This is a genomic window from Rhizobium aethiopicum (assembly GCF_900094625.1).
In the GTDB taxonomy this organism is placed as follows: domain Bacteria; phylum Pseudomonadota; class Alphaproteobacteria; order Rhizobiales; family Rhizobiaceae; genus Rhizobium; species Rhizobium aethiopicum.
The window spans coordinates 223,369-333,482 of record NZ_FMAJ01000003.1 but is presented as its reverse complement, the minus strand read 5'-3'; the positions used below and the strand labels follow the sequence as shown (position 1 = coordinate 333,482).

The window sequence follows — 110,114 nt, the reverse complement described above, 5'->3', positions numbered from 1 at the left end:
AATGGCTTCAGCTTCGAGATCGGCAGGAAGGTCTTCGAGATGAGCCTCGAAGACGCCGAAGAGGTGATCCTTACCGGCCGCCTCTGAGATACATCAGGCCTATTGCTGCCTGGATCAGCAGTTTGAATTTGTCGGGTGCAAATGGGCTCCGTAAGAAGAGGGCGCAATCGGAGACTGAGATGAAAGACGGAACGAAGGACGGCGCCGGCGTACTGGCATTGGAAACGCCTCCCACCTCCTCCGGCCTGGCGGCCGGCGGGCTGATGTGCCTCCTGTCCATGTCTTCGATCCAGTTCGGCGCAGCTCTTTCTTCTCAGGCGATCGCGAGCTATGGGCCGGCTGGGGCAAGCTGGATGCGCCTCGCTTTCGCGGCCATCATTCTTGCCGTTGTGGTGCGACCCCGCATCGCCAGCTACAACCGGGCGCAATGGACGAGCGCTCTGGTTCTCGGCGCGACGACAGCGCTGATGACCATGAGCTTCTTCGCGGCGATCGAGCGTATTCCGCTCGGTCTTGCCGTGGCGATCGATTTTCTCGGTCCGCTTTCCGTTGCGACCGTCGGCTATGGCCTGAGCCGGCGTCTCCTCTGGCCCCTCATTGCAGCACTTGGTGTTCTAGCACTTGCTCATGACGGGGAAGGCTGGGTCGGCGACGTCGAAGGTATTTTCTTTGCGCTCGGCGCCGGCACCGGTTGGGCGATCTATATCGTCCTGACGAAAAAGATCGGTGCGAGCTTCAAGGGGCTAGAAGGGCTGTCCATGTCGCTGATGGTTGCCGCTCTTGTCGCGACACCTTTCGGCTTTGCCGGTGCCGTGCCGGCGCTCGATGGCTACGGCCTGATTGAAATGGCGGGCCTTGCCATTCTGGTGCCGCTGCTGCCCTACACCTTGGAACTGATCGCCTTGCGGCGGATGCCGACAACCTCCTTCGGCATCCTGATGAGCCTCGAACCGGCCATCGCCGCGCTTGCGGGCTTCGTCATCCTGGCCCAGCCGATGACGCTGCTGCAGATGGCCGGAACTGCCTTGGTGGTCGCCGCAAGCGCCGGCGCCACCTTTTCCGCAAGGCCGTGATCAGCCCGTCCTTTTTGCGGGGTCGTCGAGAGCGGGATTGTAGAACAGCGACAGCGTCAGGCTTTTGGCGATCCGCTCTGCCGTCGCCATGAACCAGGCCTTGGCTTCCGGCGAGGGGGCGACATCGTCGAGCGTCGCGGCAAACAGCGATAACCACTTCGGAAAAAGATCGGGCGTCAGGTTCTGAACGCCCGTATGCGCTTGCACCGGCTTGCCGCCATAGGCGCCGCTGCGGAAGGCGACGGCCGACCAGAAGCTCTTCATCTTCTCCATGTGCTCCGGCCAGCGGCCGGAGAGCCTGGCATCAAACACGGGACCGAGATCGGGATGCGCCAGCACGCGCCCGTAGAAAGTCTCCACCAGCCGTCCGATGAAGGCCTCGTCGACGCCCATCGCCTGCATTTCGGCCTCCGCCCTCTCGCGGATGGCCGCGACATGGGCGGGGCGGCCTTGAATGTCATTGTCCATCATAAAATCCGGCGCCGCGTGATGCAGCAGCCCTCATATAGGTCTTTACCGCTGCGAACCAAAGCCGCTCGTGCCGCTTGCGGCAATCTGTCAGCCGCTCCGCCCGTCCACTTGACCACCATCGCCTCCTTCTTTAGATTTAGAATTATTCTAAATTATTGGAGACACCTATGCTGGCGCGGTTTTTCAGGTCGCCGAAACGATCCTTCGAGTCGCTCTCCGAGCAGGAAATTCTTGCCCTTGCGATTGCCTCCGAGGAAGACGACGCCCGCATCTATCTCGCCTATGCCGACAGGCTGCGCCCTGAATTTCCAGCCTCGGCCAAGGTCTTTGAAGATATGGCCGAGGTCGAGGACACCCATCGCAAATCGTTGTTCGAAATCCATCGCCAACGTTTCGGCGAGCGCATCCCGCTGATCCGGCGCGAGCATGTGCAGGGCTTCTACGAGCGCAAGCCGGACTGGTTGAGGGCCAACCTGTCGCTCGATGCGATGCGGCAGGAGACCGAGGCGATGGAGGAGCAGGCCTGTCGTTTTTATGTCGAGGCGGCAAAGCGTACCGCCGATGCCTCGACACGTGAGCTGCTCGGTGATCTCGCGCTCGCCGAACAGGGGCATGAGGACATTGCCCGCATGCTGGGCGACAAACACAGGCCCGAGGATGTCAGGCGCAATGAGGACGAGACGGCGCATCGGCAATTCGTGCTGACCTATGTGCAGCCGGGGCTGGCCGGCTTGATGGACGGCTCGGTCTCGACGCTGGCGCCGATCTTTGCCGCCGCCTTCGCCACCCAGGATACCTGGCAGACCTTTCTCGTCGGCCTTTCCGCCTCCGTCGGCGCCGGTATCTCGATGGGCTTCACCGAAGCCGCCCATGATGACGGCAAGATCTCCGGCAGGGGCTCGCCGGTCAAGCGCGGCCTTGCCTGCGGCATTATGACGGCGCTCGGCGGCCTCGGCCACGCGCTGCCCTATCTGATCCCGCATTTCTGGACGGCGACGATCACCGCCACCATCATCGTCTTCTTCGAATTATGGGCAATCGCCTTCATTCAAAACCGCTACATGGAAACCCCGTTCCTACGCGCCGCCTTCCAGGTGGTGCTCGGCGGCAGCCTGGTCCTCGCCGCCGGCATTCTGATCGGGAATGGGTGAGCTGCGGTCGGGCGGAGCCCGAGCAATCGATCCAGTGAATCGATTGCAGCAGCGAACGCCCGGAGCCCTGCGCAGGGCCGGAAACGGTGCCGGCATACTCGGCATCAAACCGGCCTGTCGCTTGCGTGCAAGCGAAAGGCCGGTTAGCAGCCGGCACCTTTCGCATAAGGAAGAGAGAACCATCACCCACGAAACAAAAAGGCCGGCAAATCGCCGGCCTTTCCACATTCTCTATTGCAATCCTTATCGCAGAGCGCCGACCAGAACGTCGCGGCCATTCTCGATGGTGACCCAGCGGCCGGCATTGTAGCTCGACTGGCGCTTGACGAAGCTATAGGGCGTGCCGAACCACGGCTTGACGTCGGCAGCGAGGTTGTCGAGCACGAAATCGCCTTCGGCTGTGCGCAGCGTCAGGACCGCATGGCCTTCACCGTCGGGCTTGCGCACGACCGTCATCAGAAGGTCGGCGGCCGCAAACCCGCGCTGGATCAGGATGCGGCGCTTCAGCAGCGCGAAATCTTCGCAATCGCCGGCGGTCGTCGGATAGGCCCAGACTTCGTCCTTGCCGTAGATTTCCTTGTCGGTCATCGGCGTGATCGTGCGGTTGACCGTCGCGTTGACCGAACGGACGAGCGACCACTTCGCCGGCGTCATCTCGACCGGGCCCGAATTGCGGTTTGCGCCGCATTCACTGCTGTGGATCTGACAGAAATCGTAATGGCCGATCGGCTGTGAGGTGGCGTTGCCTGTTACCATGGAAGCATTTCTGCTTGGAGCTGGGATGGCGGCAGTCGCCATCGCAAACACGGCCATCATGGCCACAAAGATACCTTTGATCCGCACGCCCGCTCTTTCCTCGATCGCCCCTTAATTATTAACAAACTGTTAATGGAGAGGGCCGAGAAGAGTCAATCGTTACTTCTTGTGAACACCTTGCGACTCGCCGACATGGTTAAAATGCAACAAGTTCGCAGCGGGTTTGGGGCAATTATTGCCCGGTCGTGGATGCGCGGACGATGCCTTTGACGGCGCTCAGGAGAAGGGCGATATCGCCAGGACGGGATAGGCGGTGGTCGCCATCGCGAATGAAGGTAAGCACCACATCGTCGGCGGGAAGGTGCTCCAGAAGCTTCATTGCATGCGCATGCGGCACGTCGGGATCTTTCATTCCCTGGAGGATATGTACCGGGCAGCCGGTCTCGATCATGCCGTCGAGTACGAGGTTCTTTCGTCCGTCCTCGATCAGCGCCTGCATATAGATGTTCGGTTCAGGACTGTATTGCGAGCGCTCTTCGAAATAGCCGCGTTCCGCCAGAGATTTGCGCTCCTTGGCCGTCAGGTTCGGCTCGATCAGTTCGGAGGTGAAATCGGGCGCAGGCGCAATCAGCACCAGGCCGGCGAGCTTCGGACCGCCTTGTCGGGCAAGTTCCTGCGCCAGTCGGAGCGCGATCCAGCCTCCCATCGAGGAGCCGACGAGAATGATCCGGTCGGGCGCGAGGTGGCGGATCACGGCAAGTGCTTCCTCCAGCCAACGCGAGATCGTGCCGTCGCGAAAGCTGCCGCCGGAAAGCCCGTGGCCGGAATAGTCGAGACGGATACAGCCGGCACCGAGTTCAACCGCCAGCCCGTCGAGCTCCACGGCCTTGGTACCGTTCATGTCGGAACGGTAGCCGGGCAGCCAAACGAGCGACGGGGCGGTATTGCCGGCTTGCGCCGGGCGGGCGAGTATGGCGATCTCGCGCGCCGCCTCGCCTTCACCGACCGTCAGGAACTGGGGCTGGGCGTTGGGCATCGGATCGGACATCGGCGAAACTCCTGTTGTTTTGGCCTATAAAACAGATTCTTGGCAGGCTGACAGCAGGTGATTTTTCCGCTAAAGGATGATATTGACTCCGTTGCAGCGATAACGAGATAGGTTTGTGCACCCTGATCGGGAGCGCGCAGCTGCAACGTTCCGAAACAACGCGAGGAGAATACGACCATTCGCAGACCTTTTAAGACCGATGCGCCCGTGAAGGACGGACCGCGCTCGAACCGTGAAATCCGCATTCCCAAAGTTCAGCTGATCGCGGCTGACGGACAGAATATGGGTGTTGTGCCCACCGACCAGGCCTTGAGAATGGCGGAAGAAGCCGGCCTCGATCTCGTCGAAATTTCCCCCAACGCCGAACCGCCGGTGTGCAAGATCCTCGATCTGGGCAAGCTGAAATATGCCAACCAGAAGAAGGCTGCAGAGGCGCGCAAGAAGCAGAAGATCGTCGAAGTCAAAGAAATCAAGATGCGCCCGAACATCGACACCCATGATTATGAGGTGAAGATGAAGGCGATGGGCCGCTTCTTCGATGAAGGCGACAAGGTCAAGGTGACGCTGAAGTTCCGCGGGCGTGAAATGGCCCACCAGGAACTCGGCATGAAGCTTCTTCAGCAGGTCAAGGCCGACACGACCGAGATCGCCAAGGTGGAGGCCGAGCCCAAGCTCGAAGGCCGCCAGATGATGATGGTGCTGGCGCCGAAGTAAGCGCCAGATACTTTTTCGCCCCAAGGCCGTCCGCAAGGGCGGCTTTTGTGCTTTGCGCCACCGTATTATGGGCCTTTGTTTCATGCATGTCGTTATCCCGGAACCGCCGCACACTTCCGGGCGACATGCATAGCCGAAGATTCCTCCGCGGCCCCGTTGCACTTTCATGACGCTGCGGTTATAAGCGCGCGTCCGAACTGACCGGCAGGGCATGCCGTGGCAGTTTCGAATGCTTGCGGGACGGTTCGTCGCCGATGCCGCAGATCAACAACAAACGCTCCCGCACCTTGTTGCGATGGCCGGAGAACCGGACCTCGCGAGGAGGGCTTTTTGATGAAGCGCGCAGGGAGGACAGAAGGAGTAGCAAAATGCCCAAGATGAAGACGAAGTCCTCTGCCAAGAAGCGGTTCAAGATCACCGCTACCGGCAAGGTCAAGGCGGCTGCCGCTGGCAAGCGCCATGGCATGATCAAGCGCTCGAACAAGTTCATTCGCGATGCACGCGGCACCATGGTTCTCGCAGAACCCGATGGCCGCAAGGTCGTGAAGAACTATCTGCCGAACGGTCTCTGAGACTATTCCGGTAACGCGTTAGATTAAGGAGATCATGAAATGGCACGTGTAAAAAGAGGCGTCGCTGCCCACGCCAAGCACAAGAAGGTTCTGAAGCAGGCCAAAGGCTTCTACGGCCGCCGCAAGAACACCATCCGTACCGCCAAGGCTGCCGTCGATCGCGCCAAGCAGTACGCATACCGCGACCGCAAGGTCAACAAGCGCAACTTCCGCGCCCTCTGGATCCAGCGCATCAACGCTGCCGTCCGGGAATTCGGCCTGACCTATGGCCGCTTCATCGACGGCCTGAACAAGGCTGGCATCGAAGTCGACCGTAAGGTTCTCTCCGACATGGCGATCCACGAGCCGGAAGCATTCGGCGCGCTGGTTGCTGCCGCCAAGAAGGCTCTTGAATACCTCAAGGAAACCGGCACGGCCAACGAGTTTGAAGGCGCGGTTCGTTAACCAGCGCTTCCCAAGCTTGACGCTTTTTTGAATTTTGGGAAACCCGCGCTGGTTTGGGCTAGCGCGGGTTTTTCTTTCTCTGTACTCCTGCGCCGGCCTCTCCAGCCTGCCTTTCGAACGCCGCCTGACCTGGACGGAAAGAAGACAATGTCAGATATCGACCAGCTTAAATCCTCCTTGCTTGCCGAAATTTCCGCCGCTGGTGATGAGCCCGCGCTCGAAGCCGTGCGCGTGTCCGCCCTCGGTAAGAAGGGCTCGGTCTCCGAACTCTTAAAGACGCTCGGGGCCATGATGCCGGAGGAACGCCAGACCCGCGGTGCGGCGATCAACGCCCTCAAGAATGTGGTGACGGACGCCATTGCCGAACGCAAGTCGATGCTGAAAGTTGCGGCTGTCAACGCGCGACTGAAGGCCGAGACGGTCGATGTCAGCCTGCCGGTGCGCTCCTCGCCCGCCGAGCGCGGCCGCATCCATCCGATAAGCCAGATCGTCGACGAGATCACTGCGATCTTCGCCGACATGGGCTTCTCGATCGCCGAAGGTCCCGATATCGAGACCGACTATTACAATTTCACCGCCCTGAACTTCCCCGAAGGCCATCCGGCCCGCGAGATGCACGACACGTTTTTCTTCAATCCGGATGAGAATGGTGAGCGCAAAGTGCTGCGCACCCACACCTCGCCCGTGCAGGTGCGTACCATGGAGACGCAGCCGCCGCCGATCCGCATCATCATTCCCGGCAAGACCTACCGCCAGGATTCGGACGCCACGCACTCGCCGATGTTCCATCAGGTCGAGGGCCTGGTCATCGACAAGAAGGCCAATGTCGCCAACATCCGCTGGGTGCTCGAGGAATTCTGCAAGACCTTCTTCGAGGTCGACAGCGTGACGATGCGGTTCCGGCCGTCGTTCTTCCCCTTCACCGAGCCTTCCTTCGAGGTCGATATCCAGTGCGACCGCTCCGGTCCGATCGTGAAGTTCGGCGAAGGCACCGACTGGATGGAGATCCTCGGCTGCGGCATGGTCCATCCGAACGTGCTGCGCTACGGCGGCCTCGATCCGGACGAATATCAGGGCTTTGCCTGGGGCATGGGCCTCGACCGCATCGCCATGCTGAAATACGGCATGCCGGACCTGCGCGACTTCTTCAATGCCGACGTCCGCTGGATGACGCATTACGGCTTCCGCCCGCTCGACATGCCGACGCTGTTCGGCGGTTTGAGCGCTTGAACGGAGAATTGGGACGATGAAATTCACGCTCTCCTGGCTGAAAGAGCATCTGGAAACGGATGCAACGCTCGATGAAATCTGCGCGCGCCTGACTGAGATCGGGCTCGAGGTGGAGGATGTCGACGACAAGGCGGCCTTCAAGCCCTTCATCATCGCGCGGGTTGTCTCGGCGGAAAAACACCCTCAGGCCGATCGCCTGAAAGTGCTGATGGTCGATACCGGTTCCGGTGCGCCGGTTCAGGTCGTCTGCGGTGCCCCGAATGCGCGCGCCGGCCTCGTCGGCGCCTTCGCCGCGCCCGGAACCTATGTTCCCGGCATTGATGTGACGCTTGCGGTCGGCAATATTCGCGGCGTCGAAAGCCGCGGCATGATGTGCTCCGAAAAGGAGCTTGAGATCTCCGAAAATCACGACGGCATCATCGATCTGCCTGACGATGCGCCGGTCGGCACGAGCTATGCGACTTATGCCCATCTCGATGATCCGGTCATTGAGATCAACCTGACACCCAACCGGCCGGACTGCACCTCGATCCACGGCATCGCCCGCGATCTTGCGGCCTCCGGCCTCGGCACGCTGAAGACGCGGCCGGCGCCGTCCTTCGCCGTCGAAGGCGAGACGCCGGTCAAGCTGACGCTCGATCTCGACGATCCCAGGCTCTGCCCGGGCTTTTCGCTGCGTCTCGTGCGCGGCATCAGGAACGGCCCCAGCCCGCGCTGGATGCAGCAGCGGCTTCTCGCTATCGGTCTGCGCCCGATCAATGCGCTGGTCGATATCACCAACTACATGACCTTCGACCAGGGCCGGCCGATGCACGTCTTCGACGCCGCCAAGGTCAAGGGCAACCTGACGGTGCGCCGCGCCAAAGAAGGCGAGACCGTGCTGGCGCTCGACCAGCGCGAATACAAGCTTGGCCCGAACAACGTCGTCATATCGGATGAAGATGGCGTCGAATCGATCGGCGGCATCATGGGCGGCGAACATTCCGGCTGCGACGAGAACACCGTCGACGTCCTGATCGAATCCGCTCTCTGGGACCCGATGAACATTGCCAAATCGGGCCGCAGCCTCGGCATCATCACCGATGCCCGCTACCGCTTCGAACGCGGCGTCGATCCGGAATATATGGTTCCCGGCCTCGAACGCACGACCGAACTCGTGCTCGAGCTCTGCGGCGGCACGGCCGCGAGCGCCGAGGTCGTCGGTTACAAGGGCTACGAGCCGAGGATCGTCGATTTTCCCTATGCCGAGGTCAAGCGCCTGACGGGGCTGGAGGTTTCGACGGAGGAAAGCAATGCGATCCTCGCCCGCCTCGGTTTTGCGGTTTCCGGCTCCGGCGAACGCGTCTCCGTGGCCGTTCCCTCATGGCGCCCCGATGTCGACGGCAAGGCCGATCTCGTTGAGGAGGTCATGCGCATCCATGGCGTCGACAATATCAAGCCGGCGCCGCTCGAAAGCCATGCCGCCGTCAACAACAAGATCCTGACGACGCTGCAGATCCGCACCCGTGCCGCCAAGCGGGCGCTTGCCTCGCGCGGCATGCTGGAGGCGGTCACCTGGTCCTTCATTCCGGAAGATCAGGCAAAGCTCTTCGGCGGCGGTTCCGTGGCCCTCAAGCTTGCTAATCCGATCGCTGCCGAGATGTCGGACATGCGCCCCTCGCTGCTGCCGGGCCTGCTGACGGCTGCCCAGCGCAATGCCGACAAGGGTTATGGCGACGTGGCGATCTTCGAAGTCTCGGGCACTTATGAGAACGACCGGCCGGAGGGCCAGCGTCGTGTCGCCGGCGGCATTCGCCGCGGCACGGCCTCACTATCAGGTGCGGGTCGCATGTGGTCCAATACGGCCAAGGGCGGCGGCAAGCCGGTGGATGTCTTCGATGCCAAGGCCGATGCGCTCGCCGTCATTGAAGCCTGTGGCCTGCCGACTGCCAATATCCAGATCGAGCAGGGTGGGCCCGAATGGTATCATCCCGGCCGCTCCGGCACGATCAAAATGGGGCCGAAGACCGTGCTCGGCTATTTCGGAGAATTCCACCCGCTGACGCTGGAAGCGCTTGATGTCTCCGGCGCCCTCTGCGGCTTCGAAGTCTATCTCGATGCCATGGCGGAGCCGAAGAAGAAGGCAACCCGCACCAAGCCGGCGCTGGATCTTTCGCCCTTCCAGGCTGTCAAGCGCGACTTCGCCTTCGTCGTCGACAAGACTGTGGAAGCCGGCGCGATCGTCAAGGCTGCGACCGGCGCCGACCGCAAGCTCATCACCGGCGTCAATGTCTTCGACATCTTCGAAGGCGCATCGGTCGGCGAGGACAGGAAGTCGGTGGCGATCGAGGTTCAGATCCAGCCGGTTGATCGCACGCTGACGGATGAGGATTTCGAAGCGCTGACGCAGAAGATCGTGGCGAGTGTGACGAAGTTCACCGGTGGTGTGCTCAGAAGCTGAGCTTCATCTGCCGAAAACTGAATGGACCGGTCGCGCCAGCGGCCGGTTTCTTCATGTGTGCAGATGATAAAGCTTGCTGACGATCGTCCAGCGGCCATCGATCTTCAGCAGCGATAGATAGTCGGTAAAGCGCATTCCGGCAAAGTCGTCGGTGACCTTGACGCTCGCCGCGTCGCCCTCGACATCGACGCTCTGGATATCCATGAAGGGCTGCGTGCCGGGCGGGGCGGGCTCCTCCGCCAGGATCGCGGCAATGAATTCGTCCCGAGTCAGCCATTCCACGGCGTTTTGATAATAGCCGATGATCGAGCTTTGCGGATGGAAAGCCTTTTTCAAGGCTGCCGCATTGGCGAAGGCCATGCCTTCGACATAGAGATGAACCGTCTGTTCGACTGCTTGCCTGTCCGACATCTCTTCATCCCGGTCTCCGAGATGCTCTTAAATAGTTTCGTGGGCTGCGAAGGCAAGCCCGGCCGCTGCCCGGCCGGGCTTCTTTTGATTACAGATTCGTCATTGCAAGCGAGGCTTCCGAATAGCGCATGCCCGCCACCTGTCCGTCTTGGCGACTTTCTCAACACCTATCCTGATATTACGCTTGAGATCGCCAATGAAGGCGGCTTCACCGATATCGTCAAGGAGGGTTTCGACGCGGGAATCCGGCTGGAGGAGAGTCTGGAGGCCGATATGGTCGCCGTCAAAATCTCGCCCAATCTCACGACAGTGATCGCAGCCTCGCCCGAATATTTCGAGCGCTACCCGAAGCCGGAGCACCCGCGCTATCTCGTCTGCCACCGTTGCATCAAGCGGCGCTTCACCAACGGCTCCATCTATCGCTGGGAGTTTGAAAAGGACGGGCAGGAACTGATTGTTGCGGTCGATGGGCCGCTCATCGTCAGCGAGGACCGGCTGGCCCTCCTGACCGCGCTGAACGGCGCCGGCCTTGCCTATCTCTTCGACTTGCGGGTGCATGCCGAACTGGCGGCCGGTCGGCTTGTTCGGGTGCTGGAGGATTGGTGCGCGCCCTATTCCGGGCCGTTTGTCTACTATCCTACCCGACGGCAAATGCGGCCGGCGCTGCGCGCCTTCATCGATTTTTTCAGATATGCCCAAAAGGATACGGGCGGCCGGTAAGCAACAGGCCGCCCGTTGTCGCAGTGATCAGGCGGCTTTCGCCTTCTGGTTTGCCGCCGTCGTTGCGAGTTGGGAGAGCTTCTTGTCGGTAGCCGTCTCCTCCTGCAGCGTCTGGTCGAGCAGGGCGGCGACATCCTTGAGGCCGAGCGTTGCGGCCCAGGTCTTCAGCGTCCCGTACCGTGCAATTTCATAGTGCTCTACGGCCTGCGCCGCCGAGATCAGCCCGGCATCGAGCGCCGGCGTGCCCTTGAACTCTTCCATGATGTCTTCGCCCTCGGCGATGATGCCCTGGATTGCCTCGCAGGTCTTGCCCTGCGCGCGCTTGCCGATTTTTTCGAAAACCTGCTGCAGGCGCTCGACCTGGGCTTCGGTTTCCTCGAGATGCTTCTGGAAACCCGCCTTCAGTTCGGAGGACTGGGCGGCGCGTGCCATCTTCGGCAGGGCGCGCAAAATCTGCCGCTCGGCAAAATATATGTCCTTGAGCGTGTCGTAGAAGAGATCTTCCAACGTCTTTTCCTTGGCCATTTTCTCGATCCTTGTTTTGGGAAAGGCCGCGAACGCGGCGACACACTAAGAAGCGAAGATCGCGCCAATTGTTCCCGATCGATTTCGGGTGGACTGGAAAACCGCCCCGGGCAATCATCCCCGCCGCGACGTGGAGGAAGAAAACGCATGCGAAAGCCGGGTTCGATGAAAGGTCTGGAGGATCTCGGCCGCGTGCGGTTGTCGAAAAACTTCTTCTTCCGCGATTTCCTGCATTCGGAAATCGCCGATTTCTACCGCATTCCCAACATCCCCGAGGATCCCGATGTGGCGATCGAGGCAGGCAGGCGACTTTGCGAGGAACTGCTGGAGCCGCTGGAAGCGACGTTCGGGCGTCTGCACATCCGCTCCGGCTACCGCTCGCCTGCGGTCAACCGGTTCGGTAACGACAACAATCTGAACTGTTCCACGAATGCCGCCACCGCTGGGCATCACATCTGGGATGTCAGGGATTTCGACGGCTGCATGGGCGCCGCCGTCTGTATTGTCGTGCCGTGGATGATCGACCGCTATCGCGATGAAAGCGACTGGCAGCGGCTCGCCTGGTGGATCCACGACCACCTGCCTTATGCATCACTCTGCTTCTTCCCAAAACTCTGGGCCTTCAATATTCAGTGGCACGAACGGCCGAAACGGGTGATCCAGAGCTATGTCAGGCCACGCGGCATCCTGACCAAGCCCGGCATGGCGAACTGGGAAGGCGACCACGCCGCTTTCTACGAGGGATTTCCGGTACTCAGAAACTGATGCGATAACGGATGTGGCCGTCGCTTTCGACATACCTGTCGTAGAGTGCGCGGGCCGTCTTGTTCTGCTCGCTCGTATGCCAATAGAGCCGTGACCAGCCCTGCGCCTTGCAGAGCGCGACGAGATCGTCCAGCAGCGCCCGGCCGACGCCCTTGCCGCGCGCATCGGGATCGACGAAGAGGTCTTCGAGATAGCAGTCCCTGCCACGGATCCAGGTGCCCTCATGCGTCAGGAAAAGAGCAAAGCCCATGATCCGGCCGTCGATCTCGGCGACGCGCATCGCGATCGCCGAGGCCGGATCGAAGATCCGCCGCCACGTCTGGTCGGTAATATCCGCATCGACCGTCACCTCGTAGAAGGCGAGATAGGCTGCCCAGAGTTCACGCCAGCGGGCTTCATCCCCATGGCGGGCATCGCGTATCGTTGCGGTCATGGCTCTGTTCTTTCAGCGCCGGCTTCGTCGAGCAGCGCCATTGCGTCATCGGAAAGCGAAAGTGTCGCAGACTTCACCAGGCTGTCGAGCTGCGGCAGGCTGGTCGCGCTGGCGATCGGCGCCGTCACGCCCTTTTTGCGCAACAGCCAGGCAAGCGAGATTTCCGCCGGCTTGGCGCCGGTCTCGGCAGCCAGCTTGTCGAGCGCGGCGAGAATGCGCAGGCCCTTCGCGTCAAGATATTGGGAAACGCGGCCTTCGCGCGCCCGTCCATGCGTATCGGTCTTACTGCGGTATTTGCCGGTGAGGAAGCCGGCAGCGAGGCTAAAATAGGTGATGACGCCGATATCCTGACGGACGCAGAGATCGGCAAGCGGCCCCTCGAAGCTTGCGCGCTGGTATAGATTATATTCCGGCTGCAGCACGTCATATCGTGGCAGACGGGCCTTCTCGGCTGCGTCGAAGGACGCCTGAAGCAGACCGGCATCGTAATTGGAGCAGCCGATGGCGCGGATCTTGCCCTGCTGCTTCAGCTTCGCAAAGGCGCCGAGCGTTTCTGCATGTGGCGTATCGGCATCCGGCCAATGCGAGAGATAGAGATCGATATAATCCGTCTGCAGCCGGCGCAGTGACGCCTCGACTGCCGCCAGAATATAGCTCTCCTTGAGCGTCTTTCCCTGGCCCATGTCCGAGCCCACCTTGGTAACGACGACGGCCTTGTCGCGGGAGAGCCGCGCCTGTTTCAGCCAGCGTCCGATGATCTCCTCGGAATCGCCGCCCTTGTTGCCGGGAGCCCATGCGGAATAGACATCTGCCGTATCGATCGTGTTGAGCCCGGCATCGAAAAAGGCGTCGAGAATGGCGAAGGATGTTTTCTCGTCGGCCGTCCAGCCGAAGACATTGCCGCCGATCACGATCGGCGCGATCGCAAGACCTGTTTTTCCAAGCCGGCGCATTTCCATGGCGCTCTCCAAAATGCGTGACATATCAAAGGCTGCAATGAATTTGCAGATACGGCAGGACGCCGCCCCGCTAAGCTAGCGCGGTCGCGGCACGAGGGAAACCCAACCTCCGTGATTTCATGTCGCGCCATTGCGTCGCGGCGGAGGCCTGAATATGGTTCGCGAATATCAGTTTTGGGAGGCTCGCACATGCTGCGTTTCGGTATCATTTCAACGGCGAAGATCGGTCGCGACAATGTCGTTCCCGCCATCCAGGACGCGGAAAATTGCGTCGTCACCGCGATTGCCAGCCGGGACCTAGCGCGGGCAAGGGAGATGGCCGATCGCTTTTCGGTGCCGCACGCCTTCGGCTCCTATGAGGAAATGCTGGCTTCCGACGTCATCGACGCCGTCTATATCCCGCTGCCGACCTCGCAGCACATCGAATGGTCCATCAAGGCAGCCGATGCCGGCAAGCATGTGCTCTGCGAGAAGCCCCTAGCACTGAAAGCAGCCGATATCGACGCGGTGATTGCGGCCCGCGACCGCAACCGGGTGGTGGTGACGGAAGCCTATATGATCACCTATTCCCCGGTCTGGCAGAAAGTGCGTTCGCTGATTGGCGAGGGTGCGATCGGTTCGCTCCGGCATGTGCAGGGCGCTTTCACCTATTTCAACCGTGACCCCGCCAACATGCGCAACGTTCCCGAACTCGGCGGCGGCGGCCTTCCCGATATCGGCGTCTATCCCGTCATGAGCACACGCTTTTCCACTGGCAAGGAGCCGCTCTGGGTCCAGGCGATCACCGAGCGCGATCCGGATTTCGGCACCGATATCTATTCGAGCGTCAAGGCCGATTTCGGAGATTTCGAGCTGAGCTTCTATGTCTCGACCCAGATGGCCAACCGCCAGGTCATGGTCTTCCATGGCACCGAAGGTTATATCGAGGTCAAGTCGCCCTTCAACGCCAATCGCTGGGGACCGGAAGAGATCGAACTCGCCGATCGCAGCCACAATGAATCGCGCATCTTCCGCTATCAGGACAGCCGCCAGTACAAGCGCGAGGTCGAGGCCTTCGCTCGGGCGGTCAAAACCGGCAAGGAAGAGATCGTCACGCTCGAAAACTCGAAGCTGAACCAGAAGGTGATCGATGCGATCTACCGCGCCAGCGAGAAAGACGGGTGGGAAGCTGTTTAGAGCCTTTCCGGGCGGAAGACGAAGCGCGAATAGCCGAAGAAGCTGAAGACCATCGAGGCGACGCTGGCGATCGCCATGGCCGCCAGCGGTTGCAGCATGGGCAGCGAAAGCAGCAGCGCAGCGTACAGCCCGTAATTGACCAGTGCCGACGTCACGCCGACCGAGCCGTATCGGAAGCCCTCGGCAGCAAGCGAACGACCGGAGCGATCGAAGGTGAAGCTGCGGTTGAAAGCCCAGGTGGCCGCCATTGCCGCGGCGATGGCGATGAGCCGCGCCAGAAACGGCCCGAGCGGCGTCAGATGGAGCAGCGCCGCCAGCATGCCCGCATCGACAAGGAAGCCGATGCCGCCGGCGATCGCGAAGCGGACGAGCTTTCTCATGCCGCACCCGCCTTGCCGGGACGTTCGTGCGACACCCGTATTGCGTCGGCGAGCGGCGCCCTGGCCGTCCTCGGGGTCTCCAGGCTCATATAATGGATGCGAAGCTGCTCGGCCCGGGCCCGGGCCACGGAATCCAGGATGACGCCGGCGGTAAAAAGCATGAACGAGATCATCATCAGCGCCATTGACAGAACCCAGCTCGGCATGCGGCTGACGAGGCCTGTGTCGAAATATTCCGCCAGCACCGGCGTCATGAAGCCGAGGCTCGTCAGCATGAAGGCTGCGCTGATCGCGCTGAAGAAGGCGAAAGGCCGGGTCTCCTTCATCAGCATCGCGAACATCCAGAGGATTTTTCCGCCGTCACGGAACGTCGAAAGCTTCGAATGCGAGCCTTCCGGCCGGCGGCCGTAGTCGAGTTCCAGCTCGCTGACCGGAAGCTTCAGCCGGGAGGCATGCACCGACATCTCGGTTTCGATCTCGAAGCCGCCTGATACCGCCGGGAAGCTCTTGACGAAGCGGCGCGAGAAAGCGCGGTAGCCGGAAAATATATCGGTGAAGTCGGGGCCGAAAATCGTCCGGTAGAGCAGGTTGAAAAGCCGGTTGCCAAGTGCATGGCCCTGACGGCCGGCATCGGCATGCACGCCGCGCCTTGTTCCCACAACCATGTCGGCGCGCTCGGTCAGAAGCGTCCGCACCAGTTCCTCAGCATCGCCTGGCGCGTAAGTTCCGTCGCCATCGGCGATGATGTAGATGTCGGCGTCGATGTCGGCGAACATGCGGCGCACGACGTGCCCCTTGCCCTGCCGCCGTTCGCGCACGACATGTGCGCCGGCCAGCATTGCCTGCAACGCGGTCCCGTCGGTGGAATTATTGTCGTAGACGTGGATCGCGGCATCCGGCAGCGTCGCCCGGAAGCCCTGCACCACAGAGCCGATCGTCGCGGCCTCGTTATAGCAGGGAAGCAGGACGGCGATGTCCGGGTGATGGTTACGCGTTCGGGCCATGACTCTACTCATTACACTGAAGCCTCCACCAGCCTAAATCAGCAGCGTTAATAAGACGCTATGACCGCGACAAAATCGGAAGTCTCGCAAACAGCTTTACACTTTCTTGATCGGCACCCGCTAAGGTTCGGCCATCTGGAAACGAAGCGCTAACCACGATGAATGCCGTGCAGCCGATTGCCAATGCGTCGTCCGTGACCGCCACCCGCACGAGCCGGCTCGCACGGCTGCTGAGGCGTCTCTGGCCCGCTGTCATTGCCTATAGCGTCATCCTTGCCGCCGTCATCCTTGTGACCAAGTACTTCGGCGCCGCCGATTATGTCGGTCCCGATAATGACGACGGCATGCGTCTCGTCGAGGTTCGCGATTTTCTTGCCGGGCAGGGCTGGTTCGATCTGATGCAATATCGTCTCGGCCTTGCCGGCGGTACGCTGATGCACTGGTCGCGGCTCATCGATCTGCCGATCGCGTCGCTGATCTGGTTCTTCGGCCTGTTTGCACCGCCTGAAACCGCGGAGGCGCTTGCGCTCGCCGTCTGGCCCGTATCGCTCATCTTTCCTGCCATGCTTGCCATGGCGGTTGCCGGCCGGCGCATCGGCGGCATTGCCGGCATGCACATCGCTCTCGGTCTGAGCGCTTCGGCGATCTACACCGGAAGCCGCTTCGCTCCGGGCGCCATCGATCATCACAATGCGCAGCTGGCGCTGGTCGCGACGATGGTGGCGATGCTCGTCGATCCCGAGCGTCGCGGTTGGAGCTACGCGATCGCCGGCGTTGCGGCGGCTGTCGCCATCGCCATCGGCGCCGAGACGGCGCCTTTGGTGGCCGCCGTCTGCCTCACGGTCGCGCTGCTCTGGGCATGGGAGGGCGAGAATTTCGCCGTCGCCGCCCGGGCCTTCGGATTGTCACTGGCGATTGCGATCAACATTCTGTTCTTCGCAACGGTGCCGCCCCGACTCTATTCGATGGTCACCTGCGACAATCTCTCGCTTGGCTATTACAGTCTGGCGGCGATCGGCGGCGGCCTCCTGTTGTTTTCGGCGGTTTTTGCGAGCGGCTTGCGTCGGCCCTTGCGCTTTGCCGCGCTCGCCTTTGTCGGCGCAGGTGTTTTCGGTTCGGCGATCTTCATCGCACCGCAATGCCTGAGCGATCCGCTGGACAGTCTCGACCCGATGCTGGTCGAACTCTGGCTGCGGCATATTTCGGAAGCCAAGTCGCTTCTAGCGCTGGCGCGCACCGATCCCACCTCGGTCGGCGCCTTCTATGCGGCAGGCCTCTTCGGCATCGGCGTCTGCATCTTGCGCATCATTCAGCGCGATCGCGTGCGGATCCACCTGGTCCTGCTCTTCCTGCTCGCCACGAGCTGGGCGATCGCCCTGGTCCAGGTGCGCGGCTCTTCTTTCTCCAACCTGCTTTCCATCCTGCCGCTCACCCTGCTCATCGTCGATCTCAGGCGCGTCTCCAACCGCGACAGCGAGAATGTCGCGGCCGCCTTCGTTTATGTGATGAGCGTACTCGCAAGCGTTCCGGCCGTTTGGGCCATTGGCGGCGGGTTTGTTTCGCTGCAGATGGAGAACGATGCGCAGAAGAAGGCGGCGGAGCCGACAAAGGCGGTTTCCTGCACATCGAAAGAGGCGCTGGCGCCGCTTGCCGAGCTTCCGGTCGGGCTGGTGTCCGCGCCGTCGGAAATGGGCGTGCCGATCCTGCGCTTCACCCAAAATCGCGTTCTCTCCGCCCCCTATCACCGCAATCAGGGCGGCATGCTGACGGAGATGCATATCGGCCTGGCCAAACCGCAGGAGGCGGAAGCCTTTCTGAAGGGGGCTGGTGTGACGGTGCTTGCCTTCTGCCCGAAGGACCTGCAGACGCGCGAGCTCGCCAAGCTGAAGCCGGATGGTCTCTATGCTGAACTCGGCAAAGGGAATATTCCTCCCTATCTCCAGCCGCTTCCGAAGGCTCCGGATGCAGCTGTCCAGTTCTTTCGCTACCGGCCGGCGGCGAATTGACGCCGGCGGTCTTCAAGATAGCCTGATTTCAGTGAGACGGACGAACCGGACGAAGACGCGCAGCGGCATAGAGCCCGAGCACGAAGAGGATGAGGCCGCCATTATAGCCGAGAACGGCATAAAGCAGCGCCAGAAGTGACACCGGCCCGGGCGAAGCTATCGCCGCCAGCGCGAAGGTCATTCCGATCAACGCCGCCACCAACGCGATCACGCCGGCCGAGCGCATTAGCCCGGCGCTGATGCCCAATGCTGCTGCTGTGAGAATAATCATTTCAGCACCTTCCCAGAGAGAACGAGGGGAAGCATAGGAAGCGCCAACTAACAAAGATTTACCGGCTCTCTCGGCCGAAAATCGTTTGTATTGCGGTGGTTAGCAATCCCTTTCGTGTAAAACGCGCATTTTACTTATGCGTTCCCCCATCGAGCGGATTTTCCCGTTTTACTCGTCATTCTGCCGGCTGCAACGACCGCATGCGCGCACTGTCTGGACATAAATTGCGATGCTCGCGACCTTCCCGTTTCCCGCCAATGGAAATAGAAAGAAGGGATGAGCAACCTCTTCGACAGCGATTCGCCGACCAACCTTGCCGAATATTCGGTTTCGGAGCTTTCCGGCTCGATCAAGCGCACCGTCGAAACCGCCTTCGATCAGGTCCGCGTTCGCGGCGAAATATCGGGTTATCGTGGTCCGCACTCCTCGGGCCACGCTTATTTCGCACTGAAGGACGATCGCGCCCGCATCGACGCCGTCATCTGGAAGGGCACGTTCTCGCGGCTGAAGTTCCGTCCCGAGGAGGGCATGGAGGTGATTGCCACCGGCAAGGTCACCACCTTCCCGGGCTCATCGAAATATCAGATCGTCATCGAGGCGCTGGAGCCGGCCGGCGCCGGCGCGCTGATGGCGCTGATTGAGGAGCGCAAGCGCAGGCTCGGCGCCGAGGGGCTGTTCGATGCGGCCCGCAAGAAGCGGCTGCCCTTCATGCCGCATGTGATCGGTGTCGTCACCTCGCCGACCGGCGCCGTCATCCGTGATATTCTTCACCGCATCTCCGACCGTTTTCCCGTGCATGTTCTCGTCTGGCCGGTGAAGGTCCAGGGGGAGGGATCCGGCGAGGAGGTGGCGAACGCTATTCGCGGCTTCAATGCGCTGGAGCCGGCCGGCGCCATCCCGCGCCCGGAGGTGCTGATCGTCGCGCGCGGCGGCGGCAGTCTGGAAGATCTCTGGAGTTTCAACGACGAGATCGTCGTGCGCGCTGCTGCCGAAAGCCGGATACCCCTGATCTCGGCCGTCGGTCACGAGACCGACTGGACGCTGATCGACTATGCCGCCGATGTCCGCGCTCCGACGCCGACCGGTGCGGCGGAAATGGCCGTGCCCGTCAAGGCGGAGCTCGAGGCGCAGGCTGCCGCCCTTGCCGCCCGCCTGCAGGGTTGCATGAACCGGCAGATGGATCAGCGCCGCCAGTCCGTTCGCAGTCTGATGCGGGCATTGCCATCGCTCGATCAGCTTCTCGCCATGCCGCGCCGTCGTTTCGACGAGGCGGCGGCCGGCCTCGGCCGCGGGCTGGAGCTCAATACAATTAACAAGCGCCGCGGCTTCGAGCGCGTCGCCGCGCATCTGCGCCCGGATCTGCTGTCCGGCCGCATTGCCGAGCGCCGCCAGACGCTGAACGAGCGGATAGTGCGGGCCGAGCGCATGGTCGAGCGACTGATCGACCGCTCGACATCACGTGTCGAGCGCGCCGAGGCGCTCCTTGCGTCGTTGCCGGCACGGTTGAAAGCGCAGACGGACCGCTCGCGCGAACGTCTCGGCAATCTCTCCCGCCATGCCGATACGGCGATCCGCCACCAGCTGACGCGCGCCCGCGCCGAGCTCTCTGCGCAGGACCGCGTGCTGCAGTCGCTCTCCTACAAGAATGTGCTGAAGCGCGGCTATGCCGTCATTCGTGATGAGGACGACAAGCCGGTCTCACAGGCGGCCGCACTCTCCGCCGGCATGGGCATCGCCATCGAATTTGCCGACGGCCGTGTCGGCGCGATGACCACGGAAGGCGGCGTCCCGCCAGGCGGCGCCAAGAAGCGCAGCACAAAACCGGCGGAGCCGACGAAGCAGGGAAGTCTGTTCTGAGAATGCGCATCCTGCTGGTGCTCGCCCATCCCCTGCCGGAAAGTTTTGCCACCTCGGTGGCGCGCACCGCTCGCGAAGCGCTGGAAGCCTCCGGCCATGCCGTCGACCTCCTCGATCTCTACGCTGAGAATTTCGATCCGCGCCTCTCCCAGGCTGAGCGCCGCGCTTACTTCGATAGGCCTTACGACACCTCTGATGTGGCCGATACGGTTGCCCGGCTCAAGGCAGCCGATGGTCTCATTCTCGTCTTTCCGCAGTGGTGGTTCAATTTCCCAGCCATCCTGAAAGGCTTCTTCGACCGCATCTTCGCGCCAGGTGTGGCGTTCACACATGATGCCGCCGGCGGTCGGATCGTGCCTGAGCTCACCAATATCAGGCTGCTCTATGCGCTGACGACGACGGGTTCGCCCTGGTGGCTGGTGCATCTCTATATGGGCAATCCGATCCGCCGCCTGCTGAAGCGCGGTATCGCCAATTTCTGTTCGAAGAAGCTGATCTTCCGCATGCTGAGCCTGCACGATATGGACCGTGCCACGGAAGCCAAGCGTAAGGCGCATCTGGAGCGTGTCCGCAGGGCGCTGACTGCCATCTAAAGAGCCTTTCCTGGTCACATTGAAGCATTCTGCCGGAGCAGGTTTTCGTCAGGGCAAAGGCGATTGGCGAAGGGCATACCTCTTGGTACGTCCGAGCCGATCGCCTTTGATCCTGGCGGAAACATGCCCGGCCCTCCGGGTTGGCTGAAACGGGCCGGCTGATCGACCGGCCGGCTTGGCCGTAGAGCTTGGCTACGACGCGCGCCGGCCGGTCGACCATCCGACTCCGTTTGAGCCAACAGAATGATTCAATCTGACCAGGGAAGGCTCTTATTATTCGAAATCCGCGAGGAATTTCTTCAGCAGTCGGTCAAACTCGGCCTTGTCCTCGGCCGTCAGATTTCCGGTCAGCCGCTGCTGGTTGGCGACATGGGCGCCGACCGCCTCTTCGACGGTCGCCAGCCCCTTCTCGGTCAGCGCGATCAGCACGCTGCGCCGGTCCTGCGGATTGACGATGCGCTCGACCAGGCCCGCCTTCTCCAGCTGGTCGATCCGGTTCGTCATCGTGCCGGAACTGACCATGGTCATTTCCAGGAGCTCGCCCGGCGAAAGCCGATGAGGTGCGCCGGAGCGACGAAGTGTAGCTAGGACGTCGAAGGCCGAGGTGGAAAGCCCGTGCGTCATAAGCACGGCTTCGACTTCGCGGCCGAGATGGGTGCCGAGGCGTTTCAGGCGCCCGAGGATGCCCATCGGTTCGACGTCGAGATCCGGCCGCTCGCGCCGCCATTGCGCCAAAATCCTGTCGACGTGATCTTGCTTCTCTTCGCCCATGTCGCATCGATACCACTACATATCTTGACGTCAAGATAAATTGCATTATGTGCGAATTATCTTGATGTAGAGATTCTTGATATGAAGACAAATTCCCGATATCTCGCTGACGTGCTGACGACAGCTATCGCCCCCGCCATCTGGGGCAGCACCTATTTCGTTACCACATCCTTCCTGCCGCAGGGCTATCCGTTGACGGTCGCTCTGCTGCGCGCCCTGCCGGCAGGCGTGCTTCTGCTGCTGATTGTCCGGAAGCTGCCGACGGGCGTGTGGTGGGGCCGCGCCTTCATTCTCGGCGCGCTGAACTTCTCGTTCTTCTGGGCGATGCTCTTCGTCTCGGCCTACAGGCTGCCGGGCGGCGTTGCCGCAACCGTCGGCGCCGTGCAGCCGCTGATCGTCATCGCGCTGTCGCGGCTTTTTCTCGGCAAGCCGATCCAGCCGCTGGCCGTGCTGGCAGGATTCGTCGGCATGGTCGGCGTCGGGCTGCTCGTGTTGACGCCAAAGGCGGCGCTCGATTCCATCGGTGTCGCCGCCGGCCTTGCCGGCGCCGTCTCGATGGCGTTCGGAACCGTGCTGGCACGGCGCTGGGCGCCGCCCGTCTCAAGCCTCACTTTCACCGCCTGGCAATTGACGGCGGGTGGCATCCTTTTGGTGCCCTTCGCCCTTCTGCTCGAACCGGCGCTGCCGATGCCGACTGCCGCAAACATCGCCGGCATTGCCTGGCTCGGCCTGATCGGAGCCGCCTTCACCTACCTGCTCTGGTTCCGCGGCCTGTCGCGCATCGAGCCGTCGGCGATCTCCTCGCTCGGCTTTCTGAGCCCTTTGGTCGCGACCCTGCTCGGCTGGCTGGCGCTCGGCCAGAGCCTGACGCCGGCGCAGATCGGCGGTTTCGCCTTGGTGCTTGCCGGCGTCTGGCTCAGTCAGCGTACGATGATGCCGCTCAGGCCCATTCGCCCTGCCGCATCACCGGAACCGGCGAACCGTCCGGTGTGATCCCGTCGATATCGACCTTGTCCGAGCCGATCATCCAGTCGATGTGGATCAGGCTGGAATTGCCGCCCTGCGCCTTGATCTGCTCTTGGCTCAAGGTTGCACCGTTGAGGAAGCACTTGGAATAGCACTGGCCGAGCGCGATGTGGCAGGAGGCGTTTTCGTCGAACAGCGTGTTGTAGAAAAGGATGCCGCTCGCCGAGATCGGCGAGGAATGCGGCACGAGCGCCACTTCGCCGAGCCGGCGTGCACCCTCGTCGGTATCGAGCACCTTGTTCAAGACTTCTTCGCCGCGTGACGCCTTGGCTTCGACGATCCGCCCGCCTTCGAAGCGCACCTGAATATTGTCGATCAGCGTGCCCTGATGCGACAGCGGCTTGGTGCTCGAGACATGTCCTTCGACCCGCAATGCATGCGGCGTGGTGAACACCTCTTCGGTCGGAATATTCGGGTTGCAGGTAATGCCGTTCTTGGCCGTGGAGGCGCCGCCGTGCCACTCGTGCCCGTCGGCGAGACCGACCGTCAGATCGGTGCCCGGCCCCTTGAAATGCAGAGAAGCAAAACGCTCGCCGTTCAGCCAGGCCGAGCGCTTGGCGAGATTGGCATTGTGCTCCGCCCAGGCGGCGACGGGGTCGCTGACGTCGACGCGCGAGGCGGCAAAGATCGCCTTGGCGAGCTTGGCGATCGCGATCGGTTCCGGGTCGCCGGGGAAGACCACCTTGGCCCAGGAGGGATTGGGATAGGAGACGATGTTCCAGTTGATGTCGAAATTCGAGATCTTTTCCAAGGCGGGCTTGTAGGCGGTGGACATGGCGCGATTGGCGCGACCGACTTTGCCGGCGTCCTGCTCGGCAAGTAGCATCGGGTTGTCGCCGGCGACCGCAAGACGGGCCGCCCCATTGGCATAGGCCTTGGCCATACCTTCATAGAGCCAGTCGGAGGCGCGGTCGAAGCTCTCGTCGCTGCCGTATTGGTAGCGCGCCAGCGTTGTTTCCTCGTCGGAATAGAAGGTACTCACCAGCCCGGCCCCGGCCTGATAGGCGTGTTTGGTGATGAGGCGAACCAGCGGCAGCGCCACAACAGGCGCGGTGATCACCAGATCCTGGCCCTGCTGCAGTTGCAGCCCTACCTTGACGGCGACTTCGGCGAGCTTCTCCAGCTTGACGGGATCAACAGTGTTGTGGCTCTGGGGCATGAAAGTCATGGTTCAACCTGCCTTCTGTCATCGAGGTTAAGAGGCTGAAAGACTTAGACCCGTTTGCGGCGAAAATGAAGCGCGCCGCTGCCGATTTGAAAGCGGCGGGCGCAATGCCCGGCCGCTTTCACATGAGGTCTCAGGCGGCGGCAGGCAGCCTGAGCAGGATCGAGTTGTGCTTGTCGAGGAACTCCATTAGTCGCTGCGGATAATCCTCGCCGACGGCGACCTGCACGCTCCGGCGCTCGGAGAGCGCTCTCCGCCAGCGCGTCACCCGCGCAAGCCCGTCGAAGATACCGCTATCTCCGAGCCTGTCGAATACATCGAAATACCGAAAGACCGGCGCGAAGACGGCGTCGACGAGGCTGAAGCTGCTGCCGGAAAAATAAGGTCCATCCGCGAGTGCTCCTTCGAGCGTCGTGAACTTGTCGGTGAGCGCCTTGCGCTTGGCCTCCAGCTGCTCCACCTCCGTTGCCGTTTCATAGCCCCAGAGATCGGAAAGCACGGACGATCCGAATTCCATCCATCCGCGATGGCGGGCGCGGGTAAGCGGATCTGCGGGATGCAGGGCGGACCCAGCCTGCGTCTCCTCCAGATATTCGCAGATGACACTGCTTTCGAACAGGACGGCCTCGCCGCCGTCCTCTTCTTCGATCCTGAGCAGCGGCACTTTGCCGAGCGGCGAGATCTGCAGGAACCAGTCCGGCTTGTTGGCAAGGTCGATGTTGACGCGCTCGAAGACCACCCCCTTTTCGAGAAGCGCGATCGCGGCGCGCTGCACATAGGGGCAGAGATGGTGGCTGATGAGTGTAAGCCTGCTCATGAACGTTTCCTCGAAGTTTTAATAGATGCATATGCATATAATAGCGCTTGCGGCTTCGTTCAAGATAAATGTATCTGCATCTATGACGGAAAAGACACCGAAGCGGAGCGAAGCCGCCACCTCTGCCTGGACCAGCATCATGCGCGCCCGTGAACGGCTGCTCGCGGCGATCGAGACCGATCTGAAAGCGGCCGGCATGCCGCCGCTTGCCTGGTATGACGTGCTTTGGGAACTGGCGCGCTCGAAAGACGGCAGGCTGCGGCCTTACGAGATCGAGGAGCGGACATTGCTGGCGCAGTATAATCTGTCCCGGCTGATCGACCGGCTGGAAAGAGAGGGCCTGGTCCGGCGCGAGGTCTTCGCCGAGGATGGCCGCGGCCGCTGGGTTGTGATTACCGATGCCGGCCGAACGCTTCGCACGCGGATGTGGACTGTCTATGCGGCAGCGATTGACGCCCATGTCGGCAGCAAGCTTGCCGACGACGAGGCGAAGGCGATTTCCGGTCTGCTCGCTCGTTTCCTCTGATCAGGCGATCAATGGCGCACCCATCGCTTTCAACACCTTCAGCGCATCCTTCGGATCGAGCCGCACCTGCAGCCCGCGCTGTCCGCCATTAATATAGACCAGCGGTTCGGCGAGAGCGGTTTCTTCGATCGCCGTCGGCACGGCCTTCCTCTGGCCGAAAGGGCTGATGCCGCCGACATGGTAGCCGGTCAGCCGCTCGGCATCGGCCGGCTTCATCATATTGGCCGACTTGCCGCGAAAGGCGCCGGCAAGCTTCTTCATGCTGACTTCGCGGTCCGACGGCACCACGACGCAGACAGCTTTGCCGTCCACCTCGGCCATCAGCGTCTTCAGCACCCGCTGCGGCGCTTCACCCAGCGCTTCGGCCGCCTGCAGCCCGACGCGCTCAGCGCCCGGATCATAATCATAGGTGTGGATGGTGAAGGCGACGCCAGCCTGGGAAAGAACCTGCGTCGCGCGGGTGGTCTTGGACATTTGGGCGCCCGTCAGTCTTCGAATGTGCCGGCATAAATCTCCGGCTTGAAGCCGATCACCAGCTTGTCCTTAGCCTCCAGCACCGGCCGCTTGATCATCGACGGCTGGTCGAGCATCAGCGCGATCGCCTTCTCCCGGCTCAGATTCTCGCGCTCGGCATCGGGCAGCTTGCGGAAGGTGGTGCCGGCGCGGTTCAGCACCGTATCGAGGCCGGCCCTGTCGATCCAGGCTTCGAGATGGGTGCGGTCGATGCCGAGCGCCTTGTAATCGTGAAACTCATAGGCGACGCCGTGTTCTTCCAGCCAGCTGCGGGCTTTCTTCATCGTGTCGCAATTCTTGATTCCATAGATGATGACGGCCATGCCGGATCGGTCTCCTTGTGATGGCGGGGGGATAACATGCGGAAGGGCCGGCGCAAACGCCGCGCGGCTTTTATCCCCGGCAGCGCCCGCTCAACTCTCCAGCGTGCCGGCCTCGCGTGCGGTCTTGCTCGGCCTGGCGCAGACGATCTTCATCAGGTCCCCGCGCCGGCGCACCAGCCGATCCGAGGTTCGGGTCAGGACCAGCCCATCCTGCGGCGCATGCAGGTCGATGCTGCCGTCAGGCTGACCCGGCCGGGTGACGATCGTCGCCAGAAGCTCGCCCGCTGCAACCCTGTCGCCGATCGTGCGATGGAAGAGCACGGCGCCGCCCTCGGGAGCGCGGATGATCTCGACATTGTCGAGCGGCACAGCGGGGCCGGTAAACCCGGCTGGCGCTATTGTCGCGTCGCTAACGACCCCCCGTCCGGCGAGGAAACGCCATAGCCCGTCCGCATCCCGCTTCGCCAGCAGCGGCTCGACGTCGCGCTTGCCGCGCAGCTCGACGGTTACCGAAAGCCTGCCCGGCAGCCGGGATTGTCGTTCGCCGGGAACCGCATATTTCCATGCAAAACCGACGACCTCCTCGAAGGCCGAGCTCTCGCCATCCGAAAGCAGCACCGCCTCCATGTCGAGCGCGGCGGCAAGATCGGCTGCCTCCGGCCAGAAGGCCTCATCGATATAGGCGTATTGCAGCGATTCGTCGTCGCAGTGCAGATCGAGGACGAGATCGGCGCCGAGCGCCATGTCCAGCAGTTGCCGCTTCAGCTGCTCGGTAGCCGGATAATCATCGAGATCCTCCGTCAACATTGCCCGGTCGGTGACGCTGATCAGGGGAAAATCCCGATTGAAATTGGTGCGGGAACCGAGGTCGAAACGCCCCTGCAAGTCGCCGAAATGCGATTACGCCGCGCCGATCGGGTTTGCCTGCGGCACGATGGTGATGTCGCCCGCGACTGCGCCTTCGCTTTCCGCCCGCCGCAGGCGCTCAGAGAGGAAATGCAGAAGCGCCGTACCCGGCAGCTCGCCGGCATGAAGTGCAGCCTGGATATAGGTCTTTGGCGCCTTCGGATCACGGCCTGCGAAACGCAGCACCGGCAACCGCCATTCGGTTCCGGGCGTATCTCCTGGGATGATTATTTCCGAAACGTCCATGCTGTCCTTGCTCCGCGTTTGCCATCCCGGCGGCGTTTCAGCTTTATGCGCGGAAATCCGGCAAGTGCAAGCCTCACCGGTATCCTTCCCCTCAACTGGGGCCAAGCCCGAAGAAGCAGGTTACGGGGATTGTTGATCTTGCCTCGCCGGATGCGGCTGTCGACATCATGCTTGATATCACAGTCGCCTGCTTCATCGGCTTCCAACCCGTCAAGGACTGCCTCCCCATCCAAGCTGTAAGGCTATTATGCGATGAGAGGTCAAGAACAAAAAAAGAACAAGTTGCGCAAGAAACGGGTTGAAAGACGGGCCTCCCCATACGATCCTCAAGGACATCGAAAAAAACGCGGAGGCTGTGTCATGGCTGGGACAAGGCACCACTATCTCATCTTCGAAACGGCGGGCGGTTTCTGCGGCATTGCCTGGAGCGACGCCGGCATCGTGCGGTTCCAGCTTCCGACGAAAACCTCGGAGGCGACCGAGCGGCTGCTTCTGCGTCGTCTGCCTGATGGCGAGCCCGGCCCGCCGACGCCTCAGGTCCTTGAGACGGTCGCGGCGGTGAAATGCTATTTCCGGGGCGAGGAAACCGATTTTTCCGACGTCGAACTCGACCTTGCCGGCCAGGATGCGTTTTTCCGAGACATCTATGCGGCGGCAAGGCGTGTCGGCTGGGGCCGCACGACTACTTACGGAGCGCTGGCGAAGGAGCTTGGCGTCGGGCCGGAGGCGGCCCGCGATGTCGGCCAGGCGATGGCAAAGAACCCGGTCGCGCTGATCATTCCCTGCCACCGGGTGCTCGCCGCCGGCGGCAAGATCGGCGGCTTCTCCGCTCCCGGCGGTGCGTCATCGAAGGCCCGCATGCTGGAGCTCGAAGGTGTCAGCCTCGCCCCGCCGCCGCCCGCCCAGCAATCGCTGGGTTTTTGAGCGGCGGAGCAATTTGCACAGGAAGTGGCTGCTCAATGCGGGCTGGCGGTCGGGCGGATGATGATCTCGCTGACATCGACGTCGTCAGGCTGGCTGACGGCATAGAGGATTGAGTTGGCGACCGCCTCGGGACTGATCGTGATGGCCCTGAAGGCCCCCATGGCTTCCCGCGCCGTCGGATCGGTGATCGTGTCGGCGAGTTCAGATGTCGTGGTGCCGGGCGAAATGACGGTCACGCGGATACGGTCGGTTTCCTGCCGCAGCCCGTCCGAGATCGCCCGGACGGCAAATTTCGTCGCGCAATAGACGGCCGCGGTCGGCGAGACGCTGTGACCGCCGATCGAAGACAGGTTGATGATCTGCCCGGATCCCTGCGCCTTCATGATCGGAAGGGCTGCCGCGATGCCGTAGAGGACGCCCTTGATGTTGACGTCGACCATCCGGTCCCACTCCTCGACCTTGAGCGCGTCGAGTGGCGAGAGCGGCATGACGCCGGCATTGTTGACGACGACATCGAGCCGGCCGAACTCGGCCTTGGCGAAACCTGCAAAGGCTTCCACCTGGGCACGGTCGGTGACGTCGAGCTTGCGCAAACGCACCGTCCCGCCTCCGGCTTCGATTTCGCCGGCGAGCGCCTCCAGGCGGTCGCTGCGGCGCGCGCCGATCACGATCCGCGCGCCTGCCGCGGCCAGCACCTTGGCCGCGGCCTCTCCGATGCCGCTGCTGGCTCCGGTGATGGCTATGACTTTTCCTTCAATATCAGACATTTCAAGCTCCATGAGCAGGTTGGGGATTTTCGTGATGGTCGGTTCGGGGGCGGTCACTTGCGGCGAAGCACCATGCCGCCATGGTGAAGCGTGTTGTCGTCGACGAAATCGCCGTCGGCGGTAAAGCCCGTATCGTCCCAGTATTCGATATGCGTCCCGGTGACTTCGTAGCGTCCGCGATAGGCGCTCTCCCGGCTTCCGCGGGCCTCGTCGTAACGATTGTCGGGCAGGAGTTCGTGTCGGACGCGGCCGTCGTTGGTGACCCACATTCCGACATAGGGATGTTGCTGCATGGTGTTCTCACTTGGCTTTTGGCGTACAGGGTTTCGGTTGCTTGCGGCATCGGCGGATGACGCCGGGATCGCCGTGCCGGCCAGGATGGCCGCGACGAAAAAATGTCGAACAGGTCTGCTGGAAATCTCTCGCATCGCTCTTCCTTTCGAAGTCGGCACATTGCTTCGGCCGTGCCCTGACCTGGACAGAAGATAACCTTCGCCATTAACGCGATTAAGTTGCCAATACCGGATAGCTTGGTTAAGAGTGCTAACCAATGGCCGACGATCTTGAGGGCATTTCTGTTTTTCTCGCCGTAGCCGAGGCGCGGAATTTCCGCGTCGCCGGCGAGCGCCTTGGCGTTACCCGCTCCGCTGTCAGCCAGGCCTTGCAGCGTCTCGAGGACCGGCTTGGTGCGCCCCTGGTTCAGCGCACGACGCGCAGCGTCAGCCTGACCGAGGCCGGCGAAGTTTTCCTTGCGGCGGTTCGTCCCTCAATGCACCAGGTCAGGGACGCGATGCAGGCGGTGCGCGACATGCAGGCGCGCCCGAGCGGCCTGCTGCGGATCAGCGTTTCCTCCATCGCCGAGCGCTTCCTGTCCGGGACTTTGCTCGCCGGCTTCCTGCAGGCCTGTCCCGACATCAAGCTCGATATCACCATCACCGACGACGAATTCGACATCGTCGAAGCCGGTTTCGATGCGGGTGTGAGACTGGGCGAGGTGATCGAGCAGGATATGATCGCGATACCGGTCTCGTCTCCACAGCGGCAATGCGCCGCCGCATCGCCAGGCTATATCGAGCGTCATGGTTCGCCTCGCCATCCCCGCGACCTGCAGAACCACGCCTGCATCGGATGGCGGCCGCGCCCGGATACCGCGCCCTATCGCTGGGAGTTCACCGAAAACGACCGCGACTTCGATGTCGCCGTCGATCCCGTGGTCACGACCAATGACATGGGCATGATGATCCGCATGGCTTGCGCCGGGGCTGGCATCACCTTCGGCATGGTAGAAACCTTCGAGCCATATATCGAGCGTGGCGAGCTCGTGCCGCTACTGGAGAAGTTCTGTCCGCCATTTCCGGGCTTCTATCTCTATTATCCGAGACGCCAGAGGCAGCCAGTGAAGCTGCGCGCGCTGGTCGACTACGTGCGCCAGTCGGACCGTCGTTAGGCCTTCTGACTCAAGTCATTGCCGCCGGCATGGTTGCTGCCGGCATGTGGTTTTGGTATTCCCGAGCACTAGTCGGTGGCGAAGCGGGCGACGTCATGCTGGCTCCTCCGGTCGCCGTTCTGGCCATCCCGCTGGCGGAGAACATATGCTCGACGACGTCTTTCCCATTCCGACCAGGGCATTGATCCGCCAGGGTGGGCGAGCCTGTTTCCATCGCCTCGTCACGACCAGCCCGCTGCTGATCCAGGTCCAGTCTGGAACGAAGATCGTCATGTCGGATGACAAGCCTTTGCGCCTCGAGGCGGGCGATTACGGTCTGTTGCCCGACTACCGGCCGTTGACGATGGAGAACATTCCCAGGGCGCCGCAGAAATATCAGACCCTGGCGCTTCCAATTCCGCGACAGCTTTTCGAGGACGCCTATGATAGGATGGGATCGGTCGCGGTGCCATCGAGGCCTCTTCCGGCCAGCACCTCGAGCCTGCCGGAGGAAGCTGCGGCATTGTTTGAATATTGCTGTCAGCCGGGCAATCTGGCGCGGCTTCCTGGCGCCATCGCCAAGGCTCGTCTGATGGAACTCGTCACCTGGTTCGCGCTCTGCGGGGCGGTGCTCGGCCGATGCGAAAGCCCTCGACTTGAGGACCGGCTGAGGCAGATGATCGAAGCTGATCCGGCCGTCGGCTGGACGCTGGCGCATGCTGCGCGCTCGTTCAACATGAGCGCGGCGACGCTGAGGCGCAGGCTCGCCGCCGAGAATACCGCCTTCAGCGAGATCTTGAGCGATACCCGGATGAACCGCGCTCTGGCGCTCATCCAGACCACGACATTGCCGATGGCGCAGGTTGCGCTGGAGGTCGGTTATGATTCGCCGTCGCAATTTTCCGCGCGCTTCAAGGAGCGGTTTGGCGTTAGCCCACGCCATGTACGCGGCGGCCCCGAACACTTTGAGCGGATCGGGGCAGAAGTTGAGCAGAGCGGGGCAGATGCGCTGGCGCGGTGACGATAGTTTTCCGGCATCGTCAACCACAGGAGAAAAGCAATGCGTCTTATCACAGCAGCACTTATGGCCGCCACCGTCTTCGGCGCGACGGCCGCCCACGCCGAAATGAAGCTAACCTCGAAGGATCTGGTCGCCGGCAAGACCATGGCCGACGCGCAGGTCTTCAACGGCTTCGGCTGCTCGGGCAAGAACATCTCGCCGGAACTGGCCTGGTCGGGCGCGCCCGAGGGAACCAAGAGCTTCGCCGTCATGGCCTACGATCCGGATGCGCCCACGGGTTCCGGCTGGTGGCACTGGTCGGTGTTCAATATCCCCGCAGATGCTTCAAATATTGCTACCGGAGCGAGCGGTGACAAGAAGCTTCCCGCAGGTGCCGTGGAAGGCCACACCGATTTTGGCGCCTCCGGATATGGCGGCGCATGCCCGCCGGTCGGCGATAAGCCGCACCGCTACCAGTTCACCGTCTACGCGCTCAAGCTCGACAAGCTTCCGCTTCCCGAGACGGCGCCGGGCGCCATGGTCGGCTTCTATGTCAGGGCAAACACGCTCGACAAGGCCACCATCGAGGTGACTTACGGCCGCTGAGGCCGGTGTCCTTCGGCGACATGCTCAGACTATCAAAGCCAACTGGTCGACCAGCCCCTGGGCGACCAGACTACTCCCGTCGTCACCAGCGAGGTTTACTTGCCGCTCGTGAGATTAGGCAGGCACATAGGTCAGCCTGATCACGTCCGCGTCGATCCGATCATGGCTGACGAGGCGGAGCCGCGGTCGGGGCCCGGCGAAATATGGCTTTCCGTGGCCGAGCACGACGGGATGCAGGTAGATTTGATATTCATCGATCAGGCCGAGTTCGGTGAGGCTTTGCGCCAGGTTGGGCCCGGCAACTTCGATCTCCCCATCTCGCTCGGCCTTCAGTGCGCGCATTGCGCCCTCGAGATCATCCTTGACAAGCGTGGCGTTGGGGCCGACCGACGTCAACGAGCGCGAGACCACCCATTTCGGCTGCCTTCGCCACGCCGCTGCAAAGGCTCGTTGCTCTGTATCCCATTCGGGATGATCGTCATCCCAATACCGCATGACTTCATACATGTGGCGGCCGTAGACACTGCCCGCCTGCCTCTGAGCCCCCTCGATGAAGTGGCGGAAGAGGGTGGGACCTGGCGCAAACTCCATATGGTCGACGTAGCCGTCCAGCGACTGGTTCATCCCGAACACGAGCTTAGCCATGCCAACTTCCCTTCTTGAACGGAGTATCCATGTGCGCGATAGGAAGTAGGCTAGATCAACTGATTTTAATTTGCAATTGGTTTTTGCCCATGCATGAACGCCTGCCGAACTGATCGCGGCAGGCGCTTCGTGGAGCCTGATCCGCTTGAATCAGCAGATGAAGCCTACACTCTCAGCCCCACTTCATCTCGCCTTTGGCAACTTTCGAGCCGATATCGAGGGCGACGCCCATGCCGAGGCCCGGGAAGCGGGCTTCCATCGCTGCCTTCAGCGCGGCGGCATCCGTGGCCTTGACCAGCTCTTCCTCGAAGGCGAGCAGGTAGGCCTTGGTATGGGCAAGACCGGAGAGATCGGTTGCTGCCTCGGGCGTCAGATGCCCGGGCACCACGACAGATGGCTTGCGCGCCGCGATCTTGTCGAGCGTGGCGACCCATGCGGCGCGCTGCTCCTTAATCTGCGTGTCGGCCGTCCAGACATGGACACCGGAGAAGATCATCACCCCACCGAACACAGCCTGCAGCGACGGCACCCAGAGATAGCGCCGGTTGGCGAGGCCGGCTTCCGCCGCGACGATCTCCACCGTCTCGCCGTCGAGGGTCAGGCTCGGACCATCGAAGGCTTCGGGAAGTACGATGTCGGCGAGCGTCTGCGGACCGTTCTCCTTGAGCTGCGGCCCCCAGACCGCCAGCTTCTTCTCGACATTGCCCTTGATGGCGGCGAGCGTTTCGGATGCGGCAAGCACCTTGGTGCCGGGGAAAGCCTCGAGAACCGGCTTGAGGCTGAAATAATAGTCGGGATCCGACTGGCTGATATAGATCGCGGTGAGCCTCTTGCCGGTCGCCTTGATCGCATCGGCGAGGCCGCGGCCGTCGGGATAGGCAAAACCGCCGTCGATCAGCAGCGCCTCGGACGGCCCGCTGACGAGGACGGGGGCACGGAAGAAACCGTTGGAGCCAGCCGGAAAATGCTTCCAGGACAGCTTCGATCCGGCGGCGTGGCCGAGACTGACGGGCGCGAAAACGGCGGCGCCGGCGGCAAGAGTGGTCTTCATGATCTGTCTCCTCGAAAACATATGGGACTCCAGGAAAGGTGAGGGGGAATGGCTTTGTATCGTTCGCAGTCGCGCGGCTCGCGGATGCAGCAATCAGGCCGCCTGCACCTCAGCGGCAAGAAGCTCGAATGGGCCGAACAGGGTGTTTCCGCGCAGCAGGCGCCGCCCGTTGCCATCGTCGAGCACCAGCGCCGGCACGCCCTCGACGCCGAAGCGCCGCATGTCGGCACGGGCAGCGTCAATCCGCTTGTTGTAGATTGCGATCACTTCCTCGTCCGCCGATCGGACGCGTCGAGCTGCGTCCTCGAGGCCGGCTTCCGAAAGCAGATCGGCGACGACGGCGCGATCGGCGGTATCGCGGGCCCCTTCGTAACGGGCGCGCTGCAGGCGCTTCAAAATCTCGATTTCCCGGTCGGGCGCCGTGATACCGGTCGCGACGACGCCGAGCGTGACCGGCGCCGAATCGAACAGGGAGCCCGTCGCGCCCAGGATCCTATTACGATAGGCTTCGGTGAACGGCTGTCCGGTCAGTCGGGCGATGCGCTGATCGTTTTGCCAGGCATAGGCGGCAAAGCCCGCATCCATCGACCGGGCCCCGGCCCCGGCGAAGAGCCCTGTGGGGGCGAGATCCACCGTCACGTCCTCGAGTGCCGCCAGGCGCTCGATTGCGGGGCTGGCGCCGTAACACCAACCGCAAAGAGGGTCGAAGAGATAGGTGATCCGCATCTGGCTGAGCCTCCGAACTTTCTGAACCAAGCAATAGCCCGCGGCTTTCTGTAGATAAACAGCACTCAGTCCGACATACTGTTTTCTAGAAGCTAACAATGAGATGTTCTGGCCAGCATGGAAGCGATCAATCTCAACCGGCTCGCCTATTTCGCGGCGGTCGTCGATACCGGCTCCTTCACCAAGGCCGCGGATCGTCTCGGCATTACCAAGACCGTCGTCAGCCAGCAGGTCGCTCGATTGGAAGCCGAACTTCAGACCAGCCTGCTGATCAGGACGACACGCCGCGTGGAGCCGACCGAGGCAGGCCGCATGCTACATGCACGCTGCGTCATGATCTTCCGTGAGGCGGAGGACGCTGTCGACGAACTCTCAGGGGCCCGGGCCGAGCCGATGGGCATGCTGCGCATCGCCGCGCCCAACGATTACGGCGCCTCGACGATCGCCCCGGTGGCGGCTGCCTTTGCCCGGCGTTTCCCCGCCTGCACCGTCGACCTCGTTCTCTCCGACGCAAAGGCCGATCTCGTCGCCGATCATATCGACCTGTCGATCCGCGTCGGATGGCTCGACGATTCCACTCTGCAGGCCAGACGGATCGGCACCTTCCGCCAGCTTCTCGTCGCCTCGGCAAACCAGTTCGGGACGATCGCTGCCCGGGAACCTGAAGATCTCGCAGCCTTACCCTTCATCGCCAACGGCGCGCTGCGCGAGCCGCTGCTCTGGCACTTCGCCAGAGGGGACTTCGACCGTCGTGTCGTCCGGATGCGTCAGGCGCTCAGCATCAACACGACGCCGGCGGTGTTGACGGCAACGCTTTCCGGCGGCGGCCTGTCGGTGCTGCCGGATTTCCAGGTCGCCGACCACCTCGGCAGCGGCCGGCTCGTCGAGGTCCTGCCCGAATGGACCCTGCCATCCGGCGGAATTCACACCGTCTACCCGGCCGCCCGCTTCCGCCCGCCGAAGGTGACGAGTTTCGTCGCCATGCTGGTCGATGAAATCAGGCGTTTGGAGACGAACCGGTAAGAGGACGGCCCAATTGCGCGCCGTCGGCAACACCGACAATCTGGAGCCCGCCGCGCTCTACCTCTACCGCGACTGGCTGCTGATGAGCGGAGGAAGCGCGCAACTTCCCGATCTATTGCCAGCGCCTCAGCTTGTTTCCGGAGGTGCCGGAACATGAGGCCGCGGCGGAGCTATTTCTGCCGCTGAAATAGCGGCTAGACGGCGGCTTCTGCCCTACTCCCACTCGATAGTGCCGGGCGGCTTGGACGTGACGTCGTAGACCACCCGGTTGATGCCGCGCACCTCGTTGATGATGCGGGTGGCGGCGCGGCCGAGGAATTCCATGTCGTAGTGGTAGAAATCCGCGGTCATACCGTCGACGGATGTGACGGCGCGCAGCGCGCAGACGAATTCATAGGTGCGCCCATCGCCCATGACGCCAACCGTCTGGACCGGGAGCAGCACGGCGAAAGCCTGCCAGATGGCATCGTAGAGGCCGGCCTTGCGGATTTCATCAAGGTAGATCGCATCGGCTTCGCGCAGGATCTCGAGCTTCTCGCGTGTGATGCCGCCGGGGCAGCGGATCGCTAGGCCCGGACCCGGGAAGGGGTGGCGGCCGATGAAGCTGTCGGGCAGGCCGAGCTCGCGGCCGAGCGCACGCACCTCGTCCTTGAAGAGTTCGCGCAGCGGCTCGACGAGCTGCATCTTCATGCGCTCCGGCAGGCCGCCGACATTGTGATGCGACTTGATCGTCACCGACGGGCCGCCGGTGAAGGAAACGCTCTCAATCACGTCGGGATAGAGCGTGCCCTGGCCGAGGAAATCGGCGCCGCCGAGTTTCTTGGCCTCTTCCTCGAAAGTCTCGATGAACAGCCGGCCGATGATCTTGCGCTTGGTCTCCGGGTCGCTGACGCCTTCGAGCTCACCGATGAAACGGTCCGAAGCATCGACATGCAAGAGATGCAGATTGTAGTGCTCGCGGAACATGGCGACGACGTTGGCCGCCTCGTCCTTGCGCATCAGGCCGTGGTCGACGAGGATGCAGGTCAGCTGGTCGCCGACCGCCTCGTGGATCAGCAGAGCTGCGACGGAGCTGTCGACACCGCCGGAAAGGGCGCAGATGACGCGCTTGTCGCCCACCTGCTTGCGGATTTCGTCGACCGCCTTCTGGCGGTATGCCGACATCGACCAGTCGCCCTTGATGCCGGCGACATTGTGGATGAAATTGCCGATCAGCTTGGCGCCGTCGGGCGTATGCACGACCTCGGGGTGGAACTGCACGCCGTAATATTTGCGCTTCTCGTCGGCGATGAAGGCGAAGGGCGCGTTGGAGGAGGTGGCCACCACCTCGAAACCCTCAGGCAGCGCCGTGACGCGGTCGCCGTGGCTCATCCAGACCTGATGGCGGGAGCCGGAGGACCAGAGGCCTTCGAACAGCTGGCAATCCTTGTCGACATCGAGGAAGGCGCGGCCGAATTCGCGGTGATGGCCGCTTTCGACCTTGCCGCCGAGCTGCATGCACATCGTCTGCTGGCCGTAGCAGATGCCGAAAACCGGCAGGCCGCTGTCGAAGATGATCTGAGGCGCTCGCGGCGACCCCTCGTCCACCGTGGAAGCCGGGCTTCCTGACAGGATCACGGCTTTCGGCTGCAGGCGCTTGAAGCCCTCTTCGGCCGATTGGAAGGGAACGATCTCGCAATAGACGCCGGCCTCGCGCACGCGCCGCGCGATGAGCTGGGTCACCTGGCTGCCGAAATCGACGATGAGAACGGAGTCGGGATGTGCTGTCTGGGTCATGGCGAGGCTTTAAAGAAAAGCGCTTCGCCTGGCAATCCGGGAAATCGGCGGCATCGGGTTTTTATTGTTCCGATTGTCCCCGCGCATCTGACAGGACGCGCGGTGCGGTCAGTTTCAGAACCAGAAAACCCCGTCCTCCAGCGCCGTGAACAGGCTGTCGACGCCGTAGGAGAGCTTGCGGTCGACGATGTGCAGATATTCCGTCCAGCCGGAGATATGCTGCAGCTCCACCGCGCCGTCGGAAATGCCGCGCAGGCCGATCAGCGGCAGTTTATAGCCCTGGCAGGCGCGCAGCACCGCATAGGTCTCCATGTCGACCATGTCGGCATCGATGTCGGTATAAGCGGGACCCGAAATGACGTTGCCGCCGGTCGAGAGGCTGGCTTCGGCGATTCCCGGGATGCGCAGCGGCAGCTCGAGCGTCGCCGGCAGGTCCAGGAAAGGTGTTCTGCCCTTTTCGAAGCCGAGCGGAGACGCGTCCATGTCGCGGTAGGAGACCGAGGTGACCTGATAGATTTCAGTCTGCTCCAGCTTCGCCGAACCGGCCGAGCCGAGGGAAACGACGAGATCCGGCAGGTCGTCGGCCGCATCCAGCCGCGCGAGCGTCCTGGTCAGCGCAACCGCCGCCTCGACCGGGCCGACGCCGGTCATCAAGGGTTCGATGCGCGAACGCAGGAAGGGGCCGTATTCGGCCTCCGCCGCCATGACGAACAGCATGGATTTTCCCGCGACCGACTTCAGCTCGAACTTCATCCCGTAATTCCTTCTCTGCCACGGATGACCATCATCGTTCCGGTCATGGAGGCGATGAGTTTCGCCGGCCCGTCGCCGATCGCGTAGCCGCGCCCGTCGGCGACGATGATGGTGGAGCCGGGTTTGGTGATTTCGCCACGAAACAGGAAACGCTCGCCGCGCCCCGGCGACATGAGGTTGACCTTGAACTCGATTGTCAGGATCGAGGCCTCGGGGTCGATGACGCTGTAGGCCGCAAAGCCGCAGGCCGAATCCAGCGCCGCCGAAATGATGCCGGCATGCAGGATGCCGTGTTGCTGCGTCAGCTTGACGTCGAAGGGAAGCTCGATCTCGACGACGCCGTGCTCGACGCGCGTCAGTTCCGCACCGATCGTCTGCATCGCTGCCTGGCGCGCAAAATTACGGCGGATTCGCGCGCGGAAATCGCCCCTGTCAGTCTCGCTCATGGCTACCCCTCTCGAAGCCGAGAAAGTGGCATGACACGCCGGATTCGACAAGCTGGACATCGCCTTAAATCGGTCTCGGCGGCGATGGAAACGTCCAGCCGTGTCGCCGGGGCCACCTTTCGCCGTGCCGTCGTCGCGCAAGTCTTGTTTGGTCGTACGTTCATTCCACAGGTTTAGATCCGGACGATATGCTGATCCCAGGCGACCTCGCTGCGGATCGACCGGAAGTCGCCATCATAGGAGGAGACGGCAAAGCCTTCTCTTGCCGGCGCGATGCCGGCGGCATCCGGAACGGCAGTCTCGGCCAGCACCTTGCCCGTCCTGGCGTCGATCGTGACCGAGGCGCCGCCCTTCGGTGAGGTGACGCCGACGAGGCCCTCGCTGCGATTGACGGCGATCGCGCCGACGTAATTGGCAAGCCTGCGCGTCGTCTCTTCCGGCAGGTCGATGAAAGAGAGATTCTCGCCCTTGGCGAAATGGCCGACAAGTGGCGGTAGATCATTGCGATGGCCTTCATACTGGCAGGCGAACCAGATGCGGCCCTCGCCGTCGAGGTCGACGTGGCGGGTAGAGAGCGCCGACCATTCCGCCGGTAGCATGTGTTTTTCGATGAGCGCACCGGTCGCCGCATCGATCAGGACGAGAGACGGCTGCATCTCCCCGAGGTTGAGCTTCGTACGGCCGAAATCCGGATGCGTTTCGATGCCGCCATTGGCGACGATGAGAACGCGCCCGTCATCGGAAACGGTCATGTCGTGCGGACCGATGCCGTAGGTTTCGAATTCGCCGATGCGGGTGAAGCGGTCGGTGGCGTCGTAGAGCCCGATCATGCCGCGATTGCCATCGAAATCGTTCTCGCTGGCATAGAGGGTACGGCCGTCGGGAGAGAAGGCGCCGTGGCCGTAGAAATGCCGGTCTTCCCTTGAGCTGATGACGATCGGCTCGCCCTTGTGCCTGGGGTCGAAGATCATCGCATAGGTGCCGGGCCGGCGCGCGAAGGCGACGGTCTTGCCGCTGGCCGCACTGAAAGCCATGCCGTGAGCCCGCGCGGGAAGCGCCACCTGATCGACGATCTCGCCGCCCTCCGTCACGGTCGCGACGGCAAAGGAGCCGTCGGCTGCGCGAATGCCCGAGGCATAGACCGCATCGGCCCGTTCGAGAGCTATCAGCGACTTAGGCGCCAAGGCTGCAAGAAAGCCTATTCCTGCCGCCTTGACGAAACTGCGTCGGTCGATCGCGGCACTTCGCATCATCGTCTCAGTCTCCGTCGGAAAAGGAAAAGCCGGCCGAAAGCCCGATGGCCGCGCCGTAATCGTCGCTGATCTTGGTGATCAAATTACGGCTCTCGGCCAGCAACGTGTCGAGCTTGGCTTTCTCGGCGTCGCTGGTTGCGACTTCGATGTCCGGATTGAGCTTCGGGAGGCTCTCCAGCAGCGATTTGAAATCCTCGTCGATCGCGGCGGCGATCGCCTGCTTGTCCGGCGGTAGAAGCTCGGCCATGCCGGCCTTCTGCCAGAGCGTTCGCAAGCCTTCCAGATTGGCCGCCATCGATTTCCAGGTGTTCTTGGAGCGCCAATAGATCGCCATGCGCGGGCGCGGTGCGGTATCCTTGCCCTTGTAGAACTGCTCCAGCCGCTGGTCGCGGACGTTCTCCGCGCCGTGGACGAGAATGCCTAGCAGGGCGGTGACGGCTTCCTTGTTGTCCATGAAGTCGTCGCTCTGCGGGCCGGGATGTTTCCAGCTCGCCTGCACCCCGTCGGGCTTTTCCCAGGCGGCGACGACTTCGCCGGCCTCGCGCTGGATATTGCCGGCCACCGCCGCGCCGTAAAGGCAGCGGAAGCCGCCCTTCTGCTTCACGAGATCGTCGGAGCCATTGCCGTAAAGCACATATTCCAGCGCCGTCAGGCCCTGCAGCGCCACACTCTTGCCGGCGATCGCATCGACCGTCGCATCCTTCGGATCGGCCTTGGCGATCAGCGCCTGCACCTGCTTGAGGCCGACGCCCTTGCGGTCGGGATAGAACAGGATGTGCTCGAAGAGATTGTCCTGGATGACGGGGCCGGTCTGCACGATTTCGATGATCGACCAGTAGCGGATCGTATCGTCGAAGGCGGATTTTGCTTTGTCGAGCGTTTGCTGGGTGCCGCCGTCGCAGAGGTCCTTCATCGCCGTCGTCAGCCGGGCGGCCGATTGCTGCATGTTGCGATAGCCGGGACGGATCACTTCATCGACGGCACGCTGCATGACGGCGGGAACGGCATCTTCGTTCAGCCCTGCCTGCGGAGCGGCGGTCTGGGCAGCCGCCGATGTGGCGAAGCCGATCAGAGTGAGGCAGAGCAGCGGGTGCCAAAGGCGCATCAAAGTGACTCCAGGAATGTAATCAGGGCCCCCCTGTCGTCTTTGGACAGGGTGGAGAAAGCGTTGCGGGCCTTTTCAGCTTCGCCGCCATGCCAGAGGATCGCTTCGGTCAGATCCCGTGCGCGGCCGTCATGCAGGAAAAAGCTGTGTCCGCTGACCGTCCGGGTCAGTCCTATACCCCATAGCGGCGGTGTGCGCCATTCACGTCCGCTTGCAAGGCCGACCTGTTGCCCGTCGGCAAGGCCGTCGCCCATGTCGTGCAGCAGAAAATCGGAATAGGGCCAGATCAGCTGGAAGGCTTGCGCCCGGTCAGGTGCATCCCGGCGGGTGACGAATTTCGGTACATGGCAGGAAATACAGCCGGTTTCGTAAAAAATCCGCTTGCCCCGCAGCGTCTCGGGAAAGCTCGCCTTGCGCCGCGCCGGAACGGCCAGGTTTTCCGAATAGAAGGTCACGAGGTCGAGAATCGGCCCCGGCGCTTCTTCCGCCCCCAGCCGCTTCTGCACGCCGGTCGGCATATCGAGGCATTTTTCTTCCGCCTTGGTGCAGTCGCCATGCGCATCCGGCCGATCGGGCGTCGAGATGCCGACATCGTTGGCGAAGGCATCGGCGCTCTGATCGCGCACCGTGGCGTTCTGTGCCTTCCAGCCGAAACGACCGAGCGCGATCTTGCCGCTGCGATGGTCGCGCACGATCGCCGCCTTGCCCGAGATGCCGTCGCCGTCTGCGTCATCGGGGTCGGCATGGGCCAGGATATCGGCTTCCGGAATGGCTTCGATCAACCCGAGGCCGATCATCGCCGGCGCCATGCGCGCCGAAATGGTCGTCGCCGCGTCGAGCGGCCCGTAGGCGAGGTTCGTCGCCGCATAATTCGGCCGGCGAAGCGACACGACCTCGCCATCGCCGAGCGTCACCTTTTCTTCGTCATAGCGGATCGCCATCCGGCCTTCGGCGGCAAGGCCGGGAACGGCAAGGTCCTGCAATTGATGGCCATAGACCGGATCCGGGAAGTTGACGACGTCGGCATTCGCGATCGCCCGCTCTTCCTCCGGCGTTTTGGCGGCGCGCGCCAGCCGCAGGAACATCGAGGTGGCGCTCGGGCCGCCCTCCGGGGGTTTGCCCCGGCCGTCATTGACATGGCAGCTCATGCAGGAGCGGGCATTGAAGAGCGGTCCGAGACCATCTGAGGCCTGCGTCGAGGAGGGGGAAGAAACCCAGAGCTTGCGGAACAGCGCATTGCCGAGCTTGAAATTCTGCTCTTCCTCGAACGGTATGTTGGCCGAAACATGCGAGAAGCTGTCCTCGGTGACGGGATCGATCGAGGTCGCGGCACCCGCCTGCATCGCTTCGTATTGTTCGGCCTTGGAAAAATCCCTGGTCGGTTGCGTGACGTCGGTAACGCGTTTGAGATCGGCCTCGGAAAGGTCCGTTCGTTTGGTTGGCAGGTCGAACCCGCCCGCAATGGCTGCGGAAAATCCGGCAAGCATGGCGCAGAGCGCTGCGCTGGCGATCAATCGGCTGGCCGTGGCATGCGACATTTCGGGGCTCGGGCCGCTCCGGCTTCCGAAGCGGCCCGCCTTTTTACTTATTTGAAGACGGCGTTAGGATTATCCAAGCTGTCGGAACCTTCAAGCTGAACCGTGCCGAGATCGAGTGCGGCAATAACGCGCTGGATCGACTTCGTCTGGTCGATCAGTCCGTCGATGGCGGCCTGGACGACGGCGTTGCCTTCCTTGTTGCCCTCGCCGATCATCTGGTCGTACTTCTCGACCGTCTCGCCGCGTTTGGCCATGGCGTTCATCGCATCGAGCGTCTTGTTGAGCTTGCCTTCCATCTCGGCATCGAGCGTCTTGTCCTTGGCGGCGACGAGGTCGTGCAGCGACGGGCCGCTGAGCTTGGTGCCGTCGACGCGGGTGTAGTTGCCGGTATAGGCGGCGGCGATGCCGATCGCGTCGTTGAGATGCGAGTTGTAGGTATTGTCGGAGAAGCAATCATGTTCTTCTTCCGGATCGTGCAGCAGCAGCCCGAGCTTCATGCGCTCGCCGGCAAGCTCGCCATAGGAAAGCGAACCCATGCCCGTCAGGATCGCGACGAGCCCCGCCTTCGCATCGCCCTCGACGTTCTTGGTCGCAGCCCCGTCCGGCTTCCAGTTGTCGGCCATTTCCTGCAGATCGGAAACCAGCAGGGTGGAGGCGGACTTCAGATATTCGGCGCGGCGGTCGCAATTGCCGTGCGTGCAGTTCTTGAGGTCGTAATCCGTCGCGGGGCGGTTGCCGGCGCCGGGACCGGTGCCGTTCAGATCCTGGCCCCAAAGCAGGAATTCGATGGCGTGATAGCCGGTCGCGACATTGGCTTCGATGCCGCCGGCCTCCTGCAGCGTGCCGGAAAGGAATTCCGGCGTCAGCTTCGAGGCGTCGACATCCTTGCCGTCGATCTTGATCGTCTTGTTGGCGATGACATTCGCAACATAGAGCGAGTTTTCGTCGCTCTCGGTGCCGTAGGAGCCATCGACATAGTCGATCAGGCCCTCGTCGAGAGGCCACGCATTGACCTTGCCTTCCCAGTCGTCGACGATCGGATTGCCGAAGCGGTAGACTTCCGTCTGCTGGTAGGGAACGCGCGCCTTGATCCAGGCATCCCTGGCGGCCTTGAGCGTCTCGTCGGTCGGCGCCTTGAGGAAGGCATCGATGGCGGCGTCGAGCGCTTTTGCCGTCGTCAGCGAGTCCTCATATTTGGCATGCGCCACCTCGGCATAATGTTTCACCACGGCGGCAGCATCGGTCTCGGCCTGCGCGGGAAGGGCGAGCAGGGCTGCGGGGGCAATCGCCAGCACGGCTGCGCGGAATGTGTTGAGCTTCATGATCCTCTCCTCTGACGGATCTTCCGTCTAATGGGGCTTCGTCTCTTCGCGCAAAAGCAAACTGGTGTCAAATGCTCTAGTTTGGAATAATTTTAAGGATGCAGAGGTGCTTCCAAACCGCCGGTTTGCAAGGCGTCAGCCGGAAAAATCAGCGTCAATGGTGGGGCGGTCCCGGCATCCGCCAAGCCGCGTCAGCCCTTCCGCTGCATGCGGCAGAAGAAGAAGCCGTCCGTGTCGGTGGAGGCGGGCGTCAGCGTCACCGTCAGGCCGTCGGAGGAATGCGGACGCGGCGCGTCCTTTCCGAAGAGCGCGTCCCAGGCGGGCAGGGCGCTGACGATCTGAAAGTCAGAATTGCCGGCAGCAAAGCGGCGCACCTGTTCCTCGTTTTCCTGGGGCAGCACCGAACAGGTGACATAGATCAGGTCGCCGCCCGGCTTGACGAAGCCGCTCGCCTGCGTCAGCGCGTCCTGCTGCTGCGCGGTGCGTTCGTCGAGGTTCTTCGCCGTCAGCCGCCATTTGGTATCCGGGCGGCGGCGCCATGTGCCGGTGCCGGTGCAGGGCGCATCGACCAGCACCTTGTCGCAACGTCCGGCAAGGCCGGAGAGCCCTTTGACGTCGTCATGAACCTGGACATTGCGCGTGCCCGCCCGCTTCAGCCGCTCGATGATCGGCGCCAGCCGCTTGCGGTCGGCGTCATAGGCGTGAATTTGCCCCTTGTTCTGCATGGCGGCGGCCATGGCGAGCGTCTTGCCGCCGCCGCCGGCGCAATAATCGAGGATCTGTTCGCCGTCGCGCGCGAGCACCAGATCGGCGACGATCTGCGATCCCTCGTCCTGAACTTCGAACCAGCCTTTCTGGAACGAAAGCTCGGCTGTCACGTTGGGAAGTCGCGAGGCGCCTTCGCCTGCGGCAATCCGGATGCCGTAGCGGGCGATCGTCGCCGCATGCGCGCCGGCTCTTTCGAGCGCCTTGACGGCCTTGTCGCGGGAGGCTTTCAGGATGTTGGCGCGCAGATCGAGCGTCGGGCGGGCGGCAAGCGCCTGCGCCTCGGCGAGCCAGCTTGCGCCAAAGGACTGTTCGAAGGAGGGTTGGACCCATTCCGGAATATCGCCCTGCACATGCAGGGGCGCATCGTCGAGCGAGCGACTTTGGAAAGCCGCAACGGTGTCAGGCGAAAGCGGTGCCGGCGCAAATTTGTCGTCCGCCAGTTCGGCGGCGAGGCTGTCAGGTGTAAAACCCCACTGGCGGAACATGACGGCATGGGCAATGGCCGAGGCGCTGTCGTCATCCATGAGCCAGGCATGGGAAAGCCGCATGCGCAAGGCGTCGTAGACGATATTGCCGATCGCGGCGCGGTCGCCGGAACCGGCGAAGCGATGCGCGAGGCCCCAGTCCTTCAGCGCGTCGGCGACGGGCCGCTTGCGGGTGTCGATATCCGCGAGCACAGAAATCGCCCCTTCGAGGCGGCCGCCCAGACGCATTCACATATCTCCTGTTGCCGTGACCTGTAATGCTCCGCACATAGACGGTGGACGGATTGTCGACAGGTTTCAACCGCGTGGTAACCGCGATTGGCGGCAAGAGCAAGCGCCGCTGGCGGCGCAGCTTTCAGCCTCAGCTGACGATCTGGTAGCAGACCTTTGCGGTGCCGGAGCTCACCATACCGATATTCTGTGCGGCGGCGCGCGACAGATCGAGCACGCGGCCACGAATGAACGGACCGCGATCGTTGATGCGAACGACGACGGTGCGGCCATTGTTGCGGTTGGTGACCTTCACTTTGGTGCCGAATGCGAGCGAACGATGCGCGGCAGTCAAGATGGCAGGGTTCATACGTTCTCCGGAAGCAGTTTTGGAGCGAAGTGCGTACCATGAAGCACCGCCACAGCCATTTGCAGCAAAACCTTCCGCCGGAAGCATGGAAGAGCAGGCCGCAATAGTTGCCGCAGCGATAATAGAACGGCTGATTTTCTTCAAAACGGAGTATCCCTCAACTATTGAACACACGCCCTTGCAGGCGGCGGGGCTTAAATCCGTCGAAAAATGGCGAAAAAGTGCCGATCGTGATCACGGAATGTTACGTTGTGTAATATTTGTGATGCCGTTGATTAAATGTCGTAATTCGCCGCCTGCGCCAAGACGTGGAAAAAACCTAATGAAATCAGTTAAAATTCAAATAATTTTTTCGAGGAGGTTTTCAGCGCCAGGACCTTCACAAAAATCACAAAATTTTTTTTCTGCTTTCGCCATATTTGCTGCCACATTTGAGCAAATTCAAAGGCCGTTAACCATAAGATGCGGCGAGAATTGTCCGAATAAATGCGGAAAGTAGGAATTTCCTACTCATTTCGGGTGATGGCGCTGGTCACAAGCCGCCGCCCGAAATCTAGCCACGCCAGCGCCCGTCCTGCCACAATTGGGCAAGCGACATCGGGTAATTCGGGAAGGAGAATTCGAAGCCGGCAGCCTTTAGTTTCGCGTTCGAAACCCGCTTGTTCTCGCCGTAGAAGGAACGCGCCATTGGTGTCAGTTCGGCGGTTTCGAAAGCCTGTTCCGGAGGCGGTTCGACACCCATCAGCCGTGCCGCTTCGACGATCACATCCTGCGGCGGCCCGGGCCGGTCGTCGGTGATATTATAGATGCCGCCGAGGCCTCGATCCGACAGGAAGCGCGCCGCCGCGCCGATATCCTCGACGCGGATGCGGTTGAAGACCTGGTCCTTCTTGATCAGCCGCCGCGCCGTGCCCTTTTCGAGATTGCAGAAAGCATTGCGCCCAGGCCCGTAAATGCCGGAAAGACGCAGCACCGCCGCTGGCACGCCGCGCTCGCGGCCCATTGCCAGCCAGCCCTCTTCGGCCTCGAGCCGTTCTTTCGACCGTCCGGAAACGGGCACGCAGGGCGTTTCCTCGTCGATCCATGCGCCCTTGTGATCGCCATAAACGCCGACGGTGGAGAGATAGCCGATCCATTCGAGCCTCGGCAGCAGGCCCGCGCCGTCTTTATCGAGCAGCCGCAGCAGCGGGTCGGCCTTTCCAGGTGCGATCGACTGCACGAGATGTGTGACATCGGCCAAAGCTTCGACGAGCTTCTCTTCGATGGTCTCGCCATCGAACAGGTATGCCTCGATGCCGGCGCGGCGGAGCGCTTCCATCTTCTCTGCCGAGCGCGTCGTGCCGGACACGCGCACGCCGTCGCCGGCGAAAGCCTTGGCGATTGCCGTGCCGGAAAAACCGCAGCCAAAGATCATCACATGCATCAGCCCACTCCTGCCAGCCGCCATTCGTTCAGTACGTCGTCATCACTCTCGTCGGCCCTTTGTGCGGCAAAGACCGAAAATTCGCCAGCCTCCATCAGCCTTGAAAGCGCCCAGATCGCCATACCCCGCACCACCGGCGAGACATCGCCGGCGAGCATGCGACATTGCGGGATGAGCGCCTTCTCGCCGGAATTGCCGGCGGCGATCAGTACGTTGCGGATGAAGCGGTCGCGGCCGATCCGCTTCACCGGCGATCCGCTGAAAAAGGCGCGAAAAGCGGGATCGTCGAGCGTCAGCAGAAAGGCGATCGACGGCTCCTGCAGATCTTCCCGCGCCTGCAGCTTCATCTCGGAGGCAGCACTTGCGAACTTGTTCCAGGGACAGGCGGCAAGACAGTCGTCGCAGCCGTAAATGCGATTGCCGATCAGCATCCGCAGGTCGGGATCGATCGGCCCCTTGTGCTCGATGGTGAGATAGGAAATGCAGCGCCGCGCGTCGATCTGGTAGGGCGCCGGGAAGGCGGCCGTCGGGCAGGCGTCGAGACAGGCGCGGCACGAGCCGCAATGATCGGTCTCCGGCGCGTCGATGGCAAGATCGGCGGTGGTGAACATCGTGCCGAGGAACAGCCACGAACCATGCGTGCGGCTGACGAGATTGGTGTGTTTGCCCTGCCAGCCCAATCCGGCTGCCGCCGCCAGCGGCTTTTCCATGACCGGCGCGGTATCGACGAACACCTTGACGTCGGCGCCGGCCCGCGCCGCAAAGCGCGTGGCGATCTCCTTCAGCCGGCCCTTGATGATGTCGTGATAATCGCGATTGCGGGCATAGACGGAGATCGCCGCTTTGTCCGGCTTGGCGAGGATGCCGCGCGGATCTTCCTCGGGGGCGTAGTTGAGGCCGAAGACGACGACGGATCGTACCTCGCTCCAGAGGGTCCGGGGATCGCCGCGCCGCTCGCGCGTCTCCGCCATCCACTCCATCGTTCCGTGCCGCCCGGCATCGATGAACTCGCCGAGGCGCTGTTTCGCGTCGGGGATCGAATCGGGACGCGTGATGCGGCAGAGATCGAAGCCCTTGGCGGCAGATTCCGCCCTGACGAAGTCGGTCAAATTGTCGCGGCGCCGCCGCTCTTTGTCGTCTCTATAAGCTTCGGGCATGAAGAGCCCTCGTCAGAAATCCAGATCGGCATAGTGTGAAACGGGGGTCAGGCCGCGCACGCGCTCGGTCAGCATCGGCCGGAAGGAAGGGCGCGACTTCAGCCGCTGGTACCATTCCTTGACGACGGGCGCATCGGCCCAATCGATCTCGCCGAGATAATCGAGGATCGACACCGAGGCGGCGGCGGCAAGATCGGCATAGCTCATCCGCTCGCCCGCCAGCCACTGGCGCGAGCCGGCGAGCCAGGTGAGATAGCGCATATGCTGGCGGATATTCGCGCGGGCCGTGCGCAAAATCTTCGAATCCGGCGCTCCGCCACCCTGATCGGCAGTCATCTGCAACTTGTAGACACGCTCGCGCGCGAGCGGCTTCGTCACGTCGTTTTCCATCTTCTGCATGAACCATTCGCTCAGCCTGCGGATTTCCGCCCGCTGGAAAGGGTCCTCGGCGAGCAGCCGCCGGTCGCGCTTCAAGACCCCGTGGGTCTCGTCGAGATATTCGGAAATGACGGTGGCGCCGCAGAGCGCACGCATGCTGTCGTCGACATAGACCGGCAGCGTGCCGGCCGGATTGAGCGCCAGGAAATCCCGGCGTTTCTCCCATGTCTGCTCCTCGATCAGATCCGCCTGATAGCCGTATTCCGCCAGGATCAGCCGGACGAAGCGGGATGCGGAGGACATGGGATGATGATAAAGCGTGGGCATCGATACTCGGGCTTTATGATTGCTGTTACAGGACTGTGTGGCAGCTCGTTTATAGCGCCTTAGTCATGACTCATTGGTTGAAGCTATAGGAGCTTGGCCCGGCCAATACAAGCGAATCGGCTTTCACGCCATCTGACAAGGGACAAAACACACGTCTTGCGTACGAGGATAACGGCTGCCTGATCGGCTCAGACGCAGCCCAGAACATCTCCAGCAGGAAATGCTCGATCCGAACGACCTTTAAACCGGAGACAATTTATGGACTATATCAATGCCGCCATTCTCGGTGTCATCGAGGGGATCACCGAGTTTCTGCCGATCTCCAGCACCGGCCATCTCATCATTGCGGAGCAATGGCTCGGCCACCGGTCGGACATGTTCAATATCGTCATTCAGGCGGGCGCCATTCTTGCCGTCACGATCATCTACTGGCGGCGTCTCGTCGATCTGGTGCTTGGCTGGCGGGAGCCTGAGAATCGGGACTATGCCGCCAAGCTGATCGTCGCATTTCTGATCACCGCAATCCTCGGCCTCGTCGTCAAGAAACTCGGCTTTCAACTTCCGGAGACCGCGACGCCGATCGCCTGGGCGCTGATCATCGGCGGCATCTGGATGATCTTTGCCGAGTGGGCCGCCGCGCGCCGGCCGCCGCATAAGGAGATCACCTGGCTTGTCGCCATCCTGGTCGGCATCGCCCAGATCGTTGCCGGCGTCTTTCCGGGCACGTCACGCTCCGGCGCCACGATTTTCGTCGCCCTGCTGGCCGGCACCGGCAATCGCGCCGCGGCGACGGAATTTGCCTTTCTCGTCGGCATCCCCACAATGTATGCCGCAAGCGGCTATGAGTTGGTGAAGACCTTCAGGGATGGCGGAGCGGCAGGCGAAGACTGGACGGCGCTCGCCATCGCTTTCATCGTTTCCACGATCGTCGCCTTCATCGCGGTCAAATGGCTGCTCGCCTATATCAGAAGCAATCGCTTCACCCTGTTTGCCATCTACCGCATTATTCTCGGCGTCCTGCTGCTCGGCATGGCCGCGACCGGTATGATCGCCTGAGGCATCTCCATCGCATCGCATTCGCGCGACTCTCAGGCGCGGATGCGATGCGCTGCAGCCTCGCGAGTGTTTTAGTCCAAGATGCGGATCGAGGGCTGAGCCTCGTGGACACATATGCCATTCCCGGCATGGCGCCGACTTTAACAGACAAATGTTGAGACTGTGCGCCCGCACTGATAACGCGGGCAGGCCGGGCGGTCGGTTGAAACGCTCGGTGTGAGGCGTCCGCCTAGCGGTGCCTGTCTGGATAGCCGACCGGCGCCAAGGCCGGTCTTTTCGTCAATGGATGATCGAAGCCGTCGAGCAAGGATCGACGCCGTAGGCCGGCGAGCAGTCGCCCTTGAGCGCCGCAACCGAACCGGGCGCAACGAAGGAGCCCGCCATGATAATCAGCGCCGCACACGCAAACAGGAGCGCGATTGACTTGCCCATTGAGAAATGCCTTTCACAGTGATTGCCGCACGCTTTCGCAAGCGTTGAGTCCGTTCGAGGACGCGCGGGTTTGGTAGTCAGTGGAATGACAAATAGCAATAAACGTTCCTGCTAAATTTCGCGTTAATTCCGCAAATTTTCCGATGCGACTTTTCTGCAACTGCTCTTGAGCCGAGCGGCAAACGGACCTACCGGATTTGCGCCGCCGGTGGTTAAAAACGGCAACGGCAAATGCCGTCCGCCTTGTCCGCGAACGGCATTGTTAAATCATCGAAATTGTTCAGGCAGCCTTGCCGGAGCCGGTATACTGGCCGTGCGGACGATACTGTACGAGGTAGGACTCGAGCACCGATGCCGGCATGGTCGGCGTAATGCCGAGCCCCTTCAGCGTGCGGCCCTCCGCCTCGGCTTCTGCGGAAACGACGTTGTCGCGCTTGAGCAGGCGCACCTGGTCCGGCGTGATCGGCGGCGTCACGAATGGGACCAGCGAGGCGATGCTGCCGATCAGCGACGCCACGCCGAAGGGCAGGGACACCAGCGGGTTCTTGCGGCTTGTCACCTTCAGCATCGTCTCGAGACATTCGCGGAAGCTCAGAACCTCTGGCCCGCCGAGCTCATAGACCTTGCCGCCTGCGACCTTGCCGTCGACGGCGCGGGCGACCGCCTCGGCGACATCCTCGACGTAAACCGGCTGGAATTTCGTCTTGCCGCCGCCGACCAGCGGCAGGACGGGCGACATGCGGGCCATGTCGGCAAACTTGTTGAAGAAGCTGTCCTCCGGTCCGAAGACGATCGATGGGCGGAAGATCACCGCATCGGGCTTGACGGAGAGGATTGATGTCTCGGCGCGGCCTTTGGTGCGGCCATAGTCCGAATCGGAATTCGCGTTGGCCCCGATCGCCGAAATATGGGCGAGGGTGGCGCCGGCATTGCGCGCCGCTTCGGCAACCGCCCGCGCGCCGAATTCCTGCACCGCGTCGAAGGTGTTGCGGCCGGTCTCGTGCAGGATGCCGACGCAGTTGACGACGTGGCTGGCGCCCTCGACGGCGCGGTCGATGGAATTGCGATAGCGCAGGTTCGCCTGCACGAATGAAATCTGGCCGACATTGCCGAGCGGCTGCAGGAAGCCGGCGAGATCGGGCCGGCGCACGGCGACGCGGATGCGATAGCCGCGCTTGGCGAGCGCCCGCACCACGTGCCTGCCCACGAAGCCGGACCCTCCGAACACGGTGACGAGCGGCGGCAGGTTGGCAAGGGTCATGGCAGGCTCCTCGAAAGGCTGTGCGGGATGCTGTATCGGCACCGTATTAGCCCAAACCCGACGCGACGGGAAGGCCCATCCCGCCGCGAGTTTTGCGGATGCGAAGGGACTCAGACGCCTTCGACGACGACCATTTCCGCATCCGCCGCTTCCTGGCGGATTTTCGCGGCGATCTGGTATTCCGGTGAATTATAGCAGTCGACGGCATGCTGCATCGAGGGAAATTCGATCACGACATTGCGGGCACGCGCCTTGCCCTCGAGCTCGGTGATCGCGCCACCGCGCGCCAGGAAAGTCGCGCCGTATTTCTCGAAGGCCGGCTTGGCTGCTGCCACATAGTCCTTATAACGCTCGGCATCGCGAACATCGACGCGGGCGATCCAGTATCCCTTGGCCATGGTCTTCTCCCTTTGCGATTGAATTAGCGGTTTGCCGGCCAGAGCGCGCTGACCATCTCATTGAGGACGGCGCGGGCGGCCTCCCTCGGATCGGGCGCCTTGACGATCGGTCGGCCGACGACGAGATGAGTTGATCCCGCCTTCAGCGCGTCGAAAGGCGTCATCACCCGCTTCTGGTCGCCCTTGTCGCTGCCGGTCGGGCGGATGCCGGGGGTGACGATCGCCATGTCGGGTCCGAGGATCTCGCGCACTTCGGCCGCCTCCGCCGCCGAGCAGACGATGCCGCCCATGCCGGCGGCGCGCGCCTGTCCGGCGCGGCTGAGCACCAGGCTGTGCGGATCCTGGCTGTAGCCGGCTTCGGCGAGATCTTCGGCATCCATCGAGGTCAGCACGGTCACGCCGAGCAGGCAGAGGCCGGAGCCCGCCGCGGCCTCGACTGCGGCCCTCATCGCCTTCGGATAGGCATGCAGCGTCAGCATCGACATGCCCATCTTGGCAATATTCTCGACGCCTGAGGCGACGGTGTTGTCGATGTCGAGCAGCTTCATATCGAGAAAGATCTTCTTGCCGCTAGCGGCAAGGTCGCGGGCGAATTCGAGGCCACCGGCAAAGACCAGCTGATAGCCAATCTTGTAGAAGAGAATGTCGTCGCCGAGCGTGGAAACCAGTCTTTCCGCCTCGCCGATCGTTGGAACATCCAGGCCGACGATCAGCCGCTCGCGTGCGTCCATGTGAAGTCACCCCCGCCAGTCTTCGATGGGCGTCCAGTCGCATTTTAGGCCGAGATCCGCAAGGCCGAAAGCATAGAGATTGCCGCCGCCGCCCGGCTGGTCGCGGTCCCGGCCGATCGGCCTGCCCGCAAGATGGCATTTGAGCAGCGTGCCGACGCCGCCATGGCCGACGAAGGCGATGGGTGCTGCCGCATCATGGCCGGCGAGAACGGCCTTGACCGCCGTTACGATGCGGGCCTGGGCATCGACGGCGCGCTCCCAGCCCTTGAAGCTCTCTTCCGGATGGGCAAAGAACCAGTTGGCCGCCTCTTCGAATTCAGGTGGCGGCAGGAAGCCGGTGGCCGAACGGTCATTCTCGTGCATGGCATGGACGATCTCGACTTTCGTGCCGGAGGCTTCCGCCAGGATCTCGGCCGTTTCGATGGCCTTTGTCTCGTCGCTGGAGACGACGCGCCGCAATTGCCTGGCCCAGCCGCTCTCGGCCGCCTTGCGCGCCCGCGCCGCGCCGACATCGGAAAGCCCCCATTTCGGCACGGGCACGTTGGCATCGATCTTGACTTGCGGATGGGTGATATAGAGCCCGAACATCTCAGCCGCGCTTGTAGACCCAGAGCTGCGCCGGCGGAATGTTGCGCATGACGAAGTCGAAATGCTGAATGTGGTAGCGGTCGGGATTGGCGGCGATCGGCGAGATCGCGCCATAGGAGATCTGCACCACCGGCCGGCCGGCAGGCAGGCGGTCGAGGAGGCTTTCGAGCAGCGAGACGCGCATCGCCATCGGGAAGTTCAGAAGCGGAATGCAGGAGATGACGCAATCGAACGTCCGGTCGGCGAACGCACCGAGCGTCGTTTGAAGATCGAAGGCATCGCCGTTGATGAAATTCACGCCGGGATAGGCGCGCTGCAGATGCTGGTGGAAATCCGTCGAATACTCGATCGCCACCAGATTGTCCGGCTCCACGCCGCGGCCGAGGATAGCCTTGGTGATGGCGCCGGTGCCGGGGCCGAGTTCGAGGACCGGCAGCCCGGAATTGAGGTCGATGACGCTGGCCATGCGTTTGGCGGTGATCGAGGAGGTCGGCACGATCGAGCCTACAGTCTTCGGCCCCTGCATCATGCCTCGGAAGAAGCGAATTTCGTCGTCGAACTTCTTGCCCAGCCGTTCCTTGACCTTGACCCGTAAGCGCATTCTCCACCCATCCGCACGTTGATCGACTGTCTTATTATGCTGCTTGTCGCTCCCGGGACAAGGATTTTCGCAACGAGGACATCGGCATCAACAGTTCATGCGGCTTTCCGATGGGAGCGAGGCATGAGGTCGGCAAGTCTTTGGCTCAAATGGCCGGCGTCAACGGGCGCGCGCAGTTTCTTATCGGTATTGTCGAAATAAAGATAGACGTCGCGGCCCTTGGCGCGCGCCGGCAGAGGTTCAAGAACGCGCGTCGCATTGTCAGGCTCTCCGCCGCTGGTCCAGGCGCGGATGCGTTGCGCCCATATGTCGAGGGCTTCGTCTTCATAGCCGCTGACATAGAGCTGTTCGGAACCATGCAGGCGGCAATAGATGAAGTCGGCGGTGACATCCATCAGCAGCGGCCATTTCACCGTGTCGGCGCAGACGAGCGCCACCTTGTGTCGCCGGAGCATCTCTATGAACTCAGGCGAGCGGAAGCTGTCGTTGCGGATTTCGAGCGCATGGCGGATTGGCTGGTGCCCGTCGCTTTTGAGCCAAGCCTGTTTGAGGCGCGCATCATGCCGCTTCGCCAGTGCTATCGCCGCATCGTGATCATGCGGCAGCAGCGACAGGAAGTTTTCGAAACGATCGGGATCGAAGGCCATGTTCGGCGGGAATTGCCAGAGGATCGGTCCGAGCTTGGGGCCGAGCCTGAGCAGCCCGGAGGCGAAGAAATTGGCAATCGGCGCCTCGATCTCCTTCAGTCGCCTGACATGGGTGATGAAGCGCGGTCCTTTGACCGCAAAGACGAAATCATCGGGCGTCTCGTCCCGCCAGCGGCCGAAGCTTTCGGGCTTCTGCAATCCGTAGAAGGTGCCGTTGATCTCGATCGAACGGAAGTGGCGCGCGGCGTAGGAAAGTTCCTGTTTCTGCGGCAGGTCTTCCGGATAGAATTGTCCGCGCCAGGGCGCATACGTCCAGCCGGAAATGCCGATGCGCACCGCTCCCGTCCTTTTCATCCCGGTACCTCCTGCTTAACAGGAGGAAAACCGAAAGCGGCCGCCTTCGTTCCCGTCAGACGCGCATCGGCATCAGCACGTAAAGCGCGTCATCGCCGGCGGTGTCGCGGATCAGTGTCGGCGAGCCGGCATCGGCGAGCAGGAAGATCGCTTCCTCGCCCGAAAGCTGCGCGGTGATGTCGAGCAGATATTTGGCATTGAAGCCAATTTCCATCGCATCCGTGTCGTAGCCGACGGCGACCTCTTCCGTGGCGCTGCCGGAATCCGGATTGTTGACGGTCAGCATCAGCTGTCCCTCGGACAACGCCAGCTTGACGGCGCGGCCGCGCTCGGAGGAGATCGTCGAGACGCGGTCGACGGCTTGGGCGAAGCTCGTGCAGTCGACGCGCATTTCCTTGTCGTTGCCTGTGGGGATGACGCGCTGGTAATCGGGGAAGGTGCCGTCGATCAGTTTCGACGTCAGAACGATCGAGCCGATCGTTATACGGATCTTGGCGTCGGAAACCTCGACGGTGACGATCGCTTCCGGATTGTCCACCAGCTTCTGCAGTTCCCCGACCGTCTTGCGCGGAATGATGATGCCGGGCATGCCCTCCGAGCCGGATGGCGCGTCGACATCGGCGCGCGCCAGCCGGTGGCCGTCAGTCGCCACCGCCCTGAGCTTCAGCTCGCCGTTGCTCTCGATCGTATGGAAAAAGATGCCGTTCAGATAATAACGTGTCTCTTCCGTCGAGATCGCGAACTGGGTGCGGTCGATCAGCATCTTCAGATCGGTCGCCTTCAGCTTGAATGAATGCGTGAAGGTGCCGGCGGTCAGATCTGGGAAGTCGGATTCCGGCAGGCACTGCAGCGAGAATTTCGAGCGGCCGGACTGCACGGTCATCGAGCCGCCGTCGGTGCTGGTGGCCAGCAGCACTTCCGAGCCGTCGGAAAGCTTGCGCACGATGTCGTAGAGAAGATGGGCGGGAACGGTGGTGGCGCCGGCCTGTTCGACGCTTGCCGGCGTCGCCTCGGTGATTTCGAGGTCGAGGTCGGTCGCCTTCATGTCGAGGTTCTGGCCGTCGGCCTTGAGCAATACGTTGGACAGGATCGGGATCGTGTTGCGACGTTCGACCACGCGGTGGACGTGGTTCAGCGATTTCAACAGGTTTGACCGCTCAATAGTAATACGCATGGGATGCTACCGCTTTCGACCGTGACTGTCCGGGCGCATCGAGCACCCGAGAATGCTTTCCCGACCGTGGACCGGGGGAGTGGAGGGGCAAAATGGCAGACTTCAGCATCGCTTTGCAAGAGGCATGGATGGCCGGACGCCTGCATTTCAGGTTTTCCGGAGCAATCCTCACAGAAATCCGAACCCTTGCCGAAGTGGTGCGGCTCGCCCATAAAGGTTCGTCCATAGAGGATCGATGACGGCGGGACGAAAGCAGAGGGCATGAACGAGCAAACGACAGCGGATGCCGCCAGCAGGCGAAGCTTCCGCCTGCACAATGCAACGGTGCCGGCGCGGCCGCTGGAGCCGGCGCTCTATCTCGTCGCCACCCCGATCGGCAATCTCGGCGACATCACGCTGCGCGCTTTGGAAACGCTGGCCGGCGCCGATGTGCTGGCCTGCGAGGATACCCGCGTCACCCGCGTTCTGCTCGACCGCTACGGCATCCAGAACCGCCCCTTTGCCTATCACGAGCACAATGCCGACGAGGCCGGCCCGCGGCTCATCCAGGCGCTGGAAGCCGGCCGCTCGGTGGCGCTGGTGTCCGATGCCGGCACGCCGCTCGTCTCCGACCCCGGCTATCGGCTGGCCCAGCAGGCGATTGCCGCCGGTTACCGCGTCATCCCCATCCCGGGAGCCTCGGCGCCGCTCGCAGCCCTTGTCGGCTCCGGCCTGCCGAACGACGCCTTCCTCTTCGCCGGTTTCCTGCCGGTGAAGGACAAGGCCCGCCGTGACCGTCTCGGTGAACTTGCCGCAGCCCCCGCGACGCTGATCTTCTTTGAATCGCCCCATCGCATCGGCGCGACGCTGCTGGCTGCCGCCGATGTGCTCGGCCCGGCAAGGCCGGCTTCCGTCTGCCGCGAGCTCACCAAGACTTATGAGGAATTCCGCCGCGGCACGCTGGCCGAACTTGCCGCCCATTACCAGCAGGTGGAAAACGTCAAGGGCGAGATCGTCCTCGTCGTCGGCCCGCCGCCGCCGGTGGAGGCGGATGAGGCCGATGTCGAAGCCGTGCTTGCCGATCTGTCGATGTCGATGCCGACGGCCAAGGCGGCGACAGAGGCGGCCCGCCTGACCGGCCTGCCGCGCAAGGCGCTCTACCAGCGCCTGCTGGAGATGAAGGGCGGTAATGGGCGATAAGGACCTTACCGCCATAAAAAGGAAGGCGCTGCGCCGCGGCCGCATGTCGGAATATGTCGCCGCCGCCTTCCTGATGCTGAAGGGCTACCGCATCCTGGCGCTGCGCCACCGAACCCGCCTCGGCGAGATCGATATTGTCGCCCGCAAGGGCGATCTCGCCGTCTTCGTCGAGGTGAAAGCCCGCCATGGTGAGACTGCGGCTATCGACGCCGTCTCCCTCACCGCCCAAAAGCGGATACGGGCGGCAAGCGACCTCTAGCTCGCCCGCCAGGCGGATCAGGCCCTTCTTTCCCAGCGCTACGATATCGTCGCAGTCATGCCCGGCCGGTTGCCGCGCCACTTTCCGGACGCGTTTTAGCGGTTTCCGGTTCAGCGGGTTTCGGATCGTTAAAATTTTAGTCCCGGGTTGAACCAGCTTCTTACGACTCTCTGCTATCGCACGCTGACTAGGGGCAAGAATTTGGGGGTTGTTTCATGGCCTGGAAGCTGATGTTTGCAAGTGCGCTCGCCGTGGCCGCGCGCTCGGTACCTTATGCCGTGGCGAAGCCGGCCGGGAAATCCTTCGTCGCCCATGCGAGCGACCTGCTGCCGCTGAAATCGACGCCGATCAATCCAGACTGGATTATCAGCGGCAACCCTGAGGCCCGCACCGCAGAACATTCGCGCGGCCATGACGAGGCGTCGCTGACGGCGATCTGGGACTGCACGGCAGGCGAATTCCGCTGGTATTTCGGCTGGGACGAGACAGTGATGATCCTCGAAGGCGAGGTCCACATCACCGCCGAGGACGGCACGGAGCGAACCCTTGGCGTCGGCGACGTCGCCTTTTTCGCGGGTGGGACCTGGGCCAGCTGGCGGATCGACAATTATGTCCGCAAGGTCGCCTTCCTGCGCAAGCCGTTCCCCAAGCCCTTGGCGATCGCCTATCGCTTGCGCAACCTGCTGCGCAACGGCGGCAATCAGGGGATCGCGGCCTGACGGTCGCCGGCCTTTGCCGCCCTTGATTGGCCGTTGCGTTTGATGCCGGGCCGACCTACATCTGTCCGGCATTCAGCGAGGGATGGAAATGGCCAAGATCACCAATGTAGCGGTCCAGATGGATCATGTCGCCGGCATCAATATCGCGGGCGATTCCACCTTCGCCATGAGCCTGGAAGCCCAGGCCCGCGGCTACAGGCTCTTCCACTACACGCCCGAGCGTCTGAGCTTCCGCGACGGTAAGCTCTTTGCCAGCGTCGAGCCGATGCTGCTGCGCGACGTCAAGGGCGATCACTTCGAGCTCGGCACGCCCGAGCGCGTCGATCTCTCGACCATGGACGTGGTGCTGCTGCGCCAGGATCCGCCCTTCGACATGGCCTATATCACCTCGACGCATCTGCTCGAGCGCATCCACCCGAAGACACTCGTCGTCAATGATCCGGCCTGGGTGCGCAATTCGCCGGAGAAGATCTTCGTCACCGAATTTTCCGACCTGATGCCGAAGACGCTGATCACCAAGGATCCCGCCGAAATCCGCCGCTTCCGCGACGAGATGGGCGACATCATCCTGAAGCCGCTCTACGGCAATGGCGGCGCCGGCGTCTTCCATTCGACCCGCGACGACCGCAATCTCTCCTCACTGCTGGAAATGTTCGGCCAGCTTTTCCGCGAGCCCTTCATCGCCCAGCAATATCTGCCCGACGTGCGCAAGGGCGACAAGCGCATCATCCTCGTCGACGGCGAGTTCGCCGGCGCCATCAACCGCGTGCCGGCCGAGCATGACAGCCGCTCCAACATGCATGTCGGCGGCCGCGCCGAGGCGACCGAGCTGACGCCGCGCGAACAGGAAATCTGCGCCCGCATCGGCCCGGCGCTGAGGGAGCGTGGCTTCCTGCTCGTCGGCATCGACGTGATCGGCGATTACATGACCGAGATCAACGTCACCTCGCCGACAGGCATCCGCGAGGTCAGGAAGTTCGGTGGCGCCGACATAGCCAGCCTGCTCTGGGATGCGATCGAGCGCAAGCGCGCCTGAGGCGGCGATCGGGTACAACCGCGCCCACCGCTTATATCTCTCTGCGTTCTTTTATTGTTCTTGTTTTAGTCCTGCTTCCATGCCAGATTGCAACCGCTGGCTTTCAACGGCCACGGGGCGGTCGATAAGAATTTCGGGACAAGGGTGGGCAGATGGTCGCGCGTGTCAGTACGGTGGCATTCCAGGGCATCGAAGGCGTGCCGGTCGAGGTTCAGGTGATGATCGCGCCCGGCAAGGTCGGCATGCAGATCGTCGGTCTGCCTGATAAGGCGGTCGCCGAAAGCCGCGAGCGCGTGCAGGCTGCGCTTCACGCCTCCGGCCTGGCGTTGCCCGGCAAGCGAGTGACCGTCAACCTCGCGCCGGCCGATCTGCCGAAGGAAGGCTCGCATTTCGATCTGCCGATCGCGCTGGCGCTGATGGCGGCTCTTGGTGCCATTCCCGCCGACGCGCTGTCGGATTATGTCGTCGTCGGCGAACTCAATCTCGACGGCACGATCGCCGCCATTGCGGGCGCGCTCCCGGCCGCCATCGGCGCTAATGCGCTCGGCAAGGGGCTGATCTGCCCGGCGGAAAGCGGCGCTGAGGCCGCCTGGGCCGGCGCCGAGGTCAATATTCTCGCACCCCGCAGCCTGATTGCCCTTGCCAATCATTTCCGCGGCACGCAGGTGCTCTCCCGCCCAGAGCCGTCGATCCGCGCCAATGCCGCCAACCTGCCGGACCTTGCCGAGATCAAGGGCCAGGAAAGCGCCAAGCGCGCGCTCGAGGTGGCGGCCGCCGGCGGCCATAATCTCTTGATGGTCGGGCCTCCCGGTTCCGGCAAGTCGATGCTGGCGTCGCGGCTGCCGTCGATCCTGCCGCCGCTCTCACCCGCTGAACTGCTTGAAGTGTCGATGGTGCATTCGATCGCCGGCCAGCTCACCGGCGGCAAGCTCTCCGACCGCCGTCCGTTCCGCACCCCGCATCATTCCGCCACCATGGCCGCCCTCGTCGGCGGCGGGTTGCGCGCCCGTCCGGGCGAAGCCTCGCTTGCCCATCACGGCGTGCTTTTCCTCGACGAATTCCCCGAGTTCACGCCGCAGGCGCTCGATGCTTTGCGCCAGCCGCTCGAAGGCGGCGAATGCGTCATTGCGCGCGCCAATCATCGCGTCTCCTATCCGGCGAAATTCCAGCTGATAGCGGCGATGAACCCCTGCCGCTGCGGCATGGCCGGCGAGCCTGGCCACACCTGCGCCCGCGGCCCGCGCTGCATGAGCGATTACCAGGCCCGCATCTCCGGCCCGCTGATGGACCGCATCGATATCCGCATCGACGTGCCCGCCGTCTCCGCCGCGGATCTCATCCGCCCGATGGCGGCCGAAGCCAGCGCTAACGTCGCCCGCCGCGTCGCCCACGCCCGCGCGCTCCAGCAGGAGCGTTTTGCGCGGGCCGGCGCTGGGGACATCGGCACCAATGCCCGCTGCTCCACCGCGATGATCGAAAAATTCGCCGAACCCGATGCGAGCGGTTTGCAGCTCCTGCGCGACGCCGCCGAAAAAATGAAATTCTCCGCCCGCGGCTACCACCGCGTCCTCAAGGTCGCCCGCACACTCGCCGATCTCGACGGCAAGCCGACCGTTGGGCGCATGCATCTGGCTGAGGCGATTTCCTACCGCATTGCGGGGGAAAGGCTGACAGCGGCGGCGTAAAGGGAATAGCGCCGCTAGGCTCCGCTGATTTTTGAGAAGGTAAATGGCCGCGAGACAGGAGCTCCGACAATTGTGGAAAACGGGCAGTCCTCCTGTCTGAGCATGCCGCTTGCTCGTTATACTGGTTACAAATAAGCTTAGTTTTTCAATGACCGCGAGATTCGAACATGGCAGCCGATTCTGAAGTCGCGCCGCGGCTCTTCATTTCTTATTCATGGAGCAGTGCTGATCACCAGGCATGGGTCGTTGAGCTCGCCGGGCAACTGCGACATCAGGGGATCGATGTTATTCTTGATAAATGGCATCTTAAGCCCGGTCACGACGCAAACGCCTTTATGGAAAAGATGGTAACTGACAAGACAGTTACGAAGGTTATACTTATATGCGACGAAGTTTACGTGAAGAAATCAGATGGACGAAAGGGCGGCGCTGGGACAGAAGCCCAGATTGTCACACCTAAACTCTACTCTGAGCGCGAACAGGACAAATTCGTAGCAGTCGTCCGTGAGCATGATGAGCATGGTAAGGCCTATCTGCCAACGTATTATGGGAGTCGCATCTATATTGACCTTAGCAACCCCGCAACTTACGCCCAGGAGTTCGAGCGTGTAGTTCGCTGGGCTTGGGACGCACCTTTGGACGTGGCGCCCGAAATAGGCACAAAGCCGACTTTTCTTAACTCAAATAGTTCGGCTACAAAGCCGACCAATCTCGGAACTCGCCGGATTATTGACGCTATTCGTAACGGCTCCGCACATTCCACAGCTGCAACTAGCGAATTCTTAGGTGCGGCCGACGCAATTTTCGAAGAGTTTCGTCTCACATCCGCTCAGATTGTTGTTGAGAACTACGATGACATCGTAGTCGATAGCGTTGAAAAATTCATCCCGTACCGGAACGAGTTTATATCGTTGTTCTCTGCGATAGGGCAGTATCAACCAACGCTTGAAATGGCTGGTATCGTCCATCGATTTTTCGAACGTCTGATACCTTACCTCCATCCACCTGTAAACGCGGGTTCATATTCCAATCTTGATCAGGATAATTATCGGTTCATCGTACACGAACTGTATCTGTATTGGATCGCGATACTCTTGAAGTATGAGCGATTTGACGTGGCATCTTCGATGCTCGACGAGCAATACTATTGGAATTCACACCGTAGGCCTGATGAGACTATGCATAGCTTTACCGTCTTTAGGGAATACGCTAAAACTTTTGATATAAGAAATGATCGCCTTAAATTGATGCGAACGTCGGTTCGGGCCGACATGTTAAAACAGCGAAATGAAGGTACTGGCATCGATTTTTCGTATGTCATGTGTGCGGACTTTATATTCTATTTTAGAGCTACGACATTTGGAGACTACAACAGCTGGTGGCCAGAAACATTGTTATACGTCAATCGTCATGGTGGGCCATTTGAAATGTTCGCCCGAGCGAAATCGGCCCGTTATTTTGAGCGCATCAAGCGGCTGATAGGCGTGAGGAGCGTGGGAGGAGCTGTCTGCGCATATTACAGGTCTTCTTACTGATGCAAACGCGATTCCCAGGTGGCAGTTTGACAGGCTCAACATAAAACGCCTCATGGCGTCGGATAGCATTGCTTCGATCACCTAACCTGACAGGTGACGGTAGAAAAGAAAGGGGCGCAAGGCGCCCCCGATATCTTCAAGATAAATTGCCGGAGGAAAGCCTCCCTCAACTCCCCAGCCCCTCAAACAGCGCCGTCGAGAGATAACGCTCCGCAAAGGACGGAATGATCACCACGATGTTCTTGCCGGCATTCTCCGGACGGCTGCCGACCTTGATCGCCGCCGTCAGCGCCGCGCCCGAAGAGATCCCAACCGGCACGCCTTCGAGCCTCGCGATCAGGCGCGCCTGTTCGAAGGCCTCGTCATTGGTGACGGTGACGACCTCGTCATAGATGCCGGTATCGAGGATTTTCGGGGCAAAACCGGCGCCGATGCCCTGGATCTTGTGCGGGCCGGGGTTGCCGCCTGACAGGATCGGTGAATCGGCGGGCTCGACGGCGATGATCTGGATATCGGGTTTGTGGCTTTTCAGCACCTGACCGACGCCGGTGATCGTGCCGCCGGTGCCGATACCCGAGACGACGATGTCAACCGTGCCGTCGGTATCGTTCCAGATTTCCTCGGCGGTGGTCTTGCGGTGGATCTCGGGGTTGGCCGGGTTTTCGAACTGCTGCGGAATGACGGCGTCGGGAAGCGAGGCGGCCAGCTCTTCCGCCTTGGCGATGGCGCCCTTCATGCCTTTCGATCCTTCCGTCAAAACCAGCTCGGCGCCGAGCAGCGCCAGCATCTTGCGCCGCTCGACCGACATGGTCTCCGGCATGGTGAGGATCAGCCGATACCCCTTGGCCGCGGCGGCAAAGGCGAGCGCGATGCCTGTGTTGCCGGAGGTCGGCTCGATCAGTACCGTCTTGCCCGATGTGATCTTGCCTTGCGATTCCAGGCTTTCGATCATAGCCACGCCGATGCGGTCCTTGACGGAGGCGATCGGATTGAAGAATTCGAGCTTGCCGATCAGGTTTGCCGCCACGCCCTTTTCCCGCGCCAGCTTGTCGAAGCGCACCAGCGGCGTGTTGCCGATGGTCTCGGTGATCGAGGAATAGATGCGGCCGCGGCCGGGTTTGTGCGACATGATTCTCTCCCTTTGGACTTCGGTCCCTGAAATCGAGGAGGAGAATAGGGTCAAAGACCGAATGAGACCAGAGCGCGTTCGTCCCGGGCGAGGGTGCACGAGAGAAAATAAGCTTTGAAAACCGTTTCTTGGCGGATGTTTATTTCAGGCCGCCCGCGTGGCGATGAAGGCCGCCGTGCCCGCAAGAATGCTCGCGGCAACCCTGTTCAGCGCCTGCAGGGCGCGTGGCTCCCTCAGCATCGTGCGGGCGCGCGAGGCAAGCAGCATATAGGGCACGAGCACGGTGATCAGCACCACGAAGGTGACGACAAGCAGCAGCGCATAGTCGCGCAGGCTGATATTGCCGATGTCGATCAGCGTCGGCGCCAGCGCGACATAAAAGAGCATCGTCTTCGGGTTGCCCAGTGTCACTAACAAGCCGGAGAGGAAGGACAGGCCGATATTGCTGGATTTCTTCGCCGCAATGTCCTGCGGCAGCAGCCCTGCCGTCCAGAGTTTCCAGGCGATGTAGCCGAGATAGAGGGCGCCGGCGATCTTGATGGCGATGAACACCTCGGTGAAGGTCTGGGCGACGAAGGCGAGGCCGAGAATGACGGCGGTGAGATAGGCCATATCGCCGAGCACCAGGCCGAGACCCATGAAGAAGGTCTCGCGGAAATTCGAGCCGAGCGCACGGGCGACGATCGCGGTGATGCCGGGGCCGGGAATGGCCGCGGCGATGAACAACGCTCCGGCATAGGCAAGCAAGGCGGCAAGGCTCATCTGTGGCTCCCTCTTTACGGTGTTTTATGTCAGGCGGGCCGTGCCATCAATCCGCCGGCGTTGATGGATGCATCACGAGACGGAATGCCTGCACCCGGGTGCCTGCCGGTACCTCAGCCCTGGAGCGCCCTCGGCCGCAGCCATCTTGGGCTCCAGCCGAGATTCATGCCGGCGGCGGCAATGAGGATGATCGCCGCTCCTGCGATCTGCATCGGCTGCAGCGCGTGGCCGAAGGCCAGGCGGTCGACGAGGATTGCCGCGATCGGATAGAGGAAGGACAGCGCCCCGGTCAGATGGGTTGGCAGCCGCTGGATCGCGCCGTAAAGCAGCACATACATCAGCCCGGTATGGACGACGCCGATCGTCACCAGGATCGCCCAGCCGCCGGCATCCCCGGGCAGCTGCGAAAACGTCGTCATCGGCGCCAGCATCAGCATGCCGGTTGCGACCTGGATCAGCGCGATCAGATGCGGCGGCGTGCCTTTCAGCCATTTCGCAGCAAGGGCCGCCAGCGCGTAGAAGAAAGCCGCGCCGAGCGCCATCACAATGCCGAGGCCGTAGCCATCCGATGCCCCGCCGGCCGCAGGTTTCGCCTCGACGATCGCCGCCATGCCGGCAAAGGCGAGCGTCAGCCAGAACAGCTTGGCGGCGGTGATCTTCTCCCCGAGGAACAGTGCCCCGAGCGCCAGCAGCATGAAGGGCTGGGTGTTGTAGACGGTCGTGGCGATCGAGATCGTCGCATGCGAATAGGAGGCGAAGAGCAGCAGCCAGTTGACGACGATGGCGACGCCGCCGAAGATGGCGATGGCGAAGGCGCGCAGCGTGATAATGCCCGGCCGCAGCAGCCCGAGGGCGCCGCAGATGACGAGCAGCGTCATCGCGCCGAACAGGGAGCGCCAGAAGACGACGCCGCTGACCGGTTGACCCGACATGACGACGAACCAGCCGATCGTCCCCGAGATCAGCATCGCTGCCGTCATTTCCACTGAACCTCTTTTGATGTCGCCGCTCATGATCGCCTCCGTTTCTATGAGATGAGAATATTGCGGCGGCCGAAGGTTTTATATAGAGATAGAAAGGAGAACTGGCTTAATCGCCTAATCATCATAGGGAAATCAATCGCTGTGGCTAATGATGTGCAATCGCTCGATGATATCGATCAGGCCATTCTGGAAGCGCTGGCCGGCAACGCCCGGATCTCGCTGAAGGAACTGGCGCAGCAGGTGGGGCTGTCCTCGCCGAGTGCCGCCGAGCGCCTGCGGCGGCTGGAGGAGCGCGGCGTCATCAAGGCCTTCACCATCGATCTCGACCCTGCCGCCGTCGGTTATCCCCTGCAGGCGATCGTGCGTGTGCGGCCGCTGCCGGGACAGCTGCACATCGTCGAGCGGCTCATCCAGGAGATTCCCGAAATCGTCGAATGCGACAAGGTGACCGGCGAGGATTGTTTCATCGCCCGCCTGGTCATCCGATCGATGGCGGAGCTCGACGGTCTCCTCGACAGGGTCGCCGAGCGCGCGGAAACCAACACTGCGATGATCAAAGCCTCGCCCGTCAAGCGCCGCCTCCCGCCGCTTTCGCGGAAGAGATAGCGTCGGCCGAAGCCCGCGCTTAGAAATCCGCCATCGGCGACAGCATCGCCGGAAAATGCGGGGTCATATCGCCGAGCCCGCGCAGCATCAGCGTCGTGCCGCTTTGCAGCGGTAGCGGATCACCCGCCCAGCCGAGCTTGTCCGGCCGGAAAAGCACCTCGATGTGGGTGGAGGCGATTTCGAGTCCGCCGAGGATCGCTGCAAGCGTCGGGATTTCCGTCGCCACGACGTCGACAAGGCTGAAGCGACCCGCTGCATCCATCTTCCAGGCGATGGCTGCGCGCTCGTCTCCAAGGAAACTGACGCGAATATCGGGGTCGAGTTGGGTATTGATGAGAAACATCGCTGCATTGGCCGTCACCGAAAGCGTCGTCGAGACCGGGCTGCGTGCTTTGAGCAGCGCTTGCAGCAGGGCAAGATCGTCCGCATTCGTCGCCGAAAGCGGTAGGGCTGCTGCGGCTGGTGTCGAGGGCGCGGGGGCCGCCCCCTCGTAGCGGTGCAGCGGTATCGAGCGGAAACCATAGGGCTCGTAAAGCGATGGCTTATCGGTGTAGAGGATGACGGCCTCGAAGCCCTGCTGCTCGCACCAGTCGAGCGCTTTCACCGTCAGGTCGCGATAGAGCCCGCGGCCGCGCCACTGCGGCCGCACTGCGCCGGACTACAGGCCGGCGGCATGGACGATCCTGCCGTTCAGGACGAAGGGCAGCGCAAAGGCCGAGATATTGGCCGCAAGCTCGCCCGTGGCATCGAACCAGCCGAACGGCATGCTGCTGGGATCGGGTCCGCCGAGCTGTTGCAGCGGGCCGATGTCGATGCCGAAAATATCCTTGAGCAGACAGACCAAGGCCGCCCAGCCGGTCGGGTCGTCGAAATAATCCTGACGGAAGCTCAGGCCGGCGCTGTCGAGGCGATTTGCCATCAGAGGTGTCTCACCAAAATGTGCAGCGGGGATAACGAGATGTATAAAAACAAAGGACGGCAGCCCGTCCGCTTGAACCAGGATTGTTGCGACGCGCTTTAGAAATCCGCGATCGAAGGTATACTGCAAGGGAATGCAAGCAGCCTCGGCCAATCCGGAATTCCTTATTTCCCTTCACCGAGAACGCCTTTCAAACACGTCCCAAGTTGATCTTTTTTATCGATGAGAGATCTGCATTCGCGAATGGCATATGCTGCCGCCATTTCGGCGTTGATCCTAAACCCGGGAATTCTTCCGGGATTGAAAGTGGTAGCATCTCGGCCAAAAGCATCCGTAACTCCGACCGATTGTAGTAGAACTCCATAGAGGCAGCCCACCGGATTGACGTCGCGGTCGACGAGGACATTGATGACCGGGTTTCCCGTTCGGCTCTCGTGATAGCACGTCGACGTGTCTGGCTTGCTCCGTAGCGTGTCTATATCGTGAACTGCAATTTGGCCCAACTTTGCCAGTTTAAGCGCATCACGATCGATGAACACGTTGAGAGTCTGGGTGTTTGGCGGCCGGTTCTGATCGCCGAAAGGCACATACGGCGTTGCAGGCGAGTAATCGATGGATCGACTGACGTCGAAATTGATACCGATTTCCGCGTAAGCCCCAATCGCGGAAAACACGCGCAAAAGCTCGATCTGCAAAGCTTGAATATCGCGTCTGTCCATACCCTTCACGTTGACGGCAATGTGCATATCGATGGTTTTGTCGATGTCGAAAATCGGTGCTGCCGATTTCGCCACGGCGAATGCGACCACCTCCTCGGTGGAGAAGGACGACCGAATCGACTGGAGTTTCGCTGAATCAATCGCAAGCATCGGTGTTGCGACCAGCGCTGCCGCTAGGCCCCCAATCACGCCTAAACGCACTTTCCCGAATAGCATAAATGCCCCATCAACGCTGCTTATTTTGGGCAACTCCGCGGCTCCTTAGTTCCCCTTCAGAACTCCTGTGATACATTGCTCAAACTGATCTTTTTCATCGATGTGAGATCGGCACTCATGGATGGCATACGCTGCCGCCATTTCGGCATTGCGCCTGAAGCCCGGAACGTCCCCGACGCGATATGTTGCGGCAACCCCGCCGAAATGTCCCCTGAGTCCGATCGACTGCAGCAGAACTGTGTAAAGGCAACCTACAGGATTGATATCGCGGTCGACGATGACGTTGATAACCGAGTGTCCTTTTCGGCGCTCATGGTAGCATTCCAACGTGTCCGGCTTGCTTCGAAGCGTGTCTATGTCGTGCGCTGCTATCTGGCCTAATTTTGCCAGCTTGAGCGCATCACGATCAACGAACACGTCAACTGCCTGGCTATTCGACCGCCGGTTCTGATCACCGAAAGGGGCATATGGCGTTCCAGCTGAATATTCGATCGATTGGCTGGCGTCGAAATTGATGTCGATTTCAGCGTAAGCACCAATCGCAGAAAACACTCGCAAAAACTCTATCTGCAAAGCTTGAATATCGCTTCTCCCCATACCCCTCGCATTGAGGACGATATTCATTTCGATCGTTTTGTTGATGTCGAGGATCGGGGCTGTTGATTTTGAGACGGCAAATGAGACGATCTCTTCCAAAGACATCGATGAGCGAATCGATTGGAGCTTTTTTGAATCGATCGCAAGCGTTGGCGTTGCCGTCAGCGCTGCCGCTAGACCCATAAGCACGCCCCATGGCGCTCTCTTGAATAGCATAAGCGCCCCCACAAACGCTGCTTATCAACCGTTCGGCTACTTCTTCGGACCGATCGATCACACGCCGGTAGAGCCGAACCCGCCCGCGCCACGCGCCGTCTCGCTTGTCTCGGTGATCTCCGCCACCCGCGCCTGGGTCACCGGCGCGATGACCATCTGGGCGATGCGCATGCCGCGCTCGATGACGAAAGCTTCCGCGCCGAGATTGACAAGCAGCACCTTCACCTCGCCGCGATAATCGCTGTCGACGGTACCCGGCGAATTCAGGCAGGTGATGCCGTGTTTGAAGGCAAGGCCGGAGCGCGGCCGCACCTGTCCTTCGAACCCTTCCGGGATTTCGAAGATGAAGCCGGTCGGCACCAGCGCCCGCTTGCCCGGCAGCAGCGTCAGCGGTTCGCCGTCGGCAATGGCAGCGCGCAGGTCCATGCCGGCGGCCCCCTTGCTTTCATAGGCGGGCAGATCGAGGCCTTCGCCGTTGGCCAGGCGGATGAGGTTCAGCGTCGGGCTGAGGTCGTGATGAATGGTCATGACCCATTACTTTGCGCCTGAGCGGCCGGGGTCAATTGCAATCTCGGCCTTTAATCGCTAGGTAAGCCGCAATTCCACAGGATTCACACTATGGCCGAAAGTCTCGCCGAGGCGGTCTCCCGCCGCCGCACATTCGCTATTATCGCCCACCCGGATGCGGGCAAGACGACGCTCACCGAAAAGCTGCTGCTGTTCGGCGGCGCCATCCAGCTTGCCGGCGAAGTCAAGGCGAAGAAGGACCGCATGCAGACGCGCTCCGACTGGATGAAGATCGAGCGCGAGCGCGGCATTTCGGTCGTCACCTCGGTGATGACCTTCGAATATAACGATAATGTCTTCAACATCCTCGACACACCTGGCCACGAGGACTTCGCCGACGACACCTATCGCACGCTGACGGCCGTCGACGCCGCCGTCATGGTCATCGATGCCGCCAAGGGCATCGAGCCGCGTACGCTGAAGCTCTTCGAAGTCTGCCGCATGCGCGATATCCCGATCATCACGTTCATCAACAAGATGGATAGGGAAAGCCGCGATCCCTTCGAGATCCTCGACGAGGTGGAAGAGAAGCTGGCGCTCGATACGGCGCCGATCACCTGGCCGATCGGCCGTTCGAAGACCTTCTGCGGCTCCTATCATCTGGCCAACAGCACTGCCCGCGGTTCCGACACCGAAGTCGAGACGACGCCGGTCAACGGCCCGCAGGCCGTCGCCGACAGGCTGCCGGAAAACGAGCGCCGGGCCTTCATCGACGAGACCGAGCTCGCAATCGAAGCCTGCCGCCCCTTCGACCGCGATTCTTTCCTCGAAGGCCATATGACGCCTGTCTTCTTCGGCTCGGCGCTGCGCAATTACGGTGTTCGTGACCTCATCAACGCGCTCGGCGAATTCGCGCCGCCGCCGCGTGACCAGGTCGCCGACACCAGGACCGTGCATGCGACGGACGACAAGATGACGGCCTTCGTCTTCAAGATCCAGGCCAACATGGACCCGAACCACCGCGACCGCATCGCCTTTGCCCGCATCTGCTCGGGCAAGCTCGAGCGCGGAATGAAGGCGAGGCTTGCCCGCACCGGCAAGCAGCTCGGCCTGACGGCGCCGCAATTCTTCTTCGCCTCGCAGCGCCAGCTCGCCGATACCGCCTATGCCGGCGACGTCGTCGGCATTCCCAATCACGGCACGCTCAGGATCGGCGATACGCTGACCGAAGGGGAATCGCTGGTGTTCCAGGGCGTGCCGAACTTCTCGCCCGAAATTCTGCGCCGCGTGCGTCTCGAAGATGCGATGAAGGCGAAGAAGCTCAAGGAAGCGCTGCAGCAGATGGCCGAGGAAGGTGTCGTCCAGCTGTTCTCGCCGGAAGACGGCTCGCCGGCGATCGTCGGCGTCGTCGGCGCCCTGCAGCTCGACGTCCTGAAGGAGCGGCTGATGGCCGAATACGGCCTGCCGGTCTCCTTCGAAATGTCGCGCTTCTCCGTCTGCCGCTGGATCTCCGCCGAGCAGCCGGCCGATTTGGACAAGTTCCTCACCGTCAAACGCGGCGATATCGCCCGCGATCTCGACGGCGACCCGGTCTTCCTCGCCCAGGACGCGTTCTCGCTGCGTTACGAGGCGGAGCGCTATCCGGCAATCAAGATGGTCGCCATCAAGGAATATCACGCCGCCAAGGCGGCGTGATCATCACCCGGCCATGACGGAGTGCAGCATGGCGAGAACCTCGCTGCCGCCCGAATAAAGCCGCCACTGATCCTCAGCCAGGCTGGTCATGATCGTCGCATGCTCAATTCCTCGGGCCGCGCGGAGCGTCGCTTGGGAGCGGACGGGAAAATCGCCTCCGCACGACCCAGCTCTGGAAAGGGGTGGATCGCTAAGAGAAAGGCATTATGCGATCTGACAGTACTGGCTTTCTCCCGGGACTTGACCTTATTCTCACAATTGCGGTTCGAGCACGATGCCGGACAAAAAGAGCCCCGCAGCTTAGCGGGGGTTAGCACAGTGGGGTTGTTTTCTAGGCATTGCGCATCTAAGCGCCGCAAAACTATTTTGCACCATTTCAGAATTTTTTCAATAAAATGAGCTTTTCAACTAATGGGTCTATTTTTGAGTTTCTCTTGAAAACACAAATTGACTTCTACTTGCAGTAATATTTGGTAACATCGAGGTGGGCTGCTCAGCGATCACTTTGCTATACCCCAAGCATTGTATCTCCTGTACGTTGGGCGGCCAACCCTATTCACCCTTGTCACACCAATCGTTGCGTCGCTTCGGGCTCCAGCTGCGAGCGAAGCCTTCCGCAAGGAGCTTTTCCTAGGGTTCTGATTATGGTGGCGATAGAGCCGGTCGACTTCCACAACGGCCAGATGGATTGGCGGCGCCGGAGAAGAACGAGCTGCACAGGGACCCGTTTACCGGGACGGCCCACGCTCTCGTTTTGATTGAAGTTCATTCCGTGGGTATGGTAGCCATATCTCATCGCAGACGGAACGAAAGCTTCTTGATGGCAGGCGTTTATGCACATGCCGAGGAACTTGTTTCCTTTTACGGGCATGACCTAAAAATGGTTGAATGTTCCGGGACGGCCGCGGCGGCCTACGATATTATTGGCGAGGCGAACCGAACTCTGTGGCAGGTATACCCGGACCTTCAGAAACCGGTCGGCAGGTCCCACGTAAGTGCCGTTCTTTCCAGCGGTCTTCCGCGCATAATCGCAATCGAACCAGAAGGTCGAAATCTTCTCATTTTCCGAAGCGAACTCGGATTGGGCGTCATCGAAACCCCGATCGGGAATGCTCACTCGGAGACATCCGATGAGGATCCGGAGAGAGCTCTGCTCCTGCATCAGGCAAGGCATGACGCTTTGACCGGACTCGCCAACCGTCGCCAGTTCAGCGAGGATCTTGAGGCAAACCTACCTGCGACCGACGGGCACAACATCGCCCTGATGCAGATCGATCTAGATGACTTCAAGCCGGTCAACGACACGCTCGGTCACGGCGCGGGCGATGTCGTCCTGAAGACGACCGCGGAGCGCATTCAAGCCCTGCTTCGCAAAGGCGAGACTGCATATAGGCTCGCGGGCGATGAATTTGCCGTCATTCAATCGGTCAATGACCAACCCGCTGAAGCGGAACGCCTGGCAGAATCCCTGGTCCGCGCCTTCAAAGAGCCGTTCACAATCGGAGGGATTAACGTATTTGTCGGCGCCAGTGTCGGTATCGCCATTGCGCCGTCTGATGGCGGCGACGGCGAACAATTGATGAAGGCCGCCGATATAGCGCTCTATGCCGCCAAGAATGATGGACGCGGCCGGGCGAGGATGTTCAACCGCTCGATGATGATCATGTTGGAACAACGTGAGATGCTGAGGCGCAGCTTGAGGATCGCCCTTCGCCAACAGCAGTTCTTCATCGAATATCAGCCGATCGTTGACGCGACGGACGGAATTGTCGGCTTCGAGGCGCTGCTACGCTGGCGTCACCCTTACGCCGGAGTCATTCCGCCTAGTCTTTTCATCCCCATGGCCGAAAGCGACGGCTTGATGCCGGAAATTGGCGCTTGGGTTCTCGCGCAGGCCTGCCGTGAGGCGTCAACCTGGCCGTCGCACTGCATTGTAGCTGTCAACCTTTCCCCGGCCGAGTTCCTCGAAGGCGATTTTACCGATCGCATCTCCAGCATCCTGGATGAGGTCGGTCTTCCGCCCGATAGGTTGGAGCTGGAGATCACGGAAACCGTATTGCTTGAGCGAACGAGCGAAAATCTCGACATGCTTCACACGCTTGAGGTGCTGGGCATCCGGATCGGGTTAGATGATTTCGGCACCCGTTATTCGTCACTGAGCTACTTGCAGAACTTCCCGTTTGACACGATCAAGATTGACCGGCACTTCGTCAAGGATGTCGAGAGCAACCCGAGGGTCCAGACCATCGTGGACTTCATCATCGGTCTTGCACACGGACTGGGGATGCAGGTCACGGCAGAAGGCGTCGAGACGGCCGGTCAAGCTGAGTGGCTCGGCAAGAGAAAATGCGATCGACTACAAGGCAACTTCCTCGGCGCTCCGATGTCCGCCAAAGCTATCGGCGATTTTCTAAAGCGAAGGTCGGTCACCACAGCCTAGCCGATCTCGGGGTGCGCCAATTGAAACCTTCCCGAGGATGAGCAAAAAGCAAAATGCCCCGCAAGAAGCTAGCGGGGCATTTTGTGATCAAAGGCGCCCAAAACGCGAGGAGGGGCGCAGGAGAGTAGGATGACATGGTTCCGAGGATATTCAATTAGCCTTAACTTGCTAATCTTTCTGTTGAATTATGTCGCTCTGAGATCAACTCGATTGATAATGTCCGGCCCAGCGTTCCTGAAGTTGCTTACGCGGCGGGTAACCGGCCACATCGTCATCGCCTCGGCATCGAACGGCTTCATCAGGTCGGAGGGATCCGGCTCGTCGGACATCCAGCGCTCATAGTCCTTCCGATGGAGAATAACGGGCATGCGATCCCGGATCGCTGCCATCATTTTGTTCGGTGCGCAGGTGACGATAGCGAAGTTGCGGATATCTATGCCGGCGGGGTGGTGCCAGATTTCCCATAGGCCTGCCAAAGCGAACGGCGATCCATCCTTCATGGCGATGACATAAGGTTGCTTGTTTCTGCCGGTCCCCGAGACGTTCTCCCATTCGAAGAAGCCATTGAGCGGGATAAGGCAGCGACGTGACCGGTAGGCCAGTTGGAACAGGTCATGTGCGGCAATGCCTTCGCAACGAGCGTTGATCAGCGGCTGGCGCCTGCGCGGCTTCATCGGCGGCGGCAAGAACTCCCATCGAGCTGGTGCAAAGACCGGTCCCATTACATTCGGATTTCGTGTGTCGCGGATAATGATCGGGTAAACTTCGGTAGGAAAGCCGTTGTATCGAGGGAGGCGGTCGCTCAAGCTGTCAATCGCGCCGCGTTCGGCGAAAGGGAAGCTTCCCACGATTTCATCCAACGCTGCATTGATATAGACGCGACGACACATGAGGTTTCATCTGTGTTATCACCGAGATTAGTCAAGCGATGCATTCGAGGCGCGTCGACCCGTTCGGGCTATAACTAACCGTCGCCAAAATCTTCCAGGACGGCGACGGCGCCCCGGTCTTACTCGCCCCAGGACGCGTTCTCGCGGTATTACGAGGCGGAGCGCTATCCGGCAATCAAGATGGTCGCCATCAAGGAATATCACGCCGCCAAGGCGGCGTGATCATCACCCGGCCAGCCGTTCCGCCAGAAATTCGACAACGGCGCGAACCGCCGGCAGCTGGCCGCGCCGGTGCGGCATCAGGATTGTCGTCTCGATACTGCCGGCCGTCCATTCCGGCAGTATCCGCACCAGCCGCCCCTCTGCCAGCGCCTTGCGGCAGACGGATGTCGGCAGGCAGGTAATACCGAGCCCCGACATCGCCATCTCCATCAAAACATGGGGCTCATCTGCGGCCATGACGGAATGCAGCATGACGAGAACCTCGCTGCCGCCCGAATAAAGCCGCCACTGATCCTCAGCCAGGCTGGTCATGATCGTCGCATGCTGCGCCAATTCCTCGGGCCGCCGCGGTTCGCCATGGGCACGCACATATTGCGGCGAGGCGACGATGAGGAACGGGTGGCTGGTAATCTTCCGCTGCACCAGCGCCGAATCCGGCAGCGGCGTCCGGTGGCTGCGCAGCGCGACGTCGAAGCCTTCCTGGATGATATCGACGAAGCGGTCCGTCACGTGCACGCAGAGCCGAAGCTTCGGATAGCGCACCGCCAGCGCCGGCAGGTGCTCCGTCAGCATGAACTGCGCCGTCGGCACCGAGACGGTCAGGCGGACGCTGCCGGCCGGTTCGGCCAGATGCCGCCGAACGATGCCCTCGGCCATCTCCGCCTCGATGATCGAAGCTTGGGCATGCTGGAAGAACTCCCGGCCGAGTTCGGTCAGTGCGAAGCTTCGTGACGTACGTTGGATCAGCCGGACGCCAAGCCGTGCCTCCAGCTCGCCAACCCGCTTGCTGACAGTCGATTTCGGAACGCCGAGGTGCCGCGCGGCAGCGGTAAAGCTGCCGCTGTCGACGGCCTGCACGAAGAGATGGAGGTCATTGAGGTTGAAGAGCGCCATTGACAGCTTCCAGATGTGTGGACGTTGTGATGCATTTATAGCCTCTACCGCGAGATCGTCCACACCTGCACATTCATCGTGTCCAAAACACGTTCAATTCTGAAAGGAACGATGATGTCACCCATCTTGTTTTACGGCGTCCCCGAAGGCTGCTCCTTCGGCTCGATCGTCGCGCTGGAATGGTCCGGCCTGCCTTATCGGCTCTGCCGCGTCGAGATGCCGGAAATAGTCTCCAGCGAAGAATATAAGCGGATCAACATGGCCGGCGAAACGCCGTCGCTGCTGCTCGAAGATGGTAGCACGATCAGTGAAAGCATGGCGATCCTGCACCATATCGGCGCCCGCACGATCGGCAACCATCTGGGCGTTGCGCAGGGCTCGATGGATTTCGACCGCCTGAATCAGATGCTGGCCTTTCTCAACACCACCTTCTTCCAGGCCTTCGGCCCGCTCTGGTACGCGGTCGAGCATCCGCTGGACGCGAATGAGAAACGAGCCCTCACGGCCTATGGCACCGCCGCGGTCGAAAAGGCGCATCATACGCTGGAGCGTCTGCTCGAAGACCGCGAATGGCTTGTCGGCAACGGGCCGAGCCTGGCGGATGCCTATTTCGTCGGCATCGCCCGCTGGAACGATTTTCATAAGGTCGTCGACCGCCGGCAGTTTCCCGCCCTGCATCGCCTCTATCAGCGCATGCAGCAGGAACCGGCCGTGCGTTTCGCCCATGCGATCGAGCATCGGCAGGAGGCGAAAAGCAGCGGCGGCTTTCGCGGCGAGGTCGATCTTTCCGAGGCGCTCGGCCTGCTGAAACAGGCGGCCTGATCGCCGCACCCGTCGCGCCCTCGGGCGCGACGGCCAAACTGCCGTCAGCCGGCGGCGATGATCTCGATCTCGACGAGCCAGTCGTCACGCAACGTTTCGACGATGATGGCGGTGGTCGGCACGGCGCGGCCGGCGAGTGCCCGAAGACGGGCATGCTGGTTCGCCTCCATGAAGTCGCGGTCACTGAGATAGCTCGTCAGCCTTACGATATTGTCCACCGTCATATCAGCGGAAGCGAGGATGCTGCGGAGATTGGACCAGATGAGGTCCAATTGCTCTTCGAGATCGGCCGCTGCCATTCCCTGTTGATCGAGACCCATGGTGCCGCTGACGAAGAGCAGACGGGACGCATGCCTGACCTCCAGCGCATGGATGTAATCAGGGCTCGCTGCATAGATCCCGCTTGCCGGATTGCGCGCTATCAACTCCATAAGATTTCCTCCTGTGCCGAATATTCTGTTGAATAGGCCCAGTATCGGTGATTATTTTTCGGCAAAAAGAGGAGTTTGCCGAATGGAAGAAAATACAGACGATCTTCGGCGGGGACGCATTAAGCGGCCGGTCATCGATGCATTCGACCGAAGAATATTAGCCGCGCTCGCCACCGACAGTAGCAAGAGCTATGCCAGACTTGGTGAAGCAGTCGGCCTGTCGGCGCCGGCCGTGCATGAGCGCGTGCGCCGCCTGAGACAATCCGGCGCCATCAAGGGCGTGCATGCCGCGCTGGACGGCGCGGCTTTGGGTAAGCCGTTGCTTGCCTTCGTGCATGTGGAAGCAGCCGGTTGGGGCAAGAGCGAGCGGCTGATGCAGGTCCTGCGTTTCCCCGAGGTAGAGGAAATGCATTCAGTGGCGGGCGATGCCAGCGTTCTCTTCAAGGTTCGCACCGAAAGCCCGCAGGCGTTGGAAGCCTTTCTGGCGCAGATCCATGCCGTGCCGGGCGTCACCGGCACCCGCAGCTATATCGCCCTTTCCACCTATCTGGAGCGTCCGGTGCAGGCTGGCGTCACGGAGACCTGGCCGGATACGCCGCCGCAGGCGTAGCTCCTGGCCTTTCCGCTCCGATCTTTCTCAACCTGCTCTAAACCTATTTTTCCCGCAGCGCGCGGCGGAAGTTCTGGGTGATCGGCTCGGCCAGATAGGCAAGCACACTGCGGGCACCCGTCCGGATCATCGCCTCGCTCGACATGCCGGGCAGGAGCTTGCGGCCCTCCAGCTTGGCAAGCTCGCTCTTGTCGATCAAAACGGTCGCGGCGAAATAGGGCGCGCCGCTGCGTTCCTCCACCATCCTGTCAGCCGATACGATCTCCACGACCCCGTCGAGCGGCGGCAGGTTGTAGCGGGCGAAGGCCGGGAAACTGACGCGCGCCAGCTGTCCCGGCGCAATCGTCTCGACGTCCTCCGGTCTGACCATAGCCTCGACAACAAGCTGCTGTCCCATCGGCACGATGGTCATCAGGGTTTCGCCGGGTTTGACGACTCCGCCGGTGGTGTGGACCTTCAACTCCATGATGATGCCGTCGACGGGGGCGGCGACATTGGTGCGGGCAAGCACATCCTTGGCGGAACGTTCCTCCTGCCTGAGGTCGAACAGTTCCGCCTCGACCTTGCTCAACTCCTCGACGGCCTCGTTCAGCCGCAAGGTGGTGAGGTTGAGGATTTGCATGTCGATCTCAGCCATGGCGCTCCTGGCGCGGGCGATTGCCGCGACATTGGTCGCGCGCTCACCTTCGACTTCGCGCTGCTGCCGTCTGAGCAGCAGGCCCCGCTCGCGGGTGACGAGCCCACGCCTGAGGAGACTTTCAAGATCTTTTGTTTCACCCTCGAACACCTCGATCTGCTTGTCTTCGGTGATGATGAGCTCCTTCAGTCCCGTTATCTCTTCTGCGGTCTGTCGACGGCGCTGGCTGAGGATTTCTCGCTCGTCCTTCAAATTGTTGTGCTTCGCCGAAAACACGTCACGTTGTGCGGCCACGGCGTCCTTCGCTGACTTGGCGGGGTTCGCGAGCAGTGCTGGATCGAACTCGATCTCGGTTTTGCCGTCACGCTCGGCCCTCAGCCGGGCGGCCAGCGCCTCGCGCGTTGCGATCCGGTTCTGGATCAAATCAAGCTTCGTCCTCGCCTGTGTGCTGTCGAGTTGGACGAGGATCTTGCCGGCTCTGACGATATCTCCATTGGCGGCGTTCAACCCTGCGATGATGCCGCCCTCCAGGTGCTGGATGAGTTTGCGATCGCCGGCCACCTTGATGACACCCGGTGCCACTGCGGCGCTCTCCAACGGTGCTAGCGTCGCCCAGCCCCCGGCCATGCCGAAGAACAGGAACATGATCGCGAACCCTGTGAAAGTCACGCCTGCGAGACGCAGGGGAACAGCTGCCGGCGGCGGTGAAACGGGTAACGGAACGACCTTCATCTCCTTCATGGCTGTTCGTTTCCTCGCTACTTCGCGACGATCGTCGGCATTTGAGCGACCTTGCGCAGGCGCGCGGCGAGCTCATTGAAGACATAGTCACGTGGGCCGAAGAGGTCCTGCTGACCGCGATTGAGGACCAGTATTTTGTCGACCTTCTCCATGATATTAGGCCGATGGGCGATCAGGATAATGGTTGTGCCTGCCGCCTTGACCGTGCCGAGGGCTGCGATCAAGGCTTCCTCACCCTCGCGGTCGAGATTGGAATTGGGCTCGTCCAGGATGACGAGTGCCGGATCGCCGTAGAGCGCCCGCGCCAATCCGATGCGTTGGCGTTGACCGCCTGACAGGACCGCGCCGGATTCGCCGATCTCGGTAAGGTAACCCTTAGGCAGCCCCTTGATCAGCTCGTGAACGCCCGCCAGCCGCGCGGCCTTGACGGCCTTGTCGAAGACCACCGGGCTGAGCTTGGCGAAACGGCAGATATTTTCGCAGACGGTCCCCGCGAAGAGCTCGATGTCCTGCGGCAGGTAACCGACATGCTGGCCACGGTCTTCTGCCGCCCACTGAGCGACATCCATGCCGTCAAGCAGCGCTCGACCGCCGGAGGGACGCCAGGCGCCGGCCAATATTCGCGCCAGGCTGGTCTTGCCGGCCGCGCTCTGGCCGATCAAAGCCATTGCTTCACCCGGCTCGAGATGAAAGCTGATCCCCTTCAGGATAGGTTCGCCGCTCTGTCGGGCAAGCACGATATTGTCGGCCTCGAACCTGCCTGACGGTCGTGGCAGCGCCAGTACCGGCGTGGCCTCGGGGTGCTGGCCGGCGACGGCCGCAAGACGCCGATAGGCGGCCCGCGCCCCGACCGTCGCTTTCCATGTGCCGATCGCCTGTTCGACCGGCGACAAGGCGCGCCCCATCAGGATCGAGGCGGAAACCATGATCCCCGGAGAAGCTTCATTTCGTAGGACGAGATAGGCCCCAAGCCCCAATATGCCCATTTGCAGGGCCAGCCGATGACAACGTGCGATGGCCGAAATGATTCCGCCGCGGTTGGCGGCCACAACCTGTCCCTTGTTCGCCTCGTCCTGCTGGCTCTTCCAGCTCTCCAGCAAGGGCTTCAGCATGCCCATTGCCTGTACGACCTCGGCGTTGCGGATCGCGGCTTCCGCCTGGACATAGGCCTGCGACTGCGCGCTCGCGGCCTCGGTCAGCGGCTTGCGTGTGAGCCATTCGTTGAGCAAGGCCAAGGCGAAAAGTACTGCTCCGCCCCCCAGCGCCAACCAACCGAGCCAGGGATGCATGAAGAATATGGCGGCGAAAAACAGCGGCGCCCAAGGCGCGTCGAGGATCGGGAAGATGCTTGGGCTGGTGAAGAAATTCCGCACCTGATCGAGGTCGCGCAGCGGACGGGCATTGACCTGGCCGGGCGCTGAGGCGGCATATTCCACCGATGCGGTCAGCAGAACAGGCGCCAAGCGGGCGTTCATCCATGATCCGACGATTGCCAGAAGACGCCCGCGCACCACTTCCAGCCCCGCCATTGCCGCTAGCGCGCCGGCCGCCATCAGCGAGAGCATGACCAATGTCTCCAGGCTGTGGCTCGACAATACGCGCTGGTAGACCTGGAGCATGTAAAGCGCCCCGGTCAGCATCAGCATATTGATGCCGCCGCTGAACCAGATAAGCGGCCGAACGGCGCGTCGGGCTTCTTTGATGACCACCTGGAGAGCAGGGGGCTGTTGGTTCGTCTTCATTATCATGACTCTGGGGACGAGATTACATGAGCATGCAAGACAGTGAGGGGGCAGCTTTAGCTGCCCCCTTTGGTCGATTGTCAGGCGACGTCGACAAGGATGTGCTGCATCGCTGTTTCATCGCCATCGGCGTCCGCCACCTTGAAGGCGAAGTCGAGATTGGCGTTCGGCGTCTCGGTCACGGTCGAGGTGAAGCCGATATCGGTGATCTTCAGCACGTCGTTATCGGTGGCGTCGAAGTTCACCAGATTGCCGGTCGCATTGCTGCCGCCATTGGTGCCGGTCGCCCTGATCAGATCGATGGCGGTGTTGTTGCCGGTGATCCCGTTGCCCGACTGCATGATCTGGGCGCCCTGCAGCACATAGTCTTCGCCGGCCGCGTTGTAATCGTTCTGCTCGATGATCACGAGGCCGTCGTTATTGTCGAGCGTGAACTCGCTGCTGTAAGGGGCCGGGACCTGACCCGCCTTGAAGATGTCGGCGTTCGACACATACACGGCACGGGTGATCGTCGCGTTGTCGTCCCCGTTGCCGGCGATGTTGTCTGCGCCGTCCTTATCGATCAGGTCGAGGATTACCATCAGATCCTCGCTGTTGCCGATGCCGTCGAACTTGATGGCCATCGAGCCGGCGGTCGCCGTGGGGCTCGTGACCTCGTTGGTGATGCCGACATTGCTGTTGAAGAACCGCAAGGTCAGCAGTTCGTCTTTCTGGATCGTGTCGCCGGCAACACCATTGGTGCTCTGCGTCGCAGACACCCAGGTTGGATTGTTGTTGCTGACCATCTCGTGACCGCCGAGGGTGAAGGTGGAATCGCCGGACGACCCCTGGCCATCATTCGTCAGGCTGAACGGGTTGGCTCTGTTGATCAGGTTGCCGGTGAACTGCACGTAGAAGTCTTCGTCAGCAGGTGTGTTCGCATCATCCGCCTGCAGCCGTGACAACACAATCGGCGGGTGGCCGGTGTTGCCCGTCGGCTCCTTGGACAACAGCTCGCTGGTGTGCAGCACGTCGAAGCTGAAGCCTTCGAGCGGGTCCGTCAGTTGGATGGTATAGCTGTCGAGGACCTTGTCGAAGACGAGCGTGCCGCCCGCCGTGCCCGCCTGCTCGCCGGCCGCCGGATCCTTGTCGTAGGTGAAGGTGAAGTTGAACGTCGCGGAGGTGAGGCTCTCCGAGGCGAGCGTCACATTCGAACTGAGGAGGCTTCCGCCGCCGCCGCCGGTGATCGTGCCGGTCAGCCCGATCTGGACGCCGTTCGTCACGAGATCCTGGTCGACGAAGTCGGAGCCGCTGGCATAGAAGGCGGCCGGATGAATGTCCGCGCCAATATTGTAGCCGAAGTTGCCGCTGGCCGATGCGTTGAGCACATTGGCCAGGGTTTCATGCTCGATAGCCAAGGTTGCGGGGTTCCCATCGAACGGCTTGGTGATCGTCGGCCCGTCATCCTTGAAGAAGAGGTCGTGGCCGATATTGCGGGTGGAGGTTGCCTGATCGCCGTCACCATCGGTGATTGTTGCGGTCAGGGTGACTAGGTCGGCGCCCGCCAGGGTCCGACTGTCGTCCGGGTTGCTGGCATCGGCGTGGATGATTGCCCGTTGCTGATCGAGGGTGAGAAGGTTGGCGGCGCTGACGCTGACGGTGAAGACGACAGGCCCGCCGACGCCGGCTCGGCCGACCACGCTGCCGCCTTCCAGGAAGAGCAGGACGGACTGGCCGGTTTCCGTATCGGTAAGACCGCTAACATTGTTGTTCGGGTTGATGCCGAGCGCATAGGTGATTCCGTTGCCAACACCATCGGCCCCGGGGAAGGCGACGAAGGCGGCCCCGACGGCGCTGACATCGGTCGTCAGGTCGGTCTCGTCGACCGTCAGCGGAAGCGGGCCGCCTTTTATCCCGATTATCGGTCCGTCATCCTCGAAGTTGAGGTTCTGGCCGATATTGTGGGTGGCTGCGGCGTGATCGCCGTCGCCGTCGGTGATGGTGGCGGTCAGGGTGACGAGGTTGGCGGCGGCCAGTGTGGTGCTGTCATCCGGATTGCTGGCATCGGTATGAACAACGGCCCGTGCCTGGTCGAGGGTGACGACGCCGGCAGCATTAACGCTGACGGTGAAGACAACGGGCCCGCCAATTCCGGCTCGCCCGACCACATTGCCGCCTTCGACGAAGAGCAGCACGGATTGGCCGGTTGCAGTGTCGGTGAGGCCGCTGACATTGGTGACCTGGTTAATGCCGAGAGCATATGTGATGTCGTCGCCGTCGGCCCCGGCATTCGCGGTGAAGAAGCTTGAGAAGTCGCCGTTGGCGTCGATCGACAGGTTGGTCTCGTCGACCGTCAGCTGCGACGGGCTGCCGGTTGCCGTGATCGCCGGTCCGTCGTCGTCAAAGTTGATGAAGGAGCCGACCTCTTCATTGTAGGCGTTGCTCACCTCGCCGCCGAAATGCACTTCCTTGACGTCGAAGAAGTCTTTCTCGGTATCGATATTTTTGATGGTGAAGCGGTCGAATGTTCCGCCAACCCCGCCTGCGGTCGTGAAATCGACCGTGACGCCCTCTCCGACATTGCGAAGGATGAGTCCGTCGCCGCTGAGATCGACCGTGATGCCGAGATCCGCGGCTGTCTTTGTGTCGCCGTTCAGCTCGAATGTCACTCCGGTGATGTTGATTTCGGCATCGTTGTCGTCGGTGGGGAAGGAAGCGCCTTCCACATTGTCATTGTTGTTATAGGCGTGGATCTCGATGTCAGCGACGCTGCTCGTTGGCGTCGATTGCGAGACCGAGAAGCCGGCGGTGGAGACGTTCTCGATGTGAGAGCCGTAGTCGGGCGCGGTTGGCGTGTTGGTGAAATTCTTGCCCGCGCTCTGGGTGCCGCCGGTGATCAGGTCGATCTGCAACTCGCGGCCGAAGCGGACATCTTGCGATGCGACGCCGAGGCCCTGCGTGCTGACGTTGACCTCCGCCTGCGCGCCATTGTCGTGAGCGGTGACGAGGATCTTCTGGGGGCTGGCTGCGTCGGCGTCGAGAATATACCAGTTGTTATGTCCGGACGGGGCGTCGCCAAGCTGGCTGAAATTGACTGTCGAGGTTGCCGTGACCGAGGCAAAAACCTTGTTGGTCAGATCGATGCGGTCGTCGGCAGTGGTCGCATCGGGATGGAGCAATGGCACGTATTGAACGGTGTAGAGGTCGGCATTGGTGGCGCTGGTGCCGACCAGCGCCAGTGAAAACGCGAGCTGCCCGCCAGCGGCCGGCGCGATGAGCGGGTCGGATGTGCCGATGACGCCGATCACGACGTTTGCATGGTTCGGATCCTGGAACAGCCAGACATAATTGCCATCGACGGTGCGAATGTTGCTGTTGACGCCGACCGTGGTGGAGTACGGGGTGCCGGATGCGTTCTGGGTGAGAACGACCGCGCTGATGGTTTCCCCGGCGCTCGCCGAGGCCACGACGAAATTGCTCTGGTAAGCGACCTCCGGCGAGGTCAGCCCGCCGGTAGCGTCGAGACCCAGCAGATATTGCACCGTCGCATTGTTGTGCGGCACAATCGCCGGGTTGACGTCGTCGTCCTGCAAATTGGCGGTTTCGTCGATGATGAGATCTTGAGTTGTGATATCGAGTGCCATGGAGCTTCTCCCTCGGCTAGCTCGCAGAGGGTCACAGAGCCCGGATGCCGAACTGCATCCCCGGACCCACCCTCTTGCGTATTGAATCTAGAGCTCTCGATCGACTGGGATTGTCGTCGATCGAGAGGACTAGCTCATTCACAGGTGAGGGAATTAAGACTAAAGTCCCTATACGCGTTACGACTAAAGCCCGCATCTAAGGCTGCTATGATAGCTTTCCTGAAGCTTACGTCCAAAAAAATGCAATACAAGGGTGTAAAATTCAGAAGAAATCCACTGAGTATTACAGCAACCGTTCGCGCCGTATGCACGATTATCCCCTCATCTTCCATATACTATAAATTGAGCTTAGATGCACTTAGCCAGTTCGAGCTAAAATTAGAGCAATATTGACGGGTTCTGTTTTTGGGTGTTCGCGCGGCGCTGGAATTCTAGCGCTCAGTTCTGGGATGCCAGTGGAAGTCATAAATGGCGCTCGAAGGGGTGGTCGTTGGCTTGCGCTCTCGCCACAGGCGGCTCATCACCATGGTGGTCCGCAACTCGTGCTGACCAAGTGGCTGATGACCGAATGCGGACTACCGCCTCCTTTAGTCAGGTCCTAGCGTCTTGGCTCCGCTAACCCTCGCCATCAAACCGCGGCAGCGGCTCGATGTTTTCCGCCCAGGGCAAAGCCGACCGGCACCATATCTGTTTTTTCGGCGCCAGGGCCCGCCGCTGGTCGATGCTGCCGACACGAATGCCGATCGCGCTGCCCTCGCCATCCGTGCGGTAGAGCGGCGATCCGCAATTCGGGCAGAAGAATTGCCGGCTGAGGGCGCCGCTGTCGCCATACTTCGCATAACTGCGCGGTTCGCCGGAAATAAGCATGAAACTTTCCGACCGCGCAGGCGCGGTGACGCGGTAGGCCGAGCCCGTCAAGCGCTGGCAATCGGTGCAATGGCAGATCGAGACGCGCTCCGGATCGATCTCCGCCTGATAGCGGATCGCCCCGCAATGGCATCCTCCGGTGATATGCATCGGCGCTCCCTCAGTCCGCCGGCTGTGCGGCCGGGCGTGCGGCATAGAAGGCCTTCGCATCCGCCGTGAAGGCGGCTCTTTGATCGGCTTTGGTATAGAACATATGGCCGCCATGATAGAGCTTCAGCCCGACGCGGCCACTTGCGAGCGAGGGCGGCAGGTGGTCGACCACATAGCGGCTCACGCTGTAAGGCGTCACCAGATCGCTGTAGCCATGCGCGATCAGGAGATGGAAGGCCGCGTTCGAGGCGAGCAGCTGCCTGACGTCGTCGGTGGCGCTCGCCTGGAAGCGCGATCCGCCGCCGCGGCCTCCACCCCATTCCCAGCGCCGGCTGATATCGCCGTCAAGCAGCGAATAGGTCATTTCGGTTTTGAAGCCGAGCTCGTTGCGAGCATAATCGGCGAAGGCGCCACCATAGGCCCGGGTGAATCCGTCGAGGATGGCATCGTCGCCGCGGTCGTAATCGGATTCGGGATAGGGATCGGGCGCTGCGAAGGAAGCGTCGTATGAACTCATCACCTCGCTGCTTCCCGCATCCGAATGCTTGACGAAGGAATTGCCGAGGAAGCCGCGGTTGCGGGCGACAATATCCTGCGGAATTCCGGTCAGCCGGGAGATCCTGCCGTAGAAGGCTTCGGCATCGGCGCCTGTCGGCGGCGGGCCGGCCAGTTTCGTCAGGTATTCCCCGAGCGCGAAGATCTCCGCCTCTTTCTGTCTCTGCTCGTCAAAGGCGTTGTCCCGGTCGAGTTTGGCCGCGGCCAGCGACGGCAGCTCGAGCGCTGCGCCGAGCGCGAACTGATCGGCATTGAACATCAGCTGACCTTCAAGCAAGGGAGAAAGCATCACTGCGCCGGCGACGACGATGCCCTGGCTTTCCTGCAGGGCGGAGGCGACCTTGGCGGCGCGAAAGCCGCCGTAGCTTTCGCCGAGCAGGTATTTCGGCGAGCTGGAACGGTTGTTATGCGCGACGTAGAGCGCAATTGCCTTGGCGATGCTCTGGGCATCCGAGTTGACACTATAATAGTTCGAGGCGTCGTCCGCCTTTGCCGTGCGGCTCCAGCCGGTGCCGATCGGATCGATCAGCACGAGATCGGTGAAGTCGAGCCAGCTTTGCTCGTTGTCGACCAGTTTCGCATGGGCACCATCGCGTGCCTGAGGCCCGAAATCGAGGATTTTCGGCCCGACGAGCCCGAGATGCAGAAAGGCGGAGGCCGCGCCCGGCCCGCCATTGAAGGCGAAGGTCAGCGGCCGATCCGGCCCGCCATCCCTGGCGACATAGGCGGTGTAGAAGATCGCGCCGGTCTGCGCCCCGTCCGGGCCGAAGAGATCGAGCGTGCCGGCCGTCGCGGTATAGGCGATCTTGCGGCCGCCGACCGTCAGCTCGTGCTCGGTGACGGAGTCGGCCGGCAGCAGCTTCAGCACGCCGCCGCGCGCGCTGCGCTCGACATTTGCCTGGCGTCCGCCGTCTTCCTGCGCTGGGGAAAGGGCAGGCCCCAGCGACACCATGAACGCGGTGAGCAGAAACAGGGTTGGTATGCGCACGATTTATCCTCCGGCGGATGCTGGCTGAGATAGCGTAGCATCCGCGGCCGGCGACCGGCATCAAGAGATGGTGATGGGTCAGTGAGGGCAAGGTGAGGCGTGTCTCAGGCTTTCTCGACCGCGTGCACATTCACCTCCAGCGCCCGGCCGGCCTTCCAGCCGTTGATCGCGGCTCCGAGTCCGAGCGCGATGAACAGAACCGCGCACCAGGAAAAACTGCCGGTCCAGCCGCGAATGAGGCCGACGATAAGCGGGCCGATGGCGGCGAGGAGGTATCCGACACATTGCGCCATGCCGGAGAGATGGGCGGCAACATCGGGATCGCGCGAGCGCAGCACGATCGTCGTCATAGCGGCCGCGATCAGTCCGCCCTGGCCGATGCCCTGCAGCACCGCCCACAGCCACACCGTTGACAGCGGCGCAAAAAGCAATCCGAGCAAGGCGGTAACGGCAACGCCGCAGAGCCCGGCATTGATCAACCGCTGATCCCGGCCTCGAACCGCGATATGCGGCACGACGAGGCAGGATGCCGCCTGCACCATCACCGACAGCGAAACGATCGCCCCGGCGGTCACGCCGTCGAGCCCGCGTTCGCGCAGGATCGGAACCAGCCAGCCGAAGACGCAGTAGGCAAGCGCCGATTGCAAACCCATGAACAGCGTCACCTGCCAAGCCAGCCGGTCCCGCCAGAGGCCTTCGACGCGAAAGCCGTTTCGCCTTGCCCGGGCGCCGCTGCGCAGGACCTGCGGCAGCCAGATGAGGCCGACGATCAGAGCCGGTAGCGCCCAGGCAGCGAGTGCGCCGTCGAGAGACCCGCCGAGCGCATGTTCGATCGGCAGGGTCAGCCCGGCCGCACTGGCAGCACCGGCGCAGAGCGCCATCGTATAAAAGCCGGTCATCAGCGCGGCGCGCTTGGGGAAGTCCCGCTTCACCAGCCCCGGCAGCAGCACGTTGCCGATGGCGATGCAGGCGCCGGCAAGGGCCGTGCCGATAAACAGCAGCGGCACGGAGGAAAGCCCGCGCAAGGCGGTGCCCAGCGCAAGCAGCAGAAGGACGCCGAGCAGTGTGCGCTCGGTACCGATGCGCTGGGCAAGACGAGGGGCAAACGGCGAGAAGGCGCCGAGACAGACGACAGGAAGCGTCGTCAGCAGGCTGGCGCCGAGCGCACTCAGCCCGAGCTCGGAGCGGATCTCCGGCAGCAGCGCCGAGGCGCTTGAAAAGACCGGGCGCAGATTGAAAGCGATCAGCACGAGGCTCGCCCCGAGCAGGAAACCACCTGCGCGATTCGGCATCGGCATTGCCTGCGGGGCTGGAAGGCTGCCCGCCTCGGCATCGATCAGCAAATCGTCGGCCACGTCAAGCGTGATGGCGGCATTGTTGGAAGGCCTATTCATGAGAGGATCATCCGCTCGAGTGCGGCAAGAACGGGCGCCATGAAGCGGCGCACCGCCGCATCTGCCTTGTCCGGGTCGCCAGTTTCGATCGCGTCGACGATATCGGCATGCGCCTGCATGTCAGGTTCGGGAATGTCCTTGCCGAGCGTCGCCGCGATGGTGTCGGCGATCGAGGTCGAGAAGAAATCATAGATCTCGATCATCGCCCGGTTGCCGGACGCGGCGATGACCGCCTTGTGAAAGGCGAGGTCGCGTTCGATGAAGCCGGCTTTGTCGCGGCCGTCATAGGTGCCGCGTTCGGTCAGCAGCCGGCGAAGCTCGGCAATCGCCTCCGGCGTCTTGCGCATCGCCGTCAGCCGGGCAGCTTCGACATCGAGCGCGCAACGCGCTTCGAACTGATCGCGCAGGCTGGCGCGCCGCGCCATCGTCAGCGGCCGGCCGGCATCGCTGGTCGAACGGACATAGGTGCCCGATCCCTGCCGGGTTTCGAGATAACCCTGGGAGGCGAGCACCCGCACCGCCTCGCGCACAGTGCCGCGGCTGACGGAGAGCATGGCCGATAGCGAAGCCTCGTTCGGCAACTTGTCGCCGACCGCCCAGCGTTTGCCGAGAATATCGCTGCGGATCGCCTCGATGGCGCCGTCGGCGAGGTTGGTTTTGCTGAGTGCCTGCATCTTCAACTCATCAAGTCATCTGATGACTTTTTGAATAGGAGAATTCGGACATTCCGTCAACGCTGGAAATTCGGACAATAAAAAAGGGCCGCCTCGGCGACCCTTTCCATGAGTTTGGCCTCGAACTGGCCTGGACTGTCGATGCAGCCCCAGGAAGGCGGGTCTTAGAGCGAGGGCTGCCTCGCTTTCATCACCACTTCCATGCCCGATACGAGGTCCGAAATCTCATTAGACATTGGATCACCTTCCTTTCGTTCTGTTGCTGATAGATTAAAGGTAGAATGATTCTTCCGAGATGCAAGCAGAAATTCCTTCCACGTGCCGCCGCAGCCACGACATGCCGTTCACAAAAGAACACAGGGTTTCTCCGAATTTGAAGCCGTCATCGGTCACGAATCCCTCATGAGCGGCTTGCAAACCGCCGGCGCGTTAAGGTCTTGTTAGCCCCGGCGTTCGACAATTTCAGCATTCCTGCCGATATGGCGGGTTCCGGAGCAACAAAGCCATGTGTCGCTGGGCAGCCTATCGCGGAGATCCCCTCTATCTCGAGGAACTGGTATCCTCGCCTGCCCATTCGTTGATCGAGCAGTCCCATTGCGCCACCCGCGCCAAGACGGCGACGAACGGCGATGGCTTCGGCATCGCCTGGTACGGCGACAGGCCTGAGCCCGGCCGCTACCGCGACATCCTGCCCGCCTGGTCGGATTGCAATCTGAAGAGCCTGGCGCGGCAGATCCGCTCGCCGCTCTTCCTCGCCCATGTCCGCGCCGCCACGGGCGGTGGTACGCGCCGCGACAATTGCCATCCGTTCACCCACGATACCTGGTCATTCATGCATAACGGCCAGATCTCCGGCTTCGAGCGCTTGCGCCGGCCGATGGAGGCGATGCTCGACGACGAGCTGTTCAATGCCCGCAGCGGCACCACCGATTCCGAGCTGATGTTCCTGCTGGCGCTGAAGTTCGGCCTGCGCGAGGCGCCGATCGCTGCCATGGCTGAGATGATTGGTTTCGTCGAGGATCTGGCCGAAAACATCATCGGCTCCATCCTGCTGCGCTTCACCGCGGCTTTCTCCGACGGCAAATCGCTCTATGCGATCCGTTATGCCACAGACCGTAAGGCGCCGACGCTCTATGCCTCTCCTGTCGGCGCCGGCCATTGCCTCGTCTCCGAGCCGTTGAACGACGATGTCGATGCCTGGGCGGAAATTCCGGATGGCAGCGCCGTGATCGTCGGCAAGGCCGGCATCGAGGTTACCGATTTCCGGTCGGAGAAACGCAACACGGCAAAGCCGCAGCGCGTCGCTATATCAGCCTGAGCCGCTCGGCGATCAGCGCTGCCAGCCGTTCGGCAACCTCTTCCTTTGCCAGATCCGGCCACTGCTCGACGCCGTCGTGGCGGACCAGTTTCACGCTGTTGCGGCTGCCGCCCATGATGCCGGTCGCAGGAGAGACGTCATTGGCGACGATCATATCGGCGCCCTTCCTCTCGAGCTTTGCCTTGGCATTGCTCTCGACGTCCTGGGTCTCGGCGGCAAATCCGATGACCAGCTTCGGTCGCATCGTGTGATGACCCACCGTCTTCAGGATGTCGGGGTTCTCGGTAAGCGCCAGTGTCGGAATGGATTCGCCCGGATGTTTTTTAAGCTTCTGATCGGCGGCCGAGGCCACGCGCCAGTCCGCCACCGCCGCCACCATCACGGCGACGTCGGCCGGCAGGGCCGCAAGCACGGCGTCGCGCATCTCCTCCGCCCGCTCTACATGCACGACGTTGACACCGATCGGATCGGGAATCGTTACCGGCCCCGATACGAGCGTCACATCGGCCCCCAGCTTGGCCAGTGCTGCGGCGATCGCATGTCCCTGCCGGCCGGAGGAGCGATTGGCGATATAGCGGACCGGATCGATCGGCTCGTGCGTCGGTCCCGACGTGACGATCGCCTTTCGCCCGGCAAGCGGCTTGCGCCGGCCGCCCTCGAACACAGCTTCGGCGGCAGCCACGATCTCCAGCGGTTCCGCCATCCGGCCGAGCCCGGCTTCCCCGCCTTCGGCCATTTCACCGGCCATCGGCCCGATGAAATGGACGCCGTCCGCCCTGAGCGTCGCTGCGTTGCGTCGTGTCGCCGGATGCGCCCACATCCTGGGGTTCATCGCCGGGGCGGCCAGCACCGGCTTGTCCGTCGCCAGCAGCACCGTCGAGGCGAGATCGTCGGCAAGCCCGTTCGCCATCTTCGCCATCAGGTCGGCAGTGGCAGGAGCAATCAGCACCAGGTCGCAATCGCGCGCCAGCCTGATATGGCCGATATCCTGTTCGTCCTGGCGCGAAAACAGATCGAGAAAGACATTGTCTGCCGCCAGCGCGCCGACCGCCAGCGGCGTGACGAACTCTTGCGCGCCCTTGGTCATGACCGGGCGAACGCTCGCGCCACGCTCACGCAGCCGGCGGATCAGATCGAGGCTCTTATAGGCCGCGATGCCGCCCGAGATGATGAGGAGGATGCGTTTGCCGCTGAGAGCCATGGCTTTCTACCCGTCGCCTTTTTTGACCTGCCTTGACCCTAAGCCTTTGGCAGAAAACATGCAATCGGAGTACGGACGTTCCTGTTCGGACTTGCGAAGTCATTCATGAATAAGCAGGCTCATCAGGTTCTCTGTGACCGTCGAGCGATGCGTCTTCAGCATTGCCAGCGCCAGGCGCGCGACGGCCGGCGGTCCTTCGATCGGCGTGTAGACAACCCCTTCGAGCCTGATCTGGGAAATGGAGGCCGGCACGATCGACACGCCGAGATCGGCCGCCACCAGATTGACCACGGATGAAATCTGCGGCGCCTCCTGCGTCACGGTCAGCTCGAAACCCGCTTTGCGGCAGGCAAGCACGACGTCGTCGTAAAGGCTCAATCCGACGAGGCGGGGAAAGAGGATGAAGGGTTCGTTTGCCAGCGCCGTAAGCGGCAGGCTCGAATGCCGAGCCAGCGGGTGGCTGGCGGGCAGGGCGATCACCATCGGCTCATCAGCCAAGCGCCGCAGTCTGATGCCGGCGGGATCGGCGAGGCCGGGGCGCATGAAGGTCGCGTCCAACTCGCCGCGTTCCAGCTTCTGCATCAGCGCCAGCGTATTCATCTCGGTCAGCGCCAGCCGCACCTCCGGCCAGCGCGCCCGGAAGCGGCGGATCGTCGTGCTGACGATCGGATTGAAGGCCGAGGAGGCGGTGAAGCCGATCGACAGGCGTCCGGTCTCGCCGCGATTGGCCCTTTGAGCGGCAAGCTTCGCCTTTTCCGCTGCCGTCAGAGCAGCTTTCGCCTCACCGAGGAATGCTTCCCCTGCCGCCGTCAATTCCGCTCCGTGCGGCACGCGGTGAAACAACGCCGCTCCGACCTCCGTCTCCAAGTCGCGGATCTGCTGGCTGAGCGGCGGCTGTCCGATGCCGAGCTTGCCGGCGGCTCGGGTGAAATTGCCTTCTTCGGCGACCGCCAGGAAATATCTGAGGTGCCGCAACTCCATGCCATCTCCAAAACATATCAAGGTCGTCAGTTGCATATATTGGACAAATGGGGCGGCGTTGACTAGATCGAAACGGGAAGGACGAAGATATGCCGATGTCAGCGCATGCAGTGAAAACTTCCGAAAAGGTCGCGAACTTACAACAAAAACATTATCTGGCGCGCGGGACGGTCGCCTATCGCCGCGCCAGCCTGGCGCTCTTTCTCTCCGGCTACTCTACTTTCTCGCTGCTCTATTGCGTCCAGCCGCTGCTGCCGGTCTTCTCGCGGGAATTCTCCGTCAGTCCGGCCGAAAGCTCGCTGTCGCTGTCGCTCTCCACCGGCTTCCTGGCGCTTGCCATCGTCTGCGCCGCCGCCGTCTCGGAAGGCCTTGGCCGCCGCGGCCTGATGTCGATATCGCTGGTTGGTGCGGCGTTGCTGACAATTGCTACGGCTTTCGCCCCGAGTTGGCATCTGCTGCTCGTCATCCGCGCCCTGCAGGGTTTAGTTCTCGGCGGTGTGCCCGCCGTCGCCATGGCCTATCTTGCCGAGGAAATCGATCCGCGCGGCCTTGGCGCCGCCATGGGCCTCTATGTCGGCGGCACAGCCTTCGGCGGCATGTCCGGGCGCGTGCTGACCGGTATCTTCGCCGAATATCTTACCTGGCGCCCGGCGCTCTTCCTGATCGGCGCCATCGGCCTTGCCGCTGCGATCGGCTTCATCGCCCTTCTGCCGCCATCAAGGAATTTCGTCCGCCGGCCGGGTCTTGACCCGCGTTTTCATCTGAGGGCCTGGCTCGGCCATCTCAGAAATCCGGCGCTGCCCTTCATCTTCGCCATTGCCTTTCTGGCGATGGGCTCCTTCGTCACGATCTACAATTATGCCGGTTTCCGCCTCGTGGCCCCTCCCTACGGTCTCAATCAGACGGAACTCGGCCTGATCTTCACCGTCTATCTCTTCGGCATCGGCGCCGCCTCGATCGGCGGCCTGCTCGGAGACCGGATCGGCCACTTTCCGGTGCTTCTCTTCGGCCTCGCGCTGACGGCTGCCGGCAGCGCATTGACGCTCTTCGCCTCGCTGCCATCGATCATCCTGGGTATCCTCGTGCTGACCACCGGCTTCTTCATGAGCCATTCCATCGCCAGCGGCCTCGTCGGCAAGCTTGCCCTTGGCAATAAGGGGCACGCTTCATCCATCTACATGCTGGCTTATTACGTCGGCTCCAGCCTGATGGGCTCGGCCGGCGGCTGGTTCTGGGCTGTCGAAGGCTGGGCAGCCGTCGTCGTCTTCACCCTTGCCATGCTGGCGCTGGCCTTTATGTCGGCCTTTGTCGCCCAGTTCCTTGCGAGGAGAAAAGCATGATCCGCATCGATCGCCTCGACCATCTCGTGCTGACCGTCGCCGATATTGCCGCGACCTGCGATTTCTATTCCCGCATCCTCGGCATGTCGGTTGAAACCTTTGCGGAAGGCCGCACGGCGCTGAAATTCGGCCGCCAGAAGATCAACCTTCACCCGGCCGGCCATGAATTCGAACCCAAGGCGAAACATCCGATCCCCGGCTCAGGCGACCTCTGCTTGATCGCCGAGACGCCGCTTGCCGATGTCATCTCTCATCTGCAAGCCTTGAGCGTTACGGTCGAAGAGGGCCCGGTCGAGCGCATCGGCGCCACGGGACGTCTGCGCTCGGTCTATTTCAGGGACCCCGACGGCAATCTCATTGAGGTTTCCAATCCGATCGGCTGATGCCGATGCTTCCGGCAAGGCCCGCCCTTGAATCAATCTAGTCTGAGATAGGGCACGTCCTTCTTCACCACCTCATCAAGCGCCTCATCATATCCGGCATCGGCATATCGCATCACCCCAAGCGCCGTGTCGTTGGTCAGCGCGTGGTCGAGCCGTTCGTCGGCGGCATCGGTGCCGTCGGCGACGACGGTGACGCCGCAGCTCGTCATATAGCCGGCGTAGCCGCCGCCGCCGGAATGGACGACGACGAGATCGGCCATCGAGGAGCAGAGCATCATCGCATCGATCAGCGGCCAGTCGGCAATCGCGTCGGAGCCGTCCTTCATCCGCTCGGTCATGATATTGGGATGGGCCATGGCGCCGGCATCGAGATGGTCGCGGGAAAAGGCGACGGGGCCTTTGAGTTCGCCGCTCGCCACCAGTCCGTTGACGCGCCGGGCGAGCGCGGTGCGTTCACCGTGGCCGAGCCAGGCGATGCGTGCCGGTAATCCCTCGAAGGGGACATGCTCGCGCGCCAGGCGGATCCAGTTGGTGATAATCTTGTTGTCGGGGAACATCTCGATGAGCAGGTCGTCGATCCTAGCGATATCGCTCTCCTCGCCTGACAGAGCCATCCAGCGGAACGGGCCGATCGCCCGGGCAAACAGCGGCCTGAGATAGGCTTCGGTAAAGATCGGGATGTCGAAGGCATTGGTGACGCCGCCCTCTTTCGCCTGGGTACGGATGAGGTTGCCGTTGTCGAAGACTTCGGATCCCTTCTTCTGGAAGGCGAGCATTGCGCTCACATGCTCGACGATCGAGGCGCGGCTTGCCGCCATCAATTGCCCCTGGCCATCGTCGCGCAGCCCCTTGACCTGGTCGAGGCTCATGCCCTTCGGCACATAGCCGTAGACGAGGTCGTGCGCCGAGGTCTGGTCGGTAACAATATCGGGCACGATGCCGCGCCGGGCGATCTCCGGATAGACCTCAGCGGCATTGCCGACGAGGCCGACGGAAAGCGCCCGCCTGTCCTTCACCGCCGCATCGATCATTTCAAGGGCGGTATCGAGATCGGGGGCGATCTCCTGCAGATAGCCGATCTGCTGGCGCTTGCGGGCGCGTTCCGGATCGATATCGACGCAGAGAATCGCCGCGCCCGCCATGCGACCGGCGAGCGGCTGCGCCCCACCCATGCCGCCGAGGCCGGCCGTCAGCACGAAACGGCCGAGAAGATCGCCGCCGAAGCGTCGCTCGGCAATGCGCATGAAGATCTCGTAGGTGCCCTGGATGACGCCCTGACTGCCGATATATTGCCAGGCGCCGGCCGTCAGCCCGCCCCAGCAGATCAACCCCTTGCGCTGCAGCTCGTAGAACACCTCGGCCTTTGCCCATTGCCCGACGATGTTGCAGTTGGCCATGATGACCAGCGGCGCCTTGGCATGGGTGCGCACCAGCCCGATCGGCTTGCCGGACTGGATGAGCAGCGTCTGGTCCTCCTCCATCTCCGTCAGCGCCTTGACGATGCCCTTATGCGCCGCCCAGTTGCGTGCTGCCTTGCCGAGCGCGGCATAGACGACCAGATTGTCAGGGTCTTCACCCACCGACAGCACGTTTTCGAGCAGTCGCAGCAGCGCCTCCTGCCGCCAACCCTTGGCGCGCAAGTCCGGCCCGCCGGGAACCGGAAATTTCGGATGGCGTGGATTGGCCTTCGGCATCGCGGGTTCCTCGCTTGGTTGCTTTTCACTTCTCCGCTGGGGAGAAGAGGGAATGGTCTCATTTGCCGGGCAGCGATTCCACATAGGCGAGCGCCGCATCGAGCAGGCGCCGTCTCAGCGCATCGTCGCCGTAGGCCTCGGCGGAGGCGCGCAGCCAGCCTTGCATGACCCGCTCGCCCATCAGCATCTGGATCACGCCCGGCAGCGCCAGCGCCCAATCGTCATTGCCCTTGCCGAGACGGATCAGCATGCCGTCACTGCGCGCGCCGCAGAGAAGATTGCCGTTCAGCAGGAAGGCGCGGCCGCCGAACATGGATTTTTCGCTGAGGCCGGGACGATCGCCGAGTTCCTCACGCAGCAGTTCTTCAAGGCCGGGGTCGCGCGCCATGGCTCAGGCCTTCGCCGCCAGTGCATAACGCGCGATCTCGATTCCCATTGCGTTTTCGACGACGGGATAGACGGTCGGATCGAGCACGCTTGCCGACAGCGGAATGATGTCCATCGGCACATGCAGGATGAACACATGCATGCCTTCCCGAAGCTGGCCGACGCTCAGCGGCTCACCCTCAGGCGACAGCGTGGTGATCACTGCAGGGAAGGTCGCAAGCCGCCCGCCATCCGCATCGTCCACGGCCATATATTCGTTCATCACATGCAGCGTTACGCATGCCTGGCCCGAGCCGACGGTGATCGTGCCGATGTCGAAGGCCTCCTTGGTGTAGACGACGTCCTTCCGGGCAATCACACCTTCGGCGAGGATGTGCCCGCCCGTCGTCTTGCAGATCGCGTCGATGACCGCTGATCCGCCGCGCTTTTCCGCCGCGATGATGGCTTCTCCGAGCGCAAGCGCCATCGAGATCCCGCCCAGCGCTGCATGGGCCCTGATATAGGAGGCCCGGAGCGGGTTGCGGCAGCTGGCGATGAAACCGCCGGACTGATCGGCGGCGGCCCGCAACACCGGCGAGATCTTCGCCGTCGCCCCCTTTACCACCAGTTCGATGTAACGGTTCTCGGCCCTGTTGCCGCCGACCGCGGTCTGGATCATCGGCTCGGGTGAGGCAGCCATGCCGATCGAACCCATGTCGCCCGTCGGATGGGCACGGATATCGCCGACGGCGTCGACCACCTTGGTGCCGAGGATCGCCGACGGCAGCCAGCCGTTCAGCGTCGAGGATTTGCCGTTCTGGCCGATGATCAGCCCGGAAAGCCTTTCGCCCAGCGCCTCCTGCAGCAATTGCACCGCCTTCACATAGTCGATGCCCTGCATTTCCCAGGGCGTGGTGGAGGCCGGCGCGCCGATTGCAGCTGCCGTGGCGATCCAGTCGTCATCCCCCAACTCGTCGATCGACACCAGCTCAGGCTTGCCGATAGTGACCGCCGCAAGTCCGAGCATCCGCCCGTGATCGGCCCAGCCGCCGCCGCCGGCGGCATAGACTGAGCCGCCTTTGACGGCCGCCTCGACGTCCGTCTCAACCAGTATGCGCCCCATCGGCCTTCTCCCGTTTCGAATCCCTGTCCATCTCGCGCACCGCCTCGAAAAGCACGGCGGCGCCGAGCGCGATATCGTCATTATCGGCCCATTCGCCGGGACAATGGCTGCGACCCTCCCGGCACGGCACGAAGATCATCGCCGCCGGCGCCACCTGAGCGATCCAGGCCGTATCGTGTCCGGCGCCCGACGCCATGCGCCGGTATTTTGCCCCGACGCGTTCGCAGGCGGCTTCCAGGGTCGAAAGCAGCCCGGCATCGCCGGGCGTCGGCAGATTGTCGGACACGCGGTTCGGTGTCCCGATCGCCACGCCATAGGCTGTCGCCAGTTTTCCTACATGGCCGTCGAGCCAGCGGCAGAAGGCCTCGATGTCGGCGCGGATTTCCGCACGGCCGTCGATCAGCAGCACGACCTTCGAGGGAACGACATTGGCCGCGTTCGGTTCGATCCTGAACTCGCCGACCGTCGCCGCGAAATGTCCTGGCGTCTTGGCAAGCTCGGCGGCGGCATTGCGGATGTCGAGCACCAGCTGCGAGGCCGCCACCAGCGCATCCGCGCGCCGGTCCATCGGCGTCGTGCCGGCATGGTCGGCCCGGCCGTCGACGGTGATTTCGATGCGGGTGATGCCGGAGATGGCGGTAACGATACCGATATCCTCCCTTTCGGCTTCGAGCACTGGTCCCTGCTCGATATGAAGCTCGAGAAAGCCCGCTAGATCCGGCCGCTTCTGCTGCCCCAGCACCGCAGGCTCGCCGCCCACCTGAGCGATGCCCCCGGCAAGATCGAGGCTGCCGCTGACGCGCGAAAGCCAGGCTTCCGGTAATTGCCCGGTCATGCCGCGGCTGCCGATGCAGGAGACGCCGAAGATGCTCACTTCCTCGGCAAGGAAATCGACGATCTCCAGATCATGGTCCAGCTCCATGCCGTGGTCATGCAGGGCGCGCGCCACCTCAAGCGCCGAGATCATGCCGGCAATGCCGTCGAAGCGGCCGCCGTCCGGCACCGTGTCGGAATGCGAGCCGACCATGATCGTGCCGAGCCAGGGCTTCCTGCCGGTTCGCCTGCCGATGAGATTGCCGGCGGCATCGATCCGCGTTTCCAGCCCTGCCGCCTTCATCCGCGCCTCGATATAGGCTCGGCCCTCCAGAAAGAGCGGCGTGAAGGCTCGCCGCGTCCAGGGATGCCCCGGCTCGGTGATCGCGGCAAGCGCCTCTATATCTTCAGCGATCCGGCCGGCATTGACGGGAAGATTGCGGCTCATGCGGCTGTTCCCGAAATGACCAGGCGCGGCGACGGCCGGACGAACCGGCCAATGCCGGGCTCGGCCAGCACCTTCCCGCCCTCGGCGATCTTTTCGCCGCGCAGATAGGTGGCGGATACGGTCCAGGGCAGGCGAATGCCGTTATAGGGGCTCCAGCCGACGACGTTGTTGCCGCTCGCAGACGCATCGTAAATAGTTTCCCGCGGCTCCAGCACGGTGATATCGGCGTCCTTTCCTGGTGTCAGCGCCCCCTTGATGTGCTCGAGCCGGAAATGCTTCGCCGGATTATCGGCCATCAGCCGCGCGGCCCACGTCAGGGGAATGCCTCGCTCGAGAGCGCCCTTGACGAAAAGCGGCACCATCACCTCGAGGCCGGGAACACCGGACGCATTGGCGAGCATGTCGGGGTTGGTCTTGCGGTTTTCCGACCAGCTGACGTGGTCCGTCGAGACCAGCCAGACATCGCCCTCGGCGACCTTCCGCCAGAGCCGCTCCACTTCGGCGCGCGGTCGCACCGGCGGATTGATCTTCGCCTTGCCGCCGAGGCGCCTCACGTCGTTTTCCTCGTCGAGTGTCAGGTAATGGATGCAGCATTCGACGGTCGCGGCAAAACCGTCGCGGCGGTAGGCCCGCGCGATGTCATAACCGCGCCCCAGCGAGCAGTGGACCACATGTGAGGGGCAGCCGGTATTGGCCCCGGTCTCGAAGATCGTGTGCATCGCCAGAAGCTCGGTAATCGGCGGCCGCGACAGGCCATGCGCCCGCCAGTCGGTGATGCCGCGCGCCTTTACCTGTTCCATATAGCTGCGCACCGCCTCGTCATCCTCATTATGCACGCCCGCCGTCAGCCCGGTCGGCGCGATCGCTGCAAAGCAGGCGTCGAGCAGGGCCGGTGGAATGCGCGGAAAACGTTTGGGGTCGGTGCCGAAAGTGGAGAATTTGAAAGCCGCAACGCCCGCCTCCACCATCTCGGCAATCCGCGCCGGGCCTTCCTCCGGGTCGACGGTGCCGTACAGCGCAAAATCGACACGCGCCTGCGGAGCGGCATGGTCGATCTTTCGCTTCACCGCCGCTGCCGAGCAGACGAGGTCGCCTTCGTCATAGGGCATGTCGACGATGACGGTGACGCCGCCGGCCGCAGCCGAGCGCGTCGACCAGACGAAGTCCTCCTGGTTCTTCTGGGAAAGCGAATGCACCTGCGCGTCGATGGCCCCGGGCAGGATCAGCGCTCTTGCGAGCAGGTGGCGTTCACGCGCCGCCGGCGGCGCGCCGACGCCCACCTCGGCGATCCTGCCGTCACGCGCGGCGACATAACCCTGTTCGAGAATGCGGTCCGGCAGCACCACCGTGCCCTGTAGAACGAGATCGAAGTCCATGCCGCTTCCTTCCTAGAGTGAAGTCAAACCGTTGCCGGCTGGAGCATGAGGCCAAAGCGCCCGCGTCTTTCGGAGGGCTCATGCTTCGATTGGTTAATGTAGAGCAGGATTGAGATTTTGGGCCTTCGGCCCGCAATCACCCTGCTCGGCTGGCCAAGCGCCCTTCGATGGGCTCCGGGGAACCGAGTGCGAAGAAATCGTCGAAGGAGGCGATCGGAACCTGTTCGGTCAGTTTCGAGAGGAAATCGTCCGAGCCGAGTTCTTCCTCGATCGCCTCCACCTCGGCTGAAAGCGGCCGGTCGACGGTGTAAAAAGCCGCATGTTTGCGCACGACCTCATAGAGCATGCCGGCGACGCCCTTCGGTTCATCGCCGAGAATGTCGATCGCCTGGGCAGACAGCAGCGCCTCGAGCGCCGCGAGCCGCTTCAGCGCCTGCATCTGCCGCTCGAAGCGCTCGATGACCAGCGGCAGGAAGGCGGCCTCGTCCTCCAGGCCGGCTGCGACCACCAGCGACTGCGCCGAAACGGGGCCGGACATCGACAAGACGCGCGAGAAGATCTCGCCGGCCAGCTTGATGATCGGCCCGAAACCGGTGGCGATCCGTCCCGGCGGCACCAGATTGACGGGCAGGTCGCGCCGCTGGCCGTTGCCGAGGATGACGCAGCGGTTGAAGGCGTTTCGCGCCGCATGCGCCATGCAGAGCGCGGCCGATTCAAGCAGGATCGTCACATCGAGCGGAAGCGAACCGCCTGATGTCATTACCCGACCCTCGACGACGACCGGATTGTCGTCCGAGCGCCCGGTGGCGGCGAGGATCTTGTGACCGGTCGAGAGCAGATTTTCAATGACGGCGCCGAACACCTGGGCGATCATGCGCAGGCTGAGCGGATCCTGCACATGCGTTGCAACAGGCCAGTCCCATTCGTCCGACGCGTTGCAGAGCCAGGCGCCGATCAGCGCCTCGCGCGCCGTGCCGACATGGCGAACCGCCTTCCAGGGATCGCGGGAGGCGCCGAGTGCGCCGGCGGCCATCATCGCCGTGGCGAGCAGGATGCGGATCGAGGCCGCGGCATTGCGCGTCGTTTCCGCCGCCGCCGCAAAGCTCACCGCATTGACACTCAGCGAGGCGAGGCTGTCGCGCGGCGCCATCCGCACCGGTTCCAGTCCCGCCTCCCGGAACGCGTCGGCCGCCTGCATCCGGTTGCCGCGGTAGACCGCTTCGCCGACACCGGTCAGCACCGCGCCGATCTGCCCCATCAGGCCGATATCGGCGCAGCCGATGGAGCCGGTGCGACGCACAACCGGGACAAGATCGGCCTCGAGCATCCGGATATAGGCCTCGATCAGTTCCGGCGTGCAGCCGACCTGACCGGTCAGCGCCGTGTTGATGCGGATCGCCATGGCATTGCGCACGACATTGCAGGAAAAGGGCGTGCCGGTGCCGAAATGATGAGCGCGCACCAGGCCGAGATTGAAGGTATCGAGCTCGTCGGCCGACCATTCCACGTCCTTCATGGCGCCGACGCCTGTCGTCGAGCCGTAGACCGGCATGCCGGATGCGATCGCGTCTTCGACGATTTCGCGGGCAATCGCGATGCGGGCCATGCCGGTTGCGGAAGCCGAAACCCGCGCCTTGCCGGCACCAATCGTTACCATCTCGGCGAAACCGAGCGGTCGTCCGGAAAGTTCGATGCCAGAGCGTTCGTGCTGCATGTGCCTTATCTCCTAAACTGCGAGACTAAGCGAGCCCTCCGTCACATGGGATATCCTAAATGCCGAACACAGCATGTTATCGGAGCGGTCAGCTCAGCATCCAGGCAATATAGAGAAGCGTCAATGCGATCACCCAGAGCGCGATCCTGCCCGAACGGTTATGCCGTGCCTCGGCCTTGCCGATTGCCTCGGCCGTCTGATCGTCGAAACGTAGGCCATGTTCGCTCATATGCAGCAGCTGGTGGTGGAATTTCTCGGTTTTCGCCGCGATTTCGGGCGCGGCTTCGGCGAGCTTGACCGCCGCCTTCAGCCCGTCCTTGAGGTCGGTGACGATCCGCTTCGGCCCGAGATTGGTGCGGATCCAGTCGCCGACGACCGGCTCGGAGGCCTTCCACATATTGAAGCGCGGATTGAGCATGCGCGACACGCCTTCGACCACGACCATGGTCTTCTGCAGCATCACCAGCTCCGGCCGTGTCGCCATGTCGAAGAGTTCGGTCACTTCGAACAGCAGCGTCAGGAGCTTACCCATCGAGATCGTTTCAGCCGGCTGCCCATGGATCGGCTCGCCGATCGCGCGGATCGCCTGGGCGAAGCTTTCGACATTGTGGTGGCCGGGCACGTAGCCGGCCTCGAAGTGCACCTCTGCGACCCGGACGTAATCGCGGGTGATGAAGCCATAAAGAATCTCGGCGAGGAACCGTCGCTCCTTCTTACCGAGCCGCCCGACAATGCCCATGTCGACAGCGACGATCATGCCGCCGGCATCGACGAAGAGATTGCCCGGATGCATATCGGCATGGAAGAAACCGTCGCGCAGCGTGTGCCGCAGGAAAGACTGGATCAGCGTGTCGGCGAGCAGATTGAGGTCATGGCCGGCCGCGCGCAGTCCCTCGACATCGGACATTCTCGTGCCGTCGATCCATTCCATGGTGATGACGTCGCGGCCCGTGCGCTCCCAGTCGACCTTCGGCACGCGAAAGCCGGGATCGCTGTCGGTGTTTTCGGCGATCTCCGAAAGCGCTGCCGCCTCCAGGCGAAGATCCATCTCCACCTTCGTCGTCTGTTCCAGCGTCTTCGTCACCTCGACCGGCCGCAGCCGCCGGCTCGACGGCATGAAACGCTCCTGCATATGGGCAACGAGGTACATTGCCTCGATGTCATGGGCAAAACGCTGCCGCACGCCGGGTCGCACGATCTTGACGGCAACCTTCTTTCGGCCTTCGGATGTCTCGACTTCGGCCGGATGCACCTGCGCGATCGAGGCGGCCGCGATCGGCTCGCCGAAGCTCGCATAGAGTTCGCCGATCGGCCGCCCCAGCGATCCCTCGATATTGGCCTTTGCGGCAGCAGAGGGAAAGAAGGCCATCCGGTCCTGCAGCTGCGACAGGTCGTTGGCGAATTCGACGCCGACGACGTCGGGCCGCGTCGCCAGGAACTGGCCGATCTTGACATAGGAGGGACCGAGCCGTTCGACGGCCTGCGCCAGCCGGTCGCTGCGCTTTTGATGCCGCGCTCTGCTGCGCTCGAAAATCGTGACGAAGGATTTGGCAAGCGCGACCGAAGGCGGCAGGCCTTCGGACGGCAGAGCCGACACGACGCCCTCACGCACGAGCACCCAGCCGACGCGCCAAAGGCGGAAATAGGCTCCGAAAGTGCTCATGCTGAAGTGCCCCGCCGAGGGAGGTTCGTCTTTTTTTCCTTCATTCCCTCAGAGCTTCCAGCCGGAATGCAGTGCGGCGATGCCGCCGGTATAATTGGTATAGGTGACGCGCGAAAAACCGGCCTGGCGGATCATCGCCGCGAAATTCTCCTGGTTCGGGAACTTGCGAATCGATTCCACCAGATACTGGTAGGGTTCGGCATCGCCGGTGATCGCCTTGCCGAATTGCGGAATGGCATTGAACGACCAGGCATCGTAGATCTTGTCGAGAAGCGGCATGTCGACCTCGGAAAATTCCAGCACCAGCAGCCGTCCGCCGCGCTTCAACACGCGGTAGGCCTCCGACAGCGCTGTATCGATCCGCGGCACGTTGCGGATACCGAAGGCGATCGTGTAGGCGTCGAAGCTGGCTGCCTCGAAAGGCAGCTCTTCGGCATTCGCCTCGACGAAGGTAAGATTGCCGGAAAGCTTCTTCTTTTCCGCCCGTTCGGCGCCGACACCCAGCATCGAGCCGTTGATGTCGAGCACGGTGGCGTGCGCCTGCCGGCCCGAGGCCTCGACGATGCGGAAGGCGATGTCGCCGGTACCGCCGGCAACGTCGAGCACCTTGTAGCCCGCCTCCTTGCGCGGGTTGAGCGCCGAGATCATCGCATCTTTCCAGAGCCGGTGCATGCCCGCCGACATCACGTCGTTCATGATGTCGTAGCGCTTGGCGACCTTGTGGAACACCTGGTTGACCAGGCCCTGCTTTTCGCCGCCGGCTACCTCGCGAAAGCCGTAGGAGGTCTCCATGCCGCCATCGGCGGAAGTGCGGCTTTCTGACATCAGGCTGCTCCGTTCCTTGAAGATCGGCGCGGCGGCCATAGCGAAAGACCGCGCGCGACGTTATCACTGGGGCCGCGCTCTCCGCGGCACACTGGCGCTATAGCGCACATCGTCCTCGGTTGAAACACGTTCGATAGAGATGGGTTAAGATGCCGGAATTGCCAGAAGTCGAAACGGTCAAACGTGGCCTTGCGCCGGCGATGGAGGGGGCTCGCGTCGCAAGGCTGGAGCTGCGCCGTGGGGACCTGCGCTTTCCTTTTCCCGACGCTTTGGCGGAAAAAGTGTCCGGCCGCACCATCGTCGGCCTTGGCCGCCGCGCCAAATATCTGCTGGTCGATCTCGACGACGGCAATACGCTGATTTCCCATCTCGGCATGTCCGGCTCCTTCCGCATCGAGGAGGGCGCCGCCTCCGCGATGCCGGGCCAATTCCACCACGCCCGCTCGAAGGACGAGAAACACGACCACGTCGTCTTTCATCTGCAGGGCCCGGACGGCGCTCGCCGCGTCATCTACAACGACCCGCGTCGTTTCGGCTTCATGGATATGGTCGGACGCGCCGATCTCGCCGCCCACCCCTTCTTCCGCGATCTCGGCCCGGAGCCGACCGGAAACGAACTCGGCGCCGCTTATCTGGCCGAACGCTTCCGGGACAAGGCGCAGCCGCTGAAGAGTGCGCTGCTCGACCAGAAGAACATTGCCGGTCTCGGCAATATATATGTATGCGAGGCGCTGTGGCGCGCGCATTTGTCGCCGCTCCGTGCTGCCGGCACGCTGGTGACGCCCGGCGGCCTGCCGAAGCAGCAGCTCGACCTGCTGGTCGCCTCGATCCGCGCTGTCATCACCGATGCGATCGCGGCCGGCGGATCGTCGCTGCGAGATCATATTCAGGCCGACGGATCGCTCGGTTATTTCCAGCATTCCTTCTCCGTCTATGATCGCGAAGGTCAGGCTTGCGGCACGCCCGGCTGCGGCGGTACGGTCGCACGTATCGTGCAGGCGGGTCGCTCCACCTTCTATTGCGCCGCCTGTCAGAAGTAACAGATGCAACCGGGAGAACAGCATGGCTTACGAGACCCTGATCGTCGAAACCCGAGGCAATGTCGGCCTCGTCACGCTGAACCGCCCGCAGGCGCTGAACGCGCTGAACTCCACCGTGCTGAGGGAGCTGAAAGACGCCTATGCCGCTTTCCATCAAGATGGGTCCGTCGGTGCGATCGTGCTCACCGGCTCAGAGCGCGCCTTTGCCGCCGGCGCCGACATCAAGGAGATGCAGCCGCTTCAGTTCGCCGATATCTATAAGAGTGACTTCATCAGCGGCTGGGATGACGTCGCCAAGGCGCGCAAGCCGGTAATCGCTGCCGTCAGCGGTTTTGCCCTCGGCGGTGGCTGCGAACTCGCCATGATGTGCGACTTCATCATCGCCTCGGAGACGGCGAAGTTCGGCCAACCCGAGATCACCCTTGGCGTCATCCCCGGCATGGGCGGCTCGCAGCGGCTGACGCGCGCCGTCGGCAAGGCGAAGGCGATGGATCTGATCCTGACCGGCCGCATGATGGATGCGGCCGAGGCGGAACGATCAGGACTCGTATCGCGTGTGGTGGCGCCCGAGCGTCTGATCGACGAGGCTCTTGCCGCGGCCGAAAAGATCGCGTCGCTTTCCCAGCCCTCGGTCATGATGGCCAAGGAGGCGGTCAACCGCGCGTTCGAGACGACGCTGGAGGAAGGCTTGCGGTTCGAACGCCGCCTGTTTCACAGTCTCTTTGCCACGGACGATCAGAAGGAAGGCATGACGGCCTTCGTCGAGAAGCGCAAACCTGTCTTCAAGCACCGTTGAATGCTTTTCGGCGCTTGCGGCTGGAAAGCTTGAAAATCCGCGTTGACGTGGGCCGGCTTTAGGGTTATATGCCCGCCCACGGTTCGGAAAGCCGGTCTGGTTTTCCGCGATTGCTCCCGAATTGCTGGATTTTGTGGCCGCAGGGCCCGCGGTAATGGCGGAGTTTGTTCGAATTCTTGAGAGAGGCATCCATGGCCAATACAACTTCGGCGAAAAAAGCGACCCGCAAGATCGCCCGCCGTACCGACGTCAATAAGGCTCGTCGCTCGCGCGTTCGTACTTTCGTTCGCCAGGTCGAAGAGGCCATCGCATCCGGTGACGCCGACAAGGCGAAGGCGGCTTTCCTGGCAGCTCAGCCGGAACTCGCCCGCGCCGCCAGCAAGGGCGTGCTGCACTCCAACACGGCATCGCGCAAGGTCTCCCGCCTGGCCGCTCGTGTGAAGGCTCTTTCGGTCACCGCGACCGCGTAATATTCCATTAACGACCTCTTCGTTATGATTAGCCCGGTAATTTTACCGGGCTTTTTCGATTCCGCTGAACGGCCTCTTTGTGGTTAATCGCGCGACTGTTTCGTGTCAACGCCATGACAGGAAAAACCGTTTAAAAACAATGGCTTGCGCAAGGATGCTTTTGCGCTGAGCGACTCTGGCCCGCCCTCCTGGGGGCATGGGCGAGTCAAGAAGATTTTTATTTTTTTTCTTTCATTGCGTGTCAAAATAGCCCGAACGGGGAATCTCCTTGATTCAACAGCGATTCTTTTTTGACGCTGGTGTGACGCCCGAAAAGGGCAGGCGGAGTCAATGGCCGCTTCTTAATTTAGCGTAAAATTCATCGTTGATCTTGCCATTTGATCCTGCCTAAATGGCGTCCAACAAAGGGCGCGGACATCACCTGCAGAGTTCGGTCTAAACTGCCACGTCGGCAGGGCGATACGTTTGTGCCATTTGTTACGGAGCCTTGCGCTTCCGTTTTTTCAAACACTTGACGGATTTGGGCCGTAACGTGGCTGTTACGGGCAGGGATGTTTTGTGCCTATGCAACCACACGTTTAACGTGAGGCTGCTGCATAGGGGATAGTAATATTGCGTTCGGGCTGGTCGGCCGAAACGAGGATCGACCGCCAGCCTGGCACGGAACGCCGGATGAAGGCGCCGCATGAACGCGGTACCTGCAACGGACTTCTGTGCCGTGTTTGAGTGAACCGGCAGGCGAGTGGCTTCATGAGGATGCCGCCAGCCCGTCAAAGCGGGGAATGCTCGGGCGGCCGTTTTAGCGGAGGCCGCCCGGTGGAATGGAAAGGCGGCATTATGCAGATGAATACGATGAAGGCGGGCGGGCTCGACAATGGGGATGCGGCACCGCAGGCGTTCGGCTCCATTCGCCTGGAAGTGGGGGAAGCTAAGGCGGAAATGAAGCAGAGCATTCTGTTTGAGCGCGTCAGCGCGCGCTTGAAGGCCCAGGTCGGTCCTGATGTCTATGCCAGCTGGTTTGCCAGGCTGAAGCTGCATTCGGTATCGAAAAGCGTTGTTCGCCTGTCGGTTCCCACGACCTTCCTGAAGTCGTGGATCAACAATCGCTATCTCGATCTCATCACCGGTCTGTTCCAGGCCGAAGATCCGGAAATCCTGAAGATCGAAATTCTGGTGCGCACGGCCACCCGCAGCGGCATGAAGGCCGCCGACGAGGTGGTCCAGCCGGAGCCTGCCGCTCCCGCGCAGATGCGCCGTCCGCCGAGCGCCCAGCCGGCCGGTCAGGCCGTCCAGCAGGCAGTTTCGGCGGTTGCCGCCGCAAGGCCCGCAAGTCTTGGTGCGCCGCTCTTCGGCTCGCCGCTCGACGGCCGTTTCACCTTCGATACCTTCGTGGAAGGCAGCTCGAACCGCGTCGCGCTTGCGGCTGCCAAGACGATCGCGGAAGCCGGCTCCGGCGCAGTGCGCTTCAATCCGCTCTTCGTCCATTCGACGGTCGGGCTCGGCAAGACCCACCTGCTGCAGGCGATCGCCAATGCGGCGGTGCAGAACCCGCGGGCTTTGCGCGTCGTCTATCTCACGGCCGAATATTTCATGTGGCGCTTCGCCACGGCGATCCGCGACAACGACGCGCTGACGCTGAAGGACTCATTGCGCAATATCGATCTCTTGATCATCGATGACATGCAGTTCCTGCAGGGCAAGATGATCCAGCATGAATTCTGCCATCTCCTGAACATGCTGCTCGACAGCGCCAAGCAGGTCGTCGTCGCCGCCGACCGTGCGCCATGGGAGCTGGAGTCGCTCGACCCGCGCGTCCGCTCGCGCCTGCAGGGCGGCGTCGCGATCGAACTCGACGCGCCGGATTACGAAATGCGCCTCGAAATTCTCAAGCGTCGTCTCGCTGCGGCCCGCCTTGAAGATCCGTCGCTGGAAATTCCGGCAGACCTGCTTCAGCATGTCGCCCGCAACATCACGGCCAGCGGCCGCGAACTTGAAGGCGCCTTCAACCAGCTGATCTTCCGCCGCTCCTTCGAGCCGAACCTGTCGATCGAGCGCGTCGACGAGCTGCTCGCTCATCTCGTCGGCTCCGGTGAGCCGCGCCGCGTGCGCATCGAGGATATCCAGCGCATAGTCGCCAGGCACTACAACGTCTCGCGCCAGGAGCTGGTCTCCAATCGCCGCACCCGCGTCATCGTCAAGCCGCGCCAGATCGCCATGTATCTGTCGAAGACGCTGACGCCACGTTCCTTCCCGGAGATCGGCCGCCGCTTCGGCGGGCGCGATCACACGACGGTGCTGCATGCGGTGCGCAAGATCGAGGAGCTGATTTCCGGCGACACCAAGCTTTCGCATGAAATCGAGCTTTTGAAGCGGCTGATCAACGAATAATCGACAGATCTTCCGAAAATTCGACGGCTGGAAGCGATTCCGGCCGTTTTCCTTTATCAGCCTTTTATTCTATACCTCCGCCACCCAATGATGTCGGCTGGAAGGCGCGGCGGCTTTGGCATGACAAAGACATAAGACGAATAAGCGCCGAGAAGGGCGCATGGGAGGAATGAATGAGTTTCAAAAAGATCGCCGTCCTCGGCCTCGGCAAGGTTGGACGGCTGGCGGCGACACTTTTGCATGAAGGCGGTTTCGAGGTTATCGGCGTCGATGCGCAACTGCCGCTGAGCGATGTTCCCTTCACCTGCCGCACCGGCGATATTTCCGACCCTGAGGTGATCGGCGAGCTGCTCTCGAGCGTCGAGGCGGTGCTGTCCTGCCTGCCATATCACCTGAACATCGAATTGGCCCGTGCCGCCCATCTTGCCGGTATTCATTATTTCGATCTGACCGAAGACGTCCCGACTACGAACTTCATCATCGAACTGTCGAAAAGCGCTCGCGGCCTGATGGCGCCGCAATGCGGCCTGGCGCCCGGTTTCGTCGGCATCGTCGGCGCAAGCCTCGCCGACGGCTTCGATCGCTGCCGTTCGATCCGCATGCGCGTCGGCGCTCTGCCGCAGCATCCGACGGGCCTTCTCGGATATGCCTTCAACTGGTCGCCGGAAGGCGTCGTCAACGAATATCTGAATGATTGCGAGGTCATCGAAGGCGGCGTGCGCAAACTGGTCTCGCCGATGGAGTGGCACGAGACCGTCTATGTCGGCGGCGTCAAGCTCGAAGCCTTTACAACCTCGGGCGGTCTCGGCACCATGTGCGACACCATGCTCGGCAAGATCGATAATCTCGACTACAAGACCATGCGTTATCCCGGCCATATGGAGCTGATGAACTTCTTCTTCCATGAGCTCTTGATGCGCGACAAGCGCACGCTCGCCGGCGAGATCCTGACCAATGCCAAGCCGCCTGTTGAAGACGATGTCGTTTATGTCCATGTCGCCGCCGAGGGGACGGAGAACGGCGGCCTGCGCCGCAAGGAATTCGTGCGCGCCTATTATCCGATCGAGATTGCCGGCGCCCGCCGCACGGCGATCGCCTGGACGACGTCGGCCTCCGTCGTCGCCGTGATCGAGATGGTCCGCGACGGCCTGCTGCCGGCGACCGGCTTCCTGCACCAGGAGCATATTCCGCTTGAGATGTTCCTGAAGACGCCGACCGGCAGCCTCTTCAAGGCGGGTACGACCAGCCACGGCTGAGAGGCACTTTCCGGCGCGGACGGCGACACAGCTGCCGCGCCGGGATCAGCCCAATTGCCTGCACGTCAGCAGGCGAGGTCGGCGACGACGGAATCGAGGATCAGCATGCCGGAGGGCGTGCAGCGCAGGCGAGAATTGCCGATCCGCTCGATGAACTTGTGTTGCAGCAGGAATTCTTCACGTTTCGGGTCGAGATCGCGGCCCGAAAGCTGCTGCCAGCGGGCGAGGTCGACGCCTTCCCGGAGCCGCAGTCCCATCAGCAGCAGTTCGTCCGACTGTTCCTCGTAGCCGAGCCGCTCCTCGTCGAGAATGCCGTGGCCGTCGCGCTCGACCATCTCGAGCCAGGCTTCGGGCTTGCGCTCGGTGGCGGTCGCGATTTTTTCGCGGCCGCGCGTCAGCCGGCCATGCGCGCCCGGGCCGATGCCGGCATAATCGCCGTAACGCCAATAGGTCAGATTGTGCCG

General features: G+C 62.1%; 108 protein-coding genes and 6 pseudogenes (2 of these 114 only partly in view). 44 read left to right on the top strand and 70 right to left on the bottom strand.

Going from position 1 to position 110,114, the window contains the following annotated elements:
* On the top strand, positions 1-87 hold the 3' portion of the coding sequence (gene recX / locus GA0061105_RS08730; RefSeq protein WP_092749443.1) for a recombination regulator RecX. The gene continues 465 nt to the left of window position 1, outside the view; only the last 87 of its 552 coding nucleotides appear in the window; the start codon falls outside the window, past its left edge; it ends in the stop codon at positions 85-87.
* A gap of 92 nt (positions 88-179) precedes the next feature.
* Positions 180-1,073, top strand: coding sequence for an EamA family transporter (locus tag GA0061105_RS08725; protein WP_092749441.1), 894 nt, complete (start codon positions 180-182; stop codon positions 1,071-1,073).
* Here GA0061105_RS08725 and GA0061105_RS08720 read toward each other — a convergent pair whose 3' ends face one another.
* On the bottom strand, positions 1,074-1,541 hold the full coding sequence (locus GA0061105_RS08720; protein WP_092749750.1) for a group III truncated hemoglobin: 468 nt from the start codon (positions 1,539-1,541) through the stop codon (positions 1,074-1,076).
* Positions 1,542-1,711: 170 nt separating this feature from the next.
* Between GA0061105_RS08720 and mbfA the strand changes: the two genes are divergently transcribed.
* Positions 1,712-2,695 (top strand): iron exporter MbfA, encoded by a 984-nt coding sequence (gene mbfA, locus GA0061105_RS08715; protein WP_092749439.1) that lies wholly within the window; start codon positions 1,712-1,714, stop codon positions 2,693-2,695.
* 243 nt (positions 2,696-2,938) lie between these two features.
* On the opposite strand, the gene GA0061105_RS08710 is transcribed toward mbfA, so the two are convergent.
* Positions 2,939-3,538: a transglutaminase-like cysteine peptidase gene (locus GA0061105_RS08710; protein ID WP_064693453.1), complete on the bottom strand. Its 600-nt coding sequence runs from the start codon at positions 3,536-3,538 to the stop codon at positions 2,939-2,941.
* 145 nt (positions 3,539-3,683) lie between these two features.
* The gene (locus GA0061105_RS08705) at positions 3,684-4,499 is read right to left on the bottom strand and encodes an alpha/beta hydrolase (RefSeq protein WP_092749437.1); all 816 of its coding nucleotides are present in this window, start codon (positions 4,497-4,499) and stop codon (positions 3,684-3,686) included.
* A 177-nt stretch (positions 4,500-4,676) separates the two neighbouring features.
* Between GA0061105_RS08705 and infC the strand changes: the two genes are divergently transcribed.
* The 5 genes from infC to pheT all read left to right on the top strand — a co-directional run bounded on the left by infC (position 4,677) and on the right by pheT (position 9,899).
* Positions 4,677-5,213 (top strand): translation initiation factor IF-3, encoded by a 537-nt coding sequence (gene infC, locus GA0061105_RS08700; RefSeq protein WP_073990355.1) that lies wholly within the window; start codon positions 4,677-4,679, stop codon positions 5,211-5,213.
* Positions 5,214-5,581: 368 nt separating this feature from the next.
* Entirely contained in the window at positions 5,582-5,785 is a 204-nt protein-coding gene (gene rpmI, locus GA0061105_RS08695) for a 50S ribosomal protein L35 (protein ID WP_007813308.1), read from the top strand.
* Positions 5,786-5,824: 39 nt separating this feature from the next.
* Positions 5,825-6,229, top strand: a complete 405-nt coding sequence (gene rplT, locus GA0061105_RS08690) for a 50S ribosomal protein L20 (protein ID WP_064693455.1) — start codon at positions 5,825-5,827, stop codon at positions 6,227-6,229.
* A 147-nt stretch (positions 6,230-6,376) separates the two neighbouring features.
* The gene (pheS, locus tag GA0061105_RS08685; protein WP_092749435.1) at positions 6,377-7,459 is read left to right on the top strand and encodes a phenylalanine--tRNA ligase subunit alpha; all 1,083 of its coding nucleotides are present in this window, start codon (positions 6,377-6,379) and stop codon (positions 7,457-7,459) included.
* Between the two features lie 16 nt (positions 7,460-7,475).
* Entirely contained in the window at positions 7,476-9,899 is a 2,424-nt protein-coding gene (pheT, locus tag GA0061105_RS08680) for a phenylalanine--tRNA ligase subunit beta (RefSeq protein WP_092749433.1), read from the top strand.
* A 51-nt stretch (positions 9,900-9,950) separates the two neighbouring features.
* Here the strand turns inward: pheT and GA0061105_RS08675 are convergent, their stop codons facing one another.
* Entirely contained in the window at positions 9,951-10,310 is a 360-nt protein-coding gene (locus GA0061105_RS08675) for a nuclear transport factor 2 family protein (protein ID WP_064693458.1), read from the bottom strand.
* A gap of 69 nt (positions 10,311-10,379) precedes the next feature.
* Between GA0061105_RS08675 and GA0061105_RS08670 the strand changes: the two are divergent.
* Positions 10,380-11,030 (top strand): annotated as a pseudogene (locus GA0061105_RS08670) (LysR substrate-binding domain-containing protein); the annotation flags it as partial.
* Between the two features lie 27 nt (positions 11,031-11,057).
* Here the strand turns inward: GA0061105_RS08670 and GA0061105_RS08665 are convergent.
* Positions 11,058-11,555, bottom strand: a complete 498-nt coding sequence (locus GA0061105_RS08665; protein ID WP_092749431.1) for a YciE/YciF ferroxidase family protein — start codon at positions 11,553-11,555, stop codon at positions 11,058-11,060.
* Positions 11,556-11,702: 147 nt separating this feature from the next.
* On the opposite strand from GA0061105_RS08665, the gene GA0061105_RS08660 reads away from it, so the two are divergent.
* Complete coding sequence (locus GA0061105_RS08660; RefSeq protein ID WP_092749429.1) at positions 11,703-12,320, top strand: hypothetical protein; 618 nt, start codon at positions 11,703-11,705, stop codon at positions 12,318-12,320.
* Here GA0061105_RS08660 and GA0061105_RS08655 read toward each other — a convergent pair.
* Both GA0061105_RS08655 and GA0061105_RS08650 read right to left on the bottom strand, forming a co-directional pair.
* Positions 12,310-12,753 (bottom strand): GNAT family N-acetyltransferase, encoded by a 444-nt coding sequence (locus tag GA0061105_RS08655; protein WP_092749427.1) that lies wholly within the window; start codon positions 12,751-12,753, stop codon positions 12,310-12,312. The two genes, GA0061105_RS08660 and GA0061105_RS08655, sit on opposite strands and share 11 nt — an antisense overlap.
* Positions 12,750-13,712 (bottom strand): aldo/keto reductase, encoded by a 963-nt coding sequence (locus GA0061105_RS08650; protein WP_092749425.1) that lies wholly within the window; start codon positions 13,710-13,712, stop codon positions 12,750-12,752. The genes GA0061105_RS08655 and GA0061105_RS08650 overlap by 4 nt, the downstream gene beginning before the upstream one ends.
* Before the next feature lie 189 nt (positions 13,713-13,901).
* Between GA0061105_RS08650 and GA0061105_RS08645 the strand changes: the two genes are divergently transcribed.
* Complete coding sequence (locus GA0061105_RS08645) at positions 13,902-14,888, top strand: Gfo/Idh/MocA family protein (RefSeq protein WP_092749423.1); 987 nt, start codon at positions 13,902-13,904, stop codon at positions 14,886-14,888.
* On the opposite strand, the gene GA0061105_RS08640 is transcribed toward GA0061105_RS08645, so the two are convergent.
* Together GA0061105_RS08640 and GA0061105_RS08635 are read right to left on the bottom strand one after the other, a co-directional pair.
* Complete coding sequence (locus GA0061105_RS08640; RefSeq protein ID WP_092749421.1) at positions 14,885-15,268, bottom strand: GtrA family protein; 384 nt, start codon at positions 15,266-15,268, stop codon at positions 14,885-14,887. The two genes, GA0061105_RS08645 and GA0061105_RS08640, sit on opposite strands and share 4 nt — an antisense overlap.
* On the bottom strand, positions 15,265-16,272 hold the full coding sequence (locus GA0061105_RS08635; RefSeq protein ID WP_092749419.1) for a glycosyltransferase: 1,008 nt from the start codon (positions 16,270-16,272) through the stop codon (positions 15,265-15,267). The genes GA0061105_RS08640 and GA0061105_RS08635 overlap by 4 nt, the downstream gene beginning before the upstream one ends.
* A 158-nt stretch (positions 16,273-16,430) precedes the next feature.
* On the opposite strand from GA0061105_RS08635, the gene GA0061105_RS08630 reads away from it, so the two are divergent.
* Positions 16,431-18,278 carry a hypothetical protein gene (locus tag GA0061105_RS08630; RefSeq protein WP_092749417.1) on the top strand — a complete coding sequence of 616 codons (1,848 nt, stop codon included), beginning with the start codon at positions 16,431-16,433 and terminating at the stop codon, positions 18,276-18,278.
* Positions 18,279-18,306: 28 nt separating this feature from the next.
* On the opposite strand, the gene GA0061105_RS08625 is transcribed toward GA0061105_RS08630, so the two are convergent.
* On the bottom strand, positions 18,307-18,549 hold the full coding sequence (locus GA0061105_RS08625) for a hypothetical protein (protein WP_064693469.1): 243 nt from the start codon (positions 18,547-18,549) through the stop codon (positions 18,307-18,309).
* A 276-nt stretch (positions 18,550-18,825) separates the two neighbouring features.
* Between GA0061105_RS08625 and xseA the strand changes: the two genes are divergently transcribed.
* Positions 18,826-20,406 (top strand): exodeoxyribonuclease VII large subunit, encoded by a 1,581-nt coding sequence (xseA, locus tag GA0061105_RS08620; protein ID WP_092749415.1) that lies wholly within the window; start codon positions 18,826-18,828, stop codon positions 20,404-20,406.
* A gap of 2 nt (positions 20,407-20,408) precedes the next feature.
* Positions 20,409-20,999 (top strand): NAD(P)H-dependent oxidoreductase, encoded by a 591-nt coding sequence (locus GA0061105_RS08615; protein WP_064693471.1) that lies wholly within the window; start codon positions 20,409-20,411, stop codon positions 20,997-20,999.
* 273 nt (positions 21,000-21,272) lie between these two features.
* Here the strand turns inward: GA0061105_RS08615 and GA0061105_RS08605 are convergent, their stop codons facing one another.
* Positions 21,273-21,770 carry a MarR family winged helix-turn-helix transcriptional regulator gene (locus tag GA0061105_RS08605; RefSeq protein ID WP_092749413.1) on the bottom strand — a complete coding sequence of 166 codons (498 nt, stop codon included), beginning with the start codon at positions 21,768-21,770 and terminating at the stop codon, positions 21,273-21,275.
* Positions 21,771-21,851: 81 nt separating this feature from the next.
* Here GA0061105_RS08605 and GA0061105_RS08600 point away from each other — a divergent pair, with 81 nt between their 5' ends.
* Positions 21,852-22,763 carry an EamA family transporter gene (locus GA0061105_RS08600; RefSeq protein WP_092749411.1) on the top strand — a complete coding sequence of 304 codons (912 nt, stop codon included), beginning with the start codon at positions 21,852-21,854 and terminating at the stop codon, positions 22,761-22,763.
* On the opposite strand, the gene GA0061105_RS08595 is transcribed toward GA0061105_RS08600, so the two are convergent.
* Both GA0061105_RS08595 and GA0061105_RS08590 read right to left on the bottom strand, forming a co-directional pair.
* Positions 22,711-23,964 (bottom strand): aminopeptidase, encoded by a 1,254-nt coding sequence (locus GA0061105_RS08595; RefSeq protein WP_092749409.1) that lies wholly within the window; start codon positions 23,962-23,964, stop codon positions 22,711-22,713. The genes GA0061105_RS08600 and GA0061105_RS08595 overlap by 53 nt on opposite strands.
* Positions 23,965-24,094: 130 nt before the next feature.
* Entirely contained in the window at positions 24,095-24,778 is a 684-nt protein-coding gene (locus GA0061105_RS08590) for a glutathione S-transferase family protein (protein WP_092749407.1), read from the bottom strand.
* Positions 24,779-24,860: 82 nt separating this feature from the next.
* Here GA0061105_RS08590 and GA0061105_RS08585 point away from each other — a divergent pair, with 82 nt between their 5' ends.
* Positions 24,861-25,304, top strand: a complete 444-nt coding sequence (locus GA0061105_RS08585) for a MarR family winged helix-turn-helix transcriptional regulator (RefSeq protein WP_092749405.1) — start codon at positions 24,861-24,863, stop codon at positions 25,302-25,304.
* Here GA0061105_RS08585 and ybaK read toward each other — a convergent pair whose 3' ends face one another.
* The 3 genes and pseudogenes from ybaK to GA0061105_RS08570 form a co-directional block, all read right to left on the bottom strand.
* Positions 25,305-25,778, bottom strand: a complete 474-nt coding sequence (gene ybaK, locus GA0061105_RS08580) for a Cys-tRNA(Pro) deacylase (RefSeq protein WP_064693476.1) — start codon at positions 25,776-25,778, stop codon at positions 25,305-25,307.
* A gap of 11 nt (positions 25,779-25,789) precedes the next feature.
* Positions 25,790-26,140: an ArsC family reductase gene (locus GA0061105_RS08575; RefSeq protein WP_064693477.1), complete on the bottom strand. Its 351-nt coding sequence runs from the start codon at positions 26,138-26,140 to the stop codon at positions 25,790-25,792.
* Positions 26,141-26,230: 90 nt separating this feature from the next.
* Positions 26,231-27,292 (bottom strand): annotated as a pseudogene (locus GA0061105_RS08570) (M14 family metallopeptidase).
* A 360-nt stretch (positions 27,293-27,652) separates the two neighbouring features.
* Here GA0061105_RS08570 and GA0061105_RS08565 point away from each other — a divergent pair.
* On the top strand, positions 27,653-28,216 hold the full coding sequence (locus GA0061105_RS08565) for a methylated-DNA--[protein]-cysteine S-methyltransferase (RefSeq protein ID WP_092749403.1): 564 nt from the start codon (positions 27,653-27,655) through the stop codon (positions 28,214-28,216).
* Between the two features lie 32 nt (positions 28,217-28,248).
* Here GA0061105_RS08565 and GA0061105_RS08560 read toward each other — a convergent pair whose 3' ends face one another.
* The gene (locus tag GA0061105_RS08560) at positions 28,249-28,983 is read right to left on the bottom strand and encodes an SDR family oxidoreductase (protein ID WP_092749748.1); all 735 of its coding nucleotides are present in this window, start codon (positions 28,981-28,983) and stop codon (positions 28,249-28,251) included.
* A 53-nt stretch (positions 28,984-29,036) separates the two neighbouring features.
* Positions 29,037-29,411 (bottom strand): Atu4866 domain-containing protein, encoded by a 375-nt coding sequence (locus tag GA0061105_RS08555; RefSeq protein WP_092749401.1) that lies wholly within the window; start codon positions 29,409-29,411, stop codon positions 29,037-29,039.
* 122 nt (positions 29,412-29,533) lie between these two features.
* On the opposite strand from GA0061105_RS08555, the gene GA0061105_RS08550 reads away from it, so the two are divergent.
* The 3 genes from GA0061105_RS08550 to GA0061105_RS08540 all read left to right on the top strand — a co-directional run bounded on the left by GA0061105_RS08550 (position 29,534) and on the right by GA0061105_RS08540 (position 32,015).
* Positions 29,534-30,430 (top strand): LysR family transcriptional regulator, encoded by an 897-nt coding sequence (locus GA0061105_RS08550; protein WP_092749399.1) that lies wholly within the window; start codon positions 29,534-29,536, stop codon positions 30,428-30,430.
* 145 nt (positions 30,431-30,575) lie between these two features.
* The gene (locus GA0061105_RS08545; protein WP_092749397.1) at positions 30,576-31,430 is read left to right on the top strand and encodes a helix-turn-helix transcriptional regulator; all 855 of its coding nucleotides are present in this window, start codon (positions 30,576-30,578) and stop codon (positions 31,428-31,430) included.
* A gap of 39 nt (positions 31,431-31,469) precedes the next feature.
* Positions 31,470-32,015: a YbhB/YbcL family Raf kinase inhibitor-like protein gene (locus tag GA0061105_RS08540; RefSeq protein WP_092749395.1), complete on the top strand. Its 546-nt coding sequence runs from the start codon at positions 31,470-31,472 to the stop codon at positions 32,013-32,015.
* A 114-nt stretch (positions 32,016-32,129) separates the two neighbouring features.
* Here the strand turns inward: GA0061105_RS08540 and GA0061105_RS08535 are convergent, their stop codons facing one another.
* The 3 genes from GA0061105_RS08535 to GA0061105_RS08525 all read right to left on the bottom strand — a co-directional run bounded on the left by GA0061105_RS08535 (position 32,130) and on the right by GA0061105_RS08525 (position 34,437).
* A complete protein-coding gene (locus tag GA0061105_RS08535) occupies positions 32,130-32,660 on the bottom strand; it encodes a dihydrofolate reductase family protein (protein WP_092749393.1) in 531 nt (176 codons plus the stop codon).
* Positions 32,661-32,832: 172 nt separating this feature from the next.
* Positions 32,833-33,732, bottom strand: coding sequence for an MBL fold metallo-hydrolase (locus GA0061105_RS08530; RefSeq protein WP_167358531.1), 900 nt, complete (start codon positions 33,730-33,732; stop codon positions 32,833-32,835).
* Between the two features lie 72 nt (positions 33,733-33,804).
* Positions 33,805-34,437, bottom strand: a complete 633-nt coding sequence (locus GA0061105_RS08525) for a DsbA family protein (protein WP_092749389.1) — start codon at positions 34,435-34,437, stop codon at positions 33,805-33,807.
* A gap of 117 nt (positions 34,438-34,554) precedes the next feature.
* On the opposite strand from GA0061105_RS08525, the gene GA0061105_RS08520 reads away from it, so the two are divergent.
* Positions 34,555-35,460, top strand: a complete 906-nt coding sequence (locus GA0061105_RS08520; RefSeq protein WP_092749387.1) for a LysR family transcriptional regulator — start codon at positions 34,555-34,557, stop codon at positions 35,458-35,460.
* Positions 35,456-35,651: pseudogene (locus GA0061105_RS08515) on the top strand (GyrI-like domain-containing protein); the annotation flags it as partial. The gene GA0061105_RS08520 and the pseudogene GA0061105_RS08515, both read left to right, overlap by 5 nt.
* A gap of 22 nt (positions 35,652-35,673) precedes the next feature.
* Here GA0061105_RS08515 and guaA read toward each other — a convergent pair.
* The 9 genes from guaA to GA0061105_RS08470 all read right to left on the bottom strand — a co-directional run bounded on the left by guaA (position 35,674) and on the right by GA0061105_RS08470 (position 45,573).
* Positions 35,674-37,236 carry a glutamine-hydrolyzing GMP synthase gene (gene guaA / locus GA0061105_RS08510; protein ID WP_092749385.1) on the bottom strand — a complete coding sequence of 521 codons (1,563 nt, stop codon included), beginning with the start codon at positions 37,234-37,236 and terminating at the stop codon, positions 35,674-35,676.
* 114 nt (positions 37,237-37,350) lie between these two features.
* Positions 37,351-37,989 (bottom strand): 5'-methylthioadenosine/S-adenosylhomocysteine nucleosidase, encoded by a 639-nt coding sequence (locus tag GA0061105_RS08505; protein ID WP_064693489.1) that lies wholly within the window; start codon positions 37,987-37,989, stop codon positions 37,351-37,353.
* Entirely contained in the window at positions 37,986-38,435 is a 450-nt protein-coding gene (locus GA0061105_RS08500; protein WP_092749383.1) for a PaaI family thioesterase, read from the bottom strand. The genes GA0061105_RS08505 and GA0061105_RS08500 overlap by 4 nt, the downstream gene beginning before the upstream one ends.
* A gap of 173 nt (positions 38,436-38,608) precedes the next feature.
* Positions 38,609-39,688, bottom strand: coding sequence for a DUF1513 domain-containing protein (locus GA0061105_RS08495; protein ID WP_092749381.1), 1,080 nt, complete (start codon positions 39,686-39,688; stop codon positions 38,609-38,611).
* 4 nt (positions 39,689-39,692) lie between these two features.
* A complete protein-coding gene (locus GA0061105_RS08490; protein ID WP_092749379.1) occupies positions 39,693-40,793 on the bottom strand; it encodes an imelysin family protein in 1,101 nt (366 codons plus the stop codon).
* A complete protein-coding gene (locus GA0061105_RS08485; RefSeq protein ID WP_092749377.1) occupies positions 40,793-42,331 on the bottom strand; it encodes a di-heme oxidoreductase family protein in 1,539 nt (512 codons plus the stop codon). Before GA0061105_RS08485 ends, GA0061105_RS08490 begins: the two co-directional genes overlap by 1 nt.
* 47 nt (positions 42,332-42,378) lie before the next feature.
* On the bottom strand, positions 42,379-43,653 hold the full coding sequence (locus GA0061105_RS08480) for an imelysin family protein (protein ID WP_092749375.1): 1,275 nt from the start codon (positions 43,651-43,653) through the stop codon (positions 42,379-42,381).
* Between the two features lie 191 nt (positions 43,654-43,844).
* The gene (locus tag GA0061105_RS08475; protein WP_092749373.1) at positions 43,845-45,134 is read right to left on the bottom strand and encodes an RsmB/NOP family class I SAM-dependent RNA methyltransferase; all 1,290 of its coding nucleotides are present in this window, start codon (positions 45,132-45,134) and stop codon (positions 43,845-43,847) included.
* 133 nt (positions 45,135-45,267) lie between these two features.
* A complete protein-coding gene (locus GA0061105_RS08470) occupies positions 45,268-45,573 on the bottom strand; it encodes a septal ring lytic transglycosylase RlpA family protein (protein ID WP_245304236.1) in 306 nt (101 codons plus the stop codon).
* On the opposite strand from GA0061105_RS08470, the gene GA0061105_RS33285 reads away from it, so the two are divergent.
* On the top strand, positions 45,473-45,985 hold the full coding sequence (locus GA0061105_RS33285) for a hypothetical protein (protein WP_245304238.1): 513 nt from the start codon (positions 45,473-45,475) through the stop codon (positions 45,983-45,985). The two genes, GA0061105_RS08470 and GA0061105_RS33285, sit on opposite strands and share 101 nt — an antisense overlap.
* Positions 45,986-46,039: 54 nt before the next feature.
* On the opposite strand, the gene GA0061105_RS08465 is transcribed toward GA0061105_RS33285, so the two are convergent.
* Genes GA0061105_RS08465 through GA0061105_RS08455 form a run of 3 tightly spaced genes read right to left on the bottom strand, consistent with a single transcriptional unit; the run spans position 46,040 to position 48,771 of the window.
* Positions 46,040-46,909: an SDR family oxidoreductase gene (locus GA0061105_RS08465; RefSeq protein ID WP_092749369.1), complete on the bottom strand. Its 870-nt coding sequence runs from the start codon at positions 46,907-46,909 to the stop codon at positions 46,040-46,042.
* A complete protein-coding gene (gene queG, locus GA0061105_RS08460) occupies positions 46,909-48,066 on the bottom strand; it encodes a tRNA epoxyqueuosine(34) reductase QueG (protein WP_092749367.1) in 1,158 nt (385 codons plus the stop codon). Before queG ends, GA0061105_RS08465 begins: the two co-directional genes overlap by 1 nt.
* A gap of 12 nt (positions 48,067-48,078) precedes the next feature.
* Entirely contained in the window at positions 48,079-48,771 is a 693-nt protein-coding gene (locus GA0061105_RS08455) for a glutathione S-transferase family protein (protein ID WP_092749365.1), read from the bottom strand.
* Positions 48,772-49,029: 258 nt separating this feature from the next.
* On the opposite strand from GA0061105_RS08455, the gene GA0061105_RS08450 reads away from it, so the two are divergent.
* Entirely contained in the window at positions 49,030-49,827 is a 798-nt protein-coding gene (locus GA0061105_RS08450; protein ID WP_092749363.1) for an undecaprenyl-diphosphate phosphatase, read from the top strand.
* Positions 49,828-50,106: 279 nt separating this feature from the next.
* Here GA0061105_RS08450 and GA0061105_RS32810 read toward each other — a convergent pair whose 3' ends face one another.
* The 8 genes from GA0061105_RS32810 to dnaN all read right to left on the bottom strand — a co-directional run bounded on the left by GA0061105_RS32810 (position 50,107) and on the right by dnaN (position 56,013).
* On the bottom strand, positions 50,107-50,259 hold the full coding sequence (locus GA0061105_RS32810) for a hypothetical protein (protein WP_092749361.1): 153 nt from the start codon (positions 50,257-50,259) through the stop codon (positions 50,107-50,109).
* 280 nt (positions 50,260-50,539) lie between these two features.
* The gene (locus tag GA0061105_RS08440; RefSeq protein ID WP_064693501.1) at positions 50,540-51,520 is read right to left on the bottom strand and encodes a complex I NDUFA9 subunit family protein; all 981 of its coding nucleotides are present in this window, start codon (positions 51,518-51,520) and stop codon (positions 50,540-50,542) included.
* A gap of 110 nt (positions 51,521-51,630) precedes the next feature.
* Positions 51,631-51,918 carry a DUF1330 domain-containing protein gene (locus GA0061105_RS08435; RefSeq protein WP_064693502.1) on the bottom strand — a complete coding sequence of 96 codons (288 nt, stop codon included), beginning with the start codon at positions 51,916-51,918 and terminating at the stop codon, positions 51,631-51,633.
* A 23-nt stretch (positions 51,919-51,941) separates the two neighbouring features.
* Positions 51,942-52,649: an orotidine-5'-phosphate decarboxylase gene (pyrF, locus tag GA0061105_RS08430; protein WP_064693503.1), complete on the bottom strand. Its 708-nt coding sequence runs from the start codon at positions 52,647-52,649 to the stop codon at positions 51,942-51,944.
* Between the two features lie 6 nt (positions 52,650-52,655).
* Complete coding sequence (locus tag GA0061105_RS08425; RefSeq protein ID WP_092749359.1) at positions 52,656-53,237, bottom strand: histidine phosphatase family protein; 582 nt, start codon at positions 53,235-53,237, stop codon at positions 52,656-52,658.
* A 1-nt stretch (position 53,238) separates the two neighbouring features.
* On the bottom strand, positions 53,239-53,838 hold the full coding sequence (pmtA, locus tag GA0061105_RS08420; RefSeq protein ID WP_092749357.1) for a phospholipid N-methyltransferase PmtA: 600 nt from the start codon (positions 53,836-53,838) through the stop codon (positions 53,239-53,241).
* A 95-nt stretch (positions 53,839-53,933) separates the two neighbouring features.
* On the bottom strand, positions 53,934-54,839 hold the full coding sequence (locus GA0061105_RS08415) for a DUF72 domain-containing protein (RefSeq protein ID WP_064693506.1): 906 nt from the start codon (positions 54,837-54,839) through the stop codon (positions 53,934-53,936).
* 55 nt (positions 54,840-54,894) lie between these two features.
* Positions 54,895-56,013 (bottom strand): DNA polymerase III subunit beta, encoded by a 1,119-nt coding sequence (dnaN, locus tag GA0061105_RS08410; protein ID WP_064693507.1) that lies wholly within the window; start codon positions 56,011-56,013, stop codon positions 54,895-54,897.
* A 92-nt stretch (positions 56,014-56,105) separates the two neighbouring features.
* Between dnaN and GA0061105_RS08405 the strand changes: the two genes are divergently transcribed.
* The 7 genes and pseudogenes from GA0061105_RS08405 (at position 56,106) to GA0061105_RS08375 (ending at position 62,426) form a co-directional block, all read left to right on the top strand.
* Positions 56,106-56,252: a methyltransferase gene (locus GA0061105_RS08405; RefSeq protein ID WP_092749355.1), complete on the top strand. Its 147-nt coding sequence runs from the start codon at positions 56,106-56,108 to the stop codon at positions 56,250-56,252.
* Positions 56,253-56,274: 22 nt separating this feature from the next.
* Positions 56,275-57,192, top strand: a complete 918-nt coding sequence (gene rsmI / locus GA0061105_RS08400) for a 16S rRNA (cytidine(1402)-2'-O)-methyltransferase (protein WP_092749353.1) — start codon at positions 56,275-56,277, stop codon at positions 57,190-57,192.
* Positions 57,182-57,550: pseudogene (locus tag GA0061105_RS08395) on the top strand (YraN family protein). Before rsmI ends, GA0061105_RS08395 begins: the two are co-directional and overlap by 11 nt.
* A gap of 116 nt (positions 57,551-57,666) precedes the next feature.
* Positions 57,667-58,170: a cupin domain-containing protein gene (locus GA0061105_RS08390; RefSeq protein ID WP_092749351.1), complete on the top strand. Its 504-nt coding sequence runs from the start codon at positions 57,667-57,669 to the stop codon at positions 58,168-58,170.
* A gap of 88 nt (positions 58,171-58,258) precedes the next feature.
* The gene (gene gshB, locus GA0061105_RS08385; protein ID WP_092749349.1) at positions 58,259-59,206 is read left to right on the top strand and encodes a glutathione synthase; all 948 of its coding nucleotides are present in this window, start codon (positions 58,259-58,261) and stop codon (positions 59,204-59,206) included.
* Between the two features lie 152 nt (positions 59,207-59,358).
* On the top strand, positions 59,359-60,891 hold the full coding sequence (locus tag GA0061105_RS08380) for a YifB family Mg chelatase-like AAA ATPase (protein ID WP_092749347.1): 1,533 nt from the start codon (positions 59,359-59,361) through the stop codon (positions 60,889-60,891).
* A 167-nt stretch (positions 60,892-61,058) separates the two neighbouring features.
* Positions 61,059-62,426 carry a toll/interleukin-1 receptor domain-containing protein gene (locus GA0061105_RS08375; protein WP_092749345.1) on the top strand — a complete coding sequence of 456 codons (1,368 nt, stop codon included), beginning with the start codon at positions 61,059-61,061 and terminating at the stop codon, positions 62,424-62,426.
* 166 nt (positions 62,427-62,592) lie between these two features.
* Here the strand turns inward: GA0061105_RS08375 and cysK are convergent, their stop codons facing one another.
* From cysK to GA0061105_RS08360, 3 genes are all read right to left on the bottom strand, one after another.
* A complete protein-coding gene (cysK, locus tag GA0061105_RS08370; RefSeq protein ID WP_092749343.1) occupies positions 62,593-63,555 on the bottom strand; it encodes a cysteine synthase A in 963 nt (320 codons plus the stop codon).
* A gap of 144 nt (positions 63,556-63,699) precedes the next feature.
* Positions 63,700-64,317: a LysE family translocator gene (locus GA0061105_RS08365; RefSeq protein ID WP_092749341.1), complete on the bottom strand. Its 618-nt coding sequence runs from the start codon at positions 64,315-64,317 to the stop codon at positions 63,700-63,702.
* A gap of 113 nt (positions 64,318-64,430) precedes the next feature.
* Entirely contained in the window at positions 64,431-65,330 is a 900-nt protein-coding gene (locus tag GA0061105_RS08360; RefSeq protein WP_092749339.1) for a DMT family transporter, read from the bottom strand.
* Positions 65,331-65,441: 111 nt separating this feature from the next.
* Between GA0061105_RS08360 and GA0061105_RS08355 the strand changes: the two genes are divergently transcribed.
* Complete coding sequence (locus GA0061105_RS08355) at positions 65,442-65,906, top strand: Lrp/AsnC family transcriptional regulator (protein WP_064693748.1); 465 nt, start codon at positions 65,442-65,444, stop codon at positions 65,904-65,906.
* 19 nt (positions 65,907-65,925) lie between these two features.
* On the opposite strand, the pseudogene GA0061105_RS08350 reads toward GA0061105_RS08355, so the two are convergent.
* The 4 genes and pseudogenes from GA0061105_RS08350 to dut all read right to left on the bottom strand — a co-directional run bounded on the left by GA0061105_RS08350 (position 65,926) and on the right by dut (position 69,101).
* Positions 65,926-66,825, bottom strand: a pseudogene (locus GA0061105_RS08350) (GNAT family N-acetyltransferase).
* 164 nt (positions 66,826-66,989) lie between these two features.
* Positions 66,990-67,793, bottom strand: coding sequence for a hypothetical protein (locus tag GA0061105_RS08345; protein WP_245304233.1), 804 nt, complete (start codon positions 67,791-67,793; stop codon positions 66,990-66,992).
* 12 nt (positions 67,794-67,805) lie between these two features.
* Positions 67,806-68,573 (bottom strand): hypothetical protein, encoded by a 768-nt coding sequence (locus GA0061105_RS08340; protein WP_092749337.1) that lies wholly within the window; start codon positions 68,571-68,573, stop codon positions 67,806-67,808.
* A 57-nt stretch (positions 68,574-68,630) separates the two neighbouring features.
* Positions 68,631-69,101 (bottom strand): dUTP diphosphatase, encoded by a 471-nt coding sequence (gene dut, locus GA0061105_RS08335; RefSeq protein ID WP_064693518.1) that lies wholly within the window; start codon positions 69,099-69,101, stop codon positions 68,631-68,633.
* Between the two features lie 90 nt (positions 69,102-69,191).
* Between dut and GA0061105_RS08330 the strand changes: the two genes are divergently transcribed.
* Positions 69,192-70,775: a peptide chain release factor 3 gene (locus GA0061105_RS08330; RefSeq protein WP_064693519.1), complete on the top strand. Its 1,584-nt coding sequence runs from the start codon at positions 69,192-69,194 to the stop codon at positions 70,773-70,775.
* A gap of 9 nt (positions 70,776-70,784) precedes the next feature.
* On the opposite strand, the pseudogene GA0061105_RS33280 reads toward GA0061105_RS08330, so the two are convergent.
* Positions 70,785-70,880, bottom strand: a pseudogene (locus tag GA0061105_RS33280) (LysR family transcriptional regulator); the annotation flags it as partial.
* 715 nt (positions 70,881-71,595) lie between these two features.
* On the opposite strand from GA0061105_RS33280, the gene GA0061105_RS08325 reads away from it, so the two are divergent.
* Entirely contained in the window at positions 71,596-73,215 is a 1,620-nt protein-coding gene (locus tag GA0061105_RS08325) for a putative bifunctional diguanylate cyclase/phosphodiesterase (protein WP_245304232.1), read from the top strand.
* 185 nt (positions 73,216-73,400) lie between these two features.
* Here the strand turns inward: GA0061105_RS08325 and GA0061105_RS08320 are convergent, their stop codons facing one another.
* Together GA0061105_RS08320 and GA0061105_RS08315 are read right to left on the bottom strand one after the other, a co-directional pair.
* Positions 73,401-74,105, bottom strand: a complete 705-nt coding sequence (locus GA0061105_RS08320) for an SOS response-associated peptidase (protein ID WP_064693521.1) — start codon at positions 74,103-74,105, stop codon at positions 73,401-73,403.
* A 225-nt stretch (positions 74,106-74,330) separates the two neighbouring features.
* A complete protein-coding gene (locus GA0061105_RS08315) occupies positions 74,331-75,221 on the bottom strand; it encodes a LysR family transcriptional regulator (RefSeq protein ID WP_092749333.1) in 891 nt (296 codons plus the stop codon).
* A gap of 114 nt (positions 75,222-75,335) precedes the next feature.
* Here GA0061105_RS08315 and GA0061105_RS08310 point away from each other — a divergent pair, with 114 nt between their 5' ends.
* On the top strand, positions 75,336-76,043 hold the full coding sequence (locus GA0061105_RS08310) for a glutathione S-transferase family protein (protein ID WP_092749744.1): 708 nt from the start codon (positions 75,336-75,338) through the stop codon (positions 76,041-76,043).
* A gap of 44 nt (positions 76,044-76,087) precedes the next feature.
* Here the strand turns inward: GA0061105_RS08310 and GA0061105_RS08305 are convergent, their stop codons facing one another.
* Positions 76,088-76,474 (bottom strand): RidA family protein, encoded by a 387-nt coding sequence (locus tag GA0061105_RS08305; RefSeq protein ID WP_092749331.1) that lies wholly within the window; start codon positions 76,472-76,474, stop codon positions 76,088-76,090.
* Between the two features lie 28 nt (positions 76,475-76,502).
* On the opposite strand from GA0061105_RS08305, the gene GA0061105_RS08300 reads away from it, so the two are divergent.
* The gene (locus GA0061105_RS08300; RefSeq protein ID WP_092749329.1) at positions 76,503-77,084 is read left to right on the top strand and encodes an Lrp/AsnC family transcriptional regulator; all 582 of its coding nucleotides are present in this window, start codon (positions 76,503-76,505) and stop codon (positions 77,082-77,084) included.
* A gap of 43 nt (positions 77,085-77,127) precedes the next feature.
* On the opposite strand, the gene GA0061105_RS08295 is transcribed toward GA0061105_RS08300, so the two are convergent.
* The 7 genes from GA0061105_RS08295 to GA0061105_RS08265 form a co-directional block, all read right to left on the bottom strand.
* Positions 77,128-78,462 carry an HlyD family type I secretion periplasmic adaptor subunit gene (locus tag GA0061105_RS08295; protein WP_092749327.1) on the bottom strand — a complete coding sequence of 445 codons (1,335 nt, stop codon included), beginning with the start codon at positions 78,460-78,462 and terminating at the stop codon, positions 77,128-77,130.
* Between the two features lie 17 nt (positions 78,463-78,479).
* Positions 78,480-80,204, bottom strand: a complete 1,725-nt coding sequence (locus GA0061105_RS08290) for a type I secretion system permease/ATPase (protein WP_092749325.1) — start codon at positions 80,202-80,204, stop codon at positions 78,480-78,482.
* An 80-nt stretch (positions 80,205-80,284) separates the two neighbouring features.
* The gene (locus tag GA0061105_RS08285) at positions 80,285-83,827 is read right to left on the bottom strand and encodes a DUF5801 repeats-in-toxin domain-containing protein (RefSeq protein ID WP_092749323.1); all 3,543 of its coding nucleotides are present in this window, start codon (positions 83,825-83,827) and stop codon (positions 80,285-80,287) included.
* A gap of 615 nt (positions 83,828-84,442) precedes the next feature.
* Positions 84,443-84,844 (bottom strand): GFA family protein, encoded by a 402-nt coding sequence (locus tag GA0061105_RS08280; protein WP_092749321.1) that lies wholly within the window; start codon positions 84,842-84,844, stop codon positions 84,443-84,445.
* Positions 84,845-84,854: 10 nt separating this feature from the next.
* Positions 84,855-86,387: a S10 family peptidase gene (locus GA0061105_RS08275; protein ID WP_064693527.1), complete on the bottom strand. Its 1,533-nt coding sequence runs from the start codon at positions 86,385-86,387 to the stop codon at positions 84,855-84,857.
* A 104-nt stretch (positions 86,388-86,491) separates the two neighbouring features.
* Positions 86,492-87,781 carry a CynX/NimT family MFS transporter gene (locus GA0061105_RS08270; RefSeq protein WP_092749319.1) on the bottom strand — a complete coding sequence of 430 codons (1,290 nt, stop codon included), beginning with the start codon at positions 87,779-87,781 and terminating at the stop codon, positions 86,492-86,494.
* Positions 87,778-88,455, bottom strand: a complete 678-nt coding sequence (locus GA0061105_RS08265) for a FadR/GntR family transcriptional regulator (RefSeq protein WP_092749317.1) — start codon at positions 88,453-88,455, stop codon at positions 87,778-87,780. Before GA0061105_RS08265 ends, GA0061105_RS08270 begins: the two co-directional genes overlap by 4 nt.
* Before the next feature lie 505 nt (positions 88,456-88,960).
* On the opposite strand from GA0061105_RS08265, the gene GA0061105_RS08260 reads away from it, so the two are divergent.
* Positions 88,961-89,773, top strand: coding sequence for a class II glutamine amidotransferase (locus GA0061105_RS08260; protein WP_092749315.1), 813 nt, complete (start codon positions 88,961-88,963; stop codon positions 89,771-89,773).
* On the opposite strand, the gene coaBC is transcribed toward GA0061105_RS08260, so the two are convergent.
* Both coaBC and GA0061105_RS08250 read right to left on the bottom strand, forming a co-directional pair.
* Entirely contained in the window at positions 89,760-90,974 is a 1,215-nt protein-coding gene (coaBC, locus tag GA0061105_RS08255) for a bifunctional phosphopantothenoylcysteine decarboxylase/phosphopantothenate--cysteine ligase CoaBC (RefSeq protein WP_092749313.1), read from the bottom strand. The two genes, GA0061105_RS08260 and coaBC, sit on opposite strands and share 14 nt — an antisense overlap.
* Positions 90,975-91,073: 99 nt before the next feature.
* A complete protein-coding gene (locus GA0061105_RS08250; RefSeq protein ID WP_092749311.1) occupies positions 91,074-91,955 on the bottom strand; it encodes a LysR family transcriptional regulator in 882 nt (293 codons plus the stop codon).
* An 89-nt stretch (positions 91,956-92,044) separates the two neighbouring features.
* On the opposite strand from GA0061105_RS08250, the gene GA0061105_RS08245 reads away from it, so the two are divergent.
* The gene (locus tag GA0061105_RS08245; protein WP_092749309.1) at positions 92,045-93,295 is read left to right on the top strand and encodes an MFS transporter; all 1,251 of its coding nucleotides are present in this window, start codon (positions 92,045-92,047) and stop codon (positions 93,293-93,295) included.
* Positions 93,292-93,678: a VOC family protein gene (locus GA0061105_RS08240; protein WP_092749307.1), complete on the top strand. Its 387-nt coding sequence runs from the start codon at positions 93,292-93,294 to the stop codon at positions 93,676-93,678. Before GA0061105_RS08245 ends, GA0061105_RS08240 begins: the two co-directional genes overlap by 4 nt.
* A gap of 32 nt (positions 93,679-93,710) precedes the next feature.
* On the opposite strand, the gene GA0061105_RS08235 is transcribed toward GA0061105_RS08240, so the two are convergent.
* The 8 genes from GA0061105_RS08235 to ubiE all read right to left on the bottom strand — a co-directional run bounded on the left by GA0061105_RS08235 (position 93,711) and on the right by ubiE (position 103,700).
* Positions 93,711-95,372: a thiourocanate hydratase gene (locus GA0061105_RS08235; RefSeq protein ID WP_064693533.1), complete on the bottom strand. Its 1,662-nt coding sequence runs from the start codon at positions 95,370-95,372 to the stop codon at positions 93,711-93,713.
* Between the two features lie 58 nt (positions 95,373-95,430).
* Complete coding sequence (locus GA0061105_RS08230) at positions 95,431-95,760, bottom strand: TfoX/Sxy family protein (protein WP_064693534.1); 330 nt, start codon at positions 95,758-95,760, stop codon at positions 95,431-95,433.
* Between the two features lie 3 nt (positions 95,761-95,763).
* Positions 95,764-96,861 (bottom strand): thiohydantoin desulfurase, encoded by a 1,098-nt coding sequence (locus GA0061105_RS08225; protein WP_064693535.1) that lies wholly within the window; start codon positions 96,859-96,861, stop codon positions 95,764-95,766.
* Positions 96,842-98,122, bottom strand: a complete 1,281-nt coding sequence (locus tag GA0061105_RS08220; protein WP_064693536.1) for a Zn-dependent hydrolase — start codon at positions 98,120-98,122, stop codon at positions 96,842-96,844. Before GA0061105_RS08220 ends, GA0061105_RS08225 begins: the two co-directional genes overlap by 20 nt.
* Positions 98,119-99,498 carry a dihydroorotase gene (locus tag GA0061105_RS08215; protein ID WP_064693537.1) on the bottom strand — a complete coding sequence of 460 codons (1,380 nt, stop codon included), beginning with the start codon at positions 99,496-99,498 and terminating at the stop codon, positions 98,119-98,121. Before GA0061105_RS08215 ends, GA0061105_RS08220 begins: the two co-directional genes overlap by 4 nt.
* A 136-nt stretch (positions 99,499-99,634) precedes the next feature.
* Positions 99,635-101,212 (bottom strand): aromatic amino acid lyase, encoded by a 1,578-nt coding sequence (locus GA0061105_RS08210; RefSeq protein ID WP_064693538.1) that lies wholly within the window; start codon positions 101,210-101,212, stop codon positions 99,635-99,637.
* 88 nt (positions 101,213-101,300) lie between these two features.
* Positions 101,301-102,875 carry a 2-polyprenylphenol 6-hydroxylase gene (gene ubiB, locus GA0061105_RS08205; protein WP_064693539.1) on the bottom strand — a complete coding sequence of 525 codons (1,575 nt, stop codon included), beginning with the start codon at positions 102,873-102,875 and terminating at the stop codon, positions 101,301-101,303.
* A gap of 48 nt (positions 102,876-102,923) precedes the next feature.
* Positions 102,924-103,700, bottom strand: a complete 777-nt coding sequence (gene ubiE, locus GA0061105_RS08200) for a bifunctional demethylmenaquinone methyltransferase/2-methoxy-6-polyprenyl-1,4-benzoquinol methylase UbiE (RefSeq protein WP_064693753.1) — start codon at positions 103,698-103,700, stop codon at positions 102,924-102,926.
* A 149-nt stretch (positions 103,701-103,849) separates the two neighbouring features.
* On the opposite strand from ubiE, the gene mutM reads away from it, so the two are divergent.
* From mutM to GA0061105_RS08175, 5 genes are all read left to right on the top strand, one after another.
* Positions 103,850-104,740: a bifunctional DNA-formamidopyrimidine glycosylase/DNA-(apurinic or apyrimidinic site) lyase gene (gene mutM / locus GA0061105_RS08195; protein WP_064693540.1), complete on the top strand. Its 891-nt coding sequence runs from the start codon at positions 103,850-103,852 to the stop codon at positions 104,738-104,740.
* Positions 104,741-104,762: 22 nt separating this feature from the next.
* Entirely contained in the window at positions 104,763-105,536 is a 774-nt protein-coding gene (locus tag GA0061105_RS08190; RefSeq protein ID WP_064693541.1) for an enoyl-CoA hydratase, read from the top strand.
* Positions 105,537-105,727: 191 nt separating this feature from the next.
* Entirely contained in the window at positions 105,728-106,006 is a 279-nt protein-coding gene (gene rpsT, locus GA0061105_RS08185) for a 30S ribosomal protein S20 (RefSeq protein ID WP_064693542.1), read from the top strand.
* Between the two features lie 837 nt (positions 106,007-106,843).
* A complete protein-coding gene (gene dnaA, locus GA0061105_RS08180) occupies positions 106,844-108,394 on the top strand; it encodes a chromosomal replication initiator protein DnaA (protein ID WP_064693754.1) in 1,551 nt (516 codons plus the stop codon).
* A gap of 173 nt (positions 108,395-108,567) precedes the next feature.
* Positions 108,568-109,650, top strand: coding sequence for a saccharopine dehydrogenase family protein (locus GA0061105_RS08175; RefSeq protein WP_064693543.1), 1,083 nt, complete (start codon positions 108,568-108,570; stop codon positions 109,648-109,650).
* 65 nt (positions 109,651-109,715) lie between these two features.
* Here GA0061105_RS08175 and hemW read toward each other — a convergent pair whose 3' ends face one another.
* A protein-coding gene (gene hemW / locus GA0061105_RS08170) for a radical SAM family heme chaperone HemW (RefSeq protein WP_064693544.1) crosses the window boundary here: on the bottom strand, positions 109,716-110,114 show its final stretch. Its footprint extends 804 nt past the window's final position; 399 of the gene's 1,203 nt are visible here — the last part of the coding sequence; its start codon lies off the right edge, out of view; its stop codon occupies positions 109,716-109,718.

Excerpts from the sequence above, each read along its gene's own strand:
- GA0061105_RS08725 (WP_092749441.1), top strand. The coding sequence starts at position 180 with ATGAAAGACGGAACGAAGGACGGCGCCGGCGTACTGGCATTGGAAACG.
- GA0061105_RS08720 (WP_092749750.1), bottom strand. The coding sequence starts at position 1,541 with ATGGACAATGACATTCAAGGCCGCCCCGCCCATGTCGCGGCCATCCGC.
- mbfA (WP_092749439.1), top strand. The coding sequence starts at position 1,712 with ATGCTGGCGCGGTTTTTCAGGTCGCCGAAACGATCCTTCGAGTCGCTC.
- GA0061105_RS08705 (WP_092749437.1), bottom strand. The coding sequence starts at position 4,499 with ATGTCCGATCCGATGCCCAACGCCCAGCCCCAGTTCCTGACGGTCGGT.
- rpmI (WP_007813308.1), top strand. The coding sequence starts at position 5,582 with ATGCCCAAGATGAAGACGAAGTCCTCTGCCAAGAAGCGGTTCAAGATC.
- rplT (WP_064693455.1), top strand. The coding sequence starts at position 5,825 with ATGGCACGTGTAAAAAGAGGCGTCGCTGCCCACGCCAAGCACAAGAAG.
- pheS (WP_092749435.1), top strand. The coding sequence starts at position 6,377 with ATGTCAGATATCGACCAGCTTAAATCCTCCTTGCTTGCCGAAATTTCC.
- pheT (WP_092749433.1), top strand. The coding sequence starts at position 7,476 with ATGAAATTCACGCTCTCCTGGCTGAAAGAGCATCTGGAAACGGATGCA.
- GA0061105_RS08675 (WP_064693458.1), bottom strand. The coding sequence starts at position 10,310 with ATGTCGGACAGGCAAGCAGTCGAACAGACGGTTCATCTCTATGTCGAA.
- GA0061105_RS08665 (WP_092749431.1), bottom strand. The coding sequence starts at position 11,555 with ATGGCCAAGGAAAAGACGTTGGAAGATCTCTTCTACGACACGCTCAAG.
- GA0061105_RS08660 (WP_092749429.1), top strand. The coding sequence starts at position 11,703 with ATGCGAAAGCCGGGTTCGATGAAAGGTCTGGAGGATCTCGGCCGCGTG.
- GA0061105_RS08655 (WP_092749427.1), bottom strand. The coding sequence starts at position 12,753 with ATGACCGCAACGATACGCGATGCCCGCCATGGGGATGAAGCCCGCTGG.
- GA0061105_RS08650 (WP_092749425.1), bottom strand. The coding sequence starts at position 13,712 with ATGGAAATGCGCCGGCTTGGAAAAACAGGTCTTGCGATCGCGCCGATC.
- GA0061105_RS08645 (WP_092749423.1), top strand. The coding sequence starts at position 13,902 with ATGCTGCGTTTCGGTATCATTTCAACGGCGAAGATCGGTCGCGACAAT.
- GA0061105_RS08640 (WP_092749421.1), bottom strand. The coding sequence starts at position 15,268 with ATGAGAAAGCTCGTCCGCTTCGCGATCGCCGGCGGCATCGGCTTCCTT.
- GA0061105_RS08635 (WP_092749419.1), bottom strand. The coding sequence starts at position 16,272 with ATGGCCCGAACGCGTAACCATCACCCGGACATCGCCGTCCTGCTTCCC.
- GA0061105_RS08630 (WP_092749417.1), top strand. The coding sequence starts at position 16,431 with ATGAATGCCGTGCAGCCGATTGCCAATGCGTCGTCCGTGACCGCCACC.
- GA0061105_RS08625 (WP_064693469.1), bottom strand. The coding sequence starts at position 18,549 with ATGATTATTCTCACAGCAGCAGCATTGGGCATCAGCGCCGGGCTAATG.
- xseA (WP_092749415.1), top strand. The coding sequence starts at position 18,826 with ATGAGCAACCTCTTCGACAGCGATTCGCCGACCAACCTTGCCGAATAT.
- GA0061105_RS08615 (WP_064693471.1), top strand. The coding sequence starts at position 20,409 with ATGCGCATCCTGCTGGTGCTCGCCCATCCCCTGCCGGAAAGTTTTGCC.
- GA0061105_RS08605 (WP_092749413.1), bottom strand. The coding sequence starts at position 21,770 with ATGGGCGAAGAGAAGCAAGATCACGTCGACAGGATTTTGGCGCAATGG.
- GA0061105_RS08600 (WP_092749411.1), top strand. The coding sequence starts at position 21,852 with ATGAAGACAAATTCCCGATATCTCGCTGACGTGCTGACGACAGCTATC.
- GA0061105_RS08595 (WP_092749409.1), bottom strand. The coding sequence starts at position 23,964 with ATGACTTTCATGCCCCAGAGCCACAACACTGTTGATCCCGTCAAGCTG.
- GA0061105_RS08590 (WP_092749407.1), bottom strand. The coding sequence starts at position 24,778 with ATGAGCAGGCTTACACTCATCAGCCACCATCTCTGCCCCTATGTGCAG.
- GA0061105_RS08585 (WP_092749405.1), top strand. The coding sequence starts at position 24,861 with ATGACGGAAAAGACACCGAAGCGGAGCGAAGCCGCCACCTCTGCCTGG.
- ybaK (WP_064693476.1), bottom strand. The coding sequence starts at position 25,778 with ATGTCCAAGACCACCCGCGCGACGCAGGTTCTTTCCCAGGCTGGCGTC.
- GA0061105_RS08575 (WP_064693477.1), bottom strand. The coding sequence starts at position 26,140 with ATGGCCGTCATCATCTATGGAATCAAGAATTGCGACACGATGAAGAAA.
- GA0061105_RS08565 (WP_092749403.1), top strand. The coding sequence starts at position 27,653 with ATGGCTGGGACAAGGCACCACTATCTCATCTTCGAAACGGCGGGCGGT.
- GA0061105_RS08560 (WP_092749748.1), bottom strand. The coding sequence starts at position 28,983 with ATGTCTGATATTGAAGGAAAAGTCATAGCCATCACCGGAGCCAGCAGC.
- GA0061105_RS08555 (WP_092749401.1), bottom strand. The coding sequence starts at position 29,411 with ATGCGAGAGATTTCCAGCAGACCTGTTCGACATTTTTTCGTCGCGGCC.
- GA0061105_RS08550 (WP_092749399.1), top strand. The coding sequence starts at position 29,534 with ATGGCCGACGATCTTGAGGGCATTTCTGTTTTTCTCGCCGTAGCCGAG.
- GA0061105_RS08545 (WP_092749397.1), top strand. The coding sequence starts at position 30,576 with ATGCTCGACGACGTCTTTCCCATTCCGACCAGGGCATTGATCCGCCAG.
- GA0061105_RS08540 (WP_092749395.1), top strand. The coding sequence starts at position 31,470 with ATGCGTCTTATCACAGCAGCACTTATGGCCGCCACCGTCTTCGGCGCG.
- GA0061105_RS08535 (WP_092749393.1), bottom strand. The coding sequence starts at position 32,660 with ATGGCTAAGCTCGTGTTCGGGATGAACCAGTCGCTGGACGGCTACGTC.
- GA0061105_RS08530 (WP_167358531.1), bottom strand. The coding sequence starts at position 33,732 with ATGTTTTCGAGGAGACAGATCATGAAGACCACTCTTGCCGCCGGCGCC.
- GA0061105_RS08525 (WP_092749389.1), bottom strand. The coding sequence starts at position 34,437 with ATGCGGATCACCTATCTCTTCGACCCTCTTTGCGGTTGGTGTTACGGC.
- GA0061105_RS08520 (WP_092749387.1), top strand. The coding sequence starts at position 34,555 with ATGGAAGCGATCAATCTCAACCGGCTCGCCTATTTCGCGGCGGTCGTC.
- guaA (WP_092749385.1), bottom strand. The coding sequence starts at position 37,236 with ATGACCCAGACAGCACATCCCGACTCCGTTCTCATCGTCGATTTCGGC.
- GA0061105_RS08505 (WP_064693489.1), bottom strand. The coding sequence starts at position 37,989 with ATGAAGTTCGAGCTGAAGTCGGTCGCGGGAAAATCCATGCTGTTCGTC.
- GA0061105_RS08500 (WP_092749383.1), bottom strand. The coding sequence starts at position 38,435 with ATGAGCGAGACTGACAGGGGCGATTTCCGCGCGCGAATCCGCCGTAAT.
- GA0061105_RS08495 (WP_092749381.1), bottom strand. The coding sequence starts at position 39,688 with ATGATGCGAAGTGCCGCGATCGACCGACGCAGTTTCGTCAAGGCGGCA.
- GA0061105_RS08490 (WP_092749379.1), bottom strand. The coding sequence starts at position 40,793 with ATGCGCCTTTGGCACCCGCTGCTCTGCCTCACTCTGATCGGCTTCGCC.
- GA0061105_RS08485 (WP_092749377.1), bottom strand. The coding sequence starts at position 42,331 with ATGTCGCATGCCACGGCCAGCCGATTGATCGCCAGCGCAGCGCTCTGC.
- GA0061105_RS08480 (WP_092749375.1), bottom strand. The coding sequence starts at position 43,653 with ATGAAGCTCAACACATTCCGCGCAGCCGTGCTGGCGATTGCCCCCGCA.
- GA0061105_RS08475 (WP_092749373.1), bottom strand. The coding sequence starts at position 45,134 with ATGCGTCTGGGCGGCCGCCTCGAAGGGGCGATTTCTGTGCTCGCGGAT.
- GA0061105_RS33285 (WP_245304238.1), top strand. The coding sequence starts at position 45,473 with ATGGCAGGGTTCATACGTTCTCCGGAAGCAGTTTTGGAGCGAAGTGCG.
- GA0061105_RS08470 (WP_245304236.1), bottom strand. The coding sequence starts at position 45,573 with ATGCTTCCGGCGGAAGGTTTTGCTGCAAATGGCTGTGGCGGTGCTTCA.
- GA0061105_RS08465 (WP_092749369.1), bottom strand. The coding sequence starts at position 46,909 with ATGCATGTGATGATCTTTGGCTGCGGTTTTTCCGGCACGGCAATCGCC.
- queG (WP_092749367.1), bottom strand. The coding sequence starts at position 48,066 with ATGCCCGAAGCTTATAGAGACGACAAAGAGCGGCGGCGCCGCGACAAT.
- GA0061105_RS08455 (WP_092749365.1), bottom strand. The coding sequence starts at position 48,771 with ATGCCCACGCTTTATCATCATCCCATGTCCTCCGCATCCCGCTTCGTC.
- GA0061105_RS08450 (WP_092749363.1), top strand. The coding sequence starts at position 49,030 with ATGGACTATATCAATGCCGCCATTCTCGGTGTCATCGAGGGGATCACC.
- GA0061105_RS32810 (WP_092749361.1), bottom strand. The coding sequence starts at position 50,259 with ATGGGCAAGTCAATCGCGCTCCTGTTTGCGTGTGCGGCGCTGATTATC.
- GA0061105_RS08440 (WP_064693501.1), bottom strand. The coding sequence starts at position 51,520 with ATGACCCTTGCCAACCTGCCGCCGCTCGTCACCGTGTTCGGAGGGTCC.
- GA0061105_RS08435 (WP_064693502.1), bottom strand. The coding sequence starts at position 51,918 with ATGGCCAAGGGATACTGGATCGCCCGCGTCGATGTTCGCGATGCCGAG.
- pyrF (WP_064693503.1), bottom strand. The coding sequence starts at position 52,649 with ATGGACGCACGCGAGCGGCTGATCGTCGGCCTGGATGTTCCAACGATC.
- GA0061105_RS08425 (WP_092749359.1), bottom strand. The coding sequence starts at position 53,237 with ATGTTCGGGCTCTATATCACCCATCCGCAAGTCAAGATCGATGCCAAC.
- pmtA (WP_092749357.1), bottom strand. The coding sequence starts at position 53,838 with ATGCGCTTACGGGTCAAGGTCAAGGAACGGCTGGGCAAGAAGTTCGAC.
- GA0061105_RS08415 (WP_064693506.1), bottom strand. The coding sequence starts at position 54,839 with ATGAAAAGGACGGGAGCGGTGCGCATCGGCATTTCCGGCTGGACGTAT.
- dnaN (WP_064693507.1), bottom strand. The coding sequence starts at position 56,013 with ATGCGTATTACTATTGAGCGGTCAAACCTGTTGAAATCGCTGAACCAC.
- GA0061105_RS08405 (WP_092749355.1), top strand. The coding sequence starts at position 56,106 with ATGGCAGACTTCAGCATCGCTTTGCAAGAGGCATGGATGGCCGGACGC.
- rsmI (WP_092749353.1), top strand. The coding sequence starts at position 56,275 with ATGAACGAGCAAACGACAGCGGATGCCGCCAGCAGGCGAAGCTTCCGC.
- GA0061105_RS08390 (WP_092749351.1), top strand. The coding sequence starts at position 57,667 with ATGGCCTGGAAGCTGATGTTTGCAAGTGCGCTCGCCGTGGCCGCGCGC.
- gshB (WP_092749349.1), top strand. The coding sequence starts at position 58,259 with ATGGCCAAGATCACCAATGTAGCGGTCCAGATGGATCATGTCGCCGGC.
- GA0061105_RS08380 (WP_092749347.1), top strand. The coding sequence starts at position 59,359 with ATGGTCGCGCGTGTCAGTACGGTGGCATTCCAGGGCATCGAAGGCGTG.
- GA0061105_RS08375 (WP_092749345.1), top strand. The coding sequence starts at position 61,059 with ATGGCAGCCGATTCTGAAGTCGCGCCGCGGCTCTTCATTTCTTATTCA.
- cysK (WP_092749343.1), bottom strand. The coding sequence starts at position 63,555 with ATGTCGCACAAACCCGGCCGCGGCCGCATCTATTCCTCGATCACCGAG.
- GA0061105_RS08365 (WP_092749341.1), bottom strand. The coding sequence starts at position 64,317 with ATGAGCCTTGCCGCCTTGCTTGCCTATGCCGGAGCGTTGTTCATCGCC.
- GA0061105_RS08360 (WP_092749339.1), bottom strand. The coding sequence starts at position 65,330 with ATGAGCGGCGACATCAAAAGAGGTTCAGTGGAAATGACGGCAGCGATG.
- GA0061105_RS08340 (WP_092749337.1), bottom strand. The coding sequence starts at position 68,573 with ATGCTATTCAAGAGAGCGCCATGGGGCGTGCTTATGGGTCTAGCGGCA.
- dut (WP_064693518.1), bottom strand. The coding sequence starts at position 69,101 with ATGACCATTCATCACGACCTCAGCCCGACGCTGAACCTCATCCGCCTG.
- GA0061105_RS08330 (WP_064693519.1), top strand. The coding sequence starts at position 69,192 with ATGGCCGAAAGTCTCGCCGAGGCGGTCTCCCGCCGCCGCACATTCGCT.
- GA0061105_RS08325 (WP_245304232.1), top strand. The coding sequence starts at position 71,596 with ATGGCAGGCGTTTATGCACATGCCGAGGAACTTGTTTCCTTTTACGGG.
- GA0061105_RS08320 (WP_064693521.1), bottom strand. The coding sequence starts at position 74,105 with ATGTGTCGTCGCGTCTATATCAATGCAGCGTTGGATGAAATCGTGGGA.
- GA0061105_RS08315 (WP_092749333.1), bottom strand. The coding sequence starts at position 75,221 with ATGGCGCTCTTCAACCTCAATGACCTCCATCTCTTCGTGCAGGCCGTC.
- GA0061105_RS08310 (WP_092749744.1), top strand. The coding sequence starts at position 75,336 with ATGTCACCCATCTTGTTTTACGGCGTCCCCGAAGGCTGCTCCTTCGGC.
- GA0061105_RS08305 (WP_092749331.1), bottom strand. The coding sequence starts at position 76,474 with ATGGAGTTGATAGCGCGCAATCCGGCAAGCGGGATCTATGCAGCGAGC.
- GA0061105_RS08295 (WP_092749327.1), bottom strand. The coding sequence starts at position 78,462 with ATGAAGGAGATGAAGGTCGTTCCGTTACCCGTTTCACCGCCGCCGGCA.
- GA0061105_RS08290 (WP_092749325.1), bottom strand. The coding sequence starts at position 80,204 with ATGAAGACGAACCAACAGCCCCCTGCTCTCCAGGTGGTCATCAAAGAA.
- GA0061105_RS08285 (WP_092749323.1), bottom strand. The coding sequence starts at position 83,827 with ATGGCACTCGATATCACAACTCAAGATCTCATCATCGACGAAACCGCC.
- GA0061105_RS08280 (WP_092749321.1), bottom strand. The coding sequence starts at position 84,844 with ATGCATATCACCGGAGGATGCCATTGCGGGGCGATCCGCTATCAGGCG.
- GA0061105_RS08270 (WP_092749319.1), bottom strand. The coding sequence starts at position 87,781 with ATGAATAGGCCTTCCAACAATGCCGCCATCACGCTTGACGTGGCCGAC.
- GA0061105_RS08265 (WP_092749317.1), bottom strand. The coding sequence starts at position 88,455 with ATGCAGGCACTCAGCAAAACCAACCTCGCCGACGGCGCCATCGAGGCG.
- GA0061105_RS08260 (WP_092749315.1), top strand. The coding sequence starts at position 88,961 with ATGTGTCGCTGGGCAGCCTATCGCGGAGATCCCCTCTATCTCGAGGAA.
- coaBC (WP_092749313.1), bottom strand. The coding sequence starts at position 90,974 with ATGGCTCTCAGCGGCAAACGCATCCTCCTCATCATCTCGGGCGGCATC.
- GA0061105_RS08250 (WP_092749311.1), bottom strand. The coding sequence starts at position 91,955 with ATGGAGTTGCGGCACCTCAGATATTTCCTGGCGGTCGCCGAAGAAGGC.
- GA0061105_RS08245 (WP_092749309.1), top strand. The coding sequence starts at position 92,045 with ATGCCGATGTCAGCGCATGCAGTGAAAACTTCCGAAAAGGTCGCGAAC.
- GA0061105_RS08240 (WP_092749307.1), top strand. The coding sequence starts at position 93,292 with ATGATCCGCATCGATCGCCTCGACCATCTCGTGCTGACCGTCGCCGAT.
- GA0061105_RS08235 (WP_064693533.1), bottom strand. The coding sequence starts at position 95,372 with ATGCCGAAGGCCAATCCACGCCATCCGAAATTTCCGGTTCCCGGCGGG.
- GA0061105_RS08230 (WP_064693534.1), bottom strand. The coding sequence starts at position 95,760 with ATGGCGCGCGACCCCGGCCTTGAAGAACTGCTGCGTGAGGAACTCGGC.
- GA0061105_RS08225 (WP_064693535.1), bottom strand. The coding sequence starts at position 96,861 with ATGGGGCGCATACTGGTTGAGACGGACGTCGAGGCGGCCGTCAAAGGC.
- GA0061105_RS08220 (WP_064693536.1), bottom strand. The coding sequence starts at position 98,122 with ATGAGCCGCAATCTTCCCGTCAATGCCGGCCGGATCGCTGAAGATATA.
- GA0061105_RS08215 (WP_064693537.1), bottom strand. The coding sequence starts at position 99,498 with ATGGACTTCGATCTCGTTCTACAGGGCACGGTGGTGCTGCCGGACCGC.
- GA0061105_RS08210 (WP_064693538.1), bottom strand. The coding sequence starts at position 101,212 with ATGCAGCACGAACGCTCTGGCATCGAACTTTCCGGACGACCGCTCGGT.
- ubiB (WP_064693539.1), bottom strand. The coding sequence starts at position 102,875 with ATGAGCACTTTCGGAGCCTATTTCCGCCTTTGGCGCGTCGGCTGGGTG.
- ubiE (WP_064693753.1), bottom strand. The coding sequence starts at position 103,700 with ATGTCAGAAAGCCGCACTTCCGCCGATGGCGGCATGGAGACCTCCTAC.
- mutM (WP_064693540.1), top strand. The coding sequence starts at position 103,850 with ATGCCGGAATTGCCAGAAGTCGAAACGGTCAAACGTGGCCTTGCGCCG.
- GA0061105_RS08190 (WP_064693541.1), top strand. The coding sequence starts at position 104,763 with ATGGCTTACGAGACCCTGATCGTCGAAACCCGAGGCAATGTCGGCCTC.
- rpsT (WP_064693542.1), top strand. The coding sequence starts at position 105,728 with ATGGCCAATACAACTTCGGCGAAAAAAGCGACCCGCAAGATCGCCCGC.
- dnaA (WP_064693754.1), top strand. The coding sequence starts at position 106,844 with ATGCAGATGAATACGATGAAGGCGGGCGGGCTCGACAATGGGGATGCG.
- GA0061105_RS08175 (WP_064693543.1), top strand. The coding sequence starts at position 108,568 with ATGAGTTTCAAAAAGATCGCCGTCCTCGGCCTCGGCAAGGTTGGACGG.